This window comes from Enterococcus sp. E4-150, assembly GCF_035726465.1.
Taxonomy (GTDB): Bacteria; Bacillota; Bacilli; order Lactobacillales; family Enterococcaceae; genus Enterococcus_B; species Enterococcus_B faecium.
Genome location: NZ_JAPRGK010000010.1, coordinates 1 through 109,333, shown reverse-complemented (window position 1 = coordinate 109,333; position 109,333 = coordinate 1). Strand labels below are relative to the sequence as shown.

Here is a 109,333-nt window from a genome sequence, read left to right as displayed (position 1 = left end):
TTCAGTGTAAAATGTACTTGGGTCATGTAACGTCCTCCTGGGTATGTTTTTGTGGTTAAAAACATTGTACCGTAAAAGGGCTGTTACATGGCCTTTTATCTTTTACACAATTATATGGACTTTATCAGAAAATCGGAATAATAACTTATGTACTTTTTAATTTTGTTAAGTAATATATCTAGTTACCTTTTCTTTGAAAAAAAACATAAAATCAGCTAATAAATATGTGAGACAAAGCTGCCATCCATAAATACTAGCTGATTTTTTCAGTTAAATGTCTATTTTTTTCTCTGATGATGATATTTCCAAAATATTCCCAGTCATCTGGAGTCGGCGGATTTTTCCAAATTATCTGTTCTTTATTAAATTTTTCAAGTAAACAATCAGATAAATAAATATTCGTACGAGAAGTGATTCGACTCTCAATCACAATATTGTAATTTTTAAATCCTTTCACTTGAGAAATAATGTAATCGGTATAAGCAGATCCTTGCGAAAAATCAATACAGACATGAATCGGTGCTTCAAAATATGATACCGGACAAATACCGACCAATAAAAAGAGATAATCATAAAATAAGCGAATCATGAAACGTTCATCTTTTCCCAAGAAATAGCGTTTATTCTCTTGTATGACCTTTTGGATTGCTGTACTGAATATTGGATACGTCTCGAAGAAAAACTGTAGCTGCTTTTTAGACGTAAAGCTAGTCATCTCAAAGTCGAATATCCAATTTTTTCGATTGACATGCATCATACCCATACGAAGTTCTTTTCGTATATATAGTCTTTCTTCTTCAGAGATTTCAATCGAAAATGGTAATTGATCAATCAATTCCACTGACATTTTTTGACTAATCATGTGGATATCATGAAAATGAGCTTCCGCAAGTCCAAATGCGCCATCTAATTCAAATTCTTCTTCCGTGATCAAAAACAACATGATATAAGAAATCTCATCAATGATCTGCTCTTTAGGGATATGAAGAAAAGAAATATGTGATAAATCCTTGATGATCTTCATTCCTTCTGAGCTCTTAAAGTATTCATCTGAAAAGAAACGTTTTCCGATTGGTTGATTCCCATAGGCCCTCAACAAACTAATAGTGGTTAGCAAATTGAATTTGATTCGTTTTGTTGCAGACAGTTTTAAATTGAACAGATATTCAAAATATTGCACGATACTCTTTGCTTCATTCATGACGCTTTCTCTAAATGGCATAGAAAAACCATTAAAGACCCCGAAATATACCCCAAATAATACGTTCCGTATGTTTATTTCTTCCCCAACTAATATGTTTTTCTTTAACTTTATTTGATGCTGTTCAAGAAAAGAGACTAATTCTCTTCTTTTTACATAGGCTCTTGATATGCTTAAAAAATGATTCTCTGCAAATTTTTCGATCGTTACTTTTGAATCCACGATCTCCGTTAACAGTCGAGCAATTTTTGATCGTTGAAAGTAGATTCTTCTTAAATTTTTGATATCCGTCAAATTCAGACGTTCGACATGGATCTCTGCTTCTTCTGAAATTTGGATCTCTGGCTTTGTTTTGAATTCAGTAAATTCTTTATTTAATTCTATGATATAATTTCTTGTTTTAAATTTAGACAAACCTAATGTTTCATATAACTTAGGTAGCACTACATAATTCTTTTTCTCAAATTCTAAATATCTAGCTAGCAGCAGTTTTTCTCTATCTTCCTCTTCTATAAGGTAATCCAACTTCATATCCTACACCTCAAAAAATGCCTCATACCAATTACTTGATATGCAGATGAAAGTTCATCTTTTCACCTATACTGATTTTATGATGGATTATGCTTGTTTTTTCATCAGTTATTCTCATTTTTTATCTTTTTTTTGAGAATATTGCAAAAAATGGAAAAATTTATGAGGAAATATTCTATATTTTTTGTTTTATTGTGTTAAAATGTACAAGATTTGCGCCATTTGCGTAAACAACCACAAAAAAGAGCAGGACGGCCACCGTCCTGCTCTTTTACTTATTTTAAGTTCCATTACTTATTAATTGGCTAAACTTCTGCTTGTTTCTGATATTGCTTGTTTTTCTCCAATGATCCGCACTTCTGTTTCTAAAGACACATCAAATTTTTCTTTGATTACTTCTTGGATGTGCGCAATCAATTCAATATAATCTGTCGCTGTCGCATGATCGATATTGACGATGAATCCAGCATGTTTTTCAGAGACTTGTGCACCGCCCCATTTCAGGCCTTGCAATCCTGCTTGTTGGATCAGCTGACCTGTATAGTGTCCTACTGGGCGCTTAAAGACACTTCCGCATGAAGGGTATTCTAATGGCTGTTTTGATTGACGCAATTCGGTCAACTCATCCATTCTTGCTTTGATTGCTTCATAATCCCCTGTTTGCAAACTGAATCGAGCTTCCAATACGATAGCACGTAATTCTTGGATTTTACTGTGACGATAAGAAAATACCATTTCGTCTTTTGTCAAAGTTTTCAATGTTCCATCTTCAAGTAAAAGATCCACTTCAGCAAAAACATCTTTGATCTCTCCGCCATACGCACCTGCATTCATATAAACCGCTCCACCGACACTTCCCGGGATGCCGCAAGCAAATTCAAATCCAGTCAATGATTCTGCCAAAGCTGCATAAGTCGTATCAATCAGTGAGGCACCTGCTTCCGCAATGACCATCGTTCCTTTGACATGAATCTGTTTCATTTCAGTCAGCATGATGACTACACCGCGAATCCCGCCATCTTGAACGATCAGATTGCTTGCATTTCCTAATACCATCCAAGGTATATCATGGATTCGGCAATAATCGATGATTTGCTTTACTTCGTCTTGCTTTTTCGGGAATGCAAGGACATCAGCTGGTCCGCCTGTTTTCGTAAACGTATAGTTCATCAATGGTTCATCAAACAATAAAGTAATCGTGGCTAAGCTTTCAACTATTTCTTCTTTATTCACTGAGGATTTTCCTTTCTTTTCTCAAACGTCCTCATTATTCTATCACGCTTAATACAATCTTGCCAGTCTTGTTCAAAGTTGATGACGGTAGTGATCTTTAAGCACTTTCTCACATAATTCATGACTTCTTACAACTTCTTTTTGTTTAAGCATTTCTGTTTCCGATTTACCTAAACGGATCTGAGAAAAGAAGGCCTCTACCATTGGCTCAAACCCGCGTTTGACTAGCGTGTTTGTCCAGTCGCCAAATTCTTTCACTTTTTTTCCATCAGCATCTTGAATGACAAGCTGGGTCAGATCGTTTACTTCATAAGTACCATTTTTACTTGTTACTTGATATTTTTCTATATTAGCGCCACTTGCTAAATCCATCGTTAAAATAGCCGTTTGATTTTGTGTTTCTAATTGTAAAATGGCATATTCCAAAAATTCCTTTGTTTCTCTTATCTGGTATTTTGTTCTCAAAATGGGTTCATCAAATAAATACACAGCTGTATCAATAAGATGTAAAAACAAATCATAAAGGACGAACTCTGTCGTTTCTTTTGCCGCTATTCGATTTTTTTGCAGGTGGATCAACCGCTTATCTGGGATACGTTTTAATTCTTCTACCATAGGAGCAAAGCGCCGGTTGAAACCGATCATCAAAATTTTTTGGTTCTTATCAGCTAATTCTTGCAATTCACGAACTTCATTTAGATGGACACTCAGTGGTTTGTCAATATAAACATGGATACCATTTTCTAGACATTTTTTGGCTAATTCATAATGTACTTTTGTTGCTGCGTGGATCATACATGCTTCGATTTTTTCTTCTAAAAGCTCATCGATCGTTTCATATAGATGTTGGAACCCGTACTCTTTTTGAATTCTTTCTTTTGTTTCTTTATTTCTTGTTGCAAAATAAAAATCAAGTGTTCCTTGTTTTTTCGCATAAGTTGGTAAATATGCTTTTTCTGCGATATTCCCTACACCGATTACACCAATCTTCATCTACTTTCCTCCTGGATCATTTAGTTACTTTCATCTTACACCATTTTTTACTAAAATGAGGTACAATAGTATCGCAAAGGTAAGGAAATTAATTCGAAGGAGTGTGCTTTTATTGAAATTTATCTCTTGGAACGTAAACGGGCTTCGTGCCATCGTAAATAAAAATTTTTTAGAAGTTTTTCATGAGTTAGACGCCGATTTTTTCTGTCTGCAGGAAACAAAACTCCAAGCAGGACAAATTGATTTAGATCTTCCAGGTTATTATCAATATTGGAATTACGCGGAACGAAAAGGCTATTCCGGCACAGCGATTTTTGCTAAAAAACCAGCATTGAATGCCACTTACGGAATGGGTATCGATATCCATGATACAGAAGGCCGTCTGATTACTTTGGAATATTCCGATTTCTTTCTTGTAACCTGTTACACGCCAAATTCTCAAAGCGAATTAAAACGTTTAGATTACCGATTAGAATGGGAAGAAGCATTTTATAATTATTTGGAAAATCTAAAGAAACAAAAACCAGTGATCATTTGCGGAGATCTAAATGTCGCGCACCAAACGATCGATTTGAAAAACTGGAAAACGAATCAAAAAAATGCTGGATTTACTCCAGAAGAAAGAGCGGCTCTTTCTCGACTGTTGGATAACGGGTTTGTCGACACATTCCGTTATTTTTATCCAACCCAAGAAGGTGTCTACTCTTGGTGGAACTACCGATTCAATTCAAGAAAAAACAATGCTGGTTGGCGGATCGATTACTTTTTGGCGAGCAAAGATTTAGAGCCAAGACTAGCTGATGCAAAGATCCATACGGACATTATGGGCAGTGATCATTGTCCAGTAGAATTAGATTTGAAATAAAGAGGTTGTGAAAAAGTCGTTTAGTTTCGAGTATTAAGAAAAATTTTGTGAAAATGGCTTTCCACATTTTTGCATAAATTTGGCTTAATACCGAGAAACTGGCTTTTGAACACCGTTTATCGAGAGGTTGTGAAAAAGCTGTCTTGCATCAAGTAATAAGAACAGCCAAACAAAAATAGCTCTTCATATTTTTCGTTTGGTTAGGCTTATTACCGCAGATGCAAGCTTTTGAACACCGTTTATTAAGAGGTTGTGAAATCAGCGTTCTGACCTGAGTATTAGAGAAACAAACGGAAAAATAGTTCCTCATATTTTGCCGTTTTTTGAGCTAATACCGAGGGTCAGCTGATTGAACACCGTTTAGTGGAGAGGTTGTAAAATCAGCGTTCTGACCTGAGTATTAGAGAAACAAATGGAAAAATAGTTCCTCATATTTTGCCGTTTTTTGAGCTAATACCGAGGGTCAGCTGATTGAACACCGTTTAGTGGAGAGGTTGCGAAAAAGTCGCCTACTTTCGAGTCGTAAGAAATTTTTTTGAAAATGGTTCCTCACAACTTTGCATAAATTTGACTTAATACCGAGAAGTCATGATCCCTATCTAACTCCAAATCACAAGGAATAAGTTCAAAAACTAGCTTTTTTCAACAAATATTACATAAAAAATTCTATGTTTTTTGTTAAATTTATTTGCTTTTTTCAAAAGTATGTTACAGTAATTTCCCAAGGAGGTTTTACAGAAATGAATTTTGTTGCCATGGATTTTGAAACTGCCAATCATCAGCCTTATAGTGCTTGTTCTCTTGCACTAGTCATGGTAAAAAACAGCCAGATCGTTGATGAATTCTATACATTGATACAGCCTGAGACTCCTTTTTTCTGGCGAAATGTCCAAATTCACGGAATCCATCAAGAAGACGTACGCAATGCGCCGAAATTCCCAGAAGTCTGGCAAACTATCCAACCATATTTTCAAAAAAATCGTTTAGTCGTTGCACATAATGCTGCTTTTGATACAAAGGTCTTAGCGGGATGCTTAGATTATTATCATCTTGAACAGCCTAATTATCTTTCTTTATGTACAGTGAAAAGTAGCCGTCGCTTGTTTCCTGAATTTCCAAATCATCGATTGAACACTGTGTGCGAAAATTTGAACATCCAATTAGATCATCACCATGATGCATTGGAAGATAGTCGTGCATGTGCGGAAATCCTGCTTTATCAAGAAAAAAAATTCGGGACAGATCCATTGAAAAAACTTGTGACTATAAAGTAAAAGAATACTTATGAAACACACAAAGAGGTCGTGAGCCTGCCGTTTCACTCCGAGTCACAAGGAGCAATCTCAAAAAATAGCTCCTCATGTTTATTAAATATTGTGACTGGTGACCGAGGAGCTGGCAGGAGAACACCGTATAAGGAAGAGGTTGTGAAAAAGCTGTTCTGCATCAAGTAATAAGAACAGCCAAACAAAAATAGCTTCTGATATTTTTCATTTGGTTGGACTTATTACCGCAGATGCAAGCTTTTGAACACCGTTTACCAAGAGGTTGTGAAATCAGCGTTTTGATCTGAGTATTAGAGAAACAAACGGCAAAATAGTTCCTCATATTTTGCCGTTTTTTGAGCGAATATCGAAGGTCAGCTGATTGAACACCGTTTATTCAAAAAATGGACTGCGTCACGACTTTTGTCACAGTCCATTCATACGTTTTTCTGCCTTCCCAAAAGGATGACAGTTTCTTAACTCTTTTCTTATTTTTTCTATTCAATCAAATAACTCATTTTATATACATCTAAAAATTCACCTAAATCTGTTCTTGCCCCTCTAGGCATGACTGCTTCGATTTGGAAACCCATTTTCTGGTAAAGGTGTACGGCTCTTTCATTACGAACTTGAACATCCAGCTCCAATCGAAAAAGTACACCCATTTCCTTCGCCCAATTGATGATTTCTTCTAGCATAAGAATACCTAGTCCCATTCCCCAATATTCCTGCAGGATACTGATACCGACTTCTCCCACGTGAGATAAACGAAATTGACTGTCTGCTTTGACTGATGCTGTTCCAACAATCGTCCCCTCATTGATTGCAAGCAGCAATAAATTATTGTTGCTTTCGTACATATAACTCAACTCTTCTGATAAAGTTTCTGGGGGTAAAAGAAGTTCAGCTTCATCTAAAGCTAAAAATTCTGTCTCGCTATTGACTTGTTCCATCATCGAAAGAATATCTTTTGCATCATCTGGCACTGCTTCCCGCAAGATGATTCCAATTTCTTCACTCATGGTTTTCAACCCATTTTTCTAGGATTCGCTGTTTGAAGGTTTCACTTTGCTCCCCGTATGAGATTAGTTTCACATAACGCTTTTCTAAATCTGTATCACTTTTTTCTAAAATCAGTTCCAAATAATCTTCTGGCAGTGCTTCTTCTAATAGGTTTCCCCATTCGACAACGGAAAGCCCATCTCCTTCAAAATATTCATCTAACCCTAAGTCAGCTCCGCTAGCTGCTACCCGATAAATATCCATGTGATACAACGGAATCCTGCCTTGATTATATTCTCTAATAATCGTGTATGTCGGACTTTTGATCATTTGCTTTATTCCCAGTCCTTGGGCGATACCTTTCGTCAATGTTGTTTTACCCGCACCTAGATCACCAGTCAATATCAGATTATCACCTGGCATGGCGGAATGACCAATTGCCTCTGCAAATTGTTCTGTCATTGTTAATCCTGATAGTTCGATCATTTTTCATCTTCTCCCGCTCTTCTTTCTTTTTGCCAGTATATCGCGTAATGAAGTTTTTTTAAAGAAAAAAACGAACTAGCCAAGAACAGCAGCTGCCGTTTTTGGACTAGTCCGTGTGTATTTGTTAATCAATCAATGTTTGTGCTGCTGTGATAATCGATAATTTATATACGTCTTCTTCATTTGCCCCACGAGACAAATCAGAAACCGGTTTGTTCAAACCTTGCAAGATTGGTCCGATTGCTTCAAAGTTACCAAAACGTTGAGCAATTTTATAGCCGATATTTCCTGATTGCAATTCTGGAAATACAAAGACTGTTGCTTGACCAGCTACTTCTGAATCTGGCGCTTTCAGTTGTGCAACTGAAGGAACATAAGAAGCATCAAATTGCAATTCGCCGTCGATCAAATATTGTGGTGCTAGTTTTTTAGCGATTTTAGTGGCTTCAACTACTTTGTCTACTTCTGGCGATTTCGCTGAACCTTTTGTCGAGAAGCTCATCATCGCCACTTTTGGTTCGATATCGAACAGTTCAGCTGTTTTTGCAGAATCTACGGCGATTTCAGCCAATTCTTGCGCAGTTGGATTCACGTTGATCGCACAATCCGAAAAGACATATTTTTCTTGATCTCTTCCACGTACCATGATCATCGCTCCGCTTGTCCGACTGATGCCAGGCTTTGTTTTGATGATCTGAAGTGCTGGGCGAACAGTGTCGCCAGTCGAATGGATCGCTCCAGAGACCATTCCGTCTGCAATCCCCATATACGTAAGCATCGTACCAAAGTAATTCACATCTTTTAAAATCTTTTCTGCTTGTTCTTTGGATGCCTTTCCATTTCTGCGTTCAACAAAAGCATCCACCATTTCATCCCACTTATCGTAATTATCAGGGCTGATGATCGTAAAGCTAGATGTTTTGATTCCTCTGGCATGCGCTGCATTTCTTATTTCTTCTTCGTTCCCTACTAAAATGGGTTCCACAAGTTCTTCTGCTTTCAACCGGGCAGCTGCGCCTAAAATACGAGCATCAGTAGCTTCCGGGAAAACGATTTTGATCCCACGGCGAACAATCTTAAATCTTAAACTATCAAACAATTCCACAAGATGACCTCCAGACGTTTTTATATGTATTATCATACACTATTCCAGAAAAAAAGAACAGTTTATTTTATCTGTATCAGTCAAAAATGCTGGAAAAATTAAGTTTTTCACATACATAGCGAACTGCGCTATAACAGGAAAGCGCTGTTTTATTACACTGTTTCAGGCAGTTGCCAATCAATCGGTTCTTCTCCTAACGCAAGGAGCGCATCATTCGTTTTCGAGAAGGGTTTGGAACCAAAAAAGCCACGACTTGCAGATAACGGACTGGGATGTGGAGATGTTATGATGATATGGCGACTCTTATCGATCATTTTGATTTTTTCTTGTGCCGGTTTTCCCCACAAGATAAACACGATTGGTTTTTCCCGTTCATTTAATTTTTCAATGATCGTGTCTGTTAATCTTTCCCAACCTTTCCCGCGATGAGAATACGCTTGCCCTTCCCGAACGGTAAGAACGGTGTTGAGTAAAAGGACTCCCTGTTTAGCCCATGACACTAGATTTCCATGTTGAACAGGTGCGATTCCAAGATCATCATAAAGCTCTTTATAGATATTTCTTAACGATGGCGGGATCTTTACGCCGGGTTGCACAGAAAAAGATAAGCCATGAGCTTGATTTTCTCCATGATAAGGATCTTGTCCTAAAATCACAACTTTAACTTCTTCATAAGGAGTCAATTCCAATGCTTCATAGATATGATACATATCTGGATGGATCTTTTGGGACGCATATTCTTTTTTTAAAAATTCGCTTAGATGCAGATAATAATCTTTTGAAAATTCTGAGGACAAAACTTCTTGCCAACTGTTATGAATGATTTCTTTCAAAACCTCCACCTCCTAATAAAAAGAATAACTCACATTTTCTTCAATCACAAGGGACAATCTTCACCCTCAGCACTTGATTAATATGGTAAACTAGGAACAAGAAGCAGAAAGGAACGATAATCATTATGATCAAATTAATTGCATCAGATATGGACGGCACATTATTAGATGCCCATATGAGTGTTTCTCCTGAAAATGCCGAGGCGATACGTTTTGCAAATGATGCCGGTGTTGAGTTCATGGTCGCTACTGGTCGAAACTATCAAGAAGCTCGCGCAGCTTTAGATGAGGTAGGAATCGATTGTGCGATGATCACTTTGAACGGGGCACAGGTATTTGATAAAGAAGGAAATTCACTGTTTACCGTATCGATTCCAAATAATCAAGCAATCTCTGTTTTAGATATTCTAGATGCTAACGGTATTTACTATGAAGTAGCAACCAACGATGGTCTTTATTCTGAAAATCAAGCGAAACGAATCGAAAGTTTTGCTTCCATGGTGGCTACCCATTTACCTCACCTTACGTATAAAATGGCGATTGCCATGGCCTCAGCTAAGCTAGAGTTATTGCACATCACATACGTGGACAGTATTCGTGCTATCTTGGAAGAAAAGAATCTGGAAGTTTTAAAAATTATTTGTTTTCATACAGAAGGGCCAGCTGTATTAGGTCCAGTTGGAAAGCAGATTTCTCTTTTAGGCGATTTGGCCGTTACTTCCTCTGGTCAAAACAATATCGAAGTGAACCATAAAAACGCTCAAAAAGGAATTGCTGTTGCCCATGTCGCTCACGAGCGTGGGATTTCTTTAGAAGAAGTCATGACGATTGGCGATAACTTCAATGATGTCAGCATGCTGCAAGTAGCAGGAGTCAGTTTCGCAATGGGAAATGCAGAAATCGAAGTAAAAGATTATGCCAAATATACAACGGACACAAACCTTGAATCTGGCGTAGGAAAAGCCATATTGCGCGCGATTGCAGAAGACTTGTAGTTTTATCTAGAAAAGAGGGATATAGATGTCAGAATTTTTCATTCAGGAAAAACAGCTTGGACGTGCAACTCGGACAATTGTCAAAAACGAAAAAGGACATTCCCTGTTTTTGATGGTTGGTCGCTGGGGAACAAAGGGCGATGCATTGTCTCTTTATGCCATGAATGGCGATCTCGTTGCTCACATCAAGCAGATAAGCCTGACATTCGGTACGCGTTTTGAGCTGTATAAAGAGTTCGAAAAGGTGGGAACCATGCAGAAAATATTCAATTGGCCCGGTGATTTTTATTATATTCGTAGACTTCACTGGACAGTCCAAGGTGATATCTATAATCATCAATATCAAATCCATCATTTCAATCAGCAAATCATGAAAATGGATAAAGCAACACTTTTTTCAGGAGATTACTATGTATTGGATGTCTCAAATGATGAAGATGCTCCAGTTTGTATTTGTATTGCTGCGGTTTTAGATTACTGGCTCTACCGTAAAGACAAAAGTCGCGATAAGTCTGTTTCTTACCGACTTGACTTAAGTTAAAAAGATGTACCTGAAATGCGGAAATACGCATTTTAGGTACATCTTTTTAGATATTCTTTTGCATATGATCATAAAGATGACCACTGATCATCCGCTGACCGACAACTTTGAAGTCATGGCGTTCGTATAATTTTTTAGCCTTTGGATTTTTTTCATCCACACTTAGACCGATGACGGGGCGATTAGCTTTCTTCGCCAATTTAGGTAATGCTTCTAATAACCGTGAACCGATGCCTTGTCCTCTAAAATCTTCTGATACGCTGATAGAGTCCAAATACCATTCATCGGGAAACGTTTCTTTATCAATAAACAAACGTGTAGACGCATCTAGCTGATATTTCTCTAAGATAGGTACCAGTGGCTGATCGATGATTGATTCTTCTTCATCTGTATAACCGTAAGCAACTCCTGCAACTTTACCGTCTATTTCTTCTACGATACCTCGTGAATAACTGTAACGATAATTTGGATCAGTGATTGCTTCTTCTAAAATCTCTAAAGTCTTTTGTTCCCCTGTCTGCTTCAAAAATGGCAATTCCATGTCTTTTAGAATCACTAAGATCAATGGGGCGATTTCTGGAGCATCTTCTTTTCTCGCAAAACGAATCATAGTTTCCTCTCCTTTTCTCCATTCTAACATGCAGAAAAAGAAATCGCAAAATCGTTATTTTAAAAAATCTTCAATCTTTTCAGTAATGAAATAACCATGAGTAACGATTCTTGCCGCTTCAGTTCGGCAATAAGGGCAGACGACTGGCATTTCTTTATCATTATGTTCGACTACATTATTGACTTCTTCGTATGCAAATTTTTTTCCGCAATTAGGGCATTTCATTTTTTCCATGTTATCTCAACTTCCTTTCATCTTTACTCTCTTAGCTTACTCTTATATTGAAAAAAAGAGAAGCAATATCCTTCTTCTATGCAGATATCCATACCTGACGGTCCTGTTCTCCATCTATTAATCGGACTTTATAATAAGGACGTTCATCTTTGACTAGAAGTGTCCACTCTTTCACTTTTGCTTTTTTCCCGTAGTAGCTGACTGCTTCCTTCATCGCTGCTTGCGGTTGTTTGAACTCTTCCGCTTTTTCTATATCAAAAAGATGTTCTGCGGCCTTTTTCGTGTCATTTCGTACGGTTGTTTTCCCAGTGGATGGATTGACTGCTATGACTTGTCCTTCACAAAAAAACTGGTATTCATATGTTGCATTCGTAGGATTATCCAAGTCTTTTTCAACTGCAAAATGAATAGCAGATATGTTATGTTCTTTTGTTTCGTTTTTTACAATTGCTGCTGCTTTTTTCAATGAGATCCGATATTCCTGGTCACTAATATCATCCATGTGAAAAGCGGCATTGAGCAGTCCCGTCATACCGGTAATCCCTATTACGATGAGGGCAGCAACACCAAACATCATTTTTTTCATTCTTCATTCTCCTGTTTCTTTTTTTTAAAGAATATCAAGAAATGAACGAATGAAAAATCGAATGAAACGAAAAAAAAGTGACAATTTTGTTATCTTTATTCGTGCAATTCTAATGGCAATCCGTCTGGATCAAAGAAAAACGTCATTTTTTTTCCTGTAAAGGTATCTTCTCTAATCGGTTCTGATTCGATCCCTAAGGACTGCAATTCTGCAATTGTTTCTTCAATATCGTCTACTTTGAAAGCAAGATGACGCAAGCCACAAGCTTCTGGATAGTTTGGTCGTTGTGGTGCATTAGCAATTCCAAAAATCTCCAATTCAGCACTTCCTAGTTTCAGATCTAATTTATAGTCATCTCGTTCTTTGCGGTAATTTTCTCTGATTACTTCAAATCCTAATTTATTAACATAAAAATCACGTGATTTCTGATAATCTGAAACAATGATGGCTATATGATGGATCGTTGTAAGGTTCATATGAGCACTCCTATTCTTCGTTTAAGCTCGGATCTATATTAATCTCCAGTTCCATTGTAAATGTGTCAGATTGAAAAAAATAGCTGTTTTTCCTTTTTATTAAGAAAAAAGGCAAAAAAAACAGAAAGTAGGTCCTCCAAGACACTCTTCCTGTTCCCAATATAATAAATGAAAGTAAGAAATTATATTTTCAAGAAAACAAACAGAAAATTATCATAACACAAATTATTTGTAATTGAAAGACTAGTTTTTTTTTAAGAAAAGCATACAATAGATTGTGTTAGTAAATACAGAACACACTACATTTAGTGTCTTAAGGAGTCCTCATACATGAAGTCATATTTTCAGTTTTTAGCTCATCAGCTAAAAGGCTGGCCGCAACAAAATTATTATCTTTTCTTTTTCAGTCTTGGCTGCCAGGTCATGACTCTTGTCAATAGTCCCATCACTTGGCTGGCCGTTATTACATTTATCGGTACCACGCTTGGTGTATTGTGTATTTTATCCATCAATGCGGCAAAATCAGTCAACGGTATTTTAGGTATTTTGTCTGCGATTTGTTTTATTATCGTTGGATTCTCAGCAAAGAACTATTTAAGTATCGGTGAACAGATTGCTTATATGATCACATTGGATATCCCCGTATTGTTAAGTAAAGAATGGAATCATAATATGGCTTCAAAAATCCGAAAATTCACTGGAAAAAGCTGGTTTATCGCAATCATCAGTACTTTCCTTGTCTATCTTGTTTCAGGATTCCTGATTGGTCGTTATACAGATGATCCTCGGCCGTGGGTAGATGCCATTGCTTTTTCTATTAGCTTGACTGCTGGTATCATCAGTTTCTTGCGTTACAACAACCAATATTACTGGTGGTTAGCTTCAGGGCTTGCTCAAATGGTCCTTTGGTATATTTCATTTACGCATGGATCTGCAAGTTTGGCGATGTTCGTGAACAGCTCTGTTTACTTGCTGAATGATGTCCTTGCATTTACCGTTTCACCTTGGTATAACCAAAAAGAACGTGAACGTATGCAAAAAATGGAAGAAGAATACTACAACGCACAACAACACGCATAAAAAAACTGAGCGTGGGACAAAAGTAAAGAACACTTTTGTCTCACGCTCTAAACACGTATAAACGGCTGAAGCAGAAGCAACTCCTTCGGAAATAAGCTGAAATTCACAAAAATTCGAAAAGCAATTTTCGTGAATTCCTTCTTATTTCTTGGAGTTAAACGCTTCTGTCCCAGCCTCTATTTTTTATAGTAATTCCTTCAGATACTTTCTTGCCTCATCATTGAAACGCAGTGATTCTTCTAACTTCTGATAATATTCCAACGCTTGTTTCTGAGCTTCAGTAAAACGATAATGTTTTCCTTTCCATTTGTCGATTGTCTCTTGCATATTTCCAGATTGGATATCTTTAACTACTAGTTGCCATTTTTCTTTTGAGACTGTACGGTCTTTCTTATCAGCAGATTGTATAGCTTCTCGTTCTTTACGCAATACTTTTAAAAAACCATTTCTGACTATCCGAGGAATGCTGTCGAAGAACCCTTTTGTAAAACCATAGCGACAATATTGCTTCCAAATAAATAGATAGATTTTTGGTTGGATGAATCGTTGGTTTTTCGCAAAATATTCCATCTGAGCAGTGACTTCTGGTGTTCGTTGACGTTTTGTCTTTCTCAACACGGAAATAAATGTTTCAAAATAAGCATTAGGATGTACTGGCACTTCTTCATATACGATGGATTGCCAATCTTTACGTAAAAATGCGCGATAGTTGATCAAGAATTCTTCTACATCCTTTACTAATTCTTCTGCAAAGTCGTCAAATAGTTCTTTTTTTATCTGTCGCTTTTTTGGCTGCCCATTGATGTGTTCACTTATTTTCTTGATTTCATTTTCCAATGCTTGATAATCCGCTATGTAAATCGGCATTTCTACTTGGCGAAATTCTGCGAGCCGCTGAGCTAATTTTATATCCGGTAAATATGGCTGTTTCATCCGACGATTTTGGTACAAGACAAAACAGTATTTTTGCCATAGTCCTTCAGGAAAATCGATATTCTTCTGCTTAAGCCATAATAATTCGTCTAAGGCCAGATCAACTTTTGTCATTCCCTGATGGATCGAAGCTGCCACTGTCGGAGAGACATGCAGGTGATCGGCAAAGTGGTTGATGCCTAGTTTTAGGATCTTTCCGGTTTTTGGCGATTTAACGATGTATTGCACTTTTAATTCTCTACCACACTCACAATACAATTTTTGCTGGCTTCGTTTTGTTCGAAAAAACGGATTGATCTTGAAGTCAGAAAACACCCAATCTGTTGCAGCTAAATAATGTTCTTCCATAAAACGAGAGCTGATTAGATATCGGCGGTGCTTATCGACTAGTTCCCGCTGTTTTTTCGTTAATTTTGCATAGATCTCCCAACGTTGACTGCTTGTGTATTGTTTAGAAATTTTGATGGGATAGCTTTTGCTGATTTCTTTTGGAAACCATTCTTCAAAGACGGATTGCCATTCTTCCACGGCTGTTTCTTTCCTTTCTAATTACAAAAAGCTGGCTACTAACATAACGTTAGCAACCAGCCAGTGTTTCTTGCTAAACTAGTGAGTTGTTCCGGCATTTCCGGAAATATCTTCTTTATTTTCTACTGCTGCTTCAACTGCATAAGTCAAAGAAGAAGCAATGTCTTCTAAAGACATAGAAGGTGTACCCACTGGACGATCGATCACTTGATCGGGTGAGAATGGCACGTGGATGAACCCACCTCGAATGGCCGGGAATTGTGTTTCGATCAAATGAAGCAAACGATACATGATATCGTTGCAGACAAATGTTCCTGCTGTATAAGAGATGTACGCTGGTAGACCATGATCTTGTACATTTTTTGTCATTGCTTTGATTGGCAATGAGGTAAAGTAAGCGGCTGGACCGTTTTCTTCTAAAGCCGTATCGAATGGCTGATTTCCTTCATTATCAGGGATTCTTGCTTCTGCTAGATTGATTGCGACACGTTCGAACGAGACTGCTGACCGTCCACCTGCTTGTCCGACACAGATCACGACATCTGGTTGGTGCTGTTGGATGGCTTCTTTGACTACTTGACTGCTTTTTTCGAATACGGTCGGTACTTCCACTTTGATGATTTCAGCACCGCTGATTTCATCTGGCATTTTTTTTACTGCTTCATAGGCTGGATTCACTTTGTCCCCACCAAATGGATCAAAACCTGTTACTAGTACTTTCATCTGTTGTTCCTCCGTCCGATTGATTTAACATATGGTTATCTTTTATCATACCATTTTCCTTGAACAGCGTAAATAAAGGAAACAATAGTTTAAATAACATAACAGATCAAACTTAATATATTCTTATAAAAAAATAGTGTTCCACTACAATGTTAGAAGAGGTTGCGACAATTATTCTGTCACAACCCTTCTCTTCTATTATTTAAATAGAATCATATAAGCAATTTGGAAAACTAGCATAAATAACGCAATAAACAACTGGTTTTTGATCACTCCGTATTTGTCTTTCATCTCCAGCATCGCTACAGGCACGATATTGAAGTTAGCAGCCATCGGTGTCAGCAGGGTCCCACAAAAACCGCAAGTCAATGCAACCATTCCTATTAACGCTGGATTCGCTCCATGACTAAATACGAATGGTGCACCGATCCCAACCGTCATCACGGTGATGGCCGCAAATGCATTCCCCATGATTACCGTAAATATCACCATGCCAAGAGCGTAAATGATGATGCCGATGTTCACATTTCCTTCTGGAACGATCGTACCTACTGCATTGGAAATCACTGTCCCAACTCCAGCGCTTGTAAATACCGCACCTAGAGAAGCTAAAAGCATTGGCAACATGCTTAACGGCCCTACTGTGCCCAGCATATCTGCTGCATCATCTAAAAATGTACTTGGTCGATTATCTTGAGAAAAGAACATCAAGATTAGCATGGCTGCAAAAACACCGACGCCCACGCCGACTAAAGCACCTAAATTGGTAAATAGAGCAAACAAGATCGCAAAGACACCGATACTCAAAGCTGGAATAAAGATTTTCATTCCTAGTTTGTCTGACATTTTTTCCATATATTCTTTTGATGGAAGCCGGCTTTCTCCTTTGCTGACTTTCTTAGCAATTGCTGGTATGGTCATCGCAAAGATCAAGCCACCATTCACGATTGCCGGAAGCCATCTTCCTCCTGCAATAACTACCCCTAAGACCGTCCAGAAAAAGGCTGACCCATAACGATGAGGATTGGTTTTATCTGTTAAATTTCTTACTCCAGTGTAAATCAATACGAGTCCCATCACGATATAAAGGATCTCCAGTAATTTATCGCCTAATAAAATATCAGGATTTGTAAAAAAGTCCATCTTATTGCCCCTTTCCTGGATAATATTTCTTCGCTAATTTCTTTTCTTTAAGATAGAAGTAGACACTTGCCACAACTAAAGCCGTGATAGCCACTGGAACTTCCACTAAAGCAAGCTGTCCCAATGTTACGTCATATCCTAGATCTTTCAGTGTTGATTGGACTAGCAACGCCCCTGCTCCTCCGATGAATAGTACTTGGCCAAAGAACCAGCAGACATTTTCCATAGCCGAAGCCATCCCTTTTAGTTCTTCTTCATGCTTAGGATGGACTTTTAATCCTTTTGATTCGATGGTTCCCAATGCCATAGGTAGAATGATCGGACGAACAAATCCAGCAACTCCACCAAAACTCACGTTAAAAGCCGCAAAGATCATTCGAAAGATCCCATAAATATCTACAATCATACCAGCAGATACTTTCTTGAATCGCTTGATCAAGGAAGCCGCTGATTCTTTCAGACCATTTCTTTCAAGCGTTCCTGTTGCCAACATAATGATGATAAAAATCGCCATCCCGCGATTGTTTACAAAACTTGTACCTAAAAGTTCTAACATTCCTTGAATGCCAAGACCGCCAGTCAAAGCTGTAACAACTAAAGCAACCATTACGATCAATATCGAGTCTAATTTAAATGCAAACCCGAGAATAACAATCAAGACGCCTAAAAGGCTAAGATAATTTTCCATATATTTTCCTCCATAAAATGACAATATTTTTTTAATTATAAAGCAAAACACATAAAAAATATAGTTGTTTTCTCACGAAATAGACACTATTTTTAAATATTTTTCGTTATTTTTTTATCACAAAAATTATCTTACTTATTGTAAGGTAAAGCTTTTTTTAATTTATTGCCCGCTAATATATAGAAATAAGGCCTAGTTACTGTTTTTTTTAAATGATTAATAAATAACAACTCCTTTCTATGAAATTGCAAAGCATTCATCTTCTTTTCTGCTAACGATATATCCGTCAATGCTTGGTACACTTTACTAAAAAGTATGAGATTGCCGATATCTGGATAGGTGTGCTATACTACAGAAAAAGATATACGATCTGCCACCGGGTAGTAAAAAAGAGGATGATCATTCCATTAGGTCTTTGAAGGGATGATTCTCCTCTTTTTGTGTATTTTTTATATTGAAGGAGGAACGTATGTATGGCATGGATGGAATTAATCATAGCAGGAATTTTGGAAGTATTCTGGTCAACGATGATGAAATGGAGTGATGGTTTTTCTAAAATCAATTATTCTTTTTACACAGTGATTGGAATGATTGCTAGTTTTTACTTTTTATCAAAGGCAATCAAAAGTTTGCCGATGAGTCTCTCTTATCCTATCTGGACAGGGATTGGCGCAGTTGGTTCGGTCATAATTGGTGTGGTCTTGTTTCATGATAAGCTGAATCTTTCCACTTGGTTCTTTGTGGGGATGCTACTCATCAGTATCATTGGCATCAAGATTACTAGCGGCCACTAGACACTTGGAATAAGTACTGATCAGAAAAAATAAGCCTTTTTATTTAATATTCAATTTTTTTATGAAAAAATAAGAAATAAGTCCAATGACCTAGCGACTTCTCCACTCATCAGGTGTATGCTTGTACTATCTATAGAAAAGGAGTGAATATTTTTGAAAAGTCTTTCGGTCCAAGAATTATCCAAGAACTTTGGTCACAAACAAGCCCTCAGCGATGTCAGTTTTAACTTATCTCCTGGCAAAATCGTTGGATTAGTAGGTCCTAATGGCGCTGGAAAAACAACGATCATGAAAGCTATTTTAGGACTGATCCATTACTCAGATGGAACAATCCGTATTGGTGAAAATGAGATTTCTCCCTCTAGTCATAAAGGGTTGGAACAAGTAGGAGCATTGATCGAATATCCGGGTATCTACCCATTCTTAACAGGCTATGATCATCTGAAGTTATTCTCTGAAACAAACGATGTATCTGCTATCGATACTATCGTGAATCAGCTCAAGATGGAAAAGTACATTCACAAAAAAGCGAAATCTTACTCGTTGGGAATGAAACAAAAGCTAGGGATTGCTCTTGCCTTACTGAACCATCCTTCTATCGTTATTTTAGATGAACCGATGAACGGGTTGGATCCACAAGCAACAAGAGATGTGCGAAAAATCATTACCGACTTGGCTGCTCAAGGCACCTCTTTCTTGATCTCCAGTCACTTACTCAGTGAGCTTGAAAAAATGGTGGATGAGCTGATCCTGATCAATCAAGGAAAGATCATCAAGCAATGTACAATGGCTGAATTGAACCAAGCAGCGCAAGACTTCATCATTATCTCTACAACGAATGATCTAGCTGCTCGAACGATCTTGACAGAAGCTGGATATACTTTGGAAGATTCTGATAAAATCAAGCTTTTAAAAGAAAACGAAGAATTATTAGGAACCGTGATCCAGTTATTGTCTGCACAAAATATCCATGTGACAGACGTCCAGCATCTGACGAATGATTTGGAATCTTCTCTATTGGAAATTCTGGATTCAGTAAAGGGGGAAGAAGAAAAATGACATTGCTTGTAAAACAAGAATTATTTAAATTGATCAAGAAAAAGTCAACTGCTGTTTTATCTGTTCTATTAGTTGTTTTGCTCATAGGAACAGCACTTCTAGCCAAAAAATACACGACGATCATTGACCCAGTTGAAATGACTGCTCAGCTTTTTAGTGCCACATCTTGGATTGTCTTTATCATGATTGCAGCTGCAAGCACGATCATTTCGATGGAAGCACAATATGGTACATTGAAAAATCTCCTTTATAGAAAGTATTCTCGAGGAGAAATATTAGTAAGCAAATGGATCACATTAGTTATTTATTCTGTTTATTTATACCTTTTAGCTATTATTGTCACTGTGTTGATGAAACTGATTCTTTTCCCTTCGATTTCCTTCACGGAGAAGGTTTCTACTGGTCAAACACTGATCCAAAGCTTGTTCACTTATACTTTGGGTAGTTATATCGGTTTATGGCTGATTTTAAGTTTAGTGTTGATGATTGCTTGCTTTATCAATAGTTCCGGTGCATCCATCTCAGCAGGAATCGTCTTTTATTTTGCTTCGTCAATCATATCTGGTATCCTTATCGCACTCATCCAAAAATGGGAGTGGATCAAATGGAATCCGATCAGTATGTTGAATCTGCAAAACCAAATTGGCAACGAAGAGATCATGAAGCAATTGACTCATCTTTCTACTAATCAAATGCTGTTCGGTAATTTAGCTTACATCGTTTTGTTCTTAGCATTAGGATATCTCGTATTTAAGCGAAAAAATGTATGATGACTCATCAAAAAAGAGGTTGTGAAAGAGCCGTTCAGCCTTATTGCCGATTGGCTGTCTCTTAAACACCGTTTATTCTGAAAAAGGAGCTGTGACAACATTTGTGTCACAGCTCCTTTCCTAGTATGTTTTTGAATAAACGACAGGCTCACAACCTCTCTTTATACTTCTTTTATACTTCTATACGTGAAGCATCCCAGTGGCAAATAAAACCATTGCGATTACTCCGACCATCGTCACACCGATAAGTAAAATCTTATCTAAGTGGATATGTTGTACAGGTTCGTTTTGTTCTTTACGTGCTTTAAGGTAAAAATAAATACCTGGTAAGAAAAGAACAAGAACAAGCATCACTTCATTAAAGGCTACAACTAGCATGGCCCATACTTGAAAAGCACTTGCTAAAAACCCTACTAAAAATTGGACCCATTCTTTCCGCTGATAAGAAAGTTTCATTTGGTACAATCCTAAGAAAAGCCACGTGAAGAAAATAGCTGCTGTACCAAGTGTGTAAGCAAAGTTATATGCACTGTCAGTGAATAATAATGAAAGTAAAAAGACATTCGTACATAACGTCGTCAATACGATAGCATAAGTTGGTGCCCCATTTTTGTTGAGTTTTCCCCATGCTTTAGGCAAAAGTCCGTCCTCAGCCATATTCCCCATTGTTTCAATCGGCAAGATTGTCCACGAGAGCCAAACCCCAACTAAAGAAATGATCAAACCGCCGTTGATCACGACCGCCCCCCATTTACCAACCATCATTTCAAATACATATCCCATAGCAGGTTGCGCTTTGATCGTTTGTAGCTGATTCATCGTCATTGTGCCATATGGAAGCATGGAAACCAAGACGTAAATAATGATCAAACCGAATATTCCTAGAATCGTTGCTTTCCCAACATCCGATTGTTTTTTTGCTCGTGAACCTACGACAGAAGCTCCTTCAATACCAACGAATACCCAGAGCATCACCATGATGCAACTCAATACTTGACTAGAAAACGGGATCGGCTGCCCATTCGCATTCAATATGATATCGCTAGAAAAGTTATTAATGAATTGTTGGATCGAAAAGGTGCTGATAGCTACTACAATAAATAAAAATAATGGCACTAATTTACAAAATGTGACGATAGCATTGACAAAGCTAGCATTTTCAACTCCACGATTCACTAGCCATGCATATCCCCATAAGAAGATCGTACTCATCACGATCGATGCCACATTTTGACCACCTTCGAATACGGGGAAGAAATAACCTAATGCACTCATCAACAATGTTGCGAACGCCACGTTTCCTAACCAGCATGTGAGCCAGTAACCCCAACCGCTGATAAAACCAGCGAAACGGCCAAAACCTTCTTCTGCGTAACTAAAGATCCCGCCTTTTAAATCTGGACGTTTTTTATTGATATTATTGATCGATAAGGAGAGCATCAACATTGCTGTTCCTACGAGTACCCAGCTGAAGATAGCTGGGCCACCAGCCGATCCGGAGATGTCCGTCATAATACCAAATACGCCACCTCCAATCGCTGAACCAATCACTAAGGCAGCAAGTGGAATCAAACCAATTCCTTTTTTCTGTTGCTCTGTATCCATGTAAGCATCCTCCAAAGTAAAACCGCTTTTATCAAAAAGTATAACAAACCTTTTTTATTTTTACTTAATTAATAAAAACTTTAATAGAAATATAATTCTACCGACTTTTTTCTCATTATACAAGCAAAGCGCCTAGTCCCTTTCCAAATTACACCACCAAAAAACTTAAAAAGATGCTATACTAAAGGGAAAGAATTGGGGGATGATCCATGAACATTTTATATATATCGATTTCAGGAAATACGCGTGCTTTTGCCAAACATCTAGCAGAATATGCTGAAAAAATGCATGCAGAAGATCCTGTCAATCCTGAAGTTACTTTAAAAGAAATCCATGAAAATAGTGATTTTACGAAAGAAACAGAACCATTTTTTACTTTCGTTCCTACTTATTTAGACGGCGGGAATGGGTTAGACAACGGTGACACAGAAATCTTGACCGAAACGATGCGCGAATATCTGGAATACGAAGACAATCATAAACTTTGCCTTGGTGTAGTCGGTAGCGGTAATAAAAACTTCAACAATCAATATTGTCTGACAGCCAAACAATACGCACAAAGATTCGGCTTTCCTTTCTTGGCAGATTATGAATTACGGGGAACACCATCTGATGTGGCACGCGTTTATCAAATTTTGGCAGAAAAAAATAAATAACACAAAAGAAGAAGCTGAAAAATAAATTTCGGCTTCTTCTTTTTATGTTCTCTATTGTTTCTATTCTTATTAAGCTTTGACATCCATCACAGGTGCTTTTGCTTTCGCTTTACCTGTTTTTTCCAAGACAAAGTTTTTTACACGATCCATATTGGTTACCAAGACGATCATGGAGGTTTCTTTGTCTGCTGCTTTGATTGCTTCTAAGTCAGCTTCTGCTACAAGCGTATCAGGTGTCACTTGCTGTCCTTCTGTTACTTTCACATCGAATGGCGTACCGCCTAAGTCAACTGTGTTGATGCCCATGTGAAGCAAGATTTCTAAGCCATTTGGTGTCGTAATGCCGATAGCATGTTTTGTTGGGAAAACAGAACTTATTACTCCAGTAACCGGGGAATAGATATGTCCGTTTTCTGGTTCTACAAAGTAACCTTCACCCATCATTTTTTGTGCAAAAACTGGGTCACTTGCTTTATCTAAAGAAACAACTGTTCCGTCAGCAACTGATGATAAGATAGTCACACTTTCAGCTGAAGCTTGAGGTACTGCTTTTTCAGGTACTTCATTTACTGTGGCTGTTTCGGTCGCTAGTTCTTCTTTTTCTAAACGGTCTTTGGGAATACCGAAGAAGAATGTAGCAACGAAGCCACCAGCGTAAGCAGCCAATAAACCAAGGATATAGCCTAACCATTTACCATCAGAGATCAATGGAATCAAAGCGGCTCCTGAAGGTCCAATAGCGATTGCTCCGACATTTCCGATCATTCCGATCACTGCCCCACCGATACCTCCACCGATACAAGCAGTAATAAATGGACGTCCTAGAGGTAATGTTACTCCGTAAATCAATGGTTCGCCGATTCCTAAGATTCCGACTGGTAAAGCCCCTTTGATCATTTCTGTTAATTCTTTGTCTTTTTTGCAGCGGATCCATAATGCCAATGCTGCACCCACTTGTCCTGCTCCGGCCATCGCAAGGATTGGAAGCAATAAGGTACGACCAGTTTCATCAATCATTTGTACATGGATTGGCGTCAAGATCTGATGTAGTCCGAACATGACCATTGGCAAGAATAATGTACCTAGAACGAAGCCGGCAAATGCTCCTCCAACACCAAGTACCCAGTTGATCCCACCGACCATGCCGTCAGAAATGAACCCTGCTAAAGGCATGATGAAGAAAATTTCGATCAGACCGATGGCAATCAGGGAAAGAGTTGGCGTAACGATGATATCTACCGCATCAGGTACTACTTTATGCAGTTTTTTCTCAACGATTGACAATAACCAAACTGCGAAGATAACACCTAAGATACCGCCTTGTCCAGCTGCAAGAGCTTCACCGGTAAACAAGTTTTTCAGTGGTGCTTCTGGATTCATCCCTGTCAGCATCACAACGGCCCCGATAACTCCACCAAGCGTTGGCGTTGCACCAAAAACTTGTGCAGCATTGATACCTGTATAGATAACTAGATAGCTAAACATCCCGTTTTTCAAGATGTTCATCACATCGATATATTGTTGCCATGTTCCTGCGTCTAGTGTTCCAGCTGTGACTAAGTTTGCTAAAACTGCGGCAATCCCTGCCACGATCCCAGTGCCGACAAATGCAGGGATCATTGGTACAAAGATATTAGAGATGTCTTTTAATACCGATTTGATTTTAGAGGGTTTTTGTTTCGATTTTTGTGCCGCTTTCATTTCTTGTGCCCGTTCGTTTACACGGTCTTTTCCAGATGCAGAAGAACTTGCTGTAGTTGCGCTAGCAGAAGGAAGTTTTTCTCCTAATTTCACGCCTGCTAAGTCAACCATTTCCTGCGCTACTTTGTTCACTTTCCCAGGTCCGATGATGACTTGGAGCTGTTCATCCTCTACTACGCCAAGTACTCCTGGAATCGCTTTTAATTCCGAGACATTTACAAGATCATCATTGATGACCTTCATACGTACACGAGTCATGCAGTGGACAATGCTTTCAACATTGCCCATACCGCCTGCTCCTTGATAAATTTGTTTTGCCAGTTCTTCCAAAGTCAATTCGTTTTTTGCCATGGTCTTTTCCCCCTCATAAGGTTCCTTTTACAAAACCGTTTGCTTCAGCTAATTTTGCTTGAGCTGCCTCTTTATCACTATTTGTCAAAATCATGACGATAGCCAGTTTGACATTTTGATCTGCTTCCTCAAAGTACTTTTCAGCTGTTTCGTAGTCAGCTTCTGTCGCTTGCATGATGATTCGTTTTGAGCGTTCGATTAGTTTTTCATTTGTTGGTTTGACGTCGACCATCAAGTTATTGAATACTTTACCGATACCGATCATACTGATAGTAGAAATCATATTCAAAATCAGTTTTTGTGCTGTTCCTGACTTCAATCGAGTAGAGCCTGTCAAAAATTCTGGTCCTGCATCGACTTCAATTGGGAAATCCGCATGCTTGCTGATTTCTGCTTGTTTATTGCAAGAAATCGTTCCTGTAACAGCACCAATCGATTTTGCGTAATCTAATCCACCAATCACATATGGTGTACGACCGCTAGCTGCGATACCAATAACTATATCATTTTTTGTTAAATTCAGCTTGATTAGATCTTCTTGCCCTAATTCATAAGAATCTTCGGCTCCTTCGACGGCTACAGTCATTGCTTCTTCTCCACCAGCAATTAGGCCTATGACCATTTCCGGTTCTACACCGAATGTCGGTACACATTCAGCAGCATCTAATACACCAAGTCTACCACTCGTTCCAGCTCCCATATAAATCAAGCGACCACCTTTTTTAAAGGATTCAATCGTGTTGGCGATCACTGGCTCGATACTTGTCAGTTCTTTTTCAACAGCAGCGGCCACTTTCTGATCTTCTTTGTTCATGAGTTGGACTGCTTGAGAAATACTCATTTCATCTAATCCAAAAGTTTCTTGGTTTCTGCGTTCCGTTGTTAGGTTCTCTAAATTGATTTTGCTCATTTTTATCTTCCTTCTTTTCTTATAAATTGATAGTTCATACCAGCTTTGATTTGGTTGATCAGCGGTAGTTCTTCTTTGATGACTTTGGCTACTACATTCACTTTTTCATCCGCTGGCAAATCATATTTAGTTAATTGGATCTCACCCATATAGCGCAAATACTTTTCGTTATCTAAAGTAATAGATCCTTTCATACGCTTAGCTGTATTTCTTACTGGGATTGGCGGAATCTCTCGAAAACGCGCATCTGCGCTTCGTATGACATCTCTTGCATCATCTTGCCGATTCGTATGTTTTCCTAATATATATTCGTAAAAAACTTCATCTACAGGTTCCGTATGGAGCAAGACTGTCTGTTCTTTTTGGAAAGAAGCAAATTGCTCCTGAACGTGTTCTGACAGACCTGCATCTCCGATATAAACAATATCCGTGTTACTTGCTAATAGATCAAGAGCACCTGCCAGAGGATGGATCCCTCGATGTTCTTCCAAAGTTGGTAATCCTTGATACAGTGGACCTCTCAACTCTGTATCTCCTGGTACAAAGCCTTGTACAAGGAATCCTTGAGTTTTGAGCCATTGATTTTTTTCCTGATACCATTCTTTGTCCAGCCCTGTTTCAGGACGTGGATAATAATTATGCCAAGCTTCAATCTGTGAAAAATCAGCCGCTGCTTCTTTCAACTCATCGATATCTTTAGGCATGATCGTGCTGGCATTCAAACTGATTTTCAATTGATGTGACCAGTCGGCGATCTGCTGATTAGAAATATGATAATCCATTCTTAACCCTGTTACACCAATTGCTTTCAAGGGTGTTAGATCTTCTAATGAAAAGCCAGCTCGTTTCAATGCCTCTCCTGAAATATCGACCATCAACTCTAGTTTATTCTTTTTCGCTTCGCTTCCTAGTTCGATCAATCGATTTTGATAAGCCGAAACATCATCTTCCGGTATATGCATGGAAGTGAAAATACCGACAAAGCCATTGGATGCCATTTGGCGGATATACTGTTTCTTCTCTTCTGACAAAGAATCATTCATAAATATTGAAAAGCCAAACATATTATCCCTCTTTTTCTGTATCCGTCTTCATTTCTATGACTAGAGTATATATCTAAAGAAACAAAATTTCAATACTTTTGTTAAAATAATTAAATTTTATTTCTAAAAATTAGATTTATAATGCCAAAAGAATTGACACAGCCACAAAAAAGGCACTGCTAAGCAAAAGCAGTGCCTTGAAACATTTTATTTAAATAACACAAAATTCTAATTACTCATAAGAAATTAATTCTGTATTGTCTACCATGAATGTAAAGAACCCTTCATTAGGCATTGGATGAAAATAAGCATTGATCACTCTTATCAAGGCATTATGACAGACTAACAAGTAGACATTTTCTTCGTCTTCCATGCATTCTTTCAATAAAGGAACGATTCGTGCGTACACATCTAAGACCGACTCTCCATTTGGGAAACGTACAGCAAACGCTAAACGCGCTTTTTGAAAGTTTTCATCTTTGCTTGGCAGTCCGTCATAATCCCCAAAATCCATTTCTACCAATCGCTCATCAGCGGTCAGCGGCAAGCTGAGACGATCAGCAACTGCTTGTGCTGTATCTCTTGCTCGTTGAAGAGGGGAATGGATGATTTTCGTGATTGGAACAGGCAAATCTACTACCTTTTCTGCTAGTTTCTGTGCCTGCATCTGTCCTTTTTCAGTCAGCGGCACATCTGCCCGTCCGCAAACTAATCCTTGTGCGTTCCAAGTTGTTTCTCCGTGTCTCGTTACATAAAGCATGTGATTCTCTCCTTCGTTGGCAAAGTTCCCCTTAACCATACCTTGTTGTTCTTGAGATTACAAGGGTTAGATTTTCTCAAGAGAAATAATCTCAGTAGATACTTTATCCAGGAAGGTTTGATCATGTTCCACTAGTAACATGGCAGGTTTCACGTTCAAGATCAGTTGTTCTAATTGTTCTTGATTGAAGACATCCAAATAATTCAATGGTTCATCCCATATATAGAGCTCAGCTGGTTGGGATAAAGATTTAGCCAATTCCACTTTTTTCCGTTGTCCCATACTCATCTGTTCGATTTTATTATGAAAAACATCTCTTTCCATCCCAAGCTTTCGGAGATTATTCAAAAATGCTTGATAGTCTACTCGGTTTTTCTCCGCGAATTCCGCCAACGTTCCTCGATTGTCTTCATAATTTTGGCGTACATAACTAATGCTCAGATGTTTTGGCTGGGATTTTTCTCCTATAACCTTGCCGTTGAATGCCCCCAGAAGATAATGGATAATGGATGACTTTCCTGCACGGTTAGGACCTGAAATCGCCACCCGCTGATGAGGCTCGATTGTAAAATGAATTGGCTCGAATAACAGATTTTCATACCCTAATTGAAGATCTTCTACGCTTAAAAGTCGCTTATGGTGAGACGCTTGACTATTCATCGTCAAAGAATCGATATATTCGATATCTTTTAATAGTTTTTCTTTCTCGCTGATCTGGGTCTCCATCCGATTCACGATTGCTTTGGATCGTTTCATCGTCCGTGCAGCATCAGCACCCACTGCTCCTTTATTCACTCGTCTAGATTCAGTATCGATGAATCCGACTTGTTTCTTTGTTTTATCTCCTTCTCGGGAACGAGACCATTCGGCTTTTTCAGCTGCTGTTTTCTTTAGCCTACTGACTTCTTTTTTCAATTTTTCATTTTGAGCCATTTCAAATTCATCACGAAGTTTTTTCTGTTCTTCATAGATAGAGAAATTCCCTTGATAAAGTTCCAGTTGACTTTTTTCGATTGCTAAAACATGGTCCACTACTTCATCGATAAATCCCCGGTCATGGCTGACCACGATGAAGCCTTGTTTTTTCTTTTTCAAATAAGCCGCTACTTGTTTTCTACCAGAGATATCCAAATGATTCGTTGGTTCATCGATTAACGGGAAATGAGTGTCATCCACAAATAAAAGTGCCAGTAGGACTTTTGTCTTCTCTCCCCCTGATAGTGTGCTGAATTCTCTCCATAAGATTTCAGGATCTGTTTGCATCAATTGGAGCTCTCTTTCGATTTCCCATATCTCAAAATCCGTAATATCATTTAACACGTAATAGGTTAAACGTTCTTTATCTTTTGTCTGTTGCGGGAAATAGACAAATTCTTGCTGATGGATTACTTGCCCTTGATAAGGTAGTTTGTTTTGTAGAATATTCAGTAAAGTTGTCTTTCCTCGACCGTTTCGTCCGATAAGTCCTAGTTTCCATTGTATGTCAAAATTTAGATTTGCTTGTTCAAATAATAATGTGCCTTGGCTGTCGTAGCCGAATGTCAGATTTTTTATTTCGATTTTAGACATTTTCCATCACCTCGTAAAAAAAGACCAGTCCTATTTTCAGAACTGGCTAAAGAGGATGCAAGGGTTGGGTACACACAAAAAGACCCATACATCGAAAAAACCAAGCCAATCCCGAAAATCTGCACACTGCTCCCTTGTCTCCACAAGGTACAGTCTGAATGCAGCTTTCATCAATCGACTTAATTTTTCAATGCACGGATCCCTCACTTTGTCCTATATTTGAAATTACGATAGCATAAAGAAAATGATTTTGTCAACTACTTCGGGAGGATGGTGAAAAATCTGCTAAGTGTCTGTCCTAAGATTTTTGTTTTTTCTAATGTTTGCCTGTGTTCCATTGCTTCTTCTAAACCTATTGGACCCAAATGAATACTTAAGACAATTGGGAGAAAATCAGAGAGTCCTTCTAGCTCTTGGTCTCTACTTCCGCAAATAGCGATTATTGGTTTTCGATATTTTTTTGCAAGCACTGCTACACCGTATGGAACTTTTCCGTGGATCGTTTGCTGATCGATCCGCCCTTCTCCTGTAATGATGACATCTGCTTGTTCGATCTTTTTTTCCAATCCAGTGATTTGGCTGACTAAATCGAAACCAGAAACCATCTTCGCTCCCAACAAAAAAAGGGCTCCACCAATACCGCCTGCTGCTCCACTTCCTGGAATATCATCTAAATCCACCTCCCAGAAATCTTTTATTTGCTGAGCAATCTTTCCTGCTTGTTTATCTAAGAAAGCTAGCGTCGTATCTATTCCTCCTTTTTGTCTTCCAAATTGCCAAGCAGCTCCTTGTTGACCTGTATATGGATTGGTAACATCTGCAACGATAATCAATTTTACTTTAGAAACAAGAACGTTTCTTCGATCAAAATGAAGTTTTTTAGTAGATAATAAAGGATTTCCTTCTGTGTACCCTTCTAAAGAAGCACCCAAGGATTGGAGTAATCCTAGACCACCATCGCTACACCCGCTTCCTCCTAAAGTGACAATAATTTGTTCTACTTCTTGAAGCAGTGCATCTTTGATAAGTTCTCCTAAGGCATAACTGGAAGCAAGTCGGATAGTTTGATCCGTTGGTTTATCAAGTAGATCTAACCCCAATGCTTGTGCAGATTCGATGACTGCGGTATTTTTTCCTTGCCAAGTTGTCAATAAATAGCTGATTTTTCGCTGACGGAATAAGAGATCCATCCCATCAATGGTACGCCATGTTCCCCCGAGCGCGTAATAGATTGCTTCTGCAGTATTTTCTCCGCCATCTGCAATCGGCACATTGATTTTTCTTCCTTTACGATCTTCCCAGCCATTTAGAACTGCCTGATTTAGTTCAAATGAAGAAGCACTTCCTTTAAATGAATCAATTGCCGCCAAAATATCCATCTGTATCCCTCACTTTCTTCTTAAGTAAGACACTTTTTTTCATTTTTTTCAAACAAAACAATGCTATTTTCTTCCATTTTTCTATATACTAAAAGGGAAATCATTGAATAAAGGAGAGAAAAAACATGAAAATCGCAATAGCTGGGGCCGGAGCAATGGGCAGCCGAATCGGATTGATGCTACATCAAAGCGGAAATGAGGTCCTCTTGATCGATCGTTGGCCTGCTCACATTGAAGCCATTCGTACAAATGGGTTGATTGCTGACTTTAACGGTAAAGAAGTGGTCGCAAAACTGCCAATCTATTCACCAGAAGAAATCATCGAAAGCAACGAACACGTGGACTTGATCGTAGCATTAACAAAAGCGAATCAATTAGATGATATGTTTCGTTCGATCCAATCCATTATTACTGACAATACTTATGTTTTGTGTTTACTAAATGGATTAGGTCATGAAGATGTACTGGAAAAATATGTGCCAAAGAAAAATATCTTATTTGGGATCACGATGTGGACAGCTGGTCTGGCTGGTCCGGGAAAAGTCACATTGTTAGGTGATGGAGAAATCGAACTAGAGAACTTGGAATCAGAAGGCGAAGCATTTACAAAAAAAGTTGTAGAAGTCTTTCAAGAAGCAAAATTAAATCCGATCTATAGCCATAATGTTCGTTATTCCATTTGGCGAAAAGCTTGTGTAAATGGAACATTGAATGGTTTATGCACGATTTTGGATTGTAATATTGCTGAACTAGGCGCGCAAAAAGCGGCAGAGAGCATGGTTCGAACAATCGTATCTGAATTTGCTTCTATCGCAGCAAAAGAAGGAATCATATTAGATCAAGAAGAAGTGTACCAACATATTACTTCTACTTATGATCCTGACAACATCGGGTTGCATTACCCATCTATGTACCAAGACCTGATCAAAAACCATCGTTTGACTGAAATCGACTACATCAATGGTGCCGTTTGGCGAAAAGGACAAAAATATGATATTGCTACACCATATTGTGCCTTTTTGACCCAATTAGTCCATGCAAAAGAAGGAATCCTTGGCGCAGAGTAAAAGGCTCTCTGATGAGAATCAGCTGAATCAGCAGCTGGTTCTCATTTTTTTACCCCCATGAAAGATCAAAAAGAAAAACACAATTCTCATGTTGCCATAAGAATTGCGCTTGTTTATTTTCATCTATGATTGGTTGGCACTTTTATTTATTTTTAACAGAGGAAAGATCGTATTCATATTGTTCATAAATAGCGGAGTCAGTAGTGAAAAAACGTTTTGCCCAATTTTCTGCATCAAAAAATTCCAACAGTTCTGATGGGATTGGTTGAAATGGCGTATGCAAAAATTCCGGTAATTCATCTAAATCACGTTCTTGAAGCAAAAAAATATTTTCAGGATGATAAAACTGATAATGAGCTATGGCTTGATTATCTGTCACTAGTTTCTTTTGAAAATACATAGATTCAAACGTTCGCAAAGTCACTCCTTGCTGCCCTTCCCGCAACAGTTCTAGAATCCCCCTCGATTCCCCGGTTTTTTTCAGATATTCTTCATAAGTAAGGTATCCAGGTTGTTCATTTCCTCGAAGCGGAAGAATGAAATAGTTGGTCGTAACATCTCTTTTTATAAATTCCTGCTTATATTTTTCTGCCCGTTCTTTTCTGCCGTTATTTGTTGCACCAAAAAAAAGATCCGTCTTTGGTTCGCTAGAAGAAAAATCCATATGTTTCGAATAAAAGGAACTATTATGTTTTAGTCCAAGTTCTTTCGCTTCCAAAAAATCAAAATGATAAATCTCATCGATTGCCGGTTCATCTTGTGCCTGCTTCAGCATCGCCTCGTGTTCTGCTTTAAAGTGGTTCCAAAAAAATAACACGATTTTTGCATTGGTAAATGGACGCACGCGTCGAGCCATCTCCATATCAAATCCATAATCTAAAAAAACGATCAGCTGATAATTTGCCAACTGTTGTCGAGCTGATTTAATGAATTCCGACTGTAGTAAATCTTTTCCGGACCAAACATCTAAAGAGCGGATGGAAGGAAAAAAATAAAGTGATTTATTTTTCGCAATTAGCAATACGTCGTTTTTGTTCATCTGTTCCGCCTCACTTTCTCTGTCACTTTTTCCTATGATAGCCTGTTTAAATAGTAAAAAGCCAGTAAAACGCTTCCTATTATTTTTATAAAAATTTAACATTTCTATGAAAATACGATGAAATAAATCATTCTTCCATTAAAATATGCCTAAAAGTTTTCTGAATAGTTGTAATTATCTGAAAATTTGTTATCATTAGTCATTGTTATTATTACTATTTATTCTTACTATTTATTCTTACTATACATTTTGATTGTGAATTTAAAAGAAAGAGGTTATTTATGGAAGATAAAAAATTGAAAAAACAACTTAGCTCCCGACATATCACCATGCTAGCTTTAGGTGGAGCGATTGGTGCAGGTCTATTTAAAGGAAGTGGCGAAGCGATTGGAATCGCCGGCCCTTCTGTATTGATCGCTTTTTTGATTGGCGGCATAATTTTATATATCGTGATGAAAGGTCTGGGAAAAATTGTTTTAAGTGGTGGTGATACGCACCACGGATTATCTGGATTGATTCGTCCATATCTAGGTGCTCATGCTGCCGATTTTACCGATTGGGTCTACTGGTCCATGTGGATTATCAATATCATTGCTGAAGCTGTTGCAGCTGCTTCCTTTTTACAGTTGTGGTTCCCCCACATCCCAGCTTGGGTATTTGTTTTTATGTTGGCTGTTTTAACTACTATCATCAATCTTTATTCGGTACGATTATTCGCAGAGACAGAATATTGGCTGGCCTTTGCTAAAATCAGTGTCATTATCCTATTGATCATTTTTGCTGCTTATCTTGTCGGTCAGCAAATGTTGGGTACTGGTGTTTTCCCTACCCTTCAGCAATTAACTGATCATGGTGGTTTTACTCCCCACGGTATGAAGGGAATCATCAGTTCTTTGCTTGTAGTTATCTATTCTTACGGCGGTTCTGAGTTGATTGCTATCACGGTAAGCGAAGCAGATGATCCTAAACGTGCGATTCCTAAAGCAATCAAAGGCGTCATGGGAAGAATCATTTCCTTTTACATTATTCCTTTATTTTTGCTTTTGATTATTTTTCCTTGGAATACTTTAGCAGGCACGAACGTTAGTCCTTTTGTGTTGGTATTTGAAAAAATGAATATTCCATTTGCGGCAGATATCGTCAATTTCGTGATTGTTCTTGCTCTGTTCTCGTCTATCAATTCAGGTGTATATGCTTCTTCGAGAATTTTGTTCTTCCGCTTGAAAGATCGAAAAGGTTCCTCTAGAAAACTAGCTGTTTTAAACAAGCATCAAGTACCGCAACGTGCTGTGCTGTTTTGTACCAGTGTTCTTTATCTAGGTGTTGCTCTTTCTTATTTTGTCGGTGACAAATTATTTGGCTATCTGGCAGGTTCTCTTTCCTATACAGTATTATTGATCTGGATCATTATCAGTGCTGCGTCCTTTGTACTGGCACTAAGTAAAGGAACGTTATGGGACAAAGGAATCAGCTTTTTTGCATTAGCAGTCTTAGGGTTGATTTTCCTTGGTATCCTATTCACGAACTCCATTGGGGTAACTGTATTGACCGGTTTGCTTTACCTGTTCATTTATTTCAGTTATCAAAAAAAGAATGATGCTTTCGTCTTGACGAATGAATGAAACCAATAGAGAATTTTATTCTATTTATATTGAATAGCTGGAGCTATTGAAAAAAAGGAGCTGCGACAAAAATTGTTGCAGTTCTTTTTTCCGAATAAACGGTGTTCTCCTGCCAACTTCTCGGTCACAAGTCACAATATTCAACAAACATGAGAAACTGTTTTTTGAAATTGTTCCTTGTGACTCAGCGTTAAACGGCAGGCTCACGACCTCTTGATAAACGGTGTTCAAAAACCATCTGTGCAGATTAATTGATTGTTCTCCACGCTCATGACATGATAGAAGAAAGGAATGAAGAAAAAGGAGTTTGTTTTAAATGAAAAAGTATTGGAAGTTTTTGTTGATGATTGGTGTTTCGACGGTAGTCATGTTTGGTATGATGTATTTGAATGTTTATGCGCTTGATCATATCTTCTTCAGTCGCACACGTGTATTCATGGCGCTGATGATGGGTGCAGTCATGGCAGTCATTATGTTGTTGTTCATGTGGAAAATGTATGAAAACAAAAAGATAAATGCTATGATTTTAGCCGCTAGTCTTCTTGTTTTTGCCGGTTCCTTATTTATGGTACGAAGCCAAACAACTGTCAATGATACGGCGTGGATGAAGGCGATGATCCCTCATCACTCTATTGCTATCTTGACAAGTAAACGAGCTGATTTAAAAGATCCTGAAGTAAAAAAATTAGCGGAAGAAATCATTCAGGCACAAGAAGAAGAAATCGACAAAATGAAAAAAATGATCAAAGAAATGGAATGACCATTATCTATCCAAACAGAAAAACTGCTGGGAAACGAAAGTTTCTCGGCAGTTTTTTACATAAACATCCTGTTTTTATTGTTCTAATTGCGCTGTCTTGCTTACTGCTTCTTGCGGTTTCACAAATTTTTTTGAGATTCCCCAACCTGTGAAGGCACTGACCATCGAAAACACAGGAGAAAGCAAACTGAAAAATACGAATGGCAAGTAAGTGAGTGTAGGAATACCAAATGTACTTGCTACGAAACTTCCGGCAATTCCCCAAGGCACTAAGTAGTTGATTACTGTTCCACCATCTTCTAGCGTTCTACCTAATACAGTTGGATCAAATCCTGCTTTTTCATAAGTTTCTTTAAATGCATTACCAGGCAGAATAACAGATAGGAATTGTTCACCAATAAAAATATTTACTCCGATACTTGTCATCAATGTTGTAAAAATCAATTTTGGTGTGTTCGTCATCTTTCTTGATACTCGTTCCATCACGGTTGAGATCAAGCCAAATTCGATCAACAATCCACCTAATGACAAAGTTAGAATAATCAATGACACAGTAGGCATCATACTTTCGATTCCTCCGCGGCTAAGCAGTGAATCGATTTGTTGGTTTCCAGTATTTGAAACAAACCCTGATTCGATGACCCCAGCCAACTTCGTTAAGGAAGTTTGTGGGTTTTGAATAAAAATCATTCCTACTGCTACAGCGATATTCAACAAAATCGTCAAAATTGCCGGCACCTTTTTCCATGCACACAGTAACATTAAAAATAAAGGAATCAGTGACCAGATTGAAATAGTAAAGTTTGCTTCTAGAACATCAGTCACTTCACGAATAGATGAAAGACTTGCGGCTTTACTTGTGTGTCCTAAAATCATGAATAAAAAGAAAGAAACAACAAATGCCGGAACAGTTGACCACATCATATGCTTGATGTGTTTGAACAAATCGGCATCAACAATAGCTGCTGCTAGATTTGTTGATTCGGATAATGGAGACATCTTATCTCCAAAAACGGCACCTGAAACAATAGCTCCAACAACCAGCGCTGGATTTAGGCCTAGTGTTGTGCCAATACCGAAAAATGCAATCCCAATCGTTGACATAACAGTAAAGGCACTCCCTACAGCGCTACCTACGATTGCACACACAACAAATACAGAAGGGACAAACCACTGGACACTGATCAATTTGAACCCAATGACCATTAGAGTTGGAATGATCCCTGCTTGTATCCATACAGCAATCAATGAACCGACTAAAATAAAAATAAAGATTGGGATGATTCCTGGTTTGATGCCATTGATGATTCCTTCGTGCAGCCAATCTGTCGGGTATCTTTTTATCACTGCATACAACATGACCATTCCGATCGCTGCTAAGATCGTGATATTAGGTGAGACCTTTAATCCGACAACGCCAATCGCAATGCCTAAAACAATAACCATTAATACAAGTGTTGCTTCTAAAAAACTTGGTGTTCCTTTTTTTTCCATGATAATCTCTCCTTTTTTAGTTGTTCTTATGTTCTAAAAAAGTTAAGATATCGGATTACTCCGCCGCAATTCATCCGCGATTCCTCCTTTATAAAAATAAAAAGACCTGTTTTAAACTAAGGACGAATGACTCCGCGGTACCACCTTAATTAAAAACAGATCTGTTTTTCACTTTCAAACTTTTATTCAAATGTATGGACTTTCCATGTAATTCGTCAATTAGGCTTGATCGGTTCACAGCGACCACCGACTTTCTGAACAAAACACCTAACCGCTACTGCGTGAAAAGTTGACTTGTATGAAGTTTACCTTCCATAAGATCATTTGTCAATGAAAAAGAAAATATTTTTTCATTTTTCTGAAAATTATTTTTATAACTTTCACACACAAGTTTATTTTTTACTAGAAAGTAGCACCCTCTTGTTTTTTTCTTGCTACTATTTCTTGATGTTCTTGCTTGATTCTTTCTAATAGCTTTGGCTCTTTCAACAGATCAAGAGCTGTATTGGCGAGTAGTTCTGCTGCAATCGCAATAGAAGCAAGGCCTTTGTCACTTTTAGCAGCAGCTTTGAATTCTTCTGTGTGTCCGGCAATATATGTCTCAGAGATTGCTACCGTAGGCTGGATTGTTGGTATGACTTGGCTGACATTTCCTACATCAGAAGAACCGAGACTTGTTCTTTGTTCCGTTTCTATTTCTTCATCTGGAACACCTGCTTCTTTTGCATGCTGGAAGAATAAGTCATCAAAAGAAGGAGTAACGATGACATCATCAACTGCATTTTGGAACAATCCAAACTCAAAAGTCGTGCCCGTACTTATCGCAGCACCTCGTACGATATTTTCCACTTTTTCATATACCTTATCTAATGTTTGCCGATTTCCTGCACGTAAATAGAAACGTCCAGCAGCGTAATCTGGAATGACGTTGGCAGCTACTCCTCCGTCTGTAATGATCCCATGGATATTGACATCTTTTGGCAATTGCAAGCGTAGAGCGTTGATTCCATTAAACACTTGGATCAATGCTTCCAAAGCATTTACTCCTTTTTCAGGTGCTGCTGCTGCATGGGAAGCGACACCGTAAAATTTGATATCGACTGGATCATTCGCTAAAGATTCTGTCGTTTTCCCATAACGAAAAGCTGGATGGACGCATAACGCTACATCGACATCCTCAAAAAAACCTTCTCGAACAAAGCTGCCTTTAGCTGATCCGTTCTCGCCCCCTTCTTCCCCTGGGGTGCCATATACACGGATTTCTCCACCAGTTTCATCAATAAATTGCTTCACTATGCTGGCGGCTAATACGGAGTAAGTACCAAACAAATTATGCCCGCATGCATGACCAATACCTGGTAAAGCATCGAATTCTGCCAAAAAGGCAATTGTGGGACCGGGTTTATTGGAAATATAACGTGCATCAAAGGCTGTTCGGTGTCCAGCTACTTCTTTTTCTACCCAAAACCCTTCTTTTTCTAATTGTTTAATCAACGCTGCTGAGGAATAAAACTCATAGTTACTTACTTCAGGATGTTCGTGGATATCTAGAGCAAGTGCTTGATATTCTGGTAAACGATATTGGATTAGATCCTTCAATTGGTTTGTTGAGATTGTTGTTGTCATAAAAAATTCCTCCTATGCTAGTCATTTTTCTTATTTTCTCCCGAATGTTTCCCATGCAGGCACGCTTGATCCTTTTGATGTTTTCTCGATTACTTTGACTGTGTCTTCTGTTTGATAAGCGTCTACTATTTTTTGATACGTTTTATTTTTTTCATCTTCTTTTCTTGCAACGATGATATTCACATAAGGACGTGCATGGTCATCCACTGGTTCTAAGAAGATGGCATCAGAAGCAGGATTAAATCCAGCATCTACAGCTACACCGCTATTGATCACTGAAATGTCTACATCCGACAAAGCACGTGCTGTTTGTGAAGCATCTAATTCAGAAATGTCTAGATTTTTTTTATTCTCGGTAATATCAGAAACAGTGGGCGCTTGTCCTTTTGCCTTATCCACTTTGATCAATCCAGCAGTTTGCAATAACAGAAGAGCTCTGCCGCCATTTGTGACATCATTAGGGATTGCTACTTTTGCTCCGTCTTTGATATCAGCTACATCCTTCAAAGTGTTAGAATAAATTCCCAGCGGTGCATTGACAGTATTTCCGATTGATACTAAATCAGTTCCGTGTTCTTTATTGTAATTGTCTAAAAAGAATTGATGTTGGAAAGAATTCAAATCAATCGATCCATCTGCTAAAGCCGCATTTGGTTGATTGTAATCTGTAAATTTCACGTATTCCAAATTAATGTTCTCCTTTTTCAAACGGTCTTTCACGTTGTCCCATACATCTGTATCTTCTCCAATAATCCCTAGTTTTACGGTAGTTTCTTTTTTGTCAGTTGTATCTGCTTTTCCTTGGCTACACCCTGCCAACCAAATAATTGCTACAAATGTAATGACTACAAAACGAATAATTTTTTTCATTTTTTCTCCTCCACTTTCAATGTGTAATTTTTTTAATCAGTTGATTACTGATAAATTGACTTAAAAAAACTAAGATTAGAATCAATAATGTAGCCACAATCGTTACATCTGTTTGGAATCGATTATACCCTCTCGATATAGCAAGATTCCCTAATCCGCCTGCACCTACTGCTCCAGCCATGGTAGTCAGTCCGATCACGTTGATGATAGTCAACGCCGAGACCCGAATGATACCAGGCAAACCTTCTAACAAATACACACGTAAAATAATACCGATTGGACTGGTTCCCATCGCTTCTGCCGCTTCGATCACCCCAGGATCAACTTCTAGCAGTGCGTTCTCGATTTGACGAGCAAAAAACGGAACAACTCCAAAAATCAATGGCACTAAAGCTGCTTTCGCACCAATCGTCGTTCCAACTAAGAAACGAGTAGTCAATGCTAAAAGAGAAAGCAAGATAATGAAAGGGATGGAACGAATGATATTGATCAGCTTATCAAGTATTTCAAATAGCAGACGGTTAGCTAGTAATCCATTAGGGCGTGTCACTACTAACGTCACACCTAAGATGATTCCGATCATCCCGCCAATGAATGCTGTCCAAAAAGACATATATAGTGTTTGCTTCGTCGCTTCGACAAATTCATCCGGAATCAAATAAACATTGGGCAAATATGTTTTAAAGAAATCAGTCATTTTATCTTCCTCCTTCGATCACTTTGATACGACTATCTAATTCGTTTTTTTGTAAAATATTTATTTTTACACCAGATTTGATCAAATAATCCAATGCTTTTTGCCGCTGTTTGGTTTCTCCAGCTAAAGTAACGATCAAACTCCCTAACGGCGTTTCTTGTAATAACTCTACATTGCCATATAAAATATTCGCTGTTACTTGATATTTGCTGTACAGATGAGCGATTAGAGGTTCGTTCGTCTGATTTCCAATATAACTTAATTCCACCAGCCATTTATTGGCGATCTGATCGGCAAAAGCAGAATGGGCAATGATCGTTTCTAATGCTTGGTCAAGATGAGTAGCTGTTCGAATAAAATCTTTGGTCAATTCTTCTTCAGGATTGCTGAAGATCTGGATGCTGCTACCTTTTTCAATGATTCTTCCATCTTCCATAACCGCTACCTTGTTGCAGATTTCTTTGACAACTTGCATCTCATGAGTGATCAGGACGATTGTTAAACCTAACTGGCGATTCAATTTTTTTAACAATGCAAGGATCTGAAGGGTCGTTTTCGGATCAAGTGCACTGGTTGCTTCATCACATAATAATACCTTAGGTTCATTCGCCAAAGCTCGTGCGATTGCTACTCGTTGTTTTTGTCCCCCCGACAGTTGTTTAGGATAAGCAGATGCTTTTTCTTCCAAACCGACAAGTTCCAGTAGTTCATTCACTTTTTGACGACGTTCCTGTTTCGATTTTCCAGAATACTTTAAAGAAAAATCAACGTTGTCAAAAATAGTTCGGCTTTCCATTAGATTGAAATGCTGAAAGATCATACCGATGGCCTTTCTTTCTTTTCGCAATTCTTTGGGAGAGAGCTGACTCAAATTCGTCTGATTGACAATGACTTCTCCTGCTGTTGGTTTCTGCAGCAAATTCATCACACGAACTAACGTACTTTTCCCTGCACCTGAGTAACCGACGATTCCATAAACATCGCCTTTTTCAATCGTTAAATCTACAGAATCTACTGCCTGTATCTCTTTTTCTTTTTGTTTGAAACATACAGAAACATCTCGCAATTCAATCATTAAAATTCCTCCTTATCTAAAAAAGCGTCCTCAAGAAAATGTCATTTTCTTGAGGACGCTTTTTTGCGTGTTACCACCTCATGTTCAAGCTGTGTTCACACACAACTCCTCTTCAAGTACGATCATACTCTAGCAAGATATCGGTCGCAGCCGTCATCGCCTTACATCTATGCTCGGGATGAATTGCTCGATGGCCATTTTCCAATAGTCGTTCCTTGCTTCTTCTCAGCTACCGAAGCTCTCTGTCAAAGGTTCTTCTATCGTACTTACCATTTCAATGCAAATAATATTCAAAAAAAAAGTCCTTTTACTAACATAAACTATGTCAGTAAAAGGACGACGTATCGCGGTACCACCTTTTTTCGGAAGTTTCCTTCCCTCAAGCCCAACATCTCAAAAAGAGAGATTGGCGTTCGTTTTAACGGTCGAACAGTTCCGAATTTGCCTACTTATCGACAAATTATTCTCCAAGGCCATTTTCAGCTTTTCTTACTTGACTCTTCTCACCAGCCAGAGCCTCTCTGCAAAGTTTCCAAACTTACTTTCCTTTTCAACGAAATCGATATTTTGTTGTTGGGATTAATCTACATGAGGAAAACTGAAAAGTCAAGTACGAAATTCAAATTATTTTTTCTATATTTATTTTTCTGTTTTTTTATTTAACATTTCAATAACAGTTCGAAGATCTTTTCCTTCCGCAAGAAGTTTCAATTTTTCCTTTTCTTCGACGGTATAATTTCGGACAAAACTGGAATCAGGTATCAAAACAACGCCTAATCCTGCTCGTGAAGCAGCTGTTGCTCCTACTAAAGAATCTTCCACTGCAAAGGCTGAACTAGCTTCTAATCCTGTTCGTTCCAAAGCTGTCAGATAAGGAATCGGTGAAGGCTTGTTCTCCGACACTTCGTCTCCGAATGTAAACGTGTCAAAGTAATCAGCTAATTTAAAGTGATCCAAGATATCTGTTGCTCTTTTCGTAACAGTGGTCGTAGCAATGCCTAGTTTCATATGACGTTCTTTTAAGTCTGCCAATATTTCTTTTGCATATGGTTTTAAGTGGATGGCTCCGCTTGTCAGCTGTTGATAAAAATATTCTTCGCGCTTCGCTCGGACTTCCTGTACTTTTTCAGGGCTACCTGCTGCTTTCACTAAAATATCAAAACTTTGTTTCCAGTTTTTTCCGCCCCAAGCGTCAACGATTTCTTTTGGGATATGGATATCAAATTGCTGAAATCCCCAAAGCCAGCCATCACGATACGTTTTTTCTGTGTCAACTAACAAACCATCTAAATCAAATATTGCACCTTTCATTTATACATTAATCCTTTCCAAAACAATACACATAGTTTAGCACGACTGGTCCAAAAAGAACAGAAGCAAAGAACCAGCCTTCTCGTTTATAAGAGTTCTTGGAATCGACGGATATAGATTTTCTTCACAGCTGTCACAAGCGCCAGATAAGCGATGACTGTAGCAAATAACCATAACCAGTAATTGCCAGGAAGTGGCATCAAGCCTAATTCAGTACCAAAACTTGTAAAAGGAAGGACAGAACCGACAATAATTCCTAATGTAGTGATAACAAACATGGCAAATGTTGCATTGCTTTGGATAAATGGTACTTTCGGTGTACGCAGTGCATGGAGCACTAAGGTTTGTGTCCATAGTGATTCGACAAACCATCCTGCATGGAATAATGCGATGAAAATCACTTGCTGTGAACTATCCAATGTATGGAAACTTCCGCCCACTACAGCAGGACAAATAACAAAATACATCAACAAGTAAGTAGTAATATCAAATATCGAACTTGTTGGGCCAAAGTAAACCATGAATTTCCCAATACTAGATGCATTCCATTTTTTTGGCTCGTCCAAATATTCTTTATCCATCCGATCCCATGGCAAGGAAATGCAGGAAACATCATAGATCAGATTCAAAAACAGAAGTTGTAAAGGCAGCATTGGTAAAAATGGCAGGAACGTACTTGCAATCAGCACGGAAAACATATTGCCAAAATTAGAACTTGCTGTAGCCTTGATATATTTCATGATATTCCCAAAAGTTTCTCGTCCAGAAAGAAGGCCTCTTTCCAAAATCGTCAAATCTTTTTCTAAAAGGATCACGTCTGCAGATTCTTTCGCAATATCCACAGCTGTATCTACAGAAATACCGATATCAGCCACTTTCATTGCAGGAGCGTCATTGATACCATCTCCTAAAAATCCGACAGTATGACCATTTTTACGTAAAGCTGTCGTCAAACGTGCTTTTTGCTGAGGATTCAATTTTACGAATACTTCATGGTCTTCAGCTACTTGTGCTAATTCATGATCACTCATTTCCGAGATTTTCTCACCGGTAACCAATTCATTGATCTCTAGACCTACTTGACGGCACACTGAACGTGTAACTAATTCGTTGTCCCCAGTCAGAACTTTTACAGCTACACCATGTTCTTTCAGAGCTTTCAACGCTTGTTTCGTTGTTTCTTTTGGTGGATCAAGGAAAGCAAGATAACCAATCAAAACCATGTCTGACTCATCTTTGACTGAAAATTCTCCAACGACGCTTGGATTGGTCTTTTGTGCGACACCAATCACTCGTAAGCCATCTTCATTAAGTGACTGTACTTTTGCAAGTACGGCTTCTTTTCGTTCTTTTGTTAATGGTGTAACAGTACCGCCAAGATCAATAAATTTAGAAATGTTCAGCATTTCTTCAATCGCGCCTTTTGTGATCATTTGTGTTTTACCAGCTGGATCAGCAACCACAACACTCATACGGCGACGTTCAAAATCAAAAGGAATTTCATCCACTTTTTGATAATTGATCTTATCTGTATCTAAAGTTTCTGTTGCTTCATCAATGATAGCCACATCTAACAAATTTTTCAGCCCTGTTTGATAGTAGCTATTTAGATACGCATGGCGCAAAACACGATCATCTTCATTTCCTTCACAATCCATATGATATTCAAGAATGATTTTATCTTGTGTCAATGTCCCCGTTTTATCCGTACATAACACATCGATTGCACCAAAGTTCTGGATGGCATTCAAATTTTTGATCACTGTTCCTTTTTTGGCCATCACACTTGCTCCTTTGACCAAATTCGTCGTAACGATCATTGGAAGCATTTCAGGTGTTAGACCAACTGCTACAGATAGTCCAAAAAGAAAAGCTTCTAGCCAATCCCCTTTTGTAAGCCCATTGATGACGATAACTGCTGGAGCCATCAATGACATAAATTTGATCAGTAGCATGGATGTTTTATGGATGCCTAATTCAAAGCTTGATTGAATTGGTTTTTCAGATAGCGTTTCTGCTACATGACCAAATAGTGTTTCATTTCCAACAGAAACAATGATTCCTTCCGCACTTCCACTGATGACATTACTTCCCATAAAGACAAGATTTTCGTAACTTGTTTCGCTTTGCTGATCGTCTTCACATACTTTCGCATGCTTTTCTACTGGATAGCTTTCCCCTGTCAATGCTGCTTGGGAAATGAATAAATCCTTTGCGGACAATAAACGCATATCCGCTGGTATCATATCCCCTGCTGAAAGCCGAACAAGATCTCCACAGACGATTTCTTCCATAGGAATCTCTGTGTACTTTCCATTACGTTTTACAGCTGCCGTTACTTTCACAAGTGATTTCAGTTTTTCAGCCGCTTGATTGGAACGTACGGACTGAATCAACGTCATTGTCCCGCTGACGATAACCATAGTGAAGATAATGGCTACACCGAAAAGATCTTTATCTCCAGGAGCTGCTAATACATATTCCGTGATGAATGAAATAATTCCTAATGCGATCAACACTAATGTAAATGGCGTGATGTATGCTTTCAATATTTCTACGATGAATGGTGTTTTTTTGCCATATGAAATCGCATTTTCACCGTAATTTTCTCTTGAACGTTCGATTTGTTCTTCTGTCAATCCATTTGCTGATGCATGGAATAGTTCAAATAATTCTTGTTTCGTTTTTCCAGCAAAAGCTGCATAGATTTTTTGTGTATCTTTCTTTTTTTCCATCTCAATCTCTCCTTTGTGTCCAAAAGACAGCTGTTCTCGCTGCTTTTGGTCTTTAGCTATTCATCGGATCGATAGAGAAAAAACTGAAAGGGGCTGAGAACAGATAGATAATAGCCCTGGCCTTTCCTCTAGATCCTTGTTTTTCGAATGACTGTCATCCATTTGTTCTCATCTCCTTTACTAAGTAATTTTAATTCATGACTTCCAATCATTTTTCGAATAGTTATTTTCCCAATTAGACCACCTCCTTTTTATTTTTCACCGATGGGGATTTGCGGCAACAAAAAAACCTCTCGCCAAATACTCAGCGAAAGGTTTGAAAAAGCATATTAAAAAAAGCTTCTCAGATCTCATCGTTGAGTTTTGACACTGTACAACGTAAAAAGCAGATACCTGCTTTTAGCTACCTTATGAAAAGCCTTATCTCGACAATTCCTGTTCTACCCATTGGCGTCTCTCGACGTTTTTGGGCAGTAGCCTATGTTTGTATAGGAGCCTCACCTAACAAATCTTATTCGGTTTTCCTTCGTTAATATAACAACTAAAAAAGAGGATGTCAAATCAATTTTCCATGTTTTTCATACTTTTTTAAAATACACACGTTATATTCCTGTCTCACGCGGTTTTATTTGTCTCATTTTCCACCTCCCGCTATAATAGAAATATAGTAGGAAACGAGGTGCTGTTATGGAAAGAACACTTGTTATTATCAAGCCAGACGGCGTGAGACGCCATTTAGTCGGAAGCATCATCCAACGTTTTGAAGCAAAGGGACTGGCCATTGCTGAAATGAAGTTTGAAACTATGACTCCTGAATTAGCAAAAGAACATTATCAGCACTTGACTGAGCGCAGTTTTTTTGATGAACTGATCGATTACATGACTTCCGGTCCTGTTGTTTATCTTGTGCTGGTCGGCGAGGAAGTGATCGATATCGTCCGTAAGATGGTTGGAGCAACAAAAGCTGCCGATGCTGTTCCAGGTACGATCCGAGGAGACTACGCGCTGCCGGGGACTGAAAACATCATTCACGCTTCTGATTCCCGTGATGCTGCGGTAAAAGAGATCGCCCGCTTTTTCCCGCCATTCGATACAAACAAACCGTCTGAAAAAGCGGCGAAGTGATACAAATTCTAAACTGCTGGTCTAGTTGCTGGGTTCAGCAATGGACAGTAGTTTTTTCTCTAAGGACCTCCGTTGATTCTTTCCTAACATATATTCGAGCACTGTGAAGAATTCTTGGTAGTCTTTCGTCTTTTCTTCCCCTAAAGCAGCAGAAATCAATCTTTGATAATAATCTGCCATCAATGTTTCATAGATCACTGTACTTCTTTCTTTATGTGCTAAACTCCGTTTCATATCTTCATTCACACTACGTGCCTTTTTCAACCGACCATTTTCTATATAAAACGAAGTCAGGTTCATTAAAAAAGTAAAGAGATACTGCTCATGATTGTTCAACTGTGCTAATCGTCGCATTCTTTTTTTGATTTTCAAATAATTGTTCTCAATAAACCGATCACTGAATATCCAAGGAAAATCAGCTAGAATAGATAGTTCAAATTGACCATAGTCTGGTATCTGCATCAAGTATTCTTCAATGATTCGGCATTCATAACGTAAAAATTCAAATTCTGTCTCAGATACTTCTGTTTTTTCGACCATGTGAAGATTCAAAACCAAATAATACAGATCTTCTGTTTTCTTAAAATGCCTACGGTTATTGCTGATCTCTTTATAAGGATCAAAGCTGTCTTCTTGTACCCGATCTAGCATTCGTCTTTTTTTCTTTAACTTTATTGGTTCATCCAGCTGGTTTCGCATCCATTCATATTCTGCAAGTGTCATGTTCATTCGCTCTAAAAATGATCTCAATGTTACAAATGACATTTTTTTCACTGAATTTGTCTCAATCCCGACTAGAGAAGTCTTAGAACAGATTCCTTCCGCTAATTGGGACTGTGTCAACTTCTTGTTGACTCGAAGTTTCTTAATCAATTCACCATCATACATAATAGTTCTCCTTTTTAATTTAAATTTTTCCGCATTCAATAAATAGATACGTTAAAAAGGAAAAATACACGAAAAAAATAAAAAAATGTTTTTTTCATAAAAAATACCAACCTTCAAGCATTAGAATGTTGTCTAACTACTGAAGGTTGGTTTGATTGTTTATTGATTATTTTTTTGCTGTTCAACGTCTGTTCTTGTTACTGGATATAAGTTGGTTGTTGTTTTATTGCCATTTTTTGAAAAGACACTTGTCGAATGTTCGCCTTTTTGCTTTTCGATGGCTATGTTACGTTCTGCTTCATTTTTATAGTCATATTTTTTCGGATCGATCGTTTCAAATCCGTTTGGCACATAAAAACGCAAGAGATTTTCTTGATTCAGCTTATCTGAAAGACTTAAAGCAGACTTGACTTTTTCCTGATCTTTGGAAATTTCCTCGTCGATTCCTGCTGCTTTCGTATCGATGATTTCTCCTGTTTGGTTATTGTAAGCTTTTCCTCCTAAGACGGTGTATTTGGGTGTCACGAAGTTCCCATTTCGAAAAGCCACTACTTGATCATGCTGAGGAGATAATAAATCCGTACCAAAATGGAGATAGTCTTTATCATCGATTCCCAAGAGATGAAGTAATGTCGGCAAAACATCGATTTCTCCACCGTATTCGTGATTGACTGACCCTTTAGTATAACCAGGCATATGAATCATTAATGGCACACGCTGCATTTGTGCGTTGTCAAATTCATTCCATGTATCTGGGTCTTTTCCAAGAGCACTTGCTAAATCTTTATTATCTGTATTTGAGATGCCAAAATGATCCCCATAAATCACAAAGATCGAATTTTGATAAATACCGGATTTTTTCAGGTACGTAAAAAATTGTTCCAATGACTGATCCAAATAATGTGCCGTTCGAACATAGTTATCTACTGTGCTATTTCCAGTGTTCAAAGATGGAAAATCGAAATTCTTATCATCCGTATAATAAGGCGTGTGGTTGGTTACGGAAAGAAATTTCGTGTAAAACGGCTGTTGTAGATGCTCAAGATATTGGGCAGATTCTCTGAATAAATCTTTATCTAATATCCCATAACCTAACGTTTCGTCGGATTCATCAAAATAAGATCGATCAAAGAAATTGTCATAACCTAAGTTTTTATATACATGATCTCTATTCCAAAAACTAGCTACATTCCCATGGAAAACAGCGCTTGTATAGCCTTGCTTTTGTCCAAGGATCGCTGGTGCGGCTTGAAAGACATTGTCTGACCCAAGCTCTGTGAATAATGAGCCTTGAGGTAAACCAAATGTGCCAGTTTCCAACATATTTTCAGCATCACTTGTCTTTCCCTGTCCTACTTCATGAAAGAAATTGTCAAAGCTGATCGTTGCTTGATTCTGGAAAATACTATTTAAAAACGGTGTGACTTCTTGTCCGTCTACCTTCATATTAATCAAAAACTGCTGGAAACTTTCTAAATGGAGAACGATCACATTTTTCCCTTTAGCGATCCCAAATGTTTCGGGATTTGGCTCTGCATAATGTTTCTTTGTATAATCTAAAACTTCATCAATCCCATTACTGCTTGCATGCGCGCGAACACTGCTAGTCATTCCTGTTTTGATTCCGTCATAAATAGTATACGCATCGATTCCTAGATATTTGACAATATATGAACGGTCAAATGTTCGCTGCAGCAATTGTGGACGGTTGGCTTCGCTCAGCGCTAGATTTCCTGAAAAAATAAGCCCTGAAAGACAGGTAACAGCGATAGCCATCGGTTTGCCGACAGGGTTGCTTTTGATAGGTATTTTCTTGACCTTCAACCAAACCAGTAGCCCAATGAACACAGCGATATCCAGCCAGTAGATGACATCATGGGGCTTCATCAAAGAAAAGGAGCTTCCTGACAATCCTTGCGACACTTTCGAAAAGCCTAATACAGATTTGACTGTAATGAAATCTGTGAATTCCCGATAAAAAATAATATTCAAGTACAACAAAAGCGTATTTAAAATATCAATGATCAAAAGAATAGCTAACGCTGGCTTTGGCTTTTTAATATACAAAGAAAGGCCAAAAAACAATAAGGTAGTCGCAATTGGGTTGATCCACAAGATAAAGTACTGGATCGTACCTTCCACACCTAATGAAAAATCTGCATAGTAGGCAATGATCGTCTTCAGCCAGAAAAAGAAAACAGCTGTCAAAACGATTGCTAAACGATTTTGGCACAATTTTTTAAGTTGTGTCACGTATATCACTTCTCTCTATTCACATTTTTCCTTATTTTGCTCCTGAAAAATGAAAATTCCCTAAAAAAGTTGTTATCTTAAGATTTTTTTATTCTTTCTAAAGATTATTCCGTCCATTTTTCACAGCATAAAACCGCTGTGATGTAAGCGATTAAACTAATGAAGAGATAAAAGTCTTGTGGTGACCGCTTCACTCCACGGTATTCAAAAGCCAGTTTCTCGGTATTCGTACAAAAAAAGAGGCTGTGACAAAATTCTTGTCGCAGCTCCTTATTTCTTGATGCAGGACAGCTTTTTCGGAAATAAGCCGAAATTTTACAAAAACTTGAGAAGCACTTTTCGTAAATTTCTTCTTATTTCTTGAAGCTGACCACTTCTGTCACAACCTCTGTTTTTCATTGTCCATAGGATTGATATTGTCCTTGTGATGACTCATTCGTAATAATTGAGGCTTGATTTTCTTCACTTCCCGTTATCGTTTGTCCACTGCCAGAATCTGAAGGACTTGTTCCTGTCGACTCGTTTTTTTGAGAAGAGACAGTTGTTTTCTTGACTTGTTCATTTGTCTTTTTCCATTCCGCTAAACGATCGGCGATCACTTTTTTGTCTACTTTTTCAGAATAAGCGGTGATCACTTTTCCATTTTTCAAACGGGCTACTTTGTCGCCATCATGAGTCAAAAGCAAAACGGTCAAATGCTTGTCTTTAAATTGATATTGTCTGAGAGAAATCGCACTAAGTACGTCATCGATATTAATAAATTGATTTTCTTCTTTTCCTTTTGGCAAATAAATGTCCAATTCGCCTTTTTCGTAATTGGCAGTTATTTTATACTCCGCCCACCAATAAGTTGAGAATTCTTTTTTGAAATTATCTACTGATTCTTTGCTTGCTACGATTTTTTCTGTTTCTTTCTGAGCAAGATCTGCTGTCATTTTTCCTGAAAATGCTGCGGATAAAATAAGCAGTAAGAAAAAACCGAATAACCAAAAGAGAAGAAACGGTCTTTTTTTCCTCATGCTTTCCTCCACTCCTATTTAATTTTGACTATTCTATTATATACAAAAAATGAAATAGAAAGACAAAAAAGTTGAAAAAGATCGTAAATAATTGAACTTCTTTTTCACAAAATGGTAAGAATGGAGAATTTCACGCATTTGCTCTCAACTATTCTTTCTTAAGCCTCAAATCCGTTTTTATCTGATACGTCTTTGAACCAATGACCCGATTTTTTGATTGTTCTTTTTCCATCTTGTGCTAAGTCTACTGAAATAAAGCCATATCGATTCTTATATGCATTGGTCCACGACCAGTTATCCATACATGTCCACATATGATAGCCTAAACAATTGGCACCTTCTTGAATGGCTTGATGGACATATTTCAGATGAGATTGGACAAATTCGATCCGATAATCATCGTGGATCATGCCATCTTCTTTGATAAATCGTGCTTCGTTTTCTACACCCATACCGTTTTCAGAAATAAAGCAGTCGATATTTCCATAATGATCTCGTACATTGATCAAAATATCATAGATTCCTTGTTCATAGATCTCCCATCCGCGATAAGGATTCATTTTACGACCAGGCATTTCATAATTGTCGAAATAATCCTCAGGCATTGGACCGTTTTTAGTATCGATTGGTGTTTCTTTTGCTTTTACCCGGCGTGGCTGGTAATAATTGATACCTAAAAGATCTACTGTATTTTCTTTGATGACCGTCAAATCCTCTGCATGGATCACAGGCATGAGATCAAGTTCTTTTACTATCTCAATCAATTCACTTGGAAACTCGCCTTTTACAGCTGGATCTAGGAATGAACGATTGAAGAACGCATCTGCTATTTGCGCTGCTTTAACATCTTCAGGGTTTGATTCGTCTCTTGGATAGCTTGGTGTCAGATTCAAGATGATACCAATAACACCACCTTGCTCCATTTCATGGTAAGATTTGATGGCTAACGCTGAAGCCAACGCTTCATGATAGCCAACTTGGATCGCTTTTTTCATATCTGACTCTTCTGGATAATGCCATCGATATAAATAACCTGCTTCGACTGGAACGATTGGTTCATTATGAGTAAACCATTTTTTTACTTTCGAACCAAACAATTCAAAACAACTTTTGGCATATTTTTCATAGGCTTCAACCGTTTCTCGGTTCAACCATCCGCCTTTTTCTTGCAGATACATCGGCATATCGAAATGATACAGATTCACAAAGGGTTCGATACCGTTTTCAATCAACTCATCAAAATAACGATGATAGAAACGAACGGCTTCTTCGTTGATTGTTCCAGATTCATCAGGTATCAAACGGCTCCATTGGATAGATGTTCGAAATGAATTATGCCCAGTCTGTTTCATCAACTGTACATCCTCTTGATACTTCGTATAAACTTGTGAAGTTTTTTCAGGTCCTACTTGGTCAAAGAACTTTTGCGGTTCTTTTTTGTACCAATAATCAAAAATGTTCTCTCCTTTTCCATCACCTGAAATCCTTCCTTCTGTTTGTGGGCCACTTGCTGCAGAACCCCACCAAAAATTTGCTGGAAATTGATATTTTTTCATCAAAGCACCTCTTTTTCTTTTTTAGTTCGTTTTAGTTGATTCCATGTATGATATTTTCCATCACAATCACTTTTTCATTTTCTTCCTCTTCTTTTTTGATTCGTTTCAACAGCTGTTCTGCGGCTTGTTCCCCGATTTTATCTGTTGGTGGTGTAATCGTGATTTTCGGAAGGATGCTCAAATCGTTTTTATCCAAATAATCATAATGACTGAACGCAATGTCCTTCCCGATTCTGATACCTTCTTGATTGAAACATTCGATAGCACCGATCGACATATTATAATTGCTGACAAAAATCGCTGTTACTCCTTTTTCTAATAATTCTTTTGCCCCATAATAGCCACTTTTTCTAGAATAGTCTCCTGTAAAGACCTCTAATTGGATCGATGGATCATTTTGGACCGCTTCTTTGGCTCCTGCTAAACGTTCTCTTGCTACGTAATCTGTTTGAGCGGCAGCAATAAATCCGATTTTTTTATGTCCTTGTTCACCATGATGAGCGATCACTTTTGCTACACTTTCTCGATCATTCACTAATATTGTATCAATACCTGCTGGCCCTTCTGGACAATTCAATGCGATAACTGGAATACTCATTTTTGTGAGCATTTCAAATCCAGACCACTCTTCTTCGGATAAGAAGACAATCAGCCCATCGATCACATGCTTCATCAGGTATTCAATTTTTTGTTCGATTTTTTCTGGCTGATCGGCAAACCCGCTTAATAATAAGCTATACCCATTTTCTTCAGCTACTCTTTCGATCCCTGAAACAACCTCCGAACCAAAACGGCTAGATATCCCGTTTATCAAAAGTCCAATAGAGAAACTTCGATTATTCTTCAACCCTTTAGCAATGATGTTTTCTTTATAGTCCAACGCTGAAATCGCTTCTGCTATTTTTTCCATATTCTTTTCCTTCAGCTGCTGACCATTCAAGTAACGGGAAACTGTTCCCACTGAAACACCAGCCATCTTAGCCACGTCACGGATCGATGCCATACATTCTCACTCCTGCCAGTTACATTTGATTTCTCTTTCTTGTTGTTCGATTATGATGACCGCATTCTTTGCATAGTGTTGCTTGTCATCAATATCCATATAACTAAAGTCTTCAGTAGAGCAACTTCCTCTCACTATTAATTATACTTAAACAAGTATTTGAACCGGTTCATTTTTAATATAGCATTTTTTTAAAAGATTGCAACACTTTTTTAAAACGCTTTCTGAAAGTGGCGGATTTTTTGCCTTTTTAAAATTTTATTCTAAAATTTACTCTATTTGTGGGTGTTTTGTGCGTTTTTCTCTTCCATCCGTTTGAAGTTTTACATTCCAATGGTATAATTTCTTTATCCTATCAAATGGGGGAAGTATTTTGAAGAAATTAATCGTACTATTTATTTTGTCTGCGGGACTTTTGACATTGACTGGCTGTGATTTGTTTGGCGGCTCTGACCAATCCTCGGACGAAACAACCGATTCTTCTGTCTTAAAAGCGGAAAAAGCAGATATCACCAACAGTGTATATACGCTAAAAGTACGTAAAGATATGGATTTATCCGCGGGACAGTTGACATTTACAGATAAAAAAATGGAATGGACACGCACGTATCAGACACAAGGAACTGATTCTTCTGAATCATCTGAAGAAAAAACGGTGCTGACAGATATCAAGATTACTACCAAAGATGACGAATATATTATTTCAGGAAAAGAAAATAAAAAAGAAACAACAGTCATATTTACAAAAATCGGTAATTACCGTTTGAAGGATGAGGATGGCAACATCTACAGTCTATAGTGCCGTCTGTTGGATCTTCTTTTGTTTCTCCCCTTCTTTTCTGCTATAGTAAAGAAGCAAGATGATTGTAAAGGAGACGAAATGGATGATCGATAGTCCTGATTATTGTACATGTAATAACAACAAAAATATCCATACAGAATTTAATGACCAAGGAAGCTTGAGCATATGCGACAACTGTCACAAACTAGTCAAAGATTCATTTAAAACATTTGAATCTTATCCTGTTCAAAATTATGTAAAAAGTAGAAGAAGATAAACAAAATCAAGCAAAACTCACTATGGCTGATTTTTATGAACTTCAAACTCAGCTTCTTCCTTTGATCAAGCTTCATCAGTAAAACAAACAGTGGATCATTTCAGTTTACAAATCAAAGAGTAAAGATTTATTTATTTCAAATATTTGAATATAAAATAACCAAACGATAGAAAGGCTTATTCTACATCACGTAGTAATTTTTCTTTCCCGTCGTTTGGTTTTTTATTTTTAGCCTAATTCTTGACCTTTTGCATGCTGGTTATCCGTAAAATATTTTCCAGCAGGCTTTCCTTCCAATTCAGCTAATTTTTCTTGGATCTGACGGATCACCTTTTTTGCATCTTCTGGATTTTCTACAAAATCGAATGTATCCCCATCCACTTGTATTTTAGGACATACATCAAAATCTTCATACCATTGATTATAGCGGGTGTTCAACGTTTCGTAATAGGTATATAACGTTTCATCGCTTTCTAGCTGTTCATAATCACGCCCACGTTTTTTGATACGTTCTAGCATCGTGTCCAAAGAAACTTTGATATGGACCATCAAATCAGGCCGTTTTTTTGGAGCAACATCATCTAACTCGTTTAGCATCGTATCTAATAAGCTATCGTACTGCTGTACTTCGATATCCGTTACCCGACCTAAATCAGCGTTTAGATGGAACAACAGGCTATCTTCATAGATGGATCGGTCTAGCACATTGTCATCGTTCACTAAAGCATTTTTCATTGCTAAAAATCGCTTGTTCAAAAAGAAGATTTGCAATAAAAAAGCGTACTGCTCAGGATTTGAATAAAAGAGCGGCAATACTTCGTTATCTTCGACATTTTCATAAAATGGTTTAGAATCAATCTCTTTTGCAAGCATATCCGTCAAACTGCTCTTACCTGCACCAATCGTTCCTGAAATCAAAATCACTGACATACAACCCTTCCTCTTCTATAAGTACTCGCCTACGTAAGTTTCAACAGGCAATGTTTTAAAATCATATTCACGTACAGCTTGGTCTGATTTTAAATACGTATGGAGACTTTGTGTAATCATCAAGTTCGTAGGTACCGTTTCTTCTTGTACAATGATCATCGGTTTTTTCAACATAGTTGCCACACCTAATTCGTAAGCCGTTCCTGGATCGATTGTTTGATGCTCAAAGTCAAGGATAGCAACAACAAATTCTGCATTTGTCAGTTCTTCCATATCTTTTTCGTATACTTCCTGCACCCATCCAGCGCTGAATAGTTCATAATTGCTTTCTTGGTGATGACGTGGAGAGTAGAAACTTGTGACTGTTTTGTTTTCCTCCAACGCTTTTTCGATACGACTTACTCGATCGATTTGCTCCTCTGAAAAAAATGGTCCTGCTAAATATATTTGACTCATTATTTTGCCTCCTTCAATAATAACTGATTTTTAATAGATACTGCTCGTAATTCATTGACCAGTTCCAATGGATTATTGGAAAAGATTACTTGATCCAACCATTTTTTATCCATAAAATCCTCTTTTGCAAAAGTTTCTAATAATTGTTGCAAGCCGCTGTAATAACCGCCAATATTCAATATTCCGATTGGCTTGTCAGGCGTCAGACCGATTGCTATCCAAGAAAGAAGTTGTGAGAATTCCTCCAATGTACCTAGACCTCCAGGGAAAACGAGGACAGCATCTCCCTTTTCAAATAATAATACCTTTCTTTCATCAATCGTTTCTGTAGGAATAAATGTAGTAACATCTTTTCCAGGCAATTCAGTTTCAAAAAGCCCATTCGGATAGATACCTGTGACTTTTCCGTTATTTTCCAGTACTGTTTTACTAATCACTCCCATAATCCCGGAGTATGAACCACCGTAAACCAGTTCGATTTCTTCTTGTGCCATGTATTTTCCTAACGTTTGCGCAATAAATTTGTAACTTTCTTTATTGCCAAAACGGGAACCGCAAAAAACAGTAAGTTTCATAAAAAAACACTCCCTAACTCAAAAGTCTATCTTCATTCTACACGTGTTTTTTTTAAATAAAAGACTAGATTTTGTAGTTTTTTAGTGGTATATAGGATAGACACCACTATATATAGTATTTAGAAAAAAATCATTTTTCAGCTATTTTATAGATAAAACAAAAATAAATAACGTGTTTTCATCGATATGAAATGACTTACTTATAGGAGATACTGGGATTTCGTCCTATATGCCAATAACGTGTATTATTTTAAACAACAAATACTTGTTTCTTTTATGAACGAAAAAATCATTTTGTTCTCGTGTTATGTTTCACTGATAAATGATGTTTCTCTAAATAAAAAAGCCGACGAACTAAACGATCAAAATTTGATCATTTTTGTTCATCAGCTTCTCCTAAAAATCTTTTTGTTAACGATAAATAGCTGGATTTGTAAAAATATCACTTGAATCGTCACTGCTGGAAGAAAATTCAGTGATAACCGCACCTGTTGCGCCTGCCTGGAACTAGTGTTTGATATTGGGCTCGATCGTGTACTGATCTCTAGCATGAAGAATAATTTCTTTTTTTACTGTATAATAACTTTCTTTCCTTTTTGGAATAGTACAGGAAAGTTTTTTTGTTTCCTTTCCTTCGACATAAGGTATACCAGACCTTTTCGACAACGAAAGGTTCTCATTTTTCCTTCATCGTCATTTCAAGGAGGGTGCCGATGCTCTGGACAGTTTCGATCGCTCCTAAACCAAAATCTGTATATTCGATTCTTTCTAACTCTGATTCTTTCATACCATTCCTGCCTCAAGGTACATCTATTGTACTTTTTTCTTGTAATCCATTCTGCCTCTCCTAACTAATTGTCAAATCATCCCAAGATATGTCTTCTTCCTCTTTTTCTTCTTGGATGATTTCTGCATTCGGATCTACTGTTTTTTTCAATAATAAAATGGTTATTCCTGTGACAAAAGAACCAGCTAACAATGCACCAATGAATGCCCATGGTCTGGTCATCGTAGCGACTGCAAACATTCCCGATGCCGGAATACGGCTATCTGCGCCCCAAAGCATGCTTAATCCGCCACCTACTGCCCCACCGACTCCCGTTGCTATGACATTGCGTGCCAAGTCGTTCAATACGATAGGGAAACATCCCTCTGTGATCTGACAGATCCCCATAGGAAAAGCGGTCTTCAATGTATCGATTTCTTGACGATTGAATATATTTTTACGAATGATTTTCCCTAAGAAATAAGCGATCGTCAAGCCGAATGGGGTTACCATCGAAGCTAAAATCAATACAGTGATTGGTTCATAGATTCCTTCTGAAAACAAAGCAAACACAAAAGCAAATACTACTTTGTTGATTGCTCCACCGTAATCGATTGATGATAATACGCCAATTACTGCACCATATAAAAATAACGAAGAAGTATCTAAATTACTTAGATAACCTGTAACCATCTCTGTAATCCAATTAATAGGTGTCCCTATCACGTAATACATGACCAATCCTCCAATGAAAGAACTGAGAAATGGTAAAACCAGAGTCGGCATTAGACCATCCATCCATTTAGGTACTTTGATTCCTGCCGTTAGTCCAATAACAACTAATCCAGATAAATATCCGCCAACCATTCCACCTAAAAATCCCGCTCCAATCCCACTAGCGGTCATCCCAGTAATCAAACCAGGGGCAATACCAGGCTTATCTGCTATTGAATAAGAAATGGCACAGGAAACAATCATTGGTAATAAACCTAAACCATATCCTCCCATCGTTGTCATCGTATCTGCAAAAGAAAACCCATCTGTGAATGATTCAATAGTGACTCCATCCATCATATTCCCAATAGCTAGCAAGAATCCGGAAGCGACGACGATAGGTAAAAAGAAAGAGATCGCCGTCATTAAATGTTTTTTGAAGCCTATTGATTTCAGTATCTCCATCTTATTCCCCTTCCATTCTTTCATTCAGCATCTCTTCTAATTTTTCGATCATCTTTCTCGGAGATTTGACAACTAAACTAGTTGGTACTTCGACTACTTTTTTTCCACGAAAACGCTCTTTTCCGTTTACCTTGATATCTGCTGCAATAAGCACGACATCTGCAGCAGCAATGCACTTTTGCTCTAGTGGCTCTTGTGTTCCAGCAAGACCTTGTGTCTCAATCCAGATTTCATGTCCAAGGCTCTCTGCTGCTTGAAGCAGTTTTTCCTTTGCGATATACGTGTGTGCAATCCCCGCGGTACAAGCTGCGATTCCTACGATCTTCATTTTGTTGCCCCCTCACATATAGTATTTTGCTTTGCCATCTGATTGGAATAAATAAATTTTATCTAAAGCAACCTGTTTTGCAGCTTCCATACAAGGCGGAAACAGCATATTCGGTTCACGTATCTCTAAATCTCCTGAGTTCAAGATATCTCGGAGTTTTTCTGCGAATGCCATTTTGATATCACTGGAAATATTGATTTTATTTATTCCTAATTCTACTGCCTGACGAATCTCCTCATCTGGATTGCTTGATCCTCCATGAAGGACTAAAGGAATAGTAGTCAATGATCGAATCGATTCTAAAATATCGAAGCGAAGCTTGGGTTTGAGTTCTTTAGGATAGATCCCGTGGGCTGTTCCAATAGCGATCGCTAAACTGTCGATTCCGGTCTCCTCAATGAATGCTTGTGCTGTTAACGGATCCGTATAAATAATCTCGCTGACACCGCCTTCTACAGTATTACCTGTGTCTCCGATCGTCCCCAGCTCGGCCTCTACAGAAATACCAACAGCGTGAGCAGCTTCTACTATTTTTTTAGATAACATGACATTTGTTTCATACGATTGATGGGATGCATCGATCATAACAGAAGTAAAACCTAAGCGGATGGCATGAATAATTTGTTTGAATTCATCACCATGGTCTAAATGGATACATACGGGAATATCTGTCTGCTCAGCTGCATATTTCACTTGAGCGATGAAACTGTCTGCCAAAAATTTCAGTTCTTCTGGATGGATTGCAATCATAACAGGAGATTCTGCTTCTTCACAAGCTTCTATCACTGCGTTCAATAATTGCCCAGAACCTGCATTAAAGGCAGGAACGGCAAAGCTTCTCTCTTTCGCTACGGCTAGTATTTCTTTTCCTGTTATTAACATAAGTCATTATTCCTCCTAGTCATTTTGTGTCAATAATATATATAATTCCTCGATTGAAGCAGCTTTTTTCAGTTCTTTGATAAACCTCTCTCTTGCCAAAAGTACGGCAATCTTTTGCAAAAGCTGAAGATGCCCTTTATTTTTGTCACCTTCTTGTACAGCAAATAAAATCACGATTTCTACAGGACGATCATCTAATGTTTCCCATGGAATCGGATCCGCTAAAGTAGCAGCTGCGATCACTGTCTGCCGGACACTTGGTGATTTACCATGAGGGATAGCAATCCCTTGTCCGATTCCTGTTGCTCCTTCTGCTTCTCTTTGATAGACATCATCCAAGAAACTTTCTGTATCAGTTATTACGCCTTTATCTGTCATAAGTTTTGTTAATTCTTTTAAGATTTGGCGTTTCGTTTGTGCTTTTGACTGAATGATCAGCAACTCTTCATAAATGACTTGAGTCAATTCCAGCGGTATTTCCTCCCTTCAAAAAAACAGGCTTGACGCATTCCGCTGAAGCGAAATGGGTCAAGCCTGTTGAACAGTGACTCCCCGATTTTTAAATTTTTTGATAGACACTTTCCACATCTCTTTCATTGATTGGATCCCCGATTTTGCGTCCAAAGCCTATTCCTTTTTTGATCAACACCCACTCCCCTTCCTCTGATTTCGCAATGATAGCATTGTGATTCAAAATAGCGATCACTTGCATCGGTTGCTCCTCTCCTTTCAGCGATAGAAAACAGCCAAATAAAATCTGCTTCCATAATAAGATACGCAAAGGCTAGTTCCTTTGACGAAAAAACATCTTTTTACACTGACCGATTCTGCTGGCTATAGCTCTATTAAAAGCACAAGAGATCTTCGAACAGAGCAGTTTTATCTTCAGGTGTATGTTCAGACAAAAAAGGTATTGAACACAAACGTCCAATACCTTTTGCTCAGCAAATAAAACGCATACATTTTGTTAAAATTTCTCCTCTAAAGGGTAGATTTCTCCTTTTAGATTCGATACAATAAACAAGGTTGATGTATTTACATTGACTATGGCAAACTTGGACGGTCACGTGTGATGACTTTTCAAGGTCTCTGCTTCTAGCTGCCACTAGAAGCAGAGGTGCCTTTTTTATTTGGCTGTGTCTATCTGCCATTTATGATACTGATAGCGCCATCAGTAGTCAAGAAAAAACGAAAAAATACGAAAATGTGTACTGTTTTTCGGTCAGGTTTTTGTAAAAACAATATTTCTTATTCTTTTACGATCCATTCACGAAATATACTTGTTTCTAGTGCCCCTTCTCTTTTTTTCTTTCTTCTAACAGTCTCAAGATGAGAGGTACGACATTTCATTCATCCAAAACTTCTGGTGATCATACTTTTTTAGCCAATCCTTTTCCTGATTCTTGGCTACACCTTAAGTCAAAGCGCTACTGATAAGGACCTGCTTTTTTTGCTACATAATAATTTTTCTCCTCTTATGCAAATCTTATGCAAACACCGTAAACAAAGAAAAGTGTCGTGTGTTTAGCCATTTTGTTAGCTCCCCTCACAGTTTATAAAAAATTTATTCGCAAGAAACTTCAAGAGATACGTCTTAAGCTCCCTAAAGCTAATATTGTTAATGAAATTATAGAATTAGTGATTTATAGCTAGTCAGTACTCAACTCAGTATGTTGAAAAAGTATACTGGTATACGAACCACTTGATTATTTCCAAGAGTGGTCTATGATTAGGTTAAACGAACAGATAATGATCTTCTCTGCTAACTGAAGATAACTATCAAGTTCAAGAGTATTAAAGTATATACTACATTACTTATATTATATAGACACAATAAAAGTATTAAGGAGTGAAAGGTATGAAAAAGCTGGTATGGATTTATTCGGTAAACACAAGAAGGGGAATTCTTAAGAGTAGCGGAGCCGGTATGATCTGGAGTAGATCAAAGAAGCTTCAGGAACAATTACGTATAAAAGTTGAACCCGAATGGGACCTTTCAATCATTAGCTACGATATTACTACTGATATTCCCCAAGCTGATTTGATTATGTACAATGAAATGGATCAAGCTTATATGAATGATGAGATCAAAAAAATGGGCTTTCCATCCCTTATCAGGATTTAGCAACAGCTGACGTAGATAGCATTTTCGATAAGATAGAAGCCTTTTCGAAATATAATCATTACAAATTGAATGATCCTGTGTTATAGATCTTTGAGTTTATTACCACCATAGCAAACAGCTATTAATTTTTAGGGAATTTTTGTTACGCTACTAAAAAACGATTATTACCAAACTACTATTTAACAATCCTTATGTAAGTTATATTGGCCAGCTCCATATACTTATTTGAAAAGGAATATTGTTAGATACGGATTTTCTTTTTGAAAAATATAAAGAAAAAATACACTGCGTGAAAAAAAGAAAAAAACCATTAATTACATTAAAAGAAATGGTAGATGTAAATGAGGTCCCTATTTCCAAAATCTATAAAGATCAACTTGAAATGTTAAAAACCAATGTTGTTAACTCGATTTATGTTCGAAAAGAAAAAACAATAGAATTTCACCTATTTTATGTAGAAGACAACTCAAAAAGCAAAATATATTGTCAGTCATATGCAAAAAATCCAATCACACTCCCTAGGTTAAAGAAAGGAACAATTTATATTATATTCGAAGCATCACTGGGGATCATGGAAACAAATTGCAGTTTATTAGCTATTGACTTTAGAATCCAACAAGGAATCGAACAGGAACATTTAGATAATAGAGATATTTATTTTTTAGATTATGTTTCAACTTTGAAAATCGACATCTCTTTGAATCATACAGAAGACCGTAGTTCTGCTTGCAGTGTTCTCCTTTCATAATGGATGGAGGTTGTGACAGAAGTGGGTAGCTTCAAGAAATAAGAAGGAATTTACGAAAATTGCTTTTCAAATTTTTGTGAAATTTCGGCTTATTTTTCGAAGAAGTTACTTCTGGAACACCGTGTATCAGAGGTTGTGAAAAAGCTGCCCTGCATCAAGTAATAAGAACAGCCAAACAAAAATAGTTCCTCATATTTTACGTTTGGTTGAGCTTATTACCGCAGATGCAAGCTTTTGAACACCGTTTATTCGGAAAAAGGAACTGCGACAAGTCTTTTGTCACAGTTCCCTCTTAGCGTCATACTTTACGTTTATCTTTAAATTGATTTCTTTAGATTACATACGCTATATATCTACATGGTTGAGTTTTGTATGCTCTTATTAATAAATGATTTACAATTTTTGGAGACTTAAAAGCTTACTTTATATAAAGTAAGGCAATATAGTTGCTACTAGCAAAATAATATAGAGAAACAGTCCAAACAGATTTCTAGGATTGATAGTATACCCAAATCCCAGGCCCTTTTCAACGAATACCTCATGTTTTTTCGAAGGTTCTACGTTTATGAAACTAACAATAAGAATCCCTAATACAACAATAAATGAAATCAGCGGAAGAAAATCAAATTGGCTGTTTTTGAATATTGTATGTCTTAGAACTAGCATAATGAATACAATAACAACCAAAATACCTACTAAAAGATCATTTGCTTTCATTCCTTTGAGTTTCTTTTTTTTATTTTTCATTTTTTCTCCTCTTTTAATTAAGAATTTTATATCTTACATGGATTGTTTCAAATGGTTTTCTATTCAAAAGGGAATTTTAACACTTTCAATGATTTCATCATAGTTCTCTGCGTTTATTTGATGGCAGACTTAAATCTCCCCGTAAGATATGTGTGTTGATAAGTATATTCTAAGCTTACGATACTTTAAATCATTCCATTTATCCACCTCGATAATTTTTATAGTCCTCATTGTAACTATCAAACATTAATTACCCATGAATTTTGTTTAAGTTTACAAATAAGTTGGTTTGTTATCTGTATCGGTGTATATCAAAAATCTAACAGGGGGAAATTTGACTTTTTCCTATTTTAGTAAGATAGTATCAAACCTTCTCGAGTGTTTTCTTAGAATCTTCCAGCATACCTAGTGTAAAATTTTATGGTTACGGCCCTCATGTGTCATGTCTCTTTTTCTGTACTCTTCGTTATATGATTTTTTATTTGCAAAGACTCAAATAAAAGAAAAAACCCATGACCAAAATTCGTCATGAGCTTTTTTGATACTCGATGTAAGATAGTTTTTCACCTTGTCTGATTGGTATACTTAACGGATCAAGTCTGTTTCAGGATCATTCAGCAGACGCTCGACTTGTACTCTTGTCGTTAACGGAACATCTCCTTGGATCGAATGAGCTAATCGAGCATTTCCTAAGGCAAAATAAACGGTCTTCTGTAAGGACCACTTCTCAGAGAAACCGAGTAAGATTCCAGCAGCAAATGCATCTCCTGCCCCGATTCGATCAAGTACATCCAAGGGATAAACTGTTGTTTTCTCTGCTTCTTGTTGTGTGATCAAGTAACCACTTAACTGTTTTCTTCCATCCACACTTTCTCGCCTCGTCCCAGCAAACCACTGGATATCGTAGTGATTCATAAAGGACTGGATATAAGAAATAGGATCATGTTCGTTTTCTACATTGTCTGTTTCCTCCCACTGCACCAGTTCTGTCAGATCTCTAACTGAGCCAAACAAGATGTCGCAATAAGGTAACATTGAATGATAACGCTTCTTCATCTGTTCTTTTTTTCCATCTTCTTGATTCAAACTAGGACGATAATTGAAATCAAAACAAACTTTTTTCCCTGCTTTATGTGCTTGTTCTGCTAACTGGATAGCTGTTTCAGCCGTCTCATCAGATAAGCTTAAACTGATCCCGCAGATATGGATCAAATCGATCTCATCAATAAATGCTGCACAGTCATAATCCTCTATTACAGATAAACCAAATGAGCTATGTTTTCGGTTTTGATAAGTGACTTCTGTTGGGCGGACACCATACCCCATTTCTGCAAAATAAGTCCCGATGTGTTGATATTGATGGATCACATACTTCGTTTGGATACCTAGGCCGTTCAAATTAGTGAGTGCTGCTTTTCCTAGACGATTGTCTGGCAGAGCCGTCAGTAAATAACTTTCAACACCAAAATGGGCAAGGTTCCCTACTAGATTTACGCCAGTCCCTGTGTAAGCCATGCGTAAGGTATGGGTTTGTTCCAGCATCAAATGTTCTGGAGGCGTGAGTCGCAGCATGACTTCCCCAAATGCACCGATTTTCATTCTTCTCACCTTATTCCACGATTTTTTTCATCAATTGCAACAGTTGGCGTACCTCTTCTGGGCGTGTATTACCTGTATCCTTGTCGATAATTGCACTATATACATGAGGGATGACCTTTTTCACTCCTGCGTCTATTGCGATCCGTACGATTTCTTCCACATTATCAAGGTCGATTCCACCAGTTGGCTCTAAATAAAAATCATTGGCAGCACAAGCTTCTGCTAAGGCTTTATATTCTTTGATATGAGCAAGTCCCTTCATAGGAAAATATTTGATTGAGCTGCCACCCATATCTTTCAACAATCGAATAGCTGTTTCAAGTGTCACGACTCCTGCAGGTCCTTGTGAACTTAAAGGACCAGTTGCGATGTTGACATATCCTTCTTTTCCCGTGGGAGAAACCAAACCGTTGATGACCGTTTCTGTCTGTTTCAATACAGCTCGGGAAGCTCCTACTCCTGTAAAGACTTGATTGACATGCTGAGGCTGCAATACTTCGGCTAAACGAGTGACCATCTGGCTCTGGTTTGGGTCTCCCGCGCCTAGACCGATGGATAAGGCATTATTTGTTGCTTGCTGGTATTTTTTCATTTCTGCAATAGCTGTTTCGTCGTCAGAAAAGTTCTTTGAAAGAACCCCTAAAACAATATGGCCTTCCGCGGCCTCATAGCATTCTTTTGCGTTTTCTACAGAATTTGCTAACACATTTAGACATATCTTATCTTTTAAATAATTGGGACTTAATCTCATTCCTTTTTCTCTCCTAGTTCTTCAAGATTTCTTTTAAGCGATCGATGATTTTCTCCATCTCCTGTTGATTGACGGAACGGATATCAAATTCAATGATGCCGTTGTTTGCCTGGTATTCTCTTGTATAGATGGCAGGATTTTTTTCTTTCAATGCTTTAATCACTTGTTTAGCTGATTGATCCACTGAAACTTTCACACTTGCTCGATAGATTTCTCGACCTGCGCTATCTTGAACGATTTTGGCTTCCAAATGATCGATCTGATTGAGTTGTTCGATGAACGGTTGTAGTCTTTCTTTCATTGTAAGGCCAGACTCACTGCCTTTATTCAAATAGTCTTCCACTGCTTGGACAAAACCGAGAATATTTTCCTTTCCGATTTTCATGGAACGTCCGATTCCTTTTGATTGCATCCGAACCCATGAAACATAAGTTTTTTTTCCAATCACCATTCCGGCGCTTGGTCCTTCGATCGCTTTTGCCCCTGAATAAATAACTAGATCAGCGCCCAACTGCACATATTTTTTCAGATCTTCTTCTGCCGCAGCATCAACGATTAACGGAAGCTGGTGCTTTTTGGCAATCTGTGCTGCCTCTGACACGTCTAGCATACTTTTTTGTACCGTGTGATGGCTTTTTATATAGAGAATCCCTGCTGTTTCTTCTGTGATCATCATTTCGATCTGTTCCGGCGTACACATATTAGCGTAACCTGCTTCGACTACCTGACCGCCTCCTTGCTGTACCATGATTTCCACAGCCGTGCCGTAATCTACATTGTGTCCTTTTGGCAAAATGATTTGTCGTTTTTTGATGGATTCTGCATAAGGATGATAAAGGGGATACAGTTCTCCTTTACCTATAACAGCAGCTACCGATTGAGCGATTCCTGCAGATGCGGATGAAACGATCTGGACATCTTCTACTTCTAACAAATCGGCTAAATATTTTCCTGTTTGAATGCTTAATTCTTCCATCTCAAAAAAATGCTGGCCGCCAAAACGTTGCGCGTCAAGAACTGTCTCTGAGAGGGTCGAGACTCCTAGAATCGTCATTCTTCCTGAAGCATTGATTACTTTTTTCAGCTGAAATTTCTCATGATTCGCATGCATAACTTTTTCCTCCGATAATCGTTTGTACTGGTTTGATTTGCTGATTTGACTGTCTTTTCTCTCCATTAGAATCGATTAGTTCCTTAGGTTGATTGATCAATTCAAAAACAGTAAAATCAGCGTCAAAGCCTTCTTTGATTTGTCCCTTCGTCTTCAAGTGAAAATTCTGTGCTGGAACTTCCGTCACCTTTTCGATGATTTCTTCCCACGTATATCCGACAAGCCGCAATTTTTCCATTGTTGTGGCCAAATCGTAGACTGGACCGTTTTTACGATTACGAATATAGATGTCTGTGCTGATCGTATCTGCTTTTATCCCTTGGTGATAGGCGGTTTCTGCAACTTGGAAATTAAAACTATCCGTCCCGTGTCCAATATCGAAGATGATTCCTCGATTTTTTGCTTCTACAGCTATTTGTTTGATTTTTTTCGTTTCCTGTTCCAAGATCCCGTTTGTTTTTCCATTGAAACAATGAGTCATAATATCTCCTGATTCCAGTAAAGCTAAAATATCCAACAAATTTGGCGGAGAAGAACCGATATGAACCATCAAAGGAAGCTGATGGTTTTCTTTTTGTATCCTTTTTGCTAGCTGTAGCGGAGTGATGCCGTTTTGACCCACTACGCTCTTGCTCATCCGTGCTTTGAGACCAATAATGAAATCCGGCAGTTCCTCGATTTTTTGCTTTACCATATCAGCTTGGATCTTGTTTAGGTCTGCTAGTTCATCTTGTGCAATGATTCCCCATTTTGAGATATTCAAAAGCGCATAGACATTTGTTTTTGCCTGTTTGGCATGTTCATAAAAATCAGCAATGTTTTCTGCCCCAGTCGTCCCCGCATCGATGACTGTTGTCACACCTTTATTCACGCCGATTTGATCTGGATAATCATAATACAGGGTCATTTCTTCAAAACAATGAACATGATCGTCGATCCAACCAGCCGACAAATATTGCTGAGGGGTCAAGCTGATTTTCTGACGAGCTTTTTTTGTGATGAGAGGTGCAATTTCGCAGATCTTTCCTTTGGTTATCCCGATATCGAAGGTCATCCCGTTAAGCTTTCTTGCATTTTTAATGACTAAATCATACATAATCATTCCTACTTTTCTATAAATTTGAATTTAGACCATGGATGAATGAATGGTAGCAAGATCAATTCTTCTTGAATAATATGCCCTACTTTATTCTTTCGCGGATCACTGTGGGGCTCTAAAACGATTTGCAGTTCGTTTTTATATTTGCCAAAACGGTCATTTCCAACGACAACATCTCCTACGACAAATTCAAACTCGGTATCATGTGCTTTGTTTTCATATTTTTGATATTTTTTTCGTACTTCCGTTGATCGTATCACTTGATCTGTGATGTCCCCTCGACGAACATGCTGCTCTTCCAATACGATTTGCCGTTCCACCTCATTTATATTTGCAACAAACTCGACCCTAAAAACAGTCTGGTAACGATCCAAATGCCCTAATGACTTCAATTCTTCTTCACTCGCGTATGCGTTTCCAATAATTATATCATCAATTAGGTTTGTAGCAAACAAATGCTTGGCCGCTGTTTCTACAGAAAGATGGCGATGCATTTCTAAAGTAGGCAGTCCATCATTGATATCCCATGGTCCGATTGTACCTGATTGTGAGGTAATGAAGGCTGCCGTTCGAATACCGTTTTTTTTGAATCGTTCACTACTAGATTGGAAAAAATGATACGGTAAACCGGTTCCTTCTTGCGGATAAAAATTGTGACAGCCATATAGAAAAGATGTATTCGCCTGATGTGTCAAGATATTTTCTAGATAAGCGACATCGTTACTCATATTCAACTCGATGGCCAATTGATAAGGATTAAAAGTCAAAAGTGCTTCTTTTTTTCCATCAAATCCTAAGTCTAAACGAATACCATCTGCTCCTAATTTATGGAAGAATCCTAAATCGTCATAAGAAATATTCAGTTGTTCAAAAATAGCGGGCGAAACATCTAATATCGTTTCAAATCCTCTCTCTTTTGCAAAAAAGATCAATTGCTGGAATTTTTTCTGAACAACTTCCGGATCTTCCGAGATTTCAAGCATACTCATAAAAATCCTGCTGAATCCGTATTGATGGGCTGTTTCGATATACTCACGATCTTTTTGAGGATCACTGTGGTCTGGGTAAAGGGAAATGCCTAATGAACGTTTCATGATTTGTTCTCTTCTTTCTTTTCAATTATAGTCGTTCTTCGGTGACGCCATCTGTCAGAGTGAGATCTGCTTGCTCTTTCGCTTGCTCCTCTGCTTCTCTGGCTAATTGCTGTTTTTCAAACACTTTGAAGAATGGATAATAAATAGCCAAAGTAATCAAGAAATTACCAATAACCAATAATCCTGCTGCAATATTCCAGTTCGTGCTCATCCAAGCAGCAATTGGCGCAGGCATCGCAAACGGCAGACGCGCAACCATCATTGGCACGACACCACTGACAGTAAGAATATAAGACAGAGTCGTCGTCACGAGAGGTGCAAGAATAAATGGAATCCCTAAAACTGGGTTCATCACTACTGGTGCACCAAAAATCATTGGTTCATTAATATTGAACAAACCCGGCAAAATGGACAAACGTCCTAAGCTTTTTAAATACTTAGATTTAGAAAACATGAATAAGACGACTAACGCAAGAGTGGTTCCTGCTCCGCCAATCCAAACGAACCATTGTAGAAATTGTTCAGTGAAAATATTCGGCATGGCGTGAGCACTTGTCCCTGCATTAAACGCATCAATGTTTTCAGCAATCGAAATATCCCAAAACGGACGAATAACCGGACCCATGATCGCTGGGCCATGGATTCCTAATACCCAGAAGAAACAAATCAGGAAGACAGTCAAAAGACCGCCAAACAAGCTGTTACCCGCTAATACACCTTTTAAAGGCATAAGTAGTTGACTCAAGAATCCATTTAAATCGAACCCAAGCATATGGCGGATGATCCAAAAGAAAATCAAGATAACTGCTCCTGGTATCAATGCCACAAAAGAATTTGTTACTTCCGGCGGTACACCATCTGGCATTCTGATGGTTATTTTTTTCTCAATAAAAAACCGGTAAATTTCTACTGAAATAATTGCTGTCACGATAGCTCCAAATAATGAGCCCGAGCCTAGATTAGCAATGTTGATGTAACGTCCGGCTGTGACTTCCACCATATCTTCTAAAATACGTGTAGGAGGAGCTGCCACGATCAGAAAAGACATTAATGCCAAAATACCTGCTGTTAGGGAATCGAGTCGATAGCTTTTCGCCAAAGAAGAAGCTATCCCAAATGTCGCATAAAGAGCAAGGATACCAACAGTATAGCGAAAAGGAATATCTAATATCTCACGGTATGGCTCAATGACTGCTGCAATCGATTCAACTGGGATGTTCAGTAAAATTGTAAAAAATGATCCTACGATTGTCAGTGGCATAGTGGCAATGATTCCTTTTCTAATGGCAGTCATATGTCGCTGAGTACCAATACGATTGGCTACGGGCATGATTTTTTGTTCGATAATTCCTATAAATTTATCCATCTTCTTTCTTCTTTTATAACATTATAATGTTTACAAATGAATAGTAACACACTTCTCTGTTAATTGTAAACGCTTTTCTAACAATCTCTCCTTCTTTTGCTGTTTTCTTTTTAGAAAGAAAAGGAGATATGACAAAAGTCGTGCCACACCCCCTTATCCAGAATAAATGGTAATCCAGAAACAGCCGTGTATCTGCGGTAATAAGTCCAACCAATTCAAAAACATGAATAGCTGTTTTTTGAAATTGTTCCTTGTGACTCAGAGCTGAAGGGCAAGTTCACGACCTCTCCACTAAACGGTGTTCAAAAGCCAGTTTCTCGGTATTAAGCCAAATTTATGCAAAAATGTAGAAAGCCATTTTCACAAAATTTTTCTTAATACTCGAAACTAAGCGACTTTTTCACAACCTCTTCCTTAAACGGTGTTCAAAAGCTTGCATCTGCGGTAATAAGTCCAACCAAACGAAAAATATGAGAAGCTATTTTTGTTTGGCTGTTCTTATTACTTGATGCAGGGCAGCTTTTTCACAACCTCTTTTTTTATTTATGTTTCATAATCAATATGGTAAGGATGCAGCTCCGTATGGTAGACCGCCTCCGAATATTCAATCATTTCCCCAATTTGCGTAGACGATTTCCGTATCCGTTTGATGCCGATCTGTGCGTTTGTTTTCAGAATTCCTTGTTCTTCTTCTGTTAAAAATACTGCAGAGAAATCATCAGAAAATGAGTCAATAGTATATCCTTTTTTCGTCAGCAAACGATACAAAGATTCTTTGCCAAATTCTTCTCTGCTGAATTGCATCATTTCTTGTGGAAGATAATGGACAAAATAAATATAAGGCTGATTGTTCAAATAATATAAGCGCTTAAAACAAACAGCTTGCTCACCGAAAAAGGAAAACAAAGGATCTTCCTTCTTTATATGGACCAATTGCAAATCCAGCGTTTCTTTCCGGACTTCATATCGGGAGTTCTCCAAGATTTGCGTAAAGCTTGCCGCTTTGGATAATCGATTGTAAGGACGATTGCTTAGAACCGTCGTCCCACGACCACTTTTCTTTTCGACATATTCATCTGATGCCAGCAGTTCGATTGCCTTTCGGACAGTGATTTTGCTGACTTGAAACAGTTCTTCTAATTCACTTTCTGTCGGCAACATCGAACCGACTGGATATTTTCCTGAGAAAATATCTTCTTTAATTTTATCTGCGACTTCCAAGTATAGTACACGTGTCCTTTTCATAACGTCACCCTTTGCTTTACTATTACTAAAAGAATAGCACATAAAAAATAAAAAAAGAACACAAATCACATGTGAGAAGTGTGTTCTTTTTCATTCAGCTGCTTTAATTACAAGTTTACGCCATTTGAGGCAATTACTTCTTTATACCAATCAAAAGATTTTTTCTTTGATCGATTCAGTGTCCCATTTCCTTCATCGTCTAGATCCACATAGATAAAGCCGTAACGTTTACTCATTTCTCCTGTTGATGCACTGACAAGATCGATACATCCCCAAGGCGTATAGCCCATCAAATCTACACCGTCTGCTACTGCATTAGCCATCGCTTCGATATGACGACGTAAATAATCGATCCGATAATCATCAATAATCGTGCCATCCTCTTCCATATGATCAATGGCTCCAAGACTGTTTTCAACAATGAATAATGGTTTCTGGTAACGATTGTATAATTCATTCAATGCGATTCTCAGCCCTTCTGGATCGATCTGCCAGCCCCATTCACTTGCCTCAAGAAACGGATTTTTTACTCCTCCCAGCAAGTTCCCTTCTGAAGTTGTTGCTTGTGGATCAGTCTCATTGATTGCCGTAGACATATAATAACTAAATCCGATGTAGTCCACTGGATATTCTTTTAGCAACTGGAAGTCTTCTTCCGTTTGCTCTAATTTTTCCGGATCGACTCCATATTTTTTATGGGTACGCGCTGTGTATGCAGGGTATTCTCCACGTGCTTGGACATCCGTGCAGAAAAAATTGAATTCTTGGTTTTGGATCATTGTTGCTGCCTGATTGACTGGATTGGCATCGATGCTGTAAGTTGTTGCATAGATAATCATGCAGCCGATTTGGATATCCGAACGCAATTCGTGGCCGATTTTTACGGCTTTGCTACTTGCAACGAATTGATTATGCCATGCTTGGAAAATATTTTGGTACTCTCCTGCTCCATTGCTTTTTACTAATCCTTGACTTAAAGCTGGAAAGTGAAAGGCCGAATTGATTTCATTGAAAGTCATCCAATATTTGACTTTACTGCTGTATCTCTCTAATACTGTCTGAGCAAAACGTTCATAGAAGTCGATCAGTTTCCGATTTTTCCAGCCACCATATTCTTTTGCCAAATGAAGAGGCATTTCGTAATGAGAAATCGTGATCACAGGTTCAATATCATATTTTAAGCACTCATCAATCAGCTGATCATAAAATTCTAATCCCGCTTCGTTAGGAGTACCTTCGTCTCCATTTGGAAAAATTCGTGTCCAGGCAATCGAAAAACGATAACATTTGAATCCCATTTCCGCAAACAAGGCAAGATCTTCTTTGAAACGATCGTAATGATCGATTCCTCGATGATTCGGGTAAATATATTTTTCTTGATCAATCGTCCAGTCAAATTCTTCACTGCCGATAATCGCAAAGCGCTGCTTACCTCCAGGCATAGCATCTGCAACGGATAGCCCTTTTCCGTCTCGATCATAAGCCCCTTCTAATTGATTGGCAGCAGTTGCTCCACCCCATAAAAATTTTTCTGAAAAACGTGATTGCATCCTGATTTCCTCCTTATTTTACAATTGCTAGAACATCTTCGTTTGCAATAATCTCTTTTTGGTCTAATTCAAGTATATCGGCAAATGCATCAGTATTCGTAATGACAACTGGAGTGATTACGCTATAGCCAGCTGCTCTAATTGCTTCGATGTCAAAACGAATCAATAAATCTCCTGCTTTGACGAGATCCCCTTGTTTGACTAAGATCTCAAAGCCATTCCCATTTAATTCTACTGTATCCATCCCGATATGAATCAAAATCTCCGCTCCGTCAGTCGTTGTGATCCCTACAGCATGTCCAGTTGGGAAAATAGTCGTGATCTCTCCGTCTGCAGGTGCAACTAGTTCTCCTACTTCTGGATCAATAGCGATACCTTTTCCCATCACGCCAGAAGAAAAAACTTGGTCTGGTACTTCACTCAATGGCAGTACTTTACCCGTTAAAGGACTTTTTAAGGTATGCCGTGCTGAAGTAATCGGTTCTCCTGCATTCGCATGTTTGTTTTCTAATTGATTGTCTTGTGTTTGTTCGTCAAATCCTAAAATCAATGTACCTACGAATGCAAGAACAAAAGCAATTCCTGTGGCTATTACTGCTACTGTCACATTTGACTCTACACCATCCACCGTACTAATGAAAGTCGGAATCGTCAATAAGCTGACCAAACTGCTGGAGAAAGCTTTTACTCCAGAAAATCCGATAATAGCTCCACCAATACCTCCAGAAATACAAGCGGCAATGAATGGTTTCTTCAACGGTAATGTCACACCATACACAGTTGGTTCAGTGATTCCAAATAACGAAGTCACTGTAGAAGAAATCCCTAATGCTCGAAGTTTCGTATCTTTTGTTCGCAATGCTACAGCTAAAGCAGCCCCACCTTGTGCCAAGATGGCTGGAAGAAGCATTGGCATCAATACATCAAACCCATATTGTTCGATATTCAAGAACATGATTGGTACGAATCCCCAATGCATGCCGAACATCACGAATACTTGCCATAAACTTCCCATGATCAGACCTGCTACGATTGGACTAAATCCATAAATCGAGTTGAAGAGACCGCCTAAAGCATTACCGGCAACCGTCCCGATTGGTCCTAAAGCAAGAAATGTCAACGGAACCATCACTACTAAAACGACAAGCGGAACTAAAATCATTTGCAGAAATTGCGGAATCACTTTTTTTACGAATGGCTCTAATTTACTTTGAACCCATACGGCTAGAATGATTGGTATGACAGAAGAAGTATAACCAGATGGTGAAAGAATCACTGGGATCCCAAAGAAACTGATAGCTTTTCCCGCACCAGCAACTGCTGTGATAGCTGGATACACAAGTGCCATAGCAATTGCTACTGCTAAAAACTGGTTGGCCTTGAACTTTTTAGCTGCTGTAAAAGCAAGCATGACAGGTAAGAAGGTAAAGACACCATCTGCTGCAGCAAACAATATTTGATAAGTACCGCTATCAGCTGTCAGCCAGCCCATCACCGTTGCCAATGATAAGAATCCTTTCAATACCCCGGCGGCTGCCATCGCCCCTAGAAAAGGTGTAAATATACTAGAAATGATATCAATTAGACGATTCAAAATATTTTTGGACTCTTCTTTTCCATCCTCCGAAACTGCAAGACCTTCCTCATCCACGATCGATTGATAAACATCTGCTACATTACTGCCAATCACTACTTGATACTGACCGCCACTTTGTACGACTTGGATCACGTCCGGGTCTTCTTTTAACTTTTGCGTATCTGCTAAAGATTCATCTTTTAATCTGAATCGCAACCGCGTAGCACAATGTACTAAACTTTTGACATTCTTTTGTCCTCCTACCGCTTCCCATACACGACGACCAACTGCTTGATTATCCATTGTTTTTTCCTTCTTTCTTTTTTATTTAAAAAATAAAAACCCAGATTGAAAAAAACAGTCACAAACATTTGTGAACCTATTTTTTCAATCCAGGTTTTGCCTGCCATACAGTAACAATCCTTATGATTGGATGCTTTTTTTCTCACTTACTACTCTTTGAATATGAATCGTTAAATAAATCTGCTCTGCTATTCCCATTTCCTGTTTTTGCGTTTGTCGAAGGTACTCATTGATCCGTTCGACACAATGAAACGCTTTTGGATATTTTTCTTGAACTAATGCGTAGAGAAACTCATCTTGTTCGTCAGATCCTTCCCCTTTGAGATAACGCTGGGCAAAAAACTGCAGATGAGTAATGATACGCTGATAATTCAAAGATTCTTCATCGAACACGATGCCGAAGAATTTACTGATGATACTCAGTATATCTCTTACCATTGTGGTAGCGGTCATCGTCACTTGCATGTCTTCGTTTCCTTGCTGGCTATTCACAAAATGAAAGGCAATAAAACCGGCTTCATCCTCAGAAAGTTCCACACCAGTCTTTTGTTTCACGAACAAAAGAGCCTCTTTCGCTGCTTGATATTCTTTCGGATAAAATTTTTTTGTTTCAAATAATAATGGATTAGGCAGTTGGATATTTTCTTTTGCTCGTGTGATTGCATAATGAAGATGATCGGTCAACGTCAGATAAATATTAGGCGAAAATTCAACTTTTAGTTTATCTTCAGCTTGTTCTACTACTTGCTTGACCCATTCGATCTCCTCTGCCGGAATATCAGCCATCAGCTGCTGGAATTGGTTTTTAGCAAAAGAATCTCTTAAAACAAATTCTTTTTGGACCGCTTCTGGCGAAATCTCGTCCCCAATCTTTTTTTGAAAAGCTAGTCCTTTTCCCATACAAACGACTTCTTCCCCGAATCCATTTTTCGAAATGACGACGTTGTTATTCAAAATTTTATCAATTTTCATTTTGCTTCGCCCTCTCAAGAAAAATAAAAAAACCTAGAATTCACCTACTGTTTCTTAGCTGAATTCTGGTTTTGCCTGCCGTACAGTAACAATCCATTTCTTATTCAAAATCATCATACCATCGAACTTTCACTTATGCAAGCCTTTTCATATAAAAAAATAAAAAAAACTGGAACACAAATCTATCTAGAAAACAACCAAATCAGAGATGCACCTCTTTGCGTTCCTCTTTTTTTCAGCAAATCGGTTTTTCCTTATCGATTCATATCCTTTGGCTGTTTTTGATCTGTAACGACTTATGTCCCAGTATCCTAAAATGTTTTTGTCTCTAGATTGAAAGCAGTTCTCATATCATCTGTCGCATCTTTTATCGGTGTAACACTTTCCAGTTCTCCTTGTACAACTAGTCGCGTGACGGCATCCATGTCGCCACAAGTAATTAGTGTGACAATTTCTTTTCCCTCGACTTCATTCAGTAATTGGGTATCTGTAGGAGCAACTTTTTCTTTAAAAAATGTTTTGTATGTATACACATTTTCTAAATCTGTCAAATAGATCTTGGCACCCATCTCTAAATTTTCCAGCGGTGTAAACAGCAATTCAGGGTTCGTTGCACGATGGCTTGCTAAGGCATAATTTCCTTTTCCCATTTCTTGATCTGGAGATAATGTTCCTGCTCCGTAAAGTAGTGACGTATTATCCAAGCCTTTGAAAATCGGTAAATTGATTGAAACTGAAGGGACTGCGATACTAGCAATCACTGGTAGATCTGTTCCTCTCATCTGCGACCTCATGACCCCTTCTGTCGTCATTGGTTCTACCGCATCAAAGTCAAAACTGACATCTTTATCGTTATTCTTTTTCAGATCTTCTTTTGTTACATTCGCTATAGCATATTTATCTCCTGTCTCTCTGACAAGATAATCCTTGATCTGTTCATTGAAAATCAAAGCTAGTCCTACTAATAACAAGAGGAACAAGAGGATATTGACTAGCCATCTTTTTGCTTTTCCTTTTTTTTTCATTTTCTCTCCCTCCAGACTCATTTTACTGTTTTTCTTTTGCTCTTTCCAACAGCCGAATGACACATTTCTACAACTCTGTGTATTTTTTTCGTACACCTGCGCTTTTTTCTACAGGATATTTCAAATTATTTTTGATCAATTTTTCTTCAATGATCTCATCTAGATCCAGCTGAAGGTTATCTGCCATCATGTATGAATAGATCAATACATCCGCCAGTTCTTCTTTGATTCGTTCTAATTGTGTTTCTTTTACTTCTTCCGGCGTTTTCCATTGAAAAAGTTCTAACAATTCAGATGCTTCCAAAGAAATAGAGATAGCCAAATCTTTTTCGTTATGAAATTGTCGCCAATTACGTTCATCTCTAAACTGGTTGACTTTTTCCATGCTATTCATTTGCTTGCCTTCTTCCAATCATTTCTTACTTGATTAATCATACCATTTTTTTACATAAAAAATAGATGATGCTTTTAAAAAAACTCCTGTTTTCTTTTATTTAAAATAAATGTCATAGAAATCAGTAATTTAGGTAGCCACCATGTGTATGCAGTAATGTGACTTCTTCCCCTGAGGCTTTTTGTTTTTCGATACGTTCTTCTCCCCAAACAGACATCGCTACTAGAATCTCTCTTAATGATTTTCCTTCTTCGGTGAGCGAGTACTCTACTTTAGGCGGGACTTGGTTATAGACTTTTCGATGGACAATGCCATCTTGTTCTAACTCTCTTAACTGCTGGGTCAGCATTTTTTGTGTGATCGTAGGGATTTTCTTGCTTCTCCACGCCTAAAATAAGCGATATTGCTCTTCCCTTTATCTGGTGTAAGCAAAGCAGTTAGCATTTTGACGATCGTGGGTTCCGCTTTTCACTTCTTATCTACTTAGTATCACGAAGTATACTTTCGTACTAATACTAAGTAGCGGAAGTGTCAACTACTTTGTTTAACTACATAGCAAAAGAAACAGAAGGGTGACAACGGTCATCACGCTTCTGTTTCTTTTGAATATGCTGTGTTGTTGTCTCTATCTCCGTGTAGACTTTCCTCAAGCTTATCCTTTGACAATAAGTCAGTAGGCTGATTTGCTCTTTCTAGATGCCAGATACATTTCTACAAAGAAACAGTGATTCTGCTTTGAAAAATCGATTTTTAGTTCTGCATTTTCGTAAACATCCAGCATTTTTTTCGCACTGTATAGACCTAACCCGCTATTTTTTTTAGAGGTTTTTCCTCTTTTGACCATCTCCGATAGCGTCAAATTCGTTGGATTTGCCTTGTTCGCTATACTAAAACGTAATCCCTCTTTTTCTTCCAGCAAATTGATCGTAATCGGACTCTGATCGGCTACACGATGATCGAATGCGTTAGAAATAAAAATAGATAAACAGCGAATAAAAACAACCAGATCAATCGGGATTGTTTTCACTTCGACAGGAATAACTACTTGGATCGGGATTTTCTCCGATTCTGCTTTTTCTAGAAATTTTAAAAAGACACCCCTGACAGCTAGGGATACAATATTTGTTAGCTGTTGTATTTGCGGTTTTTCAAAAATAGCTGCAGAACGATCTTCTAAGATTTCTAAAAATTCCAACGTTTCTTTTTTATTTTCCTGAAGAGTAATTTTTAATGAAAACAGTAGACTTTTATAATCATGTTTGAATTCCTCTAGATGATGGTAATATTCTTCATTTATTTGATACAGTTGAAGCGATTCCTGATGTTGTCTTTCTTTTACTTGGAAACTGATCAACATAATGGAAAAAAACAAAGAAAAAAAACTGATGACTATCGACAAAAGAGATAGAAGCAGATAATTAGATGAGCGGAAGTGAACACTTCCCAATACCAAGTAAATCACGCCCCAGCTTAATAAAATACAAATACCTCCAAAATAGTGTTCAGTTGGATAAGTAAAAAGCAAGTTGAGAAATCTCGTCTGTTTGTCTATACTTTTTACTAATAGATAGAAAATAAATGCGATAAGTAGTGCAAAAAAACTTGCTGTTCCAAGATGTCTCTTTCCTAAATAATCCATCAGATCAAAAACCAGAAAAAAGCTGAGTCCAGTGATAGCAAAAAAAAGATTACTGATCAAACAGCTGATAAACAGGTTTTTCGTAGTAAAATAAAAAAGAAACATCAATAATAAGCCAACTAGGTAAGGAAAGCTCACTTTAGGGATAGGAAGTAAAAGTGTCACCACCATCAAAGCTATACAACCAAAGCTGTTTTTTACTAGCAGTTGTTTCGAAAAGAATAAATAGATACCTAAATCTAAAATCAAAGTAAAGGTCAAATAAAGTGTCACTGTTGCGACCATCTTATTCCTCCATTGTTTTGTTTCAAAATGTACACATATTTTTTTAATAGGAGCCTGCATATGAAAAAGTATTTTATCATAGAAGATAACCAGTTTCACAGCGAATGGATCATCAAAGAATTGGTCAATCATCATATCGAGAATATCGTGCAGCTCACTTCTATCTCTCAAATCAATCAGTTGATCCAGTTGGGCACTATTGATAATCACGATGTTTTCTTTATCGATATTGACTTGAAGCAATCACTCACAGGTATTGATGTCGCCGAACAAATACGTAAAAAAAATGCACATAGTAATATTGTTTTTTTCACCGCTTATACGAATTTTGCAGTAGAGATCATCAATCGGAAAATCCTTCCGATTGGATATATCAGAAAAGACAGGAATTTATCTGAACAAATTCGTCAAGTGCTAGAACAGATCAATTGGAAAGAACAGCAGATCGTAAATGTTGATAAAATCTTTATTGATCAAAAAGGTGGAAGTCTCGTCCTGTATCCTCGGGAAATTTTATATATTGAAAGTATCAAAGGTTTGAAAAACCAAGTTATGGTCAAAACAACTACAGAAGATAAATTAGTGAATACTTCTTTAAAACAATTGAAGACAGAGTTGGAAAAGTATGCTTACTTTTTACTATTAAAATCTTACTGTATCAACTTATCGCAATTGCAGAAAATTGATTCTGCTCATTATGTGTTAGAATTTTTCAATGGTGACTCCTTACTCGTTGGTCGAAAGATCTTTGAAAAGACAAAGGAACGTTTCCATGACTTCCAAAAAACTGCTTCGAGTTGATGAATAAGAGCTGAGACGTAAGCATAGCAGATTTCAGGGAGTAGGCCTTGAATCGGCTCCACTCCCTGAAGTCATTGATTTGATTTTACGCTTTCCCTTCTGTAGGAGCATCTGTTAACGACCATGTGAATGTTGAAACGTAGTTGTCTACGGCATAATTGGATACAGGAACAAATAATTCCACTGATTGTCTCCCTTGTTCCACATTCTCTCCTAATGAATAAATCCATGTGCCAATCCCTTCATTTGCTCCTGCAGTTACTAGATCTACTGCCTGATCTGCTGGGATCTCAATTCCTTCAGCGCCAGTACCAGAAATAGTAGATGGCGTTCCACTGCTATTAGTTGCGCTATTTCGAATCACGGCGTTTTTGAATTTCACCTTTGAACCAGTTAGTTTATTCGTATCAGATGTTGTACCAATAAATTCTGTTCGTTTGACTGATAGTTTCCAACCGGCATAATTTCCGCTTTTATCCGTTACTTGTACGAAATTCTGTACTTGTGTTGCTGTCCCTGTACTGTCCGTTCCGTTTTGTAATGCAGCATATACTGTTTTTGCTGTACCTAACTTGATTGTTCCAAAATCAAGATCTGGAGCTTGGTCAATCGTCAGTAATCCGGATGTTCCCTGATTTGGTTCGTCAGGTGTAAACGGCGTATCGGGATCATTTGGATCAACAGGAGGAACTGGAACAACGTCTTCAGGATTTGCGGCATCTGGTTTTGTTACAGAAATCGTTCCTTCTGTAGTGGCTGAGCTCTTATTCTCAGCAAAAACACTTTGTGTACATAATAATAGACTTCCAGCTAGAACGGTACTTAATGCAATTGTTTTTTTCATTTCTTTTTCCTTCTTTCTTTTAAAATAAATAATCCAGCAAATAAGCCAATAAGAATGACTCCAACAAGTATCAGCCATCGCCAGTCAAATGTTTCTGGCTGATTTTTTAAATCAATATCCTTTTCATTCAATTGGTCCGCTGCATCATCAGTTATTTCAAAATCAGTATGAAGATTCCAGCGTTTTTCTTTCCAAGCACCCTTCACAACCGCTTGATAATGTCCCGGAGCTAATTTTTTTCCTTCTAATGGGACAAGTAAATCAAAATTTGTATTGGGTGCTACATCTATTTTTTCTTTTTTTATTGAAAGGTAAGGCTCTTTTGTTTCTTTTTTGTAGATTTCAACCGATGTAGTCAAGCCGAACATATAAGAAGCATTTGGATTTTGAAGATTCGCCTTAATCACATTTCTTCCATCGCTTTGATCCGCATAAGCTTTTTTTAATTTCAAATCTGGGGAAGACTCTTTTTCGCTATTTCGAATCAAGATTGCTTTCACTTGAGAAAATTGATTGACGACACCAACTGTACTTTTGTTAGAAACGTTCTCTTTTTTTTCTTGAAACGTGATCCCTCCTGCGACCACACCAGCCAGCTCTTTTTCTGGCGCTTTCAGTGAAAGTGTCTCAGTGACCGCACTTTGAGGAGGAACAGTTATTTCTCCCACTGTTTTTGCTAAGTTTTTCATATCATAACTTAATGTTTCATCAAATTTACTTTTTGATTCTCCATATTCGATCACACCGTTTGAATTCGTCGTAGCGGAGTGGATCAATGTCTCAACTGTTACTGATTTATCTGTTCGGTTAAAGACCGTGTAGGGGATTTCCTGTGTTTTCCCAGGCTCCATCCTTACATTTATATATGTTTTGTTCTTATCAATCTGATTAGCCGGTAATTCAAAATCTACCGCAAAATTGAATTCGGAGGCATGGACAGGTGTCTGCCAAAGGATGAATCCAAGGAGAAGGATCAGAAGTAAAGAGCAGTTGTTTCGATGACTTTTATTCCATATTCGATTCATCAATCATCCTCCTTGATCTTTATTCTGCCGGCGCATCTGCTAATGTCCATGTCATCTCTGCTGAGTAATTACCAGCTATCTGATTTTCTTTGGTTAAGACAAGTTTAAACGCCCGACCGTTATTTAAATATTCTGAATAATCTGTTTGCACATTCGTTGAATTTTGTCCTCTGACAATTTCCAGTTCTTCTTCATTCACTAATTGATACTCCTCGCCTTTCTTGAAATATAGGACATCCTGCATAGAAAATCCTGCATCGTTTGTGAAAGGCTGAGATAATTTTATCGTTAAGATCCATGGACTTTTTGTTTCTCGCTGATCATAAATCCATAATTTTTCCTGCCCATCCATTTGGCCAAATGCTTCTTGTATCAAACCAGTTGCTTTGATCTGACCAAAATCGAGTTTGGAAGGGGCAAGAAATGAGAGACCACCTTCTACTACGATCTTTGTAGCAGGTGCAAAAGGCGGGGCATCATGATAAACAACTGGCGTATCACTTGGATTGTGATTCCCAATTTCATCGTTGGTACTTGGCTTGTTCTGCACACCCTTAGCAGCAGCTTCTCCTGCTTGGTCGTTTAATACAATTTCTAATACATCTCCTGCAAAAAGTTGATTTTCTGGGATAGAAAGAACAAATTTCCCTGTATCATCAATAGTTGTTTCGGACAAAACAGCTTGATTTTTTTTCAATGAAACCAAGGCTCCTGCTTCACCTGTACCTGTGATCGTGCGAGAAGCTGCATTGATCAATGTGGTACTTAAATTAGCAGGTTCAGGAGGAATCACATCGACTGTCGTTTTGGCAGAGTCCAGTTCTGTCACTTCTTGGCCGCCTCTTACTTTTTTAGCAGCAACTACTTGCACTTGATCCCCCGTTGTTAGTCTTTCTTCGTTGGGTACTTGAACTTCAAACAAACCGCCTTGTTCGCCTTCTCCCCACGGATTATATCCTGCCCCTTCATTTTCATCTGTTTGTCCTTGTGTGAGAGCAGTAATTTCTACAGGTGATTTCGTCGTATCTGCATAAGTAATACGTAAAGTCACTTCTACTTCGCCTGTCCAAGCATCTCTTGGCTTTGCCTCGACACCTTCGGGAACAACGACATGCCCATAGATTTTTTTATCTGCATTCGTTGGTACTCTTAAGGATTCAATCATCGGAAGCTGGTTATTGGCACTGATTCGATTATAATTTTTCATTCCGGCACCTGTCTGAGCAAATTCATTTGTTAAACCTGCACTAGGGCTTGACACAAAATTACCTAAGTCGGTTCCATTGATCGATAAGTCTGTCATATCAGAAAAATAATCCGGATCTTTTTCAAAGTTATCGAACGTTGCTCCTGCCTTTCGCCATAAAGCAATTTCTGAATGAGCGATCTTCAAAGAAGAATCGCCATTTCCTTGAAATACCCAACCACCTATGCCATTAGTCTCGCTTCCGATCCGTTTGTTTTGGAAATCGAAATAGGTAGGAGATTCTAAGTCTACATTCAACACATCCCCACTGATGATGCCAGTCTTATCTTCCCCAGTTTTCCCGACCATGACTAAATAAGTTTTTTCGCCAGCCATAAAGTTCAAATCAATATCTCCAGTTGTATCTACGGTAGCTCCGGAATCTGCGCGTATATCGATATTTGATTTTTCTCCAGTAACCGTAAAATCAGCTGACCCTGGACTTTCTAGAAAACCAGAAGCGTCATAAAATTGGATCGCTTGGTTTCCTTGATTGAGTCTGTTCACATAAGATTTGCCATCCCCTGCATTTCTTACCTTCAATGAGCCTCCATTAGTTACTGTTAGTTTTTGCGTACCGTTCTCAAAACGAACTGCGCTAGAACGACCACTTTGCTTATCAATATCGATGACTGATCCGGCTCCTTCTACGATCAAAGAAAGTCCTTTCCCTACAAAACGCATCCCATTGTTTCCAGGCTGGTCGCCATCTCCAGCCATTTTGACCGAGATTTGTCCACCACTTGATACATGGATTTGACTAGAATCTCCTTGCAGGCGAAATCCGCCAGTAGTCGCTGTATTGATTGTGATTTTCCCATCATTCGACACAGCGACTCTTGATCCTGAGCCTCTCATTTGGATAATTCCGCGATTGTTGTCGTTGGTAATATTAATCTTTGTATTTACCGAAAATTCACTTCCTGAGCCACTGACTTCAAATGTGACATTCCCGGGTAGCGTATCGACAGCCTCTCCTTCATCGCTGACGCCATCTGCCCGATCATAGTCAAGAGAGACCTTTGAACCACTCAAGATATGGAGTCCTGGTGCTGTTTTTCCACTGCCCGTCTCATCACCTGAATCTAGAAAACCATAGAATTTTCCTAGATATGGTCCATAAAGCTGACTACCATTGATTACATTTAGCTGATAGCTTCTACAAAAATAAGCTTTACCCGGAGCGGCATTCATCCCTTCTTTCACTGGTTGGACATCCAATACACCGGAAACACCATCTAATGTGACAGTTGCCCGAGGGGCGTAAATCAGGCCTAATTTAGAACCATCATATAAGTCAAGTTTCCCGGTAAATTTTATTTCTCCCGTAAAATGATATCTGTTTCCCCAAAAATCGGACATATAAGCAATGATAATGGCATTTCCATCGATATTTGGTATCAACCCACCTGGATGAGCTGCCGTTCCTTTAAAATTCTGAAACTCGATCGACTGAGGTGTCTCATTGATATAGATGTGATGTGTGCCGAAATTATGAGCAAGTCCGCCAAAATCGATAACGATATCTCGCTTGATCTCCAATTCCCTGTCTAAAGTCAAAGGCTGAGTTAAACGAATCTTAGCTACTGATTCGTCTGCGAGAAGCTGCGTCAGTTCTTCTGTTGTGGCAGCTTCGCTGTACCCATCCGCTGAAACAACTCTAACCTGTACCTCTTCACTGCTATCAGACGTTTGTTCAGCTACTTCTGATGTCTCACTTGTCTTATTTTCTTCTTGCCTTGTATTAGAAGTAGGCGCCTCACTTTGGGATTCTGTAGTTTCAGAAGTAATTGATTCTTCTGAAAAAGTAGTCTTGTCAAAACTTTGATTCTCTGATTGCGTTGATTCGCTTGTTGTCTCTACATCGGCAAAAACGGATGTCACCATCAAGAGAGGGAAGACAAACAAAATCGACGCAATCAGCTTTTTTACATATTGATTCATTCTCCACCATCCTCTCTGACGTTTTGACAATTTTATTTTAACGTTTTAATTTATTTGTAATTGTACTTTCATATTTAAAATATGTATTTTTATGGCAAATTTTTCTGTTAGGTGAAAATTTCTTTTTTGTACAAAAAAAGGCTGTGACAAAAGTCTTGTCACAGTCCCTTATTCCGAACAACCGATGTCCTCCTGACAACTCTTCGGTCACAACCTCCATTTTAACAATAAACCTGTAAATGTGAGGGTAACACTTTGATTGTCACAGGTAATTTATCCCCTTCATCTCCATCAACATTCGTCGTCAATTCTTCCTCATCAGCTAATGACACAACTAATTGCTCACAAGTAAGATAGGCTAGATTTTTCGTAGATTCATCTACTCCTTTTAATAGGTCTGGCAATGTTTTAAGCGTATCGATCAAAGAAGAATCTTTTAAATAAACCAAATGGAGCTTACCGTCATCCACTTTTGCATTTGGAAGTAATGTTTCAAAACCGCCGACTGAGTTAGTTAGTCCTATCAGCAAGGTACTGCTCTCAATTTCTTCCTTCTTTCCATCAACTTCTACGTGAAACGAGTAGGATTGTGTGGAAGCTAACTGTTTGATTCCTGACATGAAATAAGCTAGTTTTCCAAATTTCGTCTTCTTCTCCGCATCTACATCATTGATTGCTTCAGGGATAGAGCCAATTGCGACGACATTCATAAAATAGTCGTCATTTATTTTTCCAATATCCAATGGCTTGACTGATTCAATCGAAAAATGATTGATCGCTTCCTCAGGTTCTAGCGGTATCCCTAATGCTCGAGCCAAGTCATTCACCGTACCCAATGGGAAAAATCCGAAATTTGGCCGATGTTCTTGTTCAGCGATTCCACTGATTCCTTCGTTGACTGTTCCATCTCCGCCCATGACAAACACACTATGATACCCTTCCGTAGCCGCTTCGCGAGTAAAGTTTTTTGCATCCCCTGCTTTTTTTGTATGCAAGACGACCACTTCATCAAACACCGATTCCAATTTTGCTACCGCTAATTGCTCAAATTCCTTTGCTTGTTCACCGCCTGAACTGGGGTTTACCACTAATAAAACTTTTTTCATCACTTTCTTTCCCTTCTGATTGATTTCTTTAATATAACGATAGCATAAAGAAAAAAATTAGGCTGTGATGAAGTACTGTTCATGAAACATTCATTTATTTTTTGACAAGATAAAACACCCATACTATGAAACTGAGGAAAATTAAAACAATGATATAGGAAATAAAAGAAAATGATAGGCATTGTATACCTAATAAAGTAAAAATCTTAGGTGGCAGATAAAAACACAAAAATAGCAAGAAAATGTAATAGCGTTTCTTCCACTTTTTGTTATCAGACCTTATAGCGATCAGAGGAATACCAAATGCATAACTGAAAAACTCTTGATGTACTGTTAATATGTCACGACCTTGAATAATAAATGCGACAATCCCCGCTATAATTAGTGTGCCTAACACCAAAACGGAAAATTGATGAATATATTTTATATACAAATGATCCATTGTACTTCCTGCCTTTTTATTTGTGAGAAAAACAAATCCGTATACGTGAATAACTTCTAGAAATAAAAGAAATTTGCAAAACCACTCCATTTATCTACTTCTACGTGCATTTTTTGATATTGTTTTCTTTATTTAAGATTATACAGAAAAATATCTAGGGTCGCTGGATTCTAAGTAAAAAAAATTTTTAAAATAAAAAGAACTAAATCAAGTAGTAATTAAACTACTGTTGATTTAGTTCTAATAAAATGATTTAGATGAACAGTTTTATTAATTTAAATAGTTCATATTTTTTATTTGTACTGCTTATTTACTACTTGCTGTACTAGAATCTGAAGTGAATGTACTCAAAACATTTTCAAAGTCTTTGTCTTTGATTTTTACATTAGCGTCTTTCAATACTTCGCCAATTACTTTATTCTGGAAGGTACTGTCACTTAATTTTGTATCTGTTGCAATTTCTTTCAATTCTTTTTTGTATTTATCCATGTCGTTGCCTTTGTTTTGGTTTTTCACCATTTTAACCACATAATATTCCGTAGTATAAGTTGAAGCATTGGTAGAAGTGATCACATCAGAAACTTGACCATCTTTCAACTTAAAGGCTGCTTCTTTGACTTCTGCCGGAACCGTTGTAGTAGTGGAATCAAATTTCACTTTTCCGCCATCTTCTTTTGTCGTAGTATCAGTTGACTTGTCTTTGGCTAATTTAGAGAAATCGTCTCCCTTATCAGCAGCTTTCTTCACATCTTTTGCATCATCTTCACTTGCTACTTGGATAATTTGAGCTTCCACTTCTGGATGGAAAGATTCCCAAGCCGTTTTTAAATCTTCATCGGTCAATTTGATATGTTTCTTTAGACCTTCTTGAAAGGCTAGACTTTGTTTGATACTGTCTTTGAATGTTTGTTCTGTGTAACCTGCAGATTTCAATTGTGAATCAAATGAATCACCCAATTGTTTCTTTGTTTGATCATATTGGGAATCGATTTCTTTGGTTGATACGTCATCTCCATATTTATCTTCAAATACTTGGTAAACGATCAACTGTTGCACAGCGGAATCTGCTCCTTGCATTTTTTTCAAGCTATCCATTACTTCTTGTTCGCTGATTGTACCGCCTTTATAACTAACGGCTGTTTTTTCACCGGCATTCGTACAGCCTGACAATAAGCCAGTGCCTAGTACGATGGCAAGTGCTAAAAATCTTTTTTTCATTTATCAATTCTCCTACTTTTCGTTTTTTGCGAATTGCTAAAAACAAAGGTGTTCAAGATGAAAATCATCAAGAACACCTTTACTAATCTGCTCGATACGTCCTGAATAGATATAAGGCTACACAATCCAGAAAGTTCGCTCAGCAGAATAAATGTCAAGTAGCACATCACACCTTAATATACTACTTCTTTTGTTACCGTTTTTCAAGTCTATCTTGCGTTCCGTATTTAACGTAACTAATTCTTAGAACAAATGTTATCGATTTTGTTTTTCTTCTTCCGCTGCTGGGATATTCAAATCAGACACTTTTATGTTCGATTTTCCAGACATTTTTTTGTTGTTTTTATTGAAAAAAATTTGATTTTTCATTTGTTTTCTAAAGCATGATCTTCTTGTTTCCTATTTTGGTCAGATATGGATCATGCGTGACCACGATAACTAACGTACCTTGGGAAGCTTGTTGCGATAAAATTTCAACTACTTTATCCTTATTTCGTTTATCCAATGACCCAGTTGGTTCATCGGCTAAAATGATTTTGCTATTCTTCAATAAGACTCTCGCACAGGCGATTCTTTGCTTCTCACCACCAGATAATGTGTAGATAGGCGTACTTAGTTTCTTGTTTATATTTACTTTTTTCAATGCCTCATACTTTGCTGTTCGCTTATCTGAAACATTTAAATTCGAAAACTTCAATCCAATATCTAAATTAAAATCGATTGTTTCATATTCAATCAACCCAAAATCTTGAAAAAGAAAAGATATGGTATTTCTTTTTATCAAGCGCTTCTCTCTTCCAGTTAATTGTTTCGTCTCTTGATCGAACAAATAGAATTGTCCTGAACTGAACTGATCATTCAATCCTAATATATTCAATAACGTACTTTTACCTGCTCCACTTTCTCCAACAACAGTCACAAGATCCCCAGCATCCGCAGTGAAACGATCCAAATGAAGAATCGTTTTGTTTCGAATGATTTTTTTCGCACCTTTTATCACTATCAACGGCTCCAATTGTTAACCTCCATTCATCAGCAATAACTGACTTTTCTTTTCTGTAGACAAAATAAAAACAACTGAAAGAATAAAATCAATGAAACTAAAGAAAAAAATATTAAAAAGATATTTAGGCTCTCTTTCTATAAGAAAAAGGAAGATTACACTTGTCGTCCCCCATTTGATGAGGTTCATCATGAAGAAATCTTTATACGTTTCAAAGAGCGAATAACCACTTGAACGAAAGATAGCGATTTTCCGACAATTGTAGACAAAATATATGCATAACATGACATAGCTCAACAAGAAGAAAGAAAAGAAAGTGAGTAAAAATATCTGTATCAAGTAATGAAATGATCTGCTTAACACTTTGACAGCTATCTCTTCAGTCTGAGTATACGGAAATGATAACTGCAAGTTATCACGTAACTGACTTTCTTCAATCAGCTCAAATAACCTTTCTTTCGACAAAGAGCCTATCTTGATCTTTAACGGTGGATAGATTTCTCCGCTGAGAATATTTCTTTCCCAATACGTACTGTTTTTCAATGTCAGTATTTCAACAACCGGATAATGTTCGATCCAGGGGATAGAAGGAATAAATGTATAAATGGGCTGATTGTTTTTTATAAATAGAAATTCCGGTTCTTTTTCACTGATTTCTTGATAATATTCTGTTATTTGCGCCAGGTCATTTTTTAAATCTGTATGTCTATATCGTTCAGGGATCAATATAACAGGGTGCGTTTCTTCTTCGGTTATTTGGATCAACCTTCCAGAGACATCAATCAAAGGAAATTTCTTAAGATAATTCAGATTTATTTTTATCCCTCTGCCAAACTGTTCATTATCTTCATTCAAGTAATCTGATACCTTGACTAATATACTTCCGTTTTTATTCAAAGTTTCATATAATTCCTGATCTGCTGCTGATGCAAAACGATTGGAATAAATAAAATCCACGTGGTTTTTCCCGATGGTTACTGGATAAAACACATAATAGTCTTCATCAGCGATTTCTTTTGGAGGTTCATGGGAAACAGCTAACTGTGAAGAAGAAAAAACAATAGTTGCTAATTCGACATTGGCAACGGTCAAAAGAAGAGAAAACAACAATCCAAATGTAAAAAGAATGTATTGGATATAGTTGAACGCTTCTCTTAACGAAGCGATTTTTTCAACTAATAAAAGAGAAATCAAAGAAATACCATATATTCCGCTGAACAAGAAAACGTACATCTGGAACAAATAAAGAAATTGCTCCTTATAATACATAAAAATAAAACCACCAATGATTCCTGCAATTATGAATGTAATAATGATTTTCTTTTTCCCCAATAAACACCACAATACTTGATGTAATGAAAAGCCATTATTCAACAATAAACTGATTTCTTTATTCATCAATAAGAAAAAGGATGATAACAAAAGGAATAAAAGAATCAATCCAATAGTTAAATACACTCGATAATTATATACGTCTGTACTTGAAATAACCGAATACGAATAGCTATTTTCAAAGTCTTCAAAAATATTAGTCGCATAATCAGTGTGAAATGCTTGATTGAATCGTTCAGTGAATAGTGAAATGAACCGTTCATATTCTTCTTTTTCTCTCGTCATCAAGAAAAATTCACCTTCAAAATCTTTTATTTTGATCGATTCTTCAATGGACGTTACGCGAAAGGAGGTATTAGAATAGGGTACCTTCTCGTGAGAAGATTTGACATCCCCTTGATAATACAATGTCATTTCAAGCTTTGGCTGTATCTTGAAGTTCCAAGATGTATCTACTTCATTGGATTCATTTACTGTTTTTTTCATATAAGAAAGCTCAGTTTCTGATGAGACATTTTCAAATACCATGATTAGCTGCTCATATTCTTCTTGCCCAATAAAATGTTGTGGCAATCGAATCGGAGTATAAGTATCTGTTTGATGGAAAAATTCATTTGTCCGATAGAGTACCTGTTTATTTATACTAACCAAGGCAAAACCACTCATGATACCGGTCACTATGATTGTGAGTAAAACTGTGAACTTTTTTTTGATTATCACCACTCTCCCTTACTTAAATGATTCTTTGATAAAATCATACCGTTTTTCATCAAAAAAACGTATCTATCAAGTGTATAGGTCATGTAGAATAAATCTATATACTGTAGAATCGAAAGGAGAAGAAGATGAACATCGGAGAAAAAATACGAACTTACCGCAGAAATTGTAAGCTTACGCAAAAAGAATTAGGCGAAAAAATTGGTGTTTCCGATAAAACGATTTCTAGTTGGGAAAATTCTCGTACAATGCCAGACCTTGAAATGCTGTCACTTTTACATCAGACTTTAGGTCTGCCGATTGATTTTCCTTCTATTGAATCAGCTACCGAATCAATAGAACCAACATTGCCAGACGAACCTCTTGTTAACAAGAAATCTTATTCATCAAAACCACCATTATCACTCAAAAAGGCACTATCTTTCTTTCTGCTCGTCTTTTGTTTGGTCTATCTTTTTCTTATCAATTATCAATACAAAAATGAAACGATTGATCGATTCAATCCTTTTTTGAAACCACAAATCGGCTATACCACACTCCCTGTAGGATACGTGGACAATTCCATCGAACATTGGGTATGTAATGATATCTTTGGCCATGGTACATGGCTGTCTTTTCACGCTGGAGAGGTAGAAAAAGAGAAAAACCATGCTGTAATCAAACACAAAGGAAAACACGTCATGAACGTTCGCCTGCTCACTTGGGAAGCCATTCCCTCAGATTACCAAGAAATCCTCAGCCAAGACTATGACGACGCCTTAAAAAGAAGCCCTCAGGAGCCAGATAGGCATTAAGTAAAAAGATGAGTGTGAAATAGGTAAAAATGGTTATTCAACCTATCTTGAACAGTTGTTTCTATACTTATGGAAATTAATCTTATTGAAACTAAAAATCATGGTTGACTGTAAGTATAACGATTCCTAAAAATTAGATTTTCGATCTAACTTTTAGGAATCGGTTTACTTTCTTTGTGTAAAGGAATGTTTTATTATGAATGACGTTGTAATCGTATTCTTTCTAACTGCTGATGTTTATGATCGCTAAGAATTACTTCCCGCCCATGACAAATCCTTCCTCGAAATTTTTATTGAGGAGAATATAAATAATTATTGTCGGGATGGATGCAATACCGCAAGCTAAAAGTACTGCTGGTGCATTTGTCGTTGCACCACTAGGACCATTTAATTGTGACAAAACAGTCATGATAGGACGTACATTTCCTGATTTGCTAAACGTCAAGCCAAATAACAAATCATTCCAAACAAAGGAAAATTGGAATAGAAACAATGCAGAGATGGGAGCTTTAGCCATTGGAATATAAATTTGACAAAAGATCTGAAAGTCAGAAGCTCCGTCGATTTTTGCCGCTTCTCCTTGTTCTTTATCTATAGAATTGAAAAAGTTTCTTAACACAAATGTGCAAAATGGGATAGAGATTGCTGTATAAAAAAGGATCAATCCCATCTGTGTGTCATATAACCCTAAGTTGGCATACAGCCTGTAAACTGGGACTAGGTACATTTGAAAAGGGAAAATCGTTCCGCTATAAATCAAGATAAACCAGAAAAATCTCCCTCTTATGTTTAATTTCGTAATCGCATAAGCAGCTAAAGCAGCTAACAAAATAGCTACTGTGGAAGAAACAACCCCATACAATATACTATTTATGAATCCTTGTCCAAATGAAACCCTCTCTGAAATAAAATCAAACGAGTTAGTAATTGAAATCCCTTTAGGCCAGTCCCAAAAATTCCCTTGATTGTATTCCGGACCTGATTTCACTGCATTTACTAAAGCAAACGTAAATGGAAACATCCAAATAAATCCTAAGACACATAAGATAAGATTAGTTAATTTCCCATTTGATTTATTCACTCTTCCCATACTAATCCTCCTTAAATGTCTGTCTCAAATAAATGACCGAAATCGCTAATACAATAATAGAAAGAACAACTGCAACTGTTGAACCATAGCCGTAAGAACCGTTAGCGAATGTTTCCTTATACATCGTCACTGCAAGCGTTTCAGAAGAGCGGTATGGGCCGCCTCCAGTCATCAGCCAAATACCGTCAAATGTCTTGAAACTATTGATGATTGCCATCAGTAAAACAATAATTAAAGTAGGTTTCAATAATGGTAATATAACATATCGATACAATTTGAATCCTGAAGCTCCATCTAGTTTTGCAGCCTCTACTGGTTCTGCTGGTAAATTACTTAATCCTACAATCAGTAAGATCAAGTTAGTGCCTATTCCCTGCCAGACACTTGAACCTATCATGACAAATGTATTTACATAAGGTATCCCTAGCCAATAGGTGGTAGTTTCAGTCAAACCAACTGTCTCAAGTAATTTAGGTAGTCCGTAATTCGATAAAAGCGAGGTCATAATCAAGGCACCAATTGTAGGCGAAACAGCGTTAGGTAAATAGAATATGTTTTTAAATGCTGTACCCCAGCGACTATTTATAACCATTATTGCTAATACTAATGGGATGATGACAGGGATAATTAATGCTGAAAAGACCCATATTAACGTATTAAGTAAAGACTGAATAAAATAACCATCGTGGAATAAACGTATATAGTTTTCTAATCCGACAAATTGAATATCCGACAATCCATTCCATTTAGTAAAGCTCAAGCTAAAAGTAAAAATAGCTGACATGATAAAGAACACTGTAACTAATAACGCTGCTGGTAATACATAAAAATACGGAACAATTTTTTTGAATGATAATTTATTTTTTCTTTTAACTAGATCTGTTTCTTTGATCTTTATTTCCATAGTTGTTCCCCCAATCAGGGATAGGGTTTGTCTACCCTAACCCATATCTTTACCCGTCTTTCTCGAAAGCGCTTGTTATTTTTCAGTTTTTTCCCAAGCTTTTTGAATCGTCTCTAAACTTTGATCGACTTGTGCATTTGTTGGATTAGAAAAAATTTTCCAATATTCATCAATTGAAAGGTTGACGATTTCCGGTGTAAACTGCTCATAATAACGTAGCTTCAAATCATAGTGTTCTGAGTCATTTGCTTTTTCAACAAGTGATTTGCTGATAGGATCTTCAAAAGAGACATTTGTTACAGCAGACATCCCTGTCTTATCAGCATATTCTTGTTGAACGTTTTCTTTAAAATATGACGTTAATACTTTTTTCGCATTTTCTTTGTTACTGCTATTTTTTCCAACTACTAGAGGGGCAACTTCGTAATAAATCGTCCTTTTTGATTCTTCTTCTTCACCAGGTAAAACAAACATATCCATTTGCTTTCCAGAAGACATTCCGTATTCATCATTCAGACCCGTTAACAAATTTGTCGCCTGATACATCATCGCAGTTTTTTTACCAGCAAAATCTTTTACCTGATCCTGTTGAACATCTGAGAAATACCCTTTATTTATCATTTCACACCACTTATAGAAAATATTCTTGATACGTTTATCCGTAAATGGAACTTTTCCAGCTGTCCACTCCTCGTATAAATCTGGGTCTATACTTCCCATCAACACTTGGGGCCAACTAAACGACTGCCAAGTATTTCCGATACCGATTGGTACTTCCCCATTTGATTTCAAAGTTTCACAAATCGTTAAAAACTCGTCTAAATTTTTGGGGGCCGATAATCCATACTTATCAAAAATTTCTTTATTGTAAAATATACCATTATATATCACATTTAATGGTGCGCCGTATACTTTTCCATCTACTGACAGTGCATCTTTGATTTGATCACTCACTCCCTCATCCACGTACAGATCCCACTGATCTGTTAAGTCCTCTAGCAAGTCATTTTTTACTAATTCTTTTAATTGACTTCCTGTCCACCACGTAAAGAGTGCAGGTGCATCTCCACCTTGCAGTGATTGTTGGATATTCGTCTGATACGCGCTCAGATCCGGCGTGTTGATAAACTTGACCTTCAATCCAGCTTCTTTTTCAAGGATTGGCACAAAAGTTTTAGAGGGTCCCGTACCTTGTCCTTTATCATTCAAAACTTCTACTACTTCTGTGTTGTTATCAGCAGATTTTGAATCCGTCCCTTTTCCACAACCACTAAGAAAAAATAATATGGATAGAAAAGCAATACTTAAACTCCATGTTTTTTTTATAGACATTTTTTCTTCCCCCCATTTTCTAAACCGAGATTCCAATGATTCCTTGCGAGAATTCCTCCAGCTTATCTCTTGCTTCTTTTTGGTCAAAGATCTTATCATAGAAATTTAGTGAATAATCAAATTCATAGAATCCTCCCAAATCAGCTTTGAAATTTGTTTCCCAGAAGTTATTCATGATCCAAGAATAAGTAACTTGAGTGTTTTTCCAAGTGGTACTTTCATTTGCTAGCTGGATTTCATGAAAATCCAAATCACCATATGTCAGTAACGGTGCATCTTTGCAATTTACAAATAATGTTCCTTTTTCCGATTCAGAGATCCAACCATTTTGTGTAAGATAAAATTCCATATTGGTATCTGGAAGCTGATCAATCCCTGGACGAATCAGACAACCTGTTTTATCTATCCATGTTTTGGAATTTGGTAATGAAAATGGTAGCGATACATACAAGTTTTCTGGGGCCCACACACTTTCTTTATGCAGTCGTATCGTAGCGTCAATCCTTGCAGTAGTTTTGAAAAATTTCATGTAGACAGCGTATAGTCGTGTCCCCTCGAGTTCATAATCAAATAAGACACTCGTGAAAATCTCTCCATCATCTATAATCCGAATGTCTTTGAGTACTGCTTGACTTCTTTTTGCAAATTTTCCTTTTCTGTTCCTCCCCATCAATCGTCGTTCCTCTACTGGATCTTGTCGAATCGGTGTTACTTCGTAAACACCAGAAAATGGTGCGTAAAGCATTTCATCATTTATGATAGAACATGCATTTTTCTTTAACTCCAAATGAGAGATTCCCATAGGATACTCGAATACGGTAGAAAAGTAATCGTTTTCAACACCGTTTATATTTGCTCTGTTTTTTTGCTGTTTCTCTAAAATATCCTGCACTCCTTCTGATCCTTCAATCAAGGACAAGTCATATAATTTTTGCTTTTCAGGTTTGAAGATTACTTTTATGTTTTTTTCTTCTTTTGGTTCTAATTCTATCCAAATTTTGACTTCTGTGGCTCTTGCAGTCTTCATAGCTTGTGTTAATAGCTCTTTACCAGTTTCCTGATCAACTGCTGACAAACGATGAATATTTTTTTCATCGATATAGATATCCTCCACATTTTCCCAATGTTCAATATATACGGTAGCCATGTCTACTATTTTTTGATCATGGGGATTGATGATCTTAAATCTTTTTTCTCTGTTGGGACGAATCGATACTTCTCCATGTTTTGCTAATATTTCATCTAAATGAAGAGAAGCGGCTACACTTGCTTGAGTGGCATATCCTGTTTTTCGATATTCCAGTTCATTGACCAATGTATTCCACGGTTCAGATATCGAGGAGGAATACCCCCATGTGTGTTCTGCATACATTATTAAGTTGTCTTCAGCTTTATGTTTTTCATTCGTGATTCCAGTTAACCCATCTGGATCCAATTTTTCAGCTAATTGATACTTTCGTTGTGCTTCTTTATATATTTTCGTTGCTGCTGGTGTCGAACCGACACCGTCTGCCCACCAATCATTCCAATCGCCCGAATAAACTGGTAAGCCTGTTTCTTTTTCTGCTATTTCAAAAAAGTCATTGAGCGTGATCATTTGTAGAAAAATTTCTTGTCCATGTTTTTCATTCCATAAATTAATTGTATCCATCAATTCGCCATTTGCTGGCGCATTGTCGGTCAATACACCGGAAATCATCACTGGTACATAATCAAACATATAATGATCTGCTTTTAGTGAATGGACATATTTAAATATACGTTTTTCTGTTATTTCAAATTGATTCGTTTGATGATCATCCATGAATTCGTCTTTCAAATGATACGTAAATCGTGTGTTAGGAATCAGTAAAAATTCATTTCCTAACATGTAATGTCCACCATTCCAAACAAATAGTTCTTTCCCATCTGGTGTTTTCCACTTAAATGGTCGCTGCTGTCTTCTTAATGGAGATAATCCGTGATGTCCATGTATGCAAGAAAACAAATTTTTGATTCCATTATCATAAAGTGCAGAAGCATACCCCCAACTATATCCATTGATATCCGCAGTCATTGCTGAATTCCCTTTGAAATCGATTTCTCTAGCCCATTCCTTTCCTTCTTGTAATTTCTTACGCAAGATCTGATCATCTACTAATTCCGTCAAATTCAAATAATTTAAAGAAACATCGATTTTTTTCTCTTGAATCAAACGATAAAATTCTGTTTTTTCATCAGATGTAGCTGATTTCAGAAAATTTTCTACTTGCCAATAATTTTCACAAGTCCATCGGAAGCCTTCCCAGTTAGGATGTGATCCTGCTTCAATTTCTTTGTTCATATTTATTACTTGTTTGATAAAATCAACATGATATCTTTCAATTTTTTCTTGCCGATCGGTATATCCGATATCTGTATGCGAATGCGAGATAAGATACATAGTAAATTTTTTTGCCATCAATATATCCTTCCTTCTTTTTTCAATTTGAATAGTCCTCTGATTGTCGTAATAGAAGTATTGTCAGAAACTCTTAATTTGACTGGTTCATTCGTCATCCTCAATTTTTCCAGGATGCCCTTTTTCATAAATTCAAAACTTTTGCTGATTTGCCCACCAAAAACGATCTCACTTGGCTGGAAGCTTTCAATGTATGGATATAATGCTAACCCGATATTTTGACCAAATTTATGGAATACTTCTAGTGCTTGCTCTTGATTTGAAAGTGCATTTTTATAAACCTCTTCAATAGAAATAACTGAACCGTAGACTTCTTTAATAATGTTCGTCACTCCTCTTGCAGAAATATAATCATCTATGATACTTTCCTTGAAAGGTTCCTTATAGATCATCCCTGATTCTGGTATTCCTTTACTGTCCTTGATGATTCGCTCATCTTCAATAAAAGTAGACCCACAGCCTGTCCCAATCGTTATATATGCTCCTCTGTTGTTAGTTGGCCGATAAATTTGATAGCCTCCAAAAGCAAAGGCTACAGCATCATTGAATATTTCAATAGATATTGTTGAAGAATAATCAATGAACGTATGTTGTTTTATTTCTTCTTCCAAAGCCATTTTTACATTTTGTTGATAAAGAGAGTCGAATTTAGCCAGATTTTTTATTAAACTAATTCCTTCCTCATAATCAAAAGGTCCTGGAAAAGCTAATACAATTGATGTCAACAATTTATTTTTATTTACTACTTGTTTGTATAAGTCTTCGATAATACCTGCAAAATTTTTGATGATCCCCTTTCTTGTTTGAGATGCTTTCGATTCATAGTAATTGATTCCTTCAATCAATTCTTTTCCTGTCTCGTCAAAAACCATTCCTTTTGTAAATGTCCCTCCGACATCTAAACAAATCGTTACATCCATTTGATTCTTTCCCCTTCTTATTTGATAAATGCTTTCATCACTATACACGTCTCTTTATCAACTATTGGCCGAATCACGTAGTTTTTGATATTCTCTGGAATAATAAATGTTTCTCCGTAATTGATTTTTAATGGTTCAAACGTCTCAGCTGTACTTTCAATAACTATTCCCTCTCCTTCCACAAGATTTAGCATATTTACACTGCCTTCAGTCGTCTGCTCAATCGGTACACAAAAAGTAAGCCTGTGAGTTTCGATTGGTTCCAATTGATGAAGACCAGTCCGCTCTATATGGATATTTTCTGTAATAGTTAGATCAACTACTTGGTTAACGAGTTCTGAAAAAACTCTATTAGTTTTCATGCTCTCATTGATCACTTGTTTCCCATGCTCAATATGGATAGGACGAGGAATTCCATCTAAATCTACTCTTTCCCAATCCCATAATTTAAAGGTAAATCGATTAGGCGTGGCACTTATTTCTAAAACCACGCAGTTTTCTCCGCTACAATGGATTGTCCCAGCAGGAATCAAAAAGTGATCATGTTTTTTTACTTTGATTTTATTTATATATTTTTCGACATCTAATCTTCCAGTGATGCGGCTTTCTTCTAATGCTTGGATAAAGTCAGGCGTTCCGACTTCTTCTTTTAATCCTAGATAAATATAGGCATCTTCTTCACAATCCATAATGTAGTAACTTTCATCTTGGGTGTACTTCAACCCAAATTTTCGATAAGCATAATCAAGAGTCGGATGGACTTGAAGGCTTAGATTCCCACCGGCCATCGTATCCAAGTAATCGAATCGGATAGGAAAATCACTGCCAAATCGGCCAAACACTTTTTCTCCTAATATTGAGACAGGATAAAAAAGGACAAGATCATTTCCTGGCACTTCAAAAGTTACGGTCCCAATCTCAAAAATCACACTATTTTCTTCTGGTACACCATCAAAACACCATGCTAGATTGACCTCTTCTTTTCCTACATCAAACTTTTTCTGCATCCATTTACCACCCCAAATGCCTGGTTCAAAATATGGGACTAAACGAAACGGTTGATTACTAAAATGCCTCAGAGCATTGTAATAATCTTTTGTTTTTATCATTTTTGGTGTATTTTCTTCATTTAAATCGATTAAATATTGACTAGAAGGAAGAACTAATTTTTTACGTTCGTCAGCTGCCGGCCATTCAAAATAATAAGCTCGTTTGACTTTTTTTAAAAATTCTTCCTGAGCATTGTCTGCTTGCCAATTCTCTGCACCTGCTTTGAGCTTTAATTGGATATTTCGCTTAGTCAGATTAGCATACACCACCATATCAGCATCAATTAGTTCCGCAGCTCCTACGCCAATCAACAATACGCGATCAGCTTGATTCAAACTTTCATTTTTTTCCTTTGCCAAAAAATCTAGAAATGTAGCATCTGTCAATCGTCCAAATACTCGATCATCTGTTAATATTTCTGTTAATTTTTCCTTTATTTCATTACTTGATTGGTAAAACTGATTCGTTGTGGTTATAAATAAATCTTCCATTTTAAGTGCTCTGATTTCATGTGCTACTTTTTCACTATCTATTCCTGGATAGCACTCTAAAGCAATTTTTTTCGTTTTCTCATCTTTCAATAATTCATTAATTATTTTGGTATACCCGGTAAAAGTGCTTATTTGTTCTTTCAAAATAATCCTAGGTCTTTTTTCATACATGTCATTCACCCTTTGTCTTTTTATCATAGCAATAGTATAATTCTAATTGTATGCGTTTACAATGCTGTTTTATGTACATTTTTTCTACCTGCTATATCAGCTTTTTTCGCTATTGTCTTATTGTATATAACTTAAAAAAGGAGGAACAAAATGACCAATGGTATTCCTTACTATCTGCAAATTGCAGATGATATGCGTAGTAATATTCAAATTGAAAAATGGAAAGAAGGAGAAAAAATTCCGACAGAATTACAACTATGTGATATTTATCATGTCAGCCGCATTACTGTACGCAAGGCAATAGATGAATTGGTGAAAGATAATTTATTAGACAGAAAAAGAGCGAAAGGCACATTTGTCAAGAAGCTGGATGCGAAGTTATCCGATCACTTTACACTAGTTAAAAGCTTTACAGAAGAAATGAAAGAAGTCGGAATAGACATTGTTACGCAAACAGTGAATGTCTTAATCACTCACGCAGATAAAAGATTAGCGCAGTACTTAGATGTCGATTTAGGAGAAAAATTGATCGTTTTAAAACGATTGCGAGGAGATAAGAAAAAAAGTATCGGATATTTTATTACGTATTTTAAATATGAGGATTTTTTTAGCCTAAATACAAGAGATTACTATGGCTCTTTTTATGCCTATTTAAAGCAACACGACATTATCGTCACAAACAAAAAAGAAATTATCGAGTCTATACATCCGACCCAAGAAATCGCCTATTTTTTAAAAGTTTCCCAAAATACTCCGATCCTTAAACGTACGCGATTTACTTCTGATTTGACAAATAGTTTTAAAGAATACACGGAATGTTTTTACATTGGAAAGGAATATAAGTACTTTGTAGATTTTCATTAATAATGGCAAAAGAGTGTTGTCTTGTCCCTCAAAGTCTATCTAAAATCTCACTTCGATAGGTTCGCCATTTTTCGTATTTGGTTCTTATAATCGAGACTAAATTCCTGTTAATCAATCTGCAACGATTTGCAAGGTTTCTTTTGCCGCATCGATCCATTTTGTCCTTTGATGGCAATAAAGACGTTGTTTTTTCTCGTGTGGGGAATTTTCTAGTTTGAGAAGTGGCTTTGCTAGGGCTAGCTACACGCAAACGAATCAGTTGTCTTTCTAGTTTTTTTCGTTGTTGGATTAATTCAGTGTCTCCGCCTTCAAGTAAAGCATCTGCTCCACTCATGATCCTGTCGAATTCAAATATATGAACACCACTCTCTTTTTGACTTTTTTTATTCTTTGATATGGAGCTTATTGACATGGGAAATAGCTAGAATACTTACTCCTTATCAGAAACAGAAACCAATTCATGTAATACTATCTATTGAAATTCAAAAAAAATCCCCCAGACCCTTCCAATGACTCTTTTGGGAATCAGAGTAAAGGAATAAGCTTTGTATGGATATTTCATTTAACAAATTACTATAGACTGACAGTATATAGCAGCAGATATTATCATCGGGAACGTAGCCAATATCGTAACCAAAACAGCAGGTAGAGAAGTTATTTGAGGATTCAAGTTATTCTGTTTCAGCTATGAAGTTAAGTTCATTTACTATAATTGAAGATAATTGATTTTTTTCTAAATGATTCACGTATTTTTTAAGCTCTTTAGTAATTGTTGATTAAGGGTTATTGTATCTCTTTATTACAACTTAAGATATTTCTTACCTATCTGATTAGTTTCATATCTTTTTGAATTTCTTCCATATCAATAATCTTATGTTTATTTACGACTCAAAGATAAAGTTATGGATAGTTGATCGATTAAGTACAATAGATATTTGCAAGAATTATCTAAATCTGAAAATAAAGTTGATTTTATCATCAAGATATTATAAAAAGAAGAAACGGTGACATAAGTCGCTAAAAAAGAAGCATGTGTAACTCTTCAGATCAATTCTCCCTATATTTAGTCGTCCAAGAGAATATGATTTAAGCGCAATGGGATTGACAAAAATAGATACTGGAAACATTGAAGATAAATATAAAAAATAAGGAGCACTCGAAAAAATAAGCCATTTTCGAGTGCTCCTTATTTTTTATAGAGTGTAACTAACTTATGTCACACCTCCAATTTATTCGTATTTCTTAGCGCTCAATTACTTACATAGATAGTTAAAAACATCAGCGCTACTTCCAATAAATAAGATTAGTGATTCAGTTAAATTAATATTTTGATAGAGATTAGATAAGACAACGATGATTGAACATCACATTGTAAATGATCATTGAAACTTTCGACACCTTATTTATTTTTTGTTAACGTCAAAGATTTGTAAACACACCCAATTATTGATGGTATTCAAATGACACTAAGCAAGATCAAATCAGTCGTTTTCCATGTACTATTAAGAGACAAAAATGTGTATACGTACCAGTGATCAAGAGATAGATAGATCGAACAACGATCGAATACTTGGAAAACTTTCTTTACCTTTATAAAAATTAGACTATGAAATAATGTAGAAGAAAAGCAAATTTAATAACGCTGCGATTCCATGTGTAACTGTATTTAATACTTAATTGATGAATTCGTGCTTTCGTCTAAATTCTATCTCCATCTTATTACACTCCGTTTCATTCGTGAGATTCCACTATACACAAAAGATATTCTGTTTACGTAAACTATATACTTACTTTTTTAAAAATTTTATTAGGATCACTAAAAATAGCAACAAGATCAAACCGCTTACAAGTAAAAATGCAGTACACTTTGCCTGTTTCACTTTTTCTAAGGATTCCTTTATTTCTTCTGGTTCAACAACGATTCTGTGTCCACGCACCAGTAAACGGTGACTGTTGATCATATACGGAGTACAAGTAACCAGTGTGACTAGATCTTGATCTTCTTGGATTTGCAACGCTTCTGTTTCTGTGGGTTCTACGGTTTTGATTTGATCGACTTGATACGCAAGATACTGTCCGTTAATTTCAATATAAAAGTGATCTTTTATTTTTAATTGAGGTAAATTTGTAAACAATTTTGCTTGCGACAAGCCTCTATGGCTAGAAAGTACCGCATGTGTCGATTTGCCTCCAATAGGGTATGAGGTTCCCTCGAGCAGACAAGCTCCTTTTTCCAGTAGTTTCATCGTTGTTTGATCAAAAATCGGTAAGTTGACATTGATTTTGGGGATCGTCAAAACACCAACGGTATGTGATTCGATATATGATTTCTGAGATTTTTGATCATTCTTTTTTTTCTTCGAAAATGAATCTGCTTCTGGCATCGCTTCGTTTGATGCCAGTTGTTCATTTTTTTTGATCATCCGCTTTTGTAATTCAGCAAGTACTGTCGCATGTTCAGATTTTGCCTTTTTTTGATAATTTTTGATGACCTGTTGGTCGAGATAATCATTCAACGTATCGCTGACAAAAGGATATGCCAAGCTGAGGACACCGATAAAAAATACCGATAACATGATTAGATCTAACAGACGCCATTTTTTTTTCTTCATTTTATTCTCCTCAGCGAGTCACTTGTTCTTCATTTGAAACTATTTAACTTTTGGTCGTTTTAGCCAGTACGCACCCACGATTGTCAGTAAAACCACACCTAAGAAAATATACAATGAAATTCCTTTGCCACCAGTTGCAGGTAATGTCCCTTTGTGTTTGTTTGGTACTTTCTCTGGTGCAACCAATTCACCTGCAATAGCATAAGATTGCTGATCTACCTTGAAAGCAATTCGTTTAGTTAATTGCACATAATTATTTGGTGCTTTCGTTTCTTCTAAATAATAAGTTCCGTATGACAAGCCTGTGACATCAACTAATCCATTACTTGTTGTCGTGAAAATCGTTGCATTTTCCTGTGAAGTCGTCCATGTCACTGCTTTTGTTACTGGATCAATGATCAAATACTTCGCTGTCGTTGCATCTTGATCACGTACCACAAACGAAGCGTCTGCTAATGGGTTTACATCAGCTAATGCTCCATCTACTTTAATAAATCGTTTTCCACCTGTCATTACCTCAACAGTTGGTGGTGTTTGATCTGTCGTATACCCAGTATCAACATTTGCTTCGTTGTTATAGCCTTGCGCTGGTTCCGCTAACTGATTCAAATGCATATAATAAACAAAGCGCAACGTACCACCTGAAGTCAGCGAAGGAATATAAGTTGGTTCAATCGCTACTGTAAAGCTATTTGTTTGTTCAGTTACGTGGTAATTCGTTGAATCAATGATATTTTCACCATCGTAAAGTGCATAACCTGTTTCTCCAGTTGATTGGTTCATAAACGTTAATGCTGGATCATGCGTATCAATTAATTTGAAGGTAGTGTATTTATTGTCTGAACCTTCTTTATCCGCAATTCCAAGAGGAATATTGACGCTGATTTCATAATTGATAGGTTCACCGATAGCTACGTCTTGTCCATCTAATTGCGGTGTTTCTTTTTCTACTTTTGTCGTGTCATTTTTCACTGTGAGTTCAACTGGCGTTTGGCTACCAGAAATAATAATGAATGGCGACTTCGTTTGCTCAGTGATCATTGCTGCATTTTCAGGTGCTTTTACTTCTTCTAACACGTATCCGCCAACTTCCAAACCAGTAATGATCATTTGTCCTTTCTCTGCTTCTTTTTCAACAATGTCCTCTTCACCGACTTCATAGCTTTTACCAGTGACAAAGTGTTTTGCTTTTGATTTATCAGTTGTCCATGTATACATTCCTTGTGCTACACTGTACAAATACTTGGAAACACCTGCTTCTTCTTTAGAAATGACAAATTCTGCGCCATTTAGTGCTTCACCTTCTGCTGAGCCTACTTTTTTGACCTTCAATGTTCCTTCATTTTCGACGACATTTTTAGGATATAAATGAACTATGTCTAGCTCTTCTGCCCCATATTGATAAGAACCGTCGGATTGTTTGATAAGTTCATATACTGGAAACGCCACAACCATATTCGCAGCAGTAGTTACTCCTGATTTTGCTTCTTCTTCAATTACATAGACCGCATCTTTTCCAGCTTGTTTTTTTGGTAATGATAAAGACAGGTCACCCTGAGTATCTGTTATACCAGAAAGGAGAGCTGTACCAGAAGTCTGTGATTGGACAATCGCTTTTGCTTCTTCAATTGTCGCACCATTTTTCCTTGCTTCAGCAAATGATTCGGTGACATCATACACATGGAACGTCACATCCGCCAAACCTTGATAACTATTGAATTCAGTCATTTCTTTCCCTGTATTTTGAATCTCTGGCTGTGGGAAATCTAACATTTTCTTTTTATGGATCACCAATTGTGCATCCATTCCTTCAGCAAACACTTGTGGATTAGGAAGAAATGCCACCAGTGTAAGTAATGAGGAAATAAGACATAGTAATACTTGTTTGAAATTTTTTCTATTCTTCATTATTCTTTACTCCTGTTCTTTTGATAAATAATGGAACTACCTACGATCGATATGCCACCAAAATACCAATACTTATTTTTTCATTTGTTTCCTCAAATTATTCGCTAGGTTACCCATCGGTAGCATATAGCATACTTTTTATGACAAATGAAATTTTTGGTCAAAATTATCGCATGCCCTAGCCCATATTGCTTGTTTGTTATCTACTATAGTTTTCTGAACCCACTTCCCTTCTGTCCAAATATGTGTCGTTCGTGATAATGATTCTGTTCTGCTGTCCAATATAGATTGATTAATAATCGCTTCTTCCAATAATCTCATCTGTTAGTTGATCCTCATGGTTTTACCCGTCAAATCTTAGTCATCAAAAGCAATACTAAATATCTGTTCATGACTATGGAATATAAGATTTGCTAATCGCTTTACTTAGTTGTGAATTTCTAAAAATTTAACTCACAGCTTCAATTCTTTCGCAACGCTGTTAGTGGCTACACACATTTCATCAATTGCTACCATCTCAGAAAACTGGATACCTAATTGATAGCAGACGTTCTCTCCAATCAAATAATCGGCTTATCTGCTAAGAAGTGGGTAGTGTGGACACTCAACTGGATCATCTCTAATATGTGAGTAGTATTCCTTTTTAGAACTGACAACGAACAAAAAAGGAATCATCAGCAAGAGCCAATAGCATTTACTCATCTCGTCTACTCCCTTGTCTCCACAAAAACCAATAGATGACAAATGAAATAATTCCGCTGAGACTCAAAACAAGAAGGCTGAGTCGGCCAGATCCTCCCGTTTCAGGCAGTGGAATCAATGCCTGATTGGTGATGACCAAATGGATTTGGTTGTTCGTATGATCATTTTGTAACTGAACTTCTGTTGGTTCACCATCTACAGTTACTTTTCCATCCGTTTGGATAACGATCTGCACGGGTTGTTCTAACCCCAGATAGCCTTCTGGTGTTTTGATTTCCTCCAACGTGTACTCACCCGGTTTTAGGTTCTCAAAAACAAACGTATCGGTTGCTCTATCGTCGTTTGGTAATTCAATCTGTCCATCTGGACCGGATAGTCGGAAGACTGCCCCTTTTAACGCCTGTCCTGTATCAGTTTGCTTTAGAACTGCTAAATCAAAAGGTTTGATTTGATTCATATGCGTCAATGTCCAAATGTTATTTTCTTCTACATTTTCTCCGTCATAGAGGATCGTACCGTAAGGATCAACTTGAAATTCATAGTTTCCTGGAATCGTATCGTAGCCAAGCGGTCCTACTGTTTCTACTAAGCGATATTCACCCGCTTTTTGTATCACGAATTCTGCCAATCCTGATGACGAGGTGACTTCCTCTTTTAGTGTATGATAGGTTCCTGTTTCTCCTTTTATTTGTAAAATAAAAGTTGCTCCTGGTAGATCGATTTTTTCTTTGTCTTTTTCTGTATATTTTCTTATGGCTATCGGAAGGTTTGCAAATGGATTCTCAATCGTCAATTGGATCACTTGATCAGTGACTGTAGCTTGTTGTGTGTCCACTGTTACTTCCCCATTGTCAGAAATAGCAATTTCCCACGTCTGCTTTTCCGATTTTTCATGTCCAGCAGGTGCACTGATTTCTGTCAATGTATAAGATTTCCCTTTTTCAAGGCGTGCGCTTTCTGGCAATGAATAGGTACCGTCCTCATGGTCAATCAGCTGAATCTCTCGCCCTTCAATCGTTAGTTGAAACACTGCTCCTTTTAAGAGATGGTCAGCTGACGAAGATTTCTTGGTTATTTTTAGATCTAAAGGAACAAATTGTTTTTTATTTTTCCAAGTCGTTGCGTTGACTTTTTCTGATTGATATCCTGGTACATCCAACTCATTCACAGCTTCATAGTGAAATTCTTTCCCTTGATTGTTGTATTTTGGCAAGCTGAGTGTTTCACGAGACGCTTCACTGGACGCTAGAAGTTTGGTGATATTGGTTCGCTCCCAAACATTGGTGTTCTCCTCTTCAGGTTTACTTAATTGTACATAGCTACTTTCCCAACTAGATGTTTCAGTGATTCCTGTTCGCTTGATTTCGTAAATCACTTTCTCTGGTCGAGTCTTCGTATCTTGATCAAATTCTTCCCATTCTTTGAAAAAATCAAGAGATACACCTGGTGCTTTGGCGGACGGCACACCGAATTTAGCAAGAACATCTGGGTTGCTCGTTGGTTGGAAGATTGTTTGCCCATTCATTTGATACCAAGTATCAGTCTCGAACATTTCGCTTTCTGTTTGGATTCTCACTTGATAGTGTAGTTGGATTTCCTGCCCTTTTTCTAAATAGATTTTATCGACTTTGATCGTTTGCCCATCAATAGAGAGAAGTGGGTCAATCGATACAGGCGTTGTCCCTACACTTGTAATAGAAGCGCTGTCTGGTTCATAAACAAATGGATCAATGATTGGATCAGTGATTTTTCCATCAACGACTGTTCCAGAAAGTTGCACAGCTTTTTTGGCTAGATAATTAGCAATATCCGTAGACTCATTTGCGGATTCATAATATGCCGTACCGTCTTCACCAGTAGATACCATCTTCCGCATTCGACGTTCCACTTCTTCTTTCGTGATACCTTCTGTTTCATCTCCCTGCAACTGTATACCCAAGCCATGGATTTCGATGCCTCGTTGTTTCAATGCCATTGCTTCACCGATCGTTGCTGTAAATGTTGAATTGATCCAGCGCCGTTGTAAATATTGATCTCTAACTGGTACATGATAAGGCGGGGAAATTTTTGAAGTATATTCGGGATGATCGACTCGATCACTAAAAGTCGCTCCATAATAACTACCGTCTTCTTCAGTCATCACACTTGATACTTGATACGAACACGTTGGAACACCATCAGTCAGAAGAACAATCACCTTTTTGTGTCCATTTTGTTCAGATAACATCTCACTTGCACGACGTAAACCATCTTGAGTAAACGTCCCACCACTTGTTGAATCAGGTGTTGCTGATTGGATTTCTTCCTTTACAGAATCAAATCCTGCGATTGGAATCGTTCGATTGGCGTACCCTTCACTAGAAAAACCAACATAACCTAAATTGATTTTTTCCGTCACACCACTTTTTGATAATGTAGCCACAAATCGGTCAATGCCATTCTTCACCTCGATAATCCGATTGTCCTCATTCATACTTCCAGACCAGTCAACAACCAGGACAACATCTAGAGGAGTGATATTTTTTTGAGTATTTCCTCGAACATTCAGATACAAGTCAAACAATCCAGGAGTCGCTGTCTCTTTGGCAAATTTTCGGATGGCATAATCGGCATCCTCTTTTTCCCCACCATATTCAATATAAGAATTGTTGCGATTGGTTGGATTGCCATCCCACCCATTCAGCCCGTCCCATTGCTGTTGTCCTTGGCGATTGCCTTGATGATTACGCACATATTGACTATTATCGGGTTGCCACATTGCCTTAGGGTATGTTCCTTGCTCATCTGTGGTATATTCTGGTTCAATCGTAGCTAACCCCTTAGGTTTCAACTGTGCATTAAATAATTGTGGTTGTTCAAACGGACGATATTCGTCTTTATCTAACGATGAATCATCCGATATCTCATGATTTTCATAAGAAGTTGATGTTTCAGACGTTTTTTCATTTGTTTGTGCAGTTTCCTGATTCTTATTATCTATAGAAAATGAAAAAGAAACAGGTTCGGATAAAAGTAACTGACCCGTTTTTTCTTCTATCTGAATATTGAGTTGAAATTCTTTGCTCGTACTCGGCAACTCAATGGTCCACTCTTTTTCTTCAATAGTTTGAGAAAAATAACCTGCTAGCCATTTTCGTTGTTGTTCATCTGTGTATTCTTGATATTCCTGAGAAACATAAGAGGAAAGCAGATTCGTTTCAGGTGCATCTTTTGAATGTAGCTGGAATAAAAATCGGGTTTCTTGCGTTTGCGCATTTAATCGATACAAGATCGTTAGCTGATGATCTATTTTCCTAATACTTACTTTGCCGTATTCATTATTTAATACTTCTATGGTTGATTCTTCATTGGCTGCCACAGTCTCCCCTTTTTGGAAATGGAAATAGGTGACGAAAAATAGAGAAAATAGACAGAAAACGATAAAATAATTTCGCTTCTTCATTTATGGATACCTCCTTAGAAAAAATTTAATATTCAATTAGATAATATAAAAAAAAGAAAAAATTCACTAATCTTTCTAGTTCTCTTCTCTTTTGGCTCTAACTATTCAATCAGAGTTATTTTAAAGGAAATTAAACTTGAGATAGATTAATAAATATATCTAATAATTAGTTATTGAAAATAGGTTATTTATTCTTTTCTCTCACAAAATATACTCATGATAAAGTCCATATAATTGTGTAAAAGATAAAAGGCCATGTAACAGCCCTTTTACGGTACAATGTTTTTAACCACAAAAACATACCCAGGAGGACGTTACATGACCCAAGTACATTTTACACTGAA

At 37.5% G+C, this 109,333-nt stretch carries 95 protein-coding genes, 1 pseudogene, 1 riboswitch and 2 other annotated features; of the genes and pseudogenes, 20 read left to right on the top strand and 76 right to left on the bottom strand.

Annotation, left to right across the window (positions count from 1 at the left end):
• Nucleotides 1-253 precede the first annotated feature (253 nt).
• The 3 genes from OZ002_RS09675 to OZ002_RS09665 all read right to left on the bottom strand — a co-directional run bounded on the left by OZ002_RS09675 (nt 254) and on the right by OZ002_RS09665 (nt 3,958).
• On the bottom strand, nt 254-1,732 hold the full coding sequence (locus OZ002_RS09675; protein ID WP_002317943.1) for a helix-turn-helix domain-containing protein: 1,479 nt from the start codon (nt 1,730-1,732) through the stop codon (nt 254-256).
• A 297-nt stretch (nt 1,733-2,029) separates the two neighbouring features.
• Complete coding sequence (murB, locus tag OZ002_RS09670; protein WP_325083193.1) at nt 2,030-2,965, bottom strand: UDP-N-acetylmuramate dehydrogenase; 936 nt, start codon at nt 2,963-2,965, stop codon at nt 2,030-2,032.
• A gap of 72 nt (nt 2,966-3,037) precedes the next feature.
• Nucleotides 3,038-3,958 (bottom strand): Gfo/Idh/MocA family protein, encoded by a 921-nt coding sequence (locus tag OZ002_RS09665; RefSeq protein ID WP_002331615.1) that lies wholly within the window; start codon nt 3,956-3,958, stop codon nt 3,038-3,040.
• A gap of 112 nt (nt 3,959-4,070) precedes the next feature.
• Here OZ002_RS09665 and OZ002_RS09660 point away from each other — a divergent pair, with 112 nt between their 5' ends.
• Together OZ002_RS09660 and OZ002_RS09655 are read left to right on the top strand one after the other, a co-directional pair.
• Nucleotides 4,071-4,823, top strand: coding sequence for an exodeoxyribonuclease III (locus OZ002_RS09660; RefSeq protein WP_002306113.1), 753 nt, complete (start codon nt 4,071-4,073; stop codon nt 4,821-4,823).
• A gap of 740 nt (nt 4,824-5,563) precedes the next feature.
• Nucleotides 5,564-6,097: a 3'-5' exonuclease gene (locus OZ002_RS09655; protein ID WP_002291442.1), complete on the top strand. Its 534-nt coding sequence runs from the start codon at nt 5,564-5,566 to the stop codon at nt 6,095-6,097.
• A 488-nt stretch (nt 6,098-6,585) separates the two neighbouring features.
• Here the strand turns inward: OZ002_RS09655 and OZ002_RS09650 are convergent, their stop codons facing one another.
• The 4 genes from OZ002_RS09650 to OZ002_RS09635 all read right to left on the bottom strand — a co-directional run bounded on the left by OZ002_RS09650 (nt 6,586) and on the right by OZ002_RS09635 (nt 9,514).
• The gene (locus OZ002_RS09650; RefSeq protein ID WP_156249117.1) at nt 6,586-7,110 is read right to left on the bottom strand and encodes a GNAT family N-acetyltransferase; all 525 of its coding nucleotides are present in this window, start codon (nt 7,108-7,110) and stop codon (nt 6,586-6,588) included.
• Nucleotides 7,103-7,576 (bottom strand): tRNA (adenosine(37)-N6)-threonylcarbamoyltransferase complex ATPase subunit type 1 TsaE, encoded by a 474-nt coding sequence (gene tsaE, locus OZ002_RS09645; RefSeq protein ID WP_002306111.1) that lies wholly within the window; start codon nt 7,574-7,576, stop codon nt 7,103-7,105. Before tsaE ends, OZ002_RS09650 begins: the two co-directional genes overlap by 8 nt.
• A gap of 124 nt (nt 7,577-7,700) precedes the next feature.
• Entirely contained in the window at nt 7,701-8,681 is a 981-nt protein-coding gene (gene pta, locus OZ002_RS09640) for a phosphate acetyltransferase (protein ID WP_002306110.1), read from the bottom strand.
• 152 nt (nt 8,682-8,833) lie between these two features.
• The gene (locus OZ002_RS09635) at nt 8,834-9,514 is read right to left on the bottom strand and encodes a uracil-DNA glycosylase (RefSeq protein ID WP_156249116.1); all 681 of its coding nucleotides are present in this window, start codon (nt 9,512-9,514) and stop codon (nt 8,834-8,836) included.
• A gap of 125 nt (nt 9,515-9,639) precedes the next feature.
• Between OZ002_RS09635 and OZ002_RS09630 the strand changes: the two genes are divergently transcribed.
• Nucleotides 9,640-10,509: a Cof-type HAD-IIB family hydrolase gene (locus OZ002_RS09630; RefSeq protein ID WP_002287072.1), complete on the top strand. Its 870-nt coding sequence runs from the start codon at nt 9,640-9,642 to the stop codon at nt 10,507-10,509.
• 25 nt (nt 10,510-10,534) lie between these two features.
• Nucleotides 10,535-11,050, top strand: a complete 516-nt coding sequence (locus tag OZ002_RS09625) for an LURP-one-related/scramblase family protein (RefSeq protein ID WP_002306108.1) — start codon at nt 10,535-10,537, stop codon at nt 11,048-11,050.
• 46 nt (nt 11,051-11,096) lie between these two features.
• On the opposite strand, the gene OZ002_RS09620 is transcribed toward OZ002_RS09625, so the two are convergent.
• The 4 genes from OZ002_RS09620 to gloA2 all read right to left on the bottom strand — a co-directional run bounded on the left by OZ002_RS09620 (nt 11,097) and on the right by gloA2 (nt 12,956).
• Nucleotides 11,097-11,660 carry a GNAT family N-acetyltransferase gene (locus OZ002_RS09620; protein WP_156249115.1) on the bottom strand — a complete coding sequence of 188 codons (564 nt, stop codon included), beginning with the start codon at nt 11,658-11,660 and terminating at the stop codon, nt 11,097-11,099.
• Nucleotides 11,661-11,714: 54 nt separating this feature from the next.
• Nucleotides 11,715-11,894, bottom strand: a complete 180-nt coding sequence (locus OZ002_RS09615) for a hypothetical protein (RefSeq protein WP_002291570.1) — start codon at nt 11,892-11,894, stop codon at nt 11,715-11,717.
• A 76-nt stretch (nt 11,895-11,970) separates the two neighbouring features.
• The gene (locus tag OZ002_RS09610) at nt 11,971-12,480 is read right to left on the bottom strand and encodes a hypothetical protein (RefSeq protein ID WP_002291572.1); all 510 of its coding nucleotides are present in this window, start codon (nt 12,478-12,480) and stop codon (nt 11,971-11,973) included.
• 95 nt (nt 12,481-12,575) lie between these two features.
• Entirely contained in the window at nt 12,576-12,956 is a 381-nt protein-coding gene (gene gloA2 / locus OZ002_RS09605; RefSeq protein WP_002287076.1) for an SMU1112c/YaeR family gloxylase I-like metalloprotein, read from the bottom strand.
• Between the two features lie 330 nt (nt 12,957-13,286).
• Here gloA2 and pnuC point away from each other — a divergent pair, with 330 nt between their 5' ends.
• Entirely contained in the window at nt 13,287-14,036 is a 750-nt protein-coding gene (pnuC, locus tag OZ002_RS09600; protein WP_002299958.1) for a nicotinamide riboside transporter PnuC, read from the top strand.
• 183 nt (nt 14,037-14,219) lie between these two features.
• On the opposite strand, the gene OZ002_RS09595 is transcribed toward pnuC, so the two are convergent.
• From OZ002_RS09595 to OZ002_RS09580, 4 genes are all read right to left on the bottom strand, one after another.
• Nucleotides 14,220-15,497 carry a hypothetical protein gene (locus OZ002_RS09595; protein ID WP_325083190.1) on the bottom strand — a complete coding sequence of 426 codons (1,278 nt, stop codon included), beginning with the start codon at nt 15,495-15,497 and terminating at the stop codon, nt 14,220-14,222.
• 78 nt (nt 15,498-15,575) lie between these two features.
• Entirely contained in the window at nt 15,576-16,220 is a 645-nt protein-coding gene (gene pcp, locus OZ002_RS09590; RefSeq protein ID WP_002287081.1) for a pyroglutamyl-peptidase I, read from the bottom strand.
• Between the two features lie 198 nt (nt 16,221-16,418).
• Complete coding sequence (locus OZ002_RS09585; RefSeq protein ID WP_002306105.1) at nt 16,419-17,363, bottom strand: DUF979 domain-containing protein; 945 nt, start codon at nt 17,361-17,363, stop codon at nt 16,419-16,421.
• Between the two features lies 1 nt (nt 17,364).
• The gene (locus OZ002_RS09580; protein ID WP_002291575.1) at nt 17,365-18,051 is read right to left on the bottom strand and encodes a DUF969 domain-containing protein; all 687 of its coding nucleotides are present in this window, start codon (nt 18,049-18,051) and stop codon (nt 17,365-17,367) included.
• Between the two features lie 473 nt (nt 18,052-18,524).
• Between OZ002_RS09580 and OZ002_RS09575 the strand changes: the two genes are divergently transcribed.
• The 3 genes from OZ002_RS09575 (at nt 18,525) to OZ002_RS09565 (ending at nt 20,674) form a co-directional block, all read left to right on the top strand.
• A complete protein-coding gene (locus tag OZ002_RS09575; protein WP_002287086.1) occupies nt 18,525-18,845 on the top strand; it encodes a DMT family transporter in 321 nt (106 codons plus the stop codon).
• A gap of 153 nt (nt 18,846-18,998) precedes the next feature.
• A complete protein-coding gene (locus tag OZ002_RS09570; protein ID WP_002331619.1) occupies nt 18,999-19,904 on the top strand; it encodes an ABC transporter ATP-binding protein in 906 nt (301 codons plus the stop codon).
• On the top strand, nt 19,901-20,674 hold the full coding sequence (locus OZ002_RS09565; RefSeq protein ID WP_002287088.1) for an ABC transporter permease subunit: 774 nt from the start codon (nt 19,901-19,903) through the stop codon (nt 20,672-20,674). The genes OZ002_RS09570 and OZ002_RS09565 overlap by 4 nt, the downstream gene beginning before the upstream one ends.
• 180 nt (nt 20,675-20,854) lie before the next feature.
• Here the strand turns inward: OZ002_RS09565 and OZ002_RS09560 are convergent, their stop codons facing one another.
• Entirely contained in the window at nt 20,855-22,279 is a 1,425-nt protein-coding gene (locus OZ002_RS09560; RefSeq protein WP_002306103.1) for a basic amino acid/polyamine antiporter, read from the bottom strand.
• A 209-nt stretch (nt 22,280-22,488) separates the two neighbouring features.
• On the opposite strand from OZ002_RS09560, the gene nrdI reads away from it, so the two are divergent.
• Nucleotides 22,489-22,935: a class Ib ribonucleoside-diphosphate reductase assembly flavoprotein NrdI gene (nrdI, locus tag OZ002_RS09555; RefSeq protein ID WP_002306102.1), complete on the top strand. Its 447-nt coding sequence runs from the start codon at nt 22,489-22,491 to the stop codon at nt 22,933-22,935.
• Nucleotides 22,936-23,004: 69 nt separating this feature from the next.
• On the opposite strand, the gene OZ002_RS09550 is transcribed toward nrdI, so the two are convergent.
• The 6 genes from OZ002_RS09550 to OZ002_RS09525 all read right to left on the bottom strand — a co-directional run bounded on the left by OZ002_RS09550 (nt 23,005) and on the right by OZ002_RS09525 (nt 30,648).
• Nucleotides 23,005-24,987 (bottom strand): glucose PTS transporter subunit IIA, encoded by a 1,983-nt coding sequence (locus tag OZ002_RS09550; protein WP_002308350.1) that lies wholly within the window; start codon nt 24,985-24,987, stop codon nt 23,005-23,007.
• Nucleotides 24,988-25,000: 13 nt separating this feature from the next.
• Complete coding sequence (gene murQ, locus OZ002_RS09545; RefSeq protein WP_002306098.1) at nt 25,001-25,897, bottom strand: N-acetylmuramic acid 6-phosphate etherase; 897 nt, start codon at nt 25,895-25,897, stop codon at nt 25,001-25,003.
• Between the two features lie 2 nt (nt 25,898-25,899).
• A complete protein-coding gene (locus OZ002_RS09540; RefSeq protein ID WP_002331621.1) occupies nt 25,900-26,961 on the bottom strand; it encodes a DUF871 domain-containing protein in 1,062 nt (353 codons plus the stop codon).
• A 211-nt stretch (nt 26,962-27,172) separates the two neighbouring features.
• Nucleotides 27,173-27,700 carry a histidine phosphatase family protein gene (locus OZ002_RS09535; RefSeq protein WP_025476703.1) on the bottom strand — a complete coding sequence of 176 codons (528 nt, stop codon included), beginning with the start codon at nt 27,698-27,700 and terminating at the stop codon, nt 27,173-27,175.
• Nucleotides 27,701-27,766: 66 nt separating this feature from the next.
• A complete protein-coding gene (gene eat(A), locus OZ002_RS09530; protein WP_325083184.1) occupies nt 27,767-29,269 on the bottom strand; it encodes an ABC-F type ribosomal protection-like protein Eat(A) in 1,503 nt (500 codons plus the stop codon).
• Between the two features lie 257 nt (nt 29,270-29,526).
• Nucleotides 29,527-30,648: a glycerate kinase family protein gene (locus tag OZ002_RS09525; RefSeq protein ID WP_002306095.1), complete on the bottom strand. Its 1,122-nt coding sequence runs from the start codon at nt 30,646-30,648 to the stop codon at nt 29,527-29,529.
• Nucleotides 30,649-30,773: 125 nt separating this feature from the next.
• Between OZ002_RS09525 and OZ002_RS09520 the strand changes: the two genes are divergently transcribed.
• On the top strand, nt 30,774-31,715 hold the full coding sequence (locus OZ002_RS09520) for a 2-dehydropantoate 2-reductase (RefSeq protein ID WP_156249113.1): 942 nt from the start codon (nt 30,774-30,776) through the stop codon (nt 31,713-31,715).
• 142 nt (nt 31,716-31,857) lie between these two features.
• Here OZ002_RS09520 and OZ002_RS09515 read toward each other — a convergent pair whose 3' ends face one another.
• The gene (locus OZ002_RS09515) at nt 31,858-32,754 is read right to left on the bottom strand and encodes a hypothetical protein (RefSeq protein ID WP_002306093.1); all 897 of its coding nucleotides are present in this window, start codon (nt 32,752-32,754) and stop codon (nt 31,858-31,860) included.
• A gap of 281 nt (nt 32,755-33,035) precedes the next feature.
• Between OZ002_RS09515 and OZ002_RS09510 the strand changes: the two genes are divergently transcribed.
• Together OZ002_RS09510 and OZ002_RS09505 are read left to right on the top strand one after the other, a co-directional pair.
• Nucleotides 33,036-34,376 (top strand): amino acid permease, encoded by a 1,341-nt coding sequence (locus OZ002_RS09510; RefSeq protein WP_002331624.1) that lies wholly within the window; start codon nt 33,036-33,038, stop codon nt 34,374-34,376.
• A 316-nt stretch (nt 34,377-34,692) separates the two neighbouring features.
• A complete protein-coding gene (locus OZ002_RS09505; protein WP_002293791.1) occupies nt 34,693-35,136 on the top strand; it encodes a DUF305 domain-containing protein in 444 nt (147 codons plus the stop codon).
• A 75-nt stretch (nt 35,137-35,211) separates the two neighbouring features.
• On the opposite strand, the gene nhaC is transcribed toward OZ002_RS09505, so the two are convergent.
• From nhaC to mgtA, 7 genes are all read right to left on the bottom strand, one after another.
• Entirely contained in the window at nt 35,212-36,630 is a 1,419-nt protein-coding gene (nhaC, locus tag OZ002_RS09500; protein ID WP_002331625.1) for a Na+/H+ antiporter NhaC, read from the bottom strand.
• A 402-nt stretch (nt 36,631-37,032) separates the two neighbouring features.
• Nucleotides 37,033-38,256 (bottom strand): M20 family metallopeptidase, encoded by a 1,224-nt coding sequence (locus OZ002_RS09495; RefSeq protein ID WP_002306090.1) that lies wholly within the window; start codon nt 38,254-38,256, stop codon nt 37,033-37,035.
• 30 nt (nt 38,257-38,286) lie between these two features.
• The gene (locus tag OZ002_RS09490; protein ID WP_002306089.1) at nt 38,287-39,126 is read right to left on the bottom strand and encodes a MetQ/NlpA family ABC transporter substrate-binding protein; all 840 of its coding nucleotides are present in this window, start codon (nt 39,124-39,126) and stop codon (nt 38,287-38,289) included.
• A 16-nt stretch (nt 39,127-39,142) separates the two neighbouring features.
• On the bottom strand, nt 39,143-39,823 hold the full coding sequence (locus OZ002_RS09485) for a methionine ABC transporter permease (protein ID WP_002293786.1): 681 nt from the start codon (nt 39,821-39,823) through the stop codon (nt 39,143-39,145).
• Between the two features lies 1 nt (nt 39,824).
• Nucleotides 39,825-40,898 carry a methionine ABC transporter ATP-binding protein gene (locus OZ002_RS09480; protein ID WP_002293318.1) on the bottom strand — a complete coding sequence of 358 codons (1,074 nt, stop codon included), beginning with the start codon at nt 40,896-40,898 and terminating at the stop codon, nt 39,825-39,827.
• A gap of 48 nt (nt 40,899-40,946) precedes the next feature.
• Nucleotides 40,947-41,185: a binding site (T-box leader), on the bottom strand.
• A gap of 42 nt (nt 41,186-41,227) precedes the next feature.
• Nucleotides 41,228-41,461: a binding site (T-box leader), on the bottom strand.
• A gap of 76 nt (nt 41,462-41,537) precedes the next feature.
• Nucleotides 41,538-42,209: an HAD family hydrolase gene (locus OZ002_RS09475; protein WP_002293780.1), complete on the bottom strand. Its 672-nt coding sequence runs from the start codon at nt 42,207-42,209 to the stop codon at nt 41,538-41,540.
• 86 nt (nt 42,210-42,295) lie between these two features.
• Nucleotides 42,296-44,944, bottom strand: coding sequence for a magnesium-translocating P-type ATPase (gene mgtA / locus OZ002_RS09470; RefSeq protein WP_002323359.1), 2,649 nt, complete (start codon nt 44,942-44,944; stop codon nt 42,296-42,298).
• 341 nt (nt 44,945-45,285) lie between these two features.
• Nucleotides 45,286-45,460: riboswitch (M-box (ykoK) riboswitch) on the bottom strand.
• A 171-nt stretch (nt 45,461-45,631) separates the two neighbouring features.
• On the opposite strand from mgtA, the gene ndk reads away from it, so the two are divergent.
• Complete coding sequence (gene ndk / locus OZ002_RS09465) at nt 45,632-46,069, top strand: nucleoside-diphosphate kinase (RefSeq protein WP_002317955.1); 438 nt, start codon at nt 45,632-45,634, stop codon at nt 46,067-46,069.
• Between the two features lie 21 nt (nt 46,070-46,090).
• On the opposite strand, the gene OZ002_RS09460 is transcribed toward ndk, so the two are convergent.
• From OZ002_RS09460 to OZ002_RS09440, 5 genes are all read right to left on the bottom strand, one after another.
• Nucleotides 46,091-46,957 (bottom strand): Rgg/GadR/MutR family transcriptional regulator, encoded by an 867-nt coding sequence (locus OZ002_RS09460; protein WP_156249112.1) that lies wholly within the window; start codon nt 46,955-46,957, stop codon nt 46,091-46,093.
• 159 nt (nt 46,958-47,116) lie between these two features.
• A complete protein-coding gene (locus OZ002_RS09455; protein ID WP_128704384.1) occupies nt 47,117-49,210 on the bottom strand; it encodes an LTA synthase family protein in 2,094 nt (697 codons plus the stop codon).
• Nucleotides 49,211-49,605: 395 nt separating this feature from the next.
• Nucleotides 49,606-50,229, bottom strand: coding sequence for a hypothetical protein (locus tag OZ002_RS09450; RefSeq protein ID WP_049141899.1), 624 nt, complete (start codon nt 50,227-50,229; stop codon nt 49,606-49,608).
• A gap of 158 nt (nt 50,230-50,387) precedes the next feature.
• On the bottom strand, nt 50,388-51,785 hold the full coding sequence (locus tag OZ002_RS09445) for a glycoside hydrolase family 1 protein (protein ID WP_002293829.1): 1,398 nt from the start codon (nt 51,783-51,785) through the stop codon (nt 50,388-50,390).
• 31 nt (nt 51,786-51,816) lie between these two features.
• Entirely contained in the window at nt 51,817-52,788 is a 972-nt protein-coding gene (locus tag OZ002_RS09440) for a LacI family DNA-binding transcriptional regulator (protein WP_049141898.1), read from the bottom strand.
• Between the two features lie 373 nt (nt 52,789-53,161).
• Here OZ002_RS09440 and OZ002_RS09435 point away from each other — a divergent pair, with 373 nt between their 5' ends.
• Nucleotides 53,162-53,587 carry a hypothetical protein gene (locus tag OZ002_RS09435; RefSeq protein ID WP_002293832.1) on the top strand — a complete coding sequence of 142 codons (426 nt, stop codon included), beginning with the start codon at nt 53,162-53,164 and terminating at the stop codon, nt 53,585-53,587.
• Between the two features lie 487 nt (nt 53,588-54,074).
• On the opposite strand, the gene OZ002_RS09430 is transcribed toward OZ002_RS09435, so the two are convergent.
• The 3 genes from OZ002_RS09430 to OZ002_RS09420 are packed head-to-tail and all read right to left on the bottom strand — an operon-like array spanning nt 54,075 to nt 55,807.
• A complete protein-coding gene (locus OZ002_RS09430; protein ID WP_002293604.1) occupies nt 54,075-54,776 on the bottom strand; it encodes a deoxynucleoside kinase in 702 nt (233 codons plus the stop codon).
• Between the two features lie 15 nt (nt 54,777-54,791).
• Nucleotides 54,792-55,232 (bottom strand): nucleoside 2-deoxyribosyltransferase, encoded by a 441-nt coding sequence (locus tag OZ002_RS09425; RefSeq protein WP_123840160.1) that lies wholly within the window; start codon nt 55,230-55,232, stop codon nt 54,792-54,794.
• A complete protein-coding gene (locus OZ002_RS09420; protein WP_002293608.1) occupies nt 55,232-55,807 on the bottom strand; it encodes a TIGR00730 family Rossman fold protein in 576 nt (191 codons plus the stop codon). Before OZ002_RS09420 ends, OZ002_RS09425 begins: the two co-directional genes overlap by 1 nt.
• 240 nt (nt 55,808-56,047) lie before the next feature.
• Here OZ002_RS09420 and OZ002_RS09415 point away from each other — a divergent pair, with 240 nt between their 5' ends.
• On the top strand, nt 56,048-56,257 hold the full coding sequence (locus tag OZ002_RS09415; RefSeq protein ID WP_016628075.1) for a hypothetical protein: 210 nt from the start codon (nt 56,048-56,050) through the stop codon (nt 56,255-56,257).
• 397 nt (nt 56,258-56,654) lie between these two features.
• Here OZ002_RS09415 and OZ002_RS09410 read toward each other — a convergent pair whose 3' ends face one another.
• From OZ002_RS09410 to OZ002_RS09390, 5 genes are all read right to left on the bottom strand, one after another.
• On the bottom strand, nt 56,655-57,752 hold the full coding sequence (locus tag OZ002_RS09410) for a PTS fructose transporter subunit IIC (protein ID WP_002331628.1): 1,098 nt from the start codon (nt 57,750-57,752) through the stop codon (nt 56,655-56,657).
• Between the two features lies 1 nt (nt 57,753).
• Nucleotides 57,754-58,080, bottom strand: a complete 327-nt coding sequence (locus OZ002_RS09405) for a PTS fructose transporter subunit IIB (RefSeq protein ID WP_002306076.1) — start codon at nt 58,078-58,080, stop codon at nt 57,754-57,756.
• A gap of 12 nt (nt 58,081-58,092) precedes the next feature.
• The gene (locus OZ002_RS09400) at nt 58,093-58,962 is read right to left on the bottom strand and encodes a ketose-bisphosphate aldolase (RefSeq protein WP_002331630.1); all 870 of its coding nucleotides are present in this window, start codon (nt 58,960-58,962) and stop codon (nt 58,093-58,095) included.
• A 15-nt stretch (nt 58,963-58,977) separates the two neighbouring features.
• Nucleotides 58,978-59,427: a PTS sugar transporter subunit IIA gene (locus OZ002_RS09395; RefSeq protein ID WP_002293614.1), complete on the bottom strand. Its 450-nt coding sequence runs from the start codon at nt 59,425-59,427 to the stop codon at nt 58,978-58,980.
• Nucleotides 59,428-59,521: 94 nt separating this feature from the next.
• The gene (locus OZ002_RS09390) at nt 59,522-59,743 is read right to left on the bottom strand and encodes a CAT RNA binding domain-containing protein (protein ID WP_016628078.1); all 222 of its coding nucleotides are present in this window, start codon (nt 59,741-59,743) and stop codon (nt 59,522-59,524) included.
• 1,077 nt (nt 59,744-60,820) lie between these two features.
• Here OZ002_RS09390 and OZ002_RS09385 point away from each other — a divergent pair.
• Both OZ002_RS09385 and OZ002_RS09380 read left to right on the top strand, forming a co-directional pair.
• A complete protein-coding gene (locus OZ002_RS09385; protein ID WP_231596133.1) occupies nt 60,821-61,087 on the top strand; it encodes a hypothetical protein in 267 nt (88 codons plus the stop codon).
• A 289-nt stretch (nt 61,088-61,376) separates the two neighbouring features.
• Nucleotides 61,377-61,835 (top strand): hypothetical protein, encoded by a 459-nt coding sequence (locus tag OZ002_RS09380; RefSeq protein WP_252703934.1) that lies wholly within the window; start codon nt 61,377-61,379, stop codon nt 61,833-61,835.
• A 423-nt stretch (nt 61,836-62,258) separates the two neighbouring features.
• Here the strand turns inward: OZ002_RS09380 and OZ002_RS09375 are convergent, their stop codons facing one another.
• From OZ002_RS09375 to OZ002_RS09305, 15 genes and pseudogenes are all read right to left on the bottom strand, one after another.
• Entirely contained in the window at nt 62,259-62,582 is a 324-nt protein-coding gene (locus OZ002_RS09375) for a hypothetical protein (RefSeq protein ID WP_086324531.1), read from the bottom strand.
• A gap of 585 nt (nt 62,583-63,167) precedes the next feature.
• On the bottom strand, nt 63,168-64,181 hold the full coding sequence (locus OZ002_RS09370; protein WP_002291132.1) for a sugar kinase: 1,014 nt from the start codon (nt 64,179-64,181) through the stop codon (nt 63,168-63,170).
• Between the two features lie 10 nt (nt 64,182-64,191).
• Entirely contained in the window at nt 64,192-64,932 is a 741-nt protein-coding gene (gene dagF / locus OZ002_RS09365; RefSeq protein ID WP_002306070.1) for a 2-dehydro-3-deoxy-phosphogluconate aldolase, read from the bottom strand.
• Nucleotides 64,933-64,945: 13 nt separating this feature from the next.
• A complete protein-coding gene (locus OZ002_RS09360) occupies nt 64,946-66,043 on the bottom strand; it encodes a DgaE family pyridoxal phosphate-dependent ammonia lyase (protein WP_325083176.1) in 1,098 nt (365 codons plus the stop codon).
• Nucleotides 66,027-67,139 carry an amidohydrolase/deacetylase family metallohydrolase gene (locus OZ002_RS09355; RefSeq protein ID WP_156249110.1) on the bottom strand — a complete coding sequence of 371 codons (1,113 nt, stop codon included), beginning with the start codon at nt 67,137-67,139 and terminating at the stop codon, nt 66,027-66,029. Before OZ002_RS09355 ends, OZ002_RS09360 begins: the two co-directional genes overlap by 17 nt.
• An 8-nt stretch (nt 67,140-67,147) precedes the next feature.
• Entirely contained in the window at nt 67,148-68,236 is a 1,089-nt protein-coding gene (locus OZ002_RS09350; RefSeq protein WP_156249109.1) for a DUF871 domain-containing protein, read from the bottom strand.
• A gap of 25 nt (nt 68,237-68,261) precedes the next feature.
• Nucleotides 68,262-69,602 (bottom strand): PTS sugar transporter subunit IIC, encoded by a 1,341-nt coding sequence (locus tag OZ002_RS09345; protein WP_325083173.1) that lies wholly within the window; start codon nt 69,600-69,602, stop codon nt 68,262-68,264.
• A 543-nt stretch (nt 69,603-70,145) separates the two neighbouring features.
• Nucleotides 70,146-70,847, bottom strand: coding sequence for a GntR family transcriptional regulator (locus tag OZ002_RS09340; RefSeq protein WP_104856035.1), 702 nt, complete (start codon nt 70,845-70,847; stop codon nt 70,146-70,148).
• Between the two features lie 107 nt (nt 70,848-70,954).
• Nucleotides 70,955-72,397, bottom strand: coding sequence for a glycoside hydrolase family 1 protein (locus tag OZ002_RS09335; RefSeq protein WP_325083172.1), 1,443 nt, complete (start codon nt 72,395-72,397; stop codon nt 70,955-70,957).
• A gap of 13 nt (nt 72,398-72,410) precedes the next feature.
• Nucleotides 72,411-74,276: a beta-glucoside-specific PTS transporter subunit IIABC gene (locus OZ002_RS09330; protein WP_123849886.1), complete on the bottom strand. Its 1,866-nt coding sequence runs from the start codon at nt 74,274-74,276 to the stop codon at nt 72,411-72,413.
• Between the two features lie 120 nt (nt 74,277-74,396).
• Nucleotides 74,397-75,248, bottom strand: a complete 852-nt coding sequence (licT, locus tag OZ002_RS09325; RefSeq protein ID WP_156249108.1) for a BglG family transcription antiterminator LicT — start codon at nt 75,246-75,248, stop codon at nt 74,397-74,399.
• 311 nt (nt 75,249-75,559) lie between these two features.
• A complete protein-coding gene (locus OZ002_RS09320) occupies nt 75,560-76,273 on the bottom strand; it encodes a class A sortase (protein WP_002317959.1) in 714 nt (237 codons plus the stop codon).
• A 67-nt stretch (nt 76,274-76,340) separates the two neighbouring features.
• Nucleotides 76,341-76,667, bottom strand: a complete 327-nt coding sequence (locus OZ002_RS09315; RefSeq protein ID WP_002291148.1) for a nucleotide pyrophosphohydrolase — start codon at nt 76,665-76,667, stop codon at nt 76,341-76,343.
• A gap of 121 nt (nt 76,668-76,788) precedes the next feature.
• Nucleotides 76,789-77,043 (bottom strand): annotated as a pseudogene (locus OZ002_RS09310) (winged helix-turn-helix transcriptional regulator); the annotation flags it as partial.
• Nucleotides 77,044-77,337: 294 nt separating this feature from the next.
• Nucleotides 77,338-78,591, bottom strand: a complete 1,254-nt coding sequence (locus tag OZ002_RS09305) for a GHKL domain-containing protein (RefSeq protein WP_325083170.1) — start codon at nt 78,589-78,591, stop codon at nt 77,338-77,340.
• Nucleotides 78,592-78,651: 60 nt separating this feature from the next.
• Here OZ002_RS09305 and OZ002_RS09300 point away from each other — a divergent pair, with 60 nt between their 5' ends.
• Nucleotides 78,652-79,392 (top strand): LytR/AlgR family response regulator transcription factor, encoded by a 741-nt coding sequence (locus tag OZ002_RS09300; protein ID WP_002306055.1) that lies wholly within the window; start codon nt 78,652-78,654, stop codon nt 79,390-79,392.
• Between the two features lie 85 nt (nt 79,393-79,477).
• Here OZ002_RS09300 and OZ002_RS09295 read toward each other — a convergent pair whose 3' ends face one another.
• The 8 genes from OZ002_RS09295 to OZ002_RS09260 form a co-directional block, all read right to left on the bottom strand.
• On the bottom strand, nt 79,478-80,236 hold the full coding sequence (locus OZ002_RS09295) for a WxL domain-containing protein (protein WP_002291155.1): 759 nt from the start codon (nt 80,234-80,236) through the stop codon (nt 79,478-79,480).
• On the bottom strand, nt 80,233-81,261 hold the full coding sequence (locus tag OZ002_RS09290; RefSeq protein ID WP_002306053.1) for a DUF916 and DUF3324 domain-containing protein: 1,029 nt from the start codon (nt 81,259-81,261) through the stop codon (nt 80,233-80,235). Before OZ002_RS09290 ends, OZ002_RS09295 begins: the two co-directional genes overlap by 4 nt.
• A 19-nt stretch (nt 81,262-81,280) precedes the next feature.
• The gene (locus tag OZ002_RS09285) at nt 81,281-84,451 is read right to left on the bottom strand and encodes an Ig-like domain-containing protein (protein ID WP_156249107.1); all 3,171 of its coding nucleotides are present in this window, start codon (nt 84,449-84,451) and stop codon (nt 81,281-81,283) included.
• Nucleotides 84,452-84,672: 221 nt separating this feature from the next.
• Nucleotides 84,673-85,557, bottom strand: a complete 885-nt coding sequence (locus OZ002_RS09280; protein WP_061605279.1) for a diacylglycerol/lipid kinase family protein — start codon at nt 85,555-85,557, stop codon at nt 84,673-84,675.
• Between the two features lie 94 nt (nt 85,558-85,651).
• Nucleotides 85,652-86,089, bottom strand: a complete 438-nt coding sequence (locus tag OZ002_RS09275) for a hypothetical protein (protein WP_002336024.1) — start codon at nt 86,087-86,089, stop codon at nt 85,652-85,654.
• Nucleotides 86,090-86,305: 216 nt separating this feature from the next.
• The gene (locus tag OZ002_RS09270) at nt 86,306-87,217 is read right to left on the bottom strand and encodes a peptidylprolyl isomerase (RefSeq protein ID WP_002288548.1); all 912 of its coding nucleotides are present in this window, start codon (nt 87,215-87,217) and stop codon (nt 86,306-86,308) included.
• Between the two features lie 376 nt (nt 87,218-87,593).
• On the bottom strand, nt 87,594-88,232 hold the full coding sequence (locus tag OZ002_RS09265; protein WP_002291166.1) for an ABC transporter ATP-binding protein: 639 nt from the start codon (nt 88,230-88,232) through the stop codon (nt 87,594-87,596).
• Nucleotides 88,233-88,235: 3 nt separating this feature from the next.
• Nucleotides 88,236-90,272, bottom strand: coding sequence for a DUF1430 domain-containing protein (locus tag OZ002_RS09260; protein WP_252704090.1), 2,037 nt, complete (start codon nt 90,270-90,272; stop codon nt 88,236-88,238).
• A gap of 125 nt (nt 90,273-90,397) precedes the next feature.
• Between OZ002_RS09260 and OZ002_RS09255 the strand changes: the two genes are divergently transcribed.
• The gene (locus OZ002_RS09255; protein WP_156249106.1) at nt 90,398-91,063 is read left to right on the top strand and encodes a helix-turn-helix domain-containing protein; all 666 of its coding nucleotides are present in this window, start codon (nt 90,398-90,400) and stop codon (nt 91,061-91,063) included.
• 253 nt (nt 91,064-91,316) lie between these two features.
• Here the strand turns inward: OZ002_RS09255 and OZ002_RS09250 are convergent, their stop codons facing one another.
• The 6 genes from OZ002_RS09250 to OZ002_RS09225 all read right to left on the bottom strand — a co-directional run bounded on the left by OZ002_RS09250 (nt 91,317) and on the right by OZ002_RS09225 (nt 99,461).
• Nucleotides 91,317-92,153: a carbohydrate ABC transporter permease gene (locus OZ002_RS09250; RefSeq protein WP_010727443.1), complete on the bottom strand. Its 837-nt coding sequence runs from the start codon at nt 92,151-92,153 to the stop codon at nt 91,317-91,319.
• A 1-nt stretch (nt 92,154) separates the two neighbouring features.
• Nucleotides 92,155-93,057 (bottom strand): carbohydrate ABC transporter permease, encoded by a 903-nt coding sequence (locus OZ002_RS09245; RefSeq protein WP_010727442.1) that lies wholly within the window; start codon nt 93,055-93,057, stop codon nt 92,155-92,157.
• 75 nt (nt 93,058-93,132) lie between these two features.
• Nucleotides 93,133-94,389, bottom strand: a complete 1,257-nt coding sequence (locus tag OZ002_RS09240) for an ABC transporter substrate-binding protein (RefSeq protein WP_179131885.1) — start codon at nt 94,387-94,389, stop codon at nt 93,133-93,135.
• Nucleotides 94,390-94,408: 19 nt separating this feature from the next.
• Nucleotides 94,409-96,829: a glycosyl hydrolase gene (locus OZ002_RS09235; RefSeq protein WP_156249104.1), complete on the bottom strand. Its 2,421-nt coding sequence runs from the start codon at nt 96,827-96,829 to the stop codon at nt 94,409-94,411.
• A complete protein-coding gene (locus tag OZ002_RS09230; protein ID WP_010727439.1) occupies nt 96,829-97,749 on the bottom strand; it encodes an ROK family protein in 921 nt (306 codons plus the stop codon). The genes OZ002_RS09235 and OZ002_RS09230 overlap by 1 nt, the downstream gene beginning before the upstream one ends.
• Before the next feature lie 17 nt (nt 97,750-97,766).
• Entirely contained in the window at nt 97,767-99,461 is a 1,695-nt protein-coding gene (locus OZ002_RS09225; protein WP_125179040.1) for a class I mannose-6-phosphate isomerase, read from the bottom strand.
• Between the two features lie 150 nt (nt 99,462-99,611).
• Here OZ002_RS09225 and OZ002_RS09220 point away from each other — a divergent pair, with 150 nt between their 5' ends.
• A complete protein-coding gene (locus OZ002_RS09220; protein ID WP_010727437.1) occupies nt 99,612-100,325 on the top strand; it encodes a GntR family transcriptional regulator in 714 nt (237 codons plus the stop codon).
• A gap of 28 nt (nt 100,326-100,353) precedes the next feature.
• Here OZ002_RS09220 and OZ002_RS09215 read toward each other — a convergent pair whose 3' ends face one another.
• From OZ002_RS09215 to OZ002_RS09200, 4 genes are all read right to left on the bottom strand, one after another.
• On the bottom strand, nt 100,354-100,659 hold the full coding sequence (locus OZ002_RS09215; RefSeq protein WP_231596132.1) for a hypothetical protein: 306 nt from the start codon (nt 100,657-100,659) through the stop codon (nt 100,354-100,356).
• A 1,453-nt stretch (nt 100,660-102,112) separates the two neighbouring features.
• The gene (locus tag OZ002_RS09210) at nt 102,113-102,937 is read right to left on the bottom strand and encodes a class C sortase (RefSeq protein ID WP_086285783.1); all 825 of its coding nucleotides are present in this window, start codon (nt 102,935-102,937) and stop codon (nt 102,113-102,115) included.
• Nucleotides 102,938-102,976: 39 nt separating this feature from the next.
• Nucleotides 102,977-104,845 carry a SpaH/EbpB family LPXTG-anchored major pilin gene (locus tag OZ002_RS09205; protein WP_325083164.1) on the bottom strand — a complete coding sequence of 623 codons (1,869 nt, stop codon included), beginning with the start codon at nt 104,843-104,845 and terminating at the stop codon, nt 102,977-102,979.
• Between the two features lie 694 nt (nt 104,846-105,539).
• Nucleotides 105,540-108,989, bottom strand: a complete 3,450-nt coding sequence (locus OZ002_RS09200; protein WP_156249103.1) for a SpaA isopeptide-forming pilin-related protein — start codon at nt 108,987-108,989, stop codon at nt 105,540-105,542.
• Between the last annotated feature and the right edge of the window lie 344 nt (nt 108,990-109,333).

Excerpts from the sequence above, each read along its gene's own strand:
- OZ002_RS09675 (WP_002317943.1), bottom strand. The coding sequence starts at position 1,732 with ATGAAGTTGGATTACCTTATAGAAGAGGAAGATAGAGAAAAACTGCTG.
- OZ002_RS09665 (WP_002331615.1), bottom strand. The coding sequence starts at position 3,958 with ATGAAGATTGGTGTAATCGGTGTAGGGAATATCGCAGAAAAAGCATAT.
- OZ002_RS09655 (WP_002291442.1), top strand. The coding sequence starts at position 5,564 with ATGAATTTTGTTGCCATGGATTTTGAAACTGCCAATCATCAGCCTTAT.
- OZ002_RS09650 (WP_156249117.1), bottom strand. The coding sequence starts at position 7,110 with ATGAGTGAAGAAATTGGAATCATCTTGCGGGAAGCAGTGCCAGATGAT.
- tsaE (WP_002306111.1), bottom strand. The coding sequence starts at position 7,576 with ATGATCGAACTATCAGGATTAACAATGACAGAACAATTTGCAGAGGCA.
- OZ002_RS09630 (WP_002287072.1), top strand. The coding sequence starts at position 9,640 with ATGATCAAATTAATTGCATCAGATATGGACGGCACATTATTAGATGCC.
- OZ002_RS09625 (WP_002306108.1), top strand. The coding sequence starts at position 10,535 with ATGTCAGAATTTTTCATTCAGGAAAAACAGCTTGGACGTGCAACTCGG.
- OZ002_RS09620 (WP_156249115.1), bottom strand. The coding sequence starts at position 11,660 with ATGATTCGTTTTGCGAGAAAAGAAGATGCTCCAGAAATCGCCCCATTG.
- OZ002_RS09615 (WP_002291570.1), bottom strand. The coding sequence starts at position 11,894 with ATGGAAAAAATGAAATGCCCTAATTGCGGAAAAAAATTTGCATACGAA.
- OZ002_RS09610 (WP_002291572.1), bottom strand. The coding sequence starts at position 12,480 with ATGAAAAAAATGATGTTTGGTGTTGCTGCCCTCATCGTAATAGGGATT.
- gloA2 (WP_002287076.1), bottom strand. The coding sequence starts at position 12,956 with ATGAACCTTACAACGATCCATCATATAGCCATCATTGTTTCAGATTAT.
- pnuC (WP_002299958.1), top strand. The coding sequence starts at position 13,287 with ATGAAGTCATATTTTCAGTTTTTAGCTCATCAGCTAAAAGGCTGGCCG.
- pcp (WP_002287081.1), bottom strand. The coding sequence starts at position 16,220 with ATGAAAGTACTAGTAACAGGTTTTGATCCATTTGGTGGGGACAAAGTG.
- OZ002_RS09585 (WP_002306105.1), bottom strand. The coding sequence starts at position 17,363 with ATGGACTTTTTTACAAATCCTGATATTTTATTAGGCGATAAATTACTG.
- OZ002_RS09580 (WP_002291575.1), bottom strand. The coding sequence starts at position 18,051 with ATGGAAAATTATCTTAGCCTTTTAGGCGTCTTGATTGTTATTCTCGGG.
- OZ002_RS09575 (WP_002287086.1), top strand. The coding sequence starts at position 18,525 with ATGGCATGGATGGAATTAATCATAGCAGGAATTTTGGAAGTATTCTGG.
- OZ002_RS09565 (WP_002287088.1), top strand. The coding sequence starts at position 19,901 with ATGACATTGCTTGTAAAACAAGAATTATTTAAATTGATCAAGAAAAAG.
- OZ002_RS09560 (WP_002306103.1), bottom strand. The coding sequence starts at position 22,279 with ATGGATACAGAGCAACAGAAAAAAGGAATTGGTTTGATTCCACTTGCT.
- nrdI (WP_002306102.1), top strand. The coding sequence starts at position 22,489 with ATGAACATTTTATATATATCGATTTCAGGAAATACGCGTGCTTTTGCC.
- OZ002_RS09550 (WP_002308350.1), bottom strand. The coding sequence starts at position 24,987 with ATGGCAAAAAACGAATTGACTTTGGAAGAACTGGCAAAACAAATTTAT.
- murQ (WP_002306098.1), bottom strand. The coding sequence starts at position 25,897 with ATGAGCAAAATCAATTTAGAGAACCTAACAACGGAACGCAGAAACCAA.
- OZ002_RS09540 (WP_002331621.1), bottom strand. The coding sequence starts at position 26,961 with ATGTTTGGCTTTTCAATATTTATGAATGATTCTTTGTCAGAAGAGAAG.
- OZ002_RS09535 (WP_025476703.1), bottom strand. The coding sequence starts at position 27,700 with ATGCTTTATGTAACGAGACACGGAGAAACAACTTGGAACGCACAAGGA.
- OZ002_RS09525 (WP_002306095.1), bottom strand. The coding sequence starts at position 30,648 with ATGGATATTTTGGCGGCAATTGATTCATTTAAAGGAAGTGCTTCTTCA.
- OZ002_RS09520 (WP_156249113.1), top strand. The coding sequence starts at position 30,774 with ATGAAAATCGCAATAGCTGGGGCCGGAGCAATGGGCAGCCGAATCGGA.
- OZ002_RS09515 (WP_002306093.1), bottom strand. The coding sequence starts at position 32,754 with ATGAACAAAAACGACGTATTGCTAATTGCGAAAAATAAATCACTTTAT.
- OZ002_RS09510 (WP_002331624.1), top strand. The coding sequence starts at position 33,036 with ATGGAAGATAAAAAATTGAAAAAACAACTTAGCTCCCGACATATCACC.
- OZ002_RS09505 (WP_002293791.1), top strand. The coding sequence starts at position 34,693 with ATGAAAAAGTATTGGAAGTTTTTGTTGATGATTGGTGTTTCGACGGTA.
- nhaC (WP_002331625.1), bottom strand. The coding sequence starts at position 36,630 with ATGGAAAAAAAAGGAACACCAAGTTTTTTAGAAGCAACACTTGTATTA.
- OZ002_RS09495 (WP_002306090.1), bottom strand. The coding sequence starts at position 38,256 with ATGACAACAACAATCTCAACAAACCAATTGAAGGATCTAATCCAATAT.
- OZ002_RS09490 (WP_002306089.1), bottom strand. The coding sequence starts at position 39,126 with ATGAAAAAAATTATTCGTTTTGTAGTCATTACATTTGTAGCAATTATT.
- OZ002_RS09485 (WP_002293786.1), bottom strand. The coding sequence starts at position 39,823 with ATGACTGATTTCTTTAAAACATATTTGCCCAATGTTTATTTGATTCCG.
- OZ002_RS09480 (WP_002293318.1), bottom strand. The coding sequence starts at position 40,898 with ATGATTGAATTGCGAGATGTTTCTGTATGTTTCAAACAAAAAGAAAAA.
- OZ002_RS09475 (WP_002293780.1), bottom strand. The coding sequence starts at position 42,209 with ATGAAAGGTGCAATATTTGATTTAGATGGTTTGTTAGTTGACACAGAA.
- mgtA (WP_002323359.1), bottom strand. The coding sequence starts at position 44,944 with ATGGAAAAAAAGAAAGATACACAAAAAATCTATGCAGCTTTTGCTGGA.
- ndk (WP_002317955.1), top strand. The coding sequence starts at position 45,632 with ATGGAAAGAACACTTGTTATTATCAAGCCAGACGGCGTGAGACGCCAT.
- OZ002_RS09460 (WP_156249112.1), bottom strand. The coding sequence starts at position 46,957 with ATGTATGATGGTGAATTGATTAAGAAACTTCGAGTCAACAAGAAGTTG.
- OZ002_RS09450 (WP_049141899.1), bottom strand. The coding sequence starts at position 50,229 with ATGAGGAAAAAAAGACCGTTTCTTCTCTTTTGGTTATTCGGTTTTTTC.
- OZ002_RS09445 (WP_002293829.1), bottom strand. The coding sequence starts at position 51,785 with ATGAAAAAATATCAATTTCCAGCAAATTTTTGGTGGGGTTCTGCAGCA.
- OZ002_RS09440 (WP_049141898.1), bottom strand. The coding sequence starts at position 52,788 with ATGGCATCGATCCGTGACGTGGCTAAGATGGCTGGTGTTTCAGTGGGA.
- OZ002_RS09430 (WP_002293604.1), bottom strand. The coding sequence starts at position 54,776 with ATGTCAGTGATTTTGATTTCAGGAACGATTGGTGCAGGTAAGAGCAGT.
- OZ002_RS09425 (WP_123840160.1), bottom strand. The coding sequence starts at position 55,232 with ATGAGTCAAATATATTTAGCAGGACCATTTTTTTCAGAGGAGCAAATC.
- OZ002_RS09420 (WP_002293608.1), bottom strand. The coding sequence starts at position 55,807 with ATGAAACTTACTGTTTTTTGCGGTTCCCGTTTTGGCAATAAAGAAAGT.
- OZ002_RS09410 (WP_002331628.1), bottom strand. The coding sequence starts at position 57,752 with ATGGAGATACTGAAATCAATAGGCTTCAAAAAACATTTAATGACGGCG.
- OZ002_RS09405 (WP_002306076.1), bottom strand. The coding sequence starts at position 58,080 with ATGAAGATCGTAGGAATCGCAGCTTGTACCGCGGGGATTGCACACACG.
- OZ002_RS09400 (WP_002331630.1), bottom strand. The coding sequence starts at position 58,962 with ATGTTAATAACAGGAAAAGAAATACTAGCCGTAGCGAAAGAGAGAAGC.
- OZ002_RS09385 (WP_231596133.1), top strand. The coding sequence starts at position 60,821 with ATGAAAAAGCTGGTATGGATTTATTCGGTAAACACAAGAAGGGGAATT.
- OZ002_RS09375 (WP_086324531.1), bottom strand. The coding sequence starts at position 62,582 with ATGAAAAATAAAAAAAAGAAACTCAAAGGAATGAAAGCAAATGATCTT.
- OZ002_RS09370 (WP_002291132.1), bottom strand. The coding sequence starts at position 64,181 with ATGAAAATCGGTGCATTTGGGGAAGTCATGCTGCGACTCACGCCTCCA.
- dagF (WP_002306070.1), bottom strand. The coding sequence starts at position 64,932 with ATGAGATTAAGTCCCAATTATTTAAAAGATAAGATATGTCTAAATGTG.
- OZ002_RS09360 (WP_325083176.1), bottom strand. The coding sequence starts at position 66,043 with ATGCATGCGAATCATGAGAAATTTCAGCTGAAAAAAGTAATCAATGCT.
- OZ002_RS09355 (WP_156249110.1), bottom strand. The coding sequence starts at position 67,139 with ATGTATGATTTAGTCATTAAAAATGCAAGAAAGCTTAACGGGATGACC.
- OZ002_RS09350 (WP_156249109.1), bottom strand. The coding sequence starts at position 68,236 with ATGAAACGTTCATTAGGCATTTCCCTTTACCCAGACCACAGTGATCCT.
- OZ002_RS09345 (WP_325083173.1), bottom strand. The coding sequence starts at position 69,602 with ATGGATAAATTTATAGGAATTATCGAACAAAAAATCATGCCCGTAGCC.
- OZ002_RS09340 (WP_104856035.1), bottom strand. The coding sequence starts at position 70,847 with ATGAAAAGGACACGTGTACTATACTTGGAAGTCGCAGATAAAATTAAA.
- OZ002_RS09335 (WP_325083172.1), bottom strand. The coding sequence starts at position 72,397 with ATGCAATCACGTTTTTCAGAAAAATTTTTATGGGGTGGAGCAACTGCT.
- OZ002_RS09330 (WP_123849886.1), bottom strand. The coding sequence starts at position 74,276 with ATGGATAATCAAGCAGTTGGTCGTCGTGTATGGGAAGCGGTAGGAGGA.
- licT (WP_156249108.1), bottom strand. The coding sequence starts at position 75,248 with ATGAAAATTGATAAAATTTTGAATAACAACGTCGTCATTTCGAAAAAT.
- OZ002_RS09320 (WP_002317959.1), bottom strand. The coding sequence starts at position 76,273 with ATGAAAAAAAAAGGAAAAGCAAAAAGATGGCTAGTCAATATCCTCTTG.
- OZ002_RS09315 (WP_002291148.1), bottom strand. The coding sequence starts at position 76,667 with ATGAATAGCATGGAAAAAGTCAACCAGTTTAGAGATGAACGTAATTGG.
- OZ002_RS09305 (WP_325083170.1), bottom strand. The coding sequence starts at position 78,591 with ATGGTCGCAACAGTGACACTTTATTTGACCTTTACTTTGATTTTAGAT.
- OZ002_RS09300 (WP_002306055.1), top strand. The coding sequence starts at position 78,652 with ATGAAAAAGTATTTTATCATAGAAGATAACCAGTTTCACAGCGAATGG.
- OZ002_RS09295 (WP_002291155.1), bottom strand. The coding sequence starts at position 80,236 with ATGAAAAAAACAATTGCATTAAGTACCGTTCTAGCTGGAAGTCTATTA.
- OZ002_RS09290 (WP_002306053.1), bottom strand. The coding sequence starts at position 81,261 with ATGAATCGAATATGGAATAAAAGTCATCGAAACAACTGCTCTTTACTT.
- OZ002_RS09285 (WP_156249107.1), bottom strand. The coding sequence starts at position 84,451 with ATGAATCAATATGTAAAAAAGCTGATTGCGTCGATTTTGTTTGTCTTC.
- OZ002_RS09280 (WP_061605279.1), bottom strand. The coding sequence starts at position 85,557 with ATGAAAAAAGTTTTATTAGTGGTAAACCCCAGTTCAGGCGGTGAACAA.
- OZ002_RS09275 (WP_002336024.1), bottom strand. The coding sequence starts at position 86,089 with ATGGAGTGGTTTTGCAAATTTCTTTTATTTCTAGAAGTTATTCACGTA.
- OZ002_RS09270 (WP_002288548.1), bottom strand. The coding sequence starts at position 87,217 with ATGAAAAAAAGATTTTTAGCACTTGCCATCGTACTAGGCACTGGCTTA.
- OZ002_RS09255 (WP_156249106.1), top strand. The coding sequence starts at position 90,398 with ATGAACATCGGAGAAAAAATACGAACTTACCGCAGAAATTGTAAGCTT.
- OZ002_RS09250 (WP_010727443.1), bottom strand. The coding sequence starts at position 92,153 with ATGGGAAGAGTGAATAAATCAAATGGGAAATTAACTAATCTTATCTTA.
- OZ002_RS09245 (WP_010727442.1), bottom strand. The coding sequence starts at position 93,057 with ATGGAAATAAAGATCAAAGAAACAGATCTAGTTAAAAGAAAAAATAAA.
- OZ002_RS09240 (WP_179131885.1), bottom strand. The coding sequence starts at position 94,389 with ATGTCTATAAAAAAAACATGGAGTTTAAGTATTGCTTTTCTATCCATA.
- OZ002_RS09235 (WP_156249104.1), bottom strand. The coding sequence starts at position 96,829 with ATGGCAAAAAAATTTACTATGTATCTTATCTCGCATTCGCATACAGAT.
- OZ002_RS09230 (WP_010727439.1), bottom strand. The coding sequence starts at position 97,749 with ATGGATGTAACGATTTGTTTAGATGTCGGAGGGACATTTACAAAAGGA.
- OZ002_RS09225 (WP_125179040.1), bottom strand. The coding sequence starts at position 99,461 with ATGTATGAAAAAAGACCTAGGATTATTTTGAAAGAACAAATAAGCACT.
- OZ002_RS09220 (WP_010727437.1), top strand. The coding sequence starts at position 99,612 with ATGACCAATGGTATTCCTTACTATCTGCAAATTGCAGATGATATGCGT.
- OZ002_RS09215 (WP_231596132.1), bottom strand. The coding sequence starts at position 100,659 with ATGAGTGGAGCAGATGCTTTACTTGAAGGCGGAGACACTGAATTAATC.
- OZ002_RS09210 (WP_086285783.1), bottom strand. The coding sequence starts at position 102,937 with ATGAAGAAAAAAAAATGGCGTCTGTTAGATCTAATCATGTTATCGGTA.
- OZ002_RS09205 (WP_325083164.1), bottom strand. The coding sequence starts at position 104,845 with ATGAAGAATAGAAAAAATTTCAAACAAGTATTACTATGTCTTATTTCC.
- OZ002_RS09200 (WP_156249103.1), bottom strand. The coding sequence starts at position 108,989 with ATGAAGAAGCGAAATTATTTTATCGTTTTCTGTCTATTTTCTCTATTT.